The 115,343-nt window shown below is 26.4% G+C and carries 113 protein-coding genes, 3 tRNA genes, 1 riboswitch and 1 other annotated feature (2 of these 118 cut by a window edge); of the genes, 100 read left to right on the top strand and 16 right to left on the bottom strand.

Annotated features, from left to right (window positions below; genetic code table 11):
• From ABGF45_RS01100 to ABGF45_RS01080, 5 genes are all read left to right on the top strand, one after another.
• Window positions 1-51: the end of an HAD-IC family P-type ATPase gene (locus ABGF45_RS01100; RefSeq protein WP_134711361.1), read on the top strand. It extends 2,322 nt beyond the left edge of the window; only the last 51 of its 2,373 coding nucleotides appear in the window; its start codon lies beyond the left edge, outside the window; its stop codon occupies window positions 49-51.
• Between the two features lie 262 nt (window positions 52-313).
• Window positions 314-2,386, top strand: coding sequence for an elongation factor G (gene fusA / locus ABGF45_RS01095; protein ID WP_408125227.1), 2,073 nt, complete (start codon window positions 314-316; stop codon window positions 2,384-2,386).
• 129 nt (window positions 2,387-2,515) lie between these two features.
• On the top strand, window positions 2,516-3,340 hold the full coding sequence (locus ABGF45_RS01090) for a PRD domain-containing protein (RefSeq protein ID WP_134711363.1): 825 nt from the start codon (window positions 2,516-2,518) through the stop codon (window positions 3,338-3,340).
• A 75-nt stretch (window positions 3,341-3,415) separates the two neighbouring features.
• Window positions 3,416-5,257 carry a glucose PTS transporter subunit IIA gene (locus ABGF45_RS01085; protein WP_408112742.1) on the top strand — a complete coding sequence of 614 codons (1,842 nt, stop codon included), beginning with the start codon at window positions 3,416-3,418 and terminating at the stop codon, window positions 5,255-5,257.
• An 18-nt stretch (window positions 5,258-5,275) separates the two neighbouring features.
• Window positions 5,276-6,745, top strand: a complete 1,470-nt coding sequence (locus tag ABGF45_RS01080; protein WP_408112741.1) for a glycoside hydrolase family 1 protein — start codon at window positions 5,276-5,278, stop codon at window positions 6,743-6,745.
• Between the two features lie 326 nt (window positions 6,746-7,071).
• On the opposite strand, the gene ABGF45_RS01075 is transcribed toward ABGF45_RS01080, so the two are convergent.
• The 4 genes from ABGF45_RS01075 to pflB are packed head-to-tail and all read right to left on the bottom strand — an operon-like array spanning window position 7,072 to window position 11,007.
• Complete coding sequence (locus tag ABGF45_RS01075; RefSeq protein ID WP_408112740.1) at window positions 7,072-7,779, bottom strand: Crp/Fnr family transcriptional regulator; 708 nt, start codon at window positions 7,777-7,779, stop codon at window positions 7,072-7,074.
• 28 nt (window positions 7,780-7,807) lie between these two features.
• Entirely contained in the window at window positions 7,808-8,584 is a 777-nt protein-coding gene (gene pflA, locus ABGF45_RS01070) for a pyruvate formate-lyase-activating protein (protein WP_134711367.1), read from the bottom strand.
• Window position 8,585: 1 nt separating this feature from the next.
• The gene (gene grcA3 / locus ABGF45_RS01065; RefSeq protein ID WP_134711368.1) at window positions 8,586-8,825 is read right to left on the bottom strand and encodes an autonomous glycyl radical cofactor GrcA3; all 240 of its coding nucleotides are present in this window, start codon (window positions 8,823-8,825) and stop codon (window positions 8,586-8,588) included.
• Window positions 8,826-8,862: 37 nt separating this feature from the next.
• Window positions 8,863-11,007, bottom strand: a complete 2,145-nt coding sequence (pflB, locus tag ABGF45_RS01060; RefSeq protein WP_134711369.1) for a formate C-acetyltransferase — start codon at window positions 11,005-11,007, stop codon at window positions 8,863-8,865.
• A gap of 168 nt (window positions 11,008-11,175) precedes the next feature.
• Here pflB and ABGF45_RS01055 point away from each other — a divergent pair, with 168 nt between their 5' ends.
• The 6 genes from ABGF45_RS01055 to ABGF45_RS01030 all read left to right on the top strand — a co-directional run bounded on the left by ABGF45_RS01055 (window position 11,176) and on the right by ABGF45_RS01030 (window position 18,261).
• Complete coding sequence (locus ABGF45_RS01055; protein WP_245151246.1) at window positions 11,176-11,754, top strand: CtsR family transcriptional regulator; 579 nt, start codon at window positions 11,176-11,178, stop codon at window positions 11,752-11,754.
• Between the two features lie 9 nt (window positions 11,755-11,763).
• A complete protein-coding gene (locus tag ABGF45_RS01050) occupies window positions 11,764-12,414 on the top strand; it encodes a hypothetical protein (protein ID WP_134711370.1) in 651 nt (216 codons plus the stop codon).
• The gene (locus tag ABGF45_RS01045; RefSeq protein WP_134711371.1) at window positions 12,414-14,798 is read left to right on the top strand and encodes an ATP-dependent Clp protease ATP-binding subunit; all 2,385 of its coding nucleotides are present in this window, start codon (window positions 12,414-12,416) and stop codon (window positions 14,796-14,798) included. Before ABGF45_RS01050 ends, ABGF45_RS01045 begins: the two co-directional genes overlap by 1 nt.
• Before the next feature lies 1 nt (window position 14,799).
• On the top strand, window positions 14,800-16,164 hold the full coding sequence (radA, locus tag ABGF45_RS01040) for a DNA repair protein RadA (protein WP_134743975.1): 1,365 nt from the start codon (window positions 14,800-14,802) through the stop codon (window positions 16,162-16,164).
• A gap of 83 nt (window positions 16,165-16,247) precedes the next feature.
• Window positions 16,248-16,409: a hypothetical protein gene (locus ABGF45_RS01035; protein ID WP_167554132.1), complete on the top strand. Its 162-nt coding sequence runs from the start codon at window positions 16,248-16,250 to the stop codon at window positions 16,407-16,409.
• A 283-nt stretch (window positions 16,410-16,692) separates the two neighbouring features.
• Window positions 16,693-18,261 carry a transposase gene (locus ABGF45_RS01030; RefSeq protein WP_134743974.1) on the top strand — a complete coding sequence of 523 codons (1,569 nt, stop codon included), beginning with the start codon at window positions 16,693-16,695 and terminating at the stop codon, window positions 18,259-18,261.
• Window positions 18,262-18,442: 181 nt separating this feature from the next.
• Here ABGF45_RS01030 and ABGF45_RS01025 read toward each other — a convergent pair whose 3' ends face one another.
• Window positions 18,443-19,546 (bottom strand): YibE/F family protein, encoded by a 1,104-nt coding sequence (locus ABGF45_RS01025; RefSeq protein WP_134743973.1) that lies wholly within the window; start codon window positions 19,544-19,546, stop codon window positions 18,443-18,445.
• Window positions 19,547-19,631: 85 nt separating this feature from the next.
• Window positions 19,632-19,867: a binding site (T-box leader), on the top strand.
• A gap of 42 nt (window positions 19,868-19,909) precedes the next feature.
• Here ABGF45_RS01025 and ABGF45_RS01020 point away from each other — a divergent pair.
• From ABGF45_RS01020 to ABGF45_RS00965, 12 genes are all read left to right on the top strand, one after another.
• The gene (locus ABGF45_RS01020; RefSeq protein WP_167554126.1) at window positions 19,910-21,379 is read left to right on the top strand and encodes an ABC transporter permease subunit; all 1,470 of its coding nucleotides are present in this window, start codon (window positions 19,910-19,912) and stop codon (window positions 21,377-21,379) included.
• Window positions 21,366-22,085: an amino acid ABC transporter ATP-binding protein gene (locus tag ABGF45_RS01015; RefSeq protein WP_134711375.1), complete on the top strand. Its 720-nt coding sequence runs from the start codon at window positions 21,366-21,368 to the stop codon at window positions 22,083-22,085. Before ABGF45_RS01020 ends, ABGF45_RS01015 begins: the two co-directional genes overlap by 14 nt.
• Before the next feature lie 561 nt (window positions 22,086-22,646).
• Entirely contained in the window at window positions 22,647-22,997 is a 351-nt protein-coding gene (locus ABGF45_RS01010) for a GntR family transcriptional regulator (RefSeq protein ID WP_134711376.1), read from the top strand.
• Window positions 22,994-23,695 (top strand): ABC transporter ATP-binding protein, encoded by a 702-nt coding sequence (locus tag ABGF45_RS01005; RefSeq protein WP_134711377.1) that lies wholly within the window; start codon window positions 22,994-22,996, stop codon window positions 23,693-23,695. The genes ABGF45_RS01010 and ABGF45_RS01005 overlap by 4 nt, the downstream gene beginning before the upstream one ends.
• Window positions 23,696-23,704: 9 nt before the next feature.
• Window positions 23,705-24,568, top strand: coding sequence for a hypothetical protein (locus tag ABGF45_RS01000; protein ID WP_134711378.1), 864 nt, complete (start codon window positions 23,705-23,707; stop codon window positions 24,566-24,568).
• A gap of 136 nt (window positions 24,569-24,704) precedes the next feature.
• On the top strand, window positions 24,705-26,174 hold the full coding sequence (locus ABGF45_RS00995; protein ID WP_134711379.1) for a carbon starvation protein A: 1,470 nt from the start codon (window positions 24,705-24,707) through the stop codon (window positions 26,172-26,174).
• A 272-nt stretch (window positions 26,175-26,446) separates the two neighbouring features.
• Entirely contained in the window at window positions 26,447-26,986 is a 540-nt protein-coding gene (locus ABGF45_RS00990; RefSeq protein ID WP_245151242.1) for a peptidylprolyl isomerase, read from the top strand.
• Window positions 26,987-27,102: 116 nt separating this feature from the next.
• Window positions 27,103-28,614, top strand: coding sequence for a DNA methylase (locus ABGF45_RS00985; RefSeq protein ID WP_134711381.1), 1,512 nt, complete (start codon window positions 27,103-27,105; stop codon window positions 28,612-28,614).
• Window positions 28,615-28,623: 9 nt separating this feature from the next.
• Window positions 28,624-29,037, top strand: coding sequence for a hypothetical protein (locus tag ABGF45_RS00980; RefSeq protein ID WP_209021422.1), 414 nt, complete (start codon window positions 28,624-28,626; stop codon window positions 29,035-29,037).
• Window positions 29,038-29,102: 65 nt separating this feature from the next.
• Window positions 29,103-29,471, top strand: coding sequence for a class II SORL domain-containing protein (locus tag ABGF45_RS00975; RefSeq protein ID WP_134711383.1), 369 nt, complete (start codon window positions 29,103-29,105; stop codon window positions 29,469-29,471).
• Window positions 29,472-29,658: 187 nt separating this feature from the next.
• Window positions 29,659-30,012 (top strand): CidA/LrgA family protein, encoded by a 354-nt coding sequence (locus tag ABGF45_RS00970; RefSeq protein ID WP_134711384.1) that lies wholly within the window; start codon window positions 29,659-29,661, stop codon window positions 30,010-30,012.
• Window positions 30,009-30,713 carry an LrgB family protein gene (locus ABGF45_RS00965; protein WP_134743971.1) on the top strand — a complete coding sequence of 235 codons (705 nt, stop codon included), beginning with the start codon at window positions 30,009-30,011 and terminating at the stop codon, window positions 30,711-30,713. The genes ABGF45_RS00970 and ABGF45_RS00965 overlap by 4 nt, the downstream gene beginning before the upstream one ends.
• A 77-nt stretch (window positions 30,714-30,790) precedes the next feature.
• Here the strand turns inward: ABGF45_RS00965 and thiT are convergent, their stop codons facing one another.
• A complete protein-coding gene (gene thiT / locus ABGF45_RS00960; RefSeq protein ID WP_134711386.1) occupies window positions 30,791-31,336 on the bottom strand; it encodes an energy-coupled thiamine transporter ThiT in 546 nt (181 codons plus the stop codon).
• A gap of 99 nt (window positions 31,337-31,435) precedes the next feature.
• Window positions 31,436-31,521, bottom strand: a riboswitch (TPP riboswitch).
• Window positions 31,522-31,702: 181 nt separating this feature from the next.
• Between thiT and ABGF45_RS00955 the strand changes: the two genes are divergently transcribed.
• The 4 genes from ABGF45_RS00955 to ABGF45_RS00940 all read left to right on the top strand — a co-directional run bounded on the left by ABGF45_RS00955 (window position 31,703) and on the right by ABGF45_RS00940 (window position 35,161).
• The gene (locus tag ABGF45_RS00955; RefSeq protein ID WP_134711387.1) at window positions 31,703-32,191 is read left to right on the top strand and encodes a CarD family transcriptional regulator; all 489 of its coding nucleotides are present in this window, start codon (window positions 31,703-31,705) and stop codon (window positions 32,189-32,191) included.
• Entirely contained in the window at window positions 32,188-33,297 is a 1,110-nt protein-coding gene (locus ABGF45_RS00950; RefSeq protein WP_134743970.1) for a PIN/TRAM domain-containing protein, read from the top strand. Before ABGF45_RS00955 ends, ABGF45_RS00950 begins: the two co-directional genes overlap by 4 nt.
• A gap of 15 nt (window positions 33,298-33,312) precedes the next feature.
• Window positions 33,313-34,461, top strand: coding sequence for a DUF1002 domain-containing protein (locus ABGF45_RS00945; RefSeq protein ID WP_134743969.1), 1,149 nt, complete (start codon window positions 33,313-33,315; stop codon window positions 34,459-34,461).
• 70 nt (window positions 34,462-34,531) lie between these two features.
• The gene (locus tag ABGF45_RS00940; RefSeq protein ID WP_134743968.1) at window positions 34,532-35,161 is read left to right on the top strand and encodes a 50S ribosomal protein L25; all 630 of its coding nucleotides are present in this window, start codon (window positions 34,532-34,534) and stop codon (window positions 35,159-35,161) included.
• A gap of 361 nt (window positions 35,162-35,522) precedes the next feature.
• On the opposite strand, the gene ABGF45_RS00935 is transcribed toward ABGF45_RS00940, so the two are convergent.
• Together ABGF45_RS00935 and ABGF45_RS00930 are read right to left on the bottom strand one after the other, a co-directional pair.
• Complete coding sequence (locus tag ABGF45_RS00935; protein WP_134743967.1) at window positions 35,523-36,827, bottom strand: NCS2 family permease; 1,305 nt, start codon at window positions 36,825-36,827, stop codon at window positions 35,523-35,525.
• Window positions 36,828-36,886: 59 nt separating this feature from the next.
• On the bottom strand, window positions 36,887-38,191 hold the full coding sequence (locus tag ABGF45_RS00930; RefSeq protein ID WP_134743966.1) for an NCS2 family permease: 1,305 nt from the start codon (window positions 38,189-38,191) through the stop codon (window positions 36,887-36,889).
• A 209-nt stretch (window positions 38,192-38,400) separates the two neighbouring features.
• Here ABGF45_RS00930 and ABGF45_RS00925 point away from each other — a divergent pair, with 209 nt between their 5' ends.
• Genes ABGF45_RS00925 through ABGF45_RS00905 form a run of 5 tightly spaced genes read left to right on the top strand, consistent with a single transcriptional unit; the run spans window position 38,401 to window position 43,104 of the window.
• Entirely contained in the window at window positions 38,401-39,546 is a 1,146-nt protein-coding gene (locus ABGF45_RS00925) for a class I SAM-dependent RNA methyltransferase (protein WP_408125247.1), read from the top strand.
• A 1-nt stretch (window position 39,547) separates the two neighbouring features.
• Window positions 39,548-40,663: a PP2C family protein-serine/threonine phosphatase gene (locus ABGF45_RS00920; RefSeq protein ID WP_134743964.1), complete on the top strand. Its 1,116-nt coding sequence runs from the start codon at window positions 39,548-39,550 to the stop codon at window positions 40,661-40,663.
• Between the two features lie 10 nt (window positions 40,664-40,673).
• Window positions 40,674-41,948 (top strand): glucose-6-phosphate isomerase, encoded by a 1,275-nt coding sequence (locus ABGF45_RS00915; protein ID WP_134743963.1) that lies wholly within the window; start codon window positions 40,674-40,676, stop codon window positions 41,946-41,948.
• 18 nt (window positions 41,949-41,966) lie between these two features.
• Entirely contained in the window at window positions 41,967-42,506 is a 540-nt protein-coding gene (locus ABGF45_RS00910; protein ID WP_134711396.1) for a phosphatidylglycerophosphatase A, read from the top strand.
• The gene (locus tag ABGF45_RS00905) at window positions 42,499-43,104 is read left to right on the top strand and encodes a viroplasmin family protein (protein ID WP_134743962.1); all 606 of its coding nucleotides are present in this window, start codon (window positions 42,499-42,501) and stop codon (window positions 43,102-43,104) included. Before ABGF45_RS00910 ends, ABGF45_RS00905 begins: the two co-directional genes overlap by 8 nt.
• A 92-nt stretch (window positions 43,105-43,196) precedes the next feature.
• On the opposite strand, the gene mscL is transcribed toward ABGF45_RS00905, so the two are convergent.
• Window positions 43,197-43,562: a large conductance mechanosensitive channel protein MscL gene (gene mscL / locus ABGF45_RS00900; RefSeq protein ID WP_134711398.1), complete on the bottom strand. Its 366-nt coding sequence runs from the start codon at window positions 43,560-43,562 to the stop codon at window positions 43,197-43,199.
• Window positions 43,563-43,679: 117 nt separating this feature from the next.
• On the opposite strand from mscL, the gene ABGF45_RS00895 reads away from it, so the two are divergent.
• Genes ABGF45_RS00895 through bcp form a run of 4 tightly spaced genes read left to right on the top strand, consistent with a single transcriptional unit; the run spans window position 43,680 to window position 46,983 of the window.
• Window positions 43,680-44,486 carry an aminoglycoside 6-adenylyltransferase gene (locus ABGF45_RS00895; protein ID WP_167604053.1) on the top strand — a complete coding sequence of 269 codons (807 nt, stop codon included), beginning with the start codon at window positions 43,680-43,682 and terminating at the stop codon, window positions 44,484-44,486.
• A complete protein-coding gene (locus tag ABGF45_RS00890; protein WP_408125246.1) occupies window positions 44,483-45,682 on the top strand; it encodes a D-alanyl-D-alanine carboxypeptidase family protein in 1,200 nt (399 codons plus the stop codon). The genes ABGF45_RS00895 and ABGF45_RS00890 overlap by 4 nt, the downstream gene beginning before the upstream one ends.
• A 10-nt stretch (window positions 45,683-45,692) precedes the next feature.
• Window positions 45,693-46,514: a Cof-type HAD-IIB family hydrolase gene (locus ABGF45_RS00885; RefSeq protein ID WP_167604055.1), complete on the top strand. Its 822-nt coding sequence runs from the start codon at window positions 45,693-45,695 to the stop codon at window positions 46,512-46,514.
• 10 nt (window positions 46,515-46,524) lie between these two features.
• Window positions 46,525-46,983, top strand: a complete 459-nt coding sequence (gene bcp, locus ABGF45_RS00880; RefSeq protein ID WP_134711402.1) for a thioredoxin-dependent thiol peroxidase — start codon at window positions 46,525-46,527, stop codon at window positions 46,981-46,983.
• A gap of 232 nt (window positions 46,984-47,215) precedes the next feature.
• Here bcp and ABGF45_RS00875 read toward each other — a convergent pair whose 3' ends face one another.
• The 3 genes from ABGF45_RS00875 to ABGF45_RS00865 all read right to left on the bottom strand — a co-directional run bounded on the left by ABGF45_RS00875 (window position 47,216) and on the right by ABGF45_RS00865 (window position 49,121).
• Window positions 47,216-48,016, bottom strand: a complete 801-nt coding sequence (locus ABGF45_RS00875) for a DUF3169 family protein (RefSeq protein ID WP_167554124.1) — start codon at window positions 48,014-48,016, stop codon at window positions 47,216-47,218.
• The gene (locus ABGF45_RS00870; RefSeq protein WP_134711404.1) at window positions 48,000-48,221 is read right to left on the bottom strand and encodes a helix-turn-helix transcriptional regulator; all 222 of its coding nucleotides are present in this window, start codon (window positions 48,219-48,221) and stop codon (window positions 48,000-48,002) included. Before ABGF45_RS00870 ends, ABGF45_RS00875 begins: the two co-directional genes overlap by 17 nt.
• Window positions 48,222-48,290: 69 nt before the next feature.
• Complete coding sequence (locus ABGF45_RS00865) at window positions 48,291-49,121, bottom strand: phosphatase PAP2 family protein (protein ID WP_134743956.1); 831 nt, start codon at window positions 49,119-49,121, stop codon at window positions 48,291-48,293.
• A 105-nt stretch (window positions 49,122-49,226) separates the two neighbouring features.
• Between ABGF45_RS00865 and ABGF45_RS00860 the strand changes: the two genes are divergently transcribed.
• The 5 genes from ABGF45_RS00860 to ABGF45_RS00840 all read left to right on the top strand — a co-directional run bounded on the left by ABGF45_RS00860 (window position 49,227) and on the right by ABGF45_RS00840 (window position 52,540).
• Entirely contained in the window at window positions 49,227-50,141 is a 915-nt protein-coding gene (locus ABGF45_RS00860; protein WP_134743954.1) for a lipopolysaccharide assembly protein LapB, read from the top strand.
• A gap of 1 nt (window position 50,142) precedes the next feature.
• Entirely contained in the window at window positions 50,143-50,946 is an 804-nt protein-coding gene (gene map / locus ABGF45_RS00855; protein WP_134711407.1) for a type I methionyl aminopeptidase, read from the top strand.
• A 9-nt stretch (window positions 50,947-50,955) separates the two neighbouring features.
• On the top strand, window positions 50,956-51,291 hold the full coding sequence (locus tag ABGF45_RS00850) for a hypothetical protein (RefSeq protein WP_134711408.1): 336 nt from the start codon (window positions 50,956-50,958) through the stop codon (window positions 51,289-51,291).
• An 8-nt stretch (window positions 51,292-51,299) separates the two neighbouring features.
• Window positions 51,300-52,034 carry an HAD family phosphatase gene (locus ABGF45_RS00845; protein WP_134711409.1) on the top strand — a complete coding sequence of 245 codons (735 nt, stop codon included), beginning with the start codon at window positions 51,300-51,302 and terminating at the stop codon, window positions 52,032-52,034.
• Between the two features lie 140 nt (window positions 52,035-52,174).
• Window positions 52,175-52,540, top strand: coding sequence for a sigma-70 family RNA polymerase sigma factor (locus ABGF45_RS00840; RefSeq protein WP_134711410.1), 366 nt, complete (start codon window positions 52,175-52,177; stop codon window positions 52,538-52,540).
• Window positions 52,541-52,606: 66 nt separating this feature from the next.
• Here the strand turns inward: ABGF45_RS00840 and ABGF45_RS00835 are convergent, their stop codons facing one another.
• Window positions 52,607-53,218: a hypothetical protein gene (locus tag ABGF45_RS00835; RefSeq protein WP_134711411.1), complete on the bottom strand. Its 612-nt coding sequence runs from the start codon at window positions 53,216-53,218 to the stop codon at window positions 52,607-52,609.
• 20 nt (window positions 53,219-53,238) lie between these two features.
• Here ABGF45_RS00835 and ABGF45_RS00830 point away from each other — a divergent pair, with 20 nt between their 5' ends.
• The 50 genes from ABGF45_RS00830 to miaA all read left to right on the top strand — a co-directional run bounded on the left by ABGF45_RS00830 (window position 53,239) and on the right by miaA (window position 99,458).
• Window positions 53,239-55,293 (top strand): ComEC/Rec2 family competence protein, encoded by a 2,055-nt coding sequence (locus ABGF45_RS00830; RefSeq protein ID WP_134711412.1) that lies wholly within the window; start codon window positions 53,239-53,241, stop codon window positions 55,291-55,293.
• 104 nt (window positions 55,294-55,397) lie between these two features.
• Window positions 55,398-55,601 carry a hypothetical protein gene (locus tag ABGF45_RS00825; RefSeq protein ID WP_134710621.1) on the top strand — a complete coding sequence of 68 codons (204 nt, stop codon included), beginning with the start codon at window positions 55,398-55,400 and terminating at the stop codon, window positions 55,599-55,601.
• A 755-nt stretch (window positions 55,602-56,356) separates the two neighbouring features.
• A tRNA-Met gene (locus ABGF45_RS00820) sits at window positions 56,357-56,433 on the top strand.
• Window positions 56,434-56,437: 4 nt separating this feature from the next.
• Window positions 56,438-56,512, top strand: a tRNA-Gly gene (locus ABGF45_RS00815).
• A 48-nt stretch (window positions 56,513-56,560) separates the two neighbouring features.
• A tRNA-Arg gene (locus tag ABGF45_RS00810) sits at window positions 56,561-56,637 on the top strand.
• Between the two features lie 174 nt (window positions 56,638-56,811).
• A complete protein-coding gene (locus tag ABGF45_RS00805; protein ID WP_134710622.1) occupies window positions 56,812-57,753 on the top strand; it encodes an L-lactate dehydrogenase in 942 nt (313 codons plus the stop codon).
• A gap of 171 nt (window positions 57,754-57,924) precedes the next feature.
• Window positions 57,925-58,641: a hypothetical protein gene (locus tag ABGF45_RS00800; RefSeq protein WP_134710623.1), complete on the top strand. Its 717-nt coding sequence runs from the start codon at window positions 57,925-57,927 to the stop codon at window positions 58,639-58,641.
• Window positions 58,638-59,132 (top strand): crossover junction endodeoxyribonuclease RuvC, encoded by a 495-nt coding sequence (ruvC, locus tag ABGF45_RS00795; protein WP_134744330.1) that lies wholly within the window; start codon window positions 58,638-58,640, stop codon window positions 59,130-59,132. The genes ABGF45_RS00800 and ruvC overlap by 4 nt, the downstream gene beginning before the upstream one ends.
• A gap of 2 nt (window positions 59,133-59,134) precedes the next feature.
• A complete protein-coding gene (gene ruvA / locus ABGF45_RS00790) occupies window positions 59,135-59,728 on the top strand; it encodes a Holliday junction branch migration protein RuvA (RefSeq protein ID WP_134744331.1) in 594 nt (197 codons plus the stop codon).
• 1 nt (window position 59,729) lies between these two features.
• A complete protein-coding gene (gene ruvB / locus ABGF45_RS00785) occupies window positions 59,730-60,734 on the top strand; it encodes a Holliday junction branch migration DNA helicase RuvB (protein ID WP_134744332.1) in 1,005 nt (334 codons plus the stop codon).
• Complete coding sequence (queA, locus tag ABGF45_RS00780; protein WP_134744333.1) at window positions 60,734-61,756, top strand: tRNA preQ1(34) S-adenosylmethionine ribosyltransferase-isomerase QueA; 1,023 nt, start codon at window positions 60,734-60,736, stop codon at window positions 61,754-61,756. The genes ruvB and queA overlap by 1 nt, the downstream gene beginning before the upstream one ends.
• Window positions 61,757-61,763: 7 nt before the next feature.
• Window positions 61,764-62,885, top strand: a complete 1,122-nt coding sequence (tgt, locus tag ABGF45_RS00775) for a tRNA guanosine(34) transglycosylase Tgt (protein ID WP_134710628.1) — start codon at window positions 61,764-61,766, stop codon at window positions 62,883-62,885.
• Window positions 62,886-63,509, top strand: a complete 624-nt coding sequence (yajC, locus tag ABGF45_RS00770) for a preprotein translocase subunit YajC (protein WP_134710629.1) — start codon at window positions 62,886-62,888, stop codon at window positions 63,507-63,509. It begins immediately after the preceding gene.
• 51 nt (window positions 63,510-63,560) lie between these two features.
• The gene (gene recJ / locus ABGF45_RS00765) at window positions 63,561-65,297 is read left to right on the top strand and encodes a single-stranded-DNA-specific exonuclease RecJ (RefSeq protein ID WP_134744334.1); all 1,737 of its coding nucleotides are present in this window, start codon (window positions 63,561-63,563) and stop codon (window positions 65,295-65,297) included.
• 1 nt (window position 65,298) lies between these two features.
• Window positions 65,299-67,455, top strand: a complete 2,157-nt coding sequence (locus ABGF45_RS00760; RefSeq protein WP_134744335.1) for a bifunctional (p)ppGpp synthetase/guanosine-3',5'-bis(diphosphate) 3'-pyrophosphohydrolase — start codon at window positions 65,299-65,301, stop codon at window positions 67,453-67,455.
• Entirely contained in the window at window positions 67,452-67,901 is a 450-nt protein-coding gene (gene dtd, locus ABGF45_RS00755) for a D-aminoacyl-tRNA deacylase (protein ID WP_134710632.1), read from the top strand. Before ABGF45_RS00760 ends, dtd begins: the two co-directional genes overlap by 4 nt.
• A gap of 7 nt (window positions 67,902-67,908) precedes the next feature.
• Window positions 67,909-68,529: an MBL fold metallo-hydrolase gene (locus ABGF45_RS00750; RefSeq protein ID WP_134710633.1), complete on the top strand. Its 621-nt coding sequence runs from the start codon at window positions 67,909-67,911 to the stop codon at window positions 68,527-68,529.
• Between the two features lie 18 nt (window positions 68,530-68,547).
• Window positions 68,548-70,305, top strand: a complete 1,758-nt coding sequence (aspS, locus tag ABGF45_RS00745) for an aspartate--tRNA ligase (protein ID WP_134710634.1) — start codon at window positions 68,548-68,550, stop codon at window positions 70,303-70,305.
• 7 nt (window positions 70,306-70,312) lie between these two features.
• Complete coding sequence (locus ABGF45_RS00740; protein ID WP_134744336.1) at window positions 70,313-70,744, top strand: SoxR reducing system RseC family protein; 432 nt, start codon at window positions 70,313-70,315, stop codon at window positions 70,742-70,744.
• 1 nt (window position 70,745) lies between these two features.
• Window positions 70,746-71,969 carry a serine hydroxymethyltransferase gene (gene glyA / locus ABGF45_RS00735; RefSeq protein ID WP_134710636.1) on the top strand — a complete coding sequence of 408 codons (1,224 nt, stop codon included), beginning with the start codon at window positions 70,746-70,748 and terminating at the stop codon, window positions 71,967-71,969.
• A 9-nt stretch (window positions 71,970-71,978) separates the two neighbouring features.
• Entirely contained in the window at window positions 71,979-73,301 is a 1,323-nt protein-coding gene (der, locus tag ABGF45_RS00730) for a ribosome biogenesis GTPase Der (protein ID WP_134710637.1), read from the top strand.
• Window positions 73,298-73,891, top strand: coding sequence for a glycerol-3-phosphate 1-O-acyltransferase PlsY (plsY, locus tag ABGF45_RS00725; protein WP_134710638.1), 594 nt, complete (start codon window positions 73,298-73,300; stop codon window positions 73,889-73,891). Before der ends, plsY begins: the two co-directional genes overlap by 4 nt.
• A 1-nt stretch (window position 73,892) precedes the next feature.
• Window positions 73,893-74,882 carry an NAD(P)H-dependent glycerol-3-phosphate dehydrogenase gene (locus ABGF45_RS00720; RefSeq protein ID WP_134710639.1) on the top strand — a complete coding sequence of 330 codons (990 nt, stop codon included), beginning with the start codon at window positions 73,893-73,895 and terminating at the stop codon, window positions 74,880-74,882.
• Window positions 74,866-76,020: an HlyD family efflux transporter periplasmic adaptor subunit gene (locus tag ABGF45_RS00715; protein WP_134710640.1), complete on the top strand. Its 1,155-nt coding sequence runs from the start codon at window positions 74,866-74,868 to the stop codon at window positions 76,018-76,020. Before ABGF45_RS00720 ends, ABGF45_RS00715 begins: the two co-directional genes overlap by 17 nt.
• 60 nt (window positions 76,021-76,080) lie before the next feature.
• Window positions 76,081-76,605, top strand: coding sequence for a cell division protein SepF (locus ABGF45_RS00710; RefSeq protein ID WP_245151251.1), 525 nt, complete (start codon window positions 76,081-76,083; stop codon window positions 76,603-76,605).
• A gap of 44 nt (window positions 76,606-76,649) precedes the next feature.
• On the top strand, window positions 76,650-77,108 hold the full coding sequence (gene lspA / locus ABGF45_RS00705) for a signal peptidase II (protein WP_134710641.1): 459 nt from the start codon (window positions 76,650-76,652) through the stop codon (window positions 77,106-77,108).
• Window positions 77,105-77,779 carry a uracil-DNA glycosylase gene (locus ABGF45_RS00700; RefSeq protein WP_134710642.1) on the top strand — a complete coding sequence of 225 codons (675 nt, stop codon included), beginning with the start codon at window positions 77,105-77,107 and terminating at the stop codon, window positions 77,777-77,779. The genes lspA and ABGF45_RS00700 overlap by 4 nt, the downstream gene beginning before the upstream one ends.
• Window positions 77,757-78,680, top strand: coding sequence for an RluA family pseudouridine synthase (locus ABGF45_RS00695; RefSeq protein ID WP_134710643.1), 924 nt, complete (start codon window positions 77,757-77,759; stop codon window positions 78,678-78,680). The genes ABGF45_RS00700 and ABGF45_RS00695 overlap by 23 nt, the downstream gene beginning before the upstream one ends.
• Window positions 78,664-80,133, top strand: a complete 1,470-nt coding sequence (locus ABGF45_RS00690; protein ID WP_134744337.1) for an ATP-binding protein — start codon at window positions 78,664-78,666, stop codon at window positions 80,131-80,133. Before ABGF45_RS00695 ends, ABGF45_RS00690 begins: the two co-directional genes overlap by 17 nt.
• Before the next feature lie 273 nt (window positions 80,134-80,406).
• Window positions 80,407-81,342: an NPXTG-anchored protein gene (locus ABGF45_RS00685; protein ID WP_167554142.1), complete on the top strand. Its 936-nt coding sequence runs from the start codon at window positions 80,407-80,409 to the stop codon at window positions 81,340-81,342.
• Window positions 81,343-81,392: 50 nt separating this feature from the next.
• Window positions 81,393-81,872 (top strand): hypothetical protein, encoded by a 480-nt coding sequence (locus tag ABGF45_RS00680; protein WP_134744339.1) that lies wholly within the window; start codon window positions 81,393-81,395, stop codon window positions 81,870-81,872.
• A 265-nt stretch (window positions 81,873-82,137) separates the two neighbouring features.
• Window positions 82,138-82,695 (top strand): elongation factor P, encoded by a 558-nt coding sequence (efp, locus tag ABGF45_RS00675; RefSeq protein ID WP_134710650.1) that lies wholly within the window; start codon window positions 82,138-82,140, stop codon window positions 82,693-82,695.
• Between the two features lies 1 nt (window position 82,696).
• Complete coding sequence (gene nusB, locus ABGF45_RS00670; protein WP_134710651.1) at window positions 82,697-83,089, top strand: transcription antitermination factor NusB; 393 nt, start codon at window positions 82,697-82,699, stop codon at window positions 83,087-83,089.
• Window position 83,090: 1 nt separating this feature from the next.
• Window positions 83,091-84,272, top strand: coding sequence for an exodeoxyribonuclease VII large subunit (gene xseA, locus ABGF45_RS00665; RefSeq protein ID WP_167554143.1), 1,182 nt, complete (start codon window positions 83,091-83,093; stop codon window positions 84,270-84,272).
• Window positions 84,262-84,450 (top strand): exodeoxyribonuclease VII small subunit, encoded by a 189-nt coding sequence (gene xseB, locus ABGF45_RS00660; RefSeq protein ID WP_134710653.1) that lies wholly within the window; start codon window positions 84,262-84,264, stop codon window positions 84,448-84,450. Before xseA ends, xseB begins: the two co-directional genes overlap by 11 nt.
• Window positions 84,443-85,279, top strand: a complete 837-nt coding sequence (locus tag ABGF45_RS00655; RefSeq protein ID WP_134710654.1) for a polyprenyl synthetase family protein — start codon at window positions 84,443-84,445, stop codon at window positions 85,277-85,279. Before xseB ends, ABGF45_RS00655 begins: the two co-directional genes overlap by 8 nt.
• An 8-nt stretch (window positions 85,280-85,287) precedes the next feature.
• Window positions 85,288-85,740 (top strand): arginine repressor, encoded by a 453-nt coding sequence (locus ABGF45_RS00650; protein WP_134710655.1) that lies wholly within the window; start codon window positions 85,288-85,290, stop codon window positions 85,738-85,740.
• Between the two features lie 2 nt (window positions 85,741-85,742).
• Window positions 85,743-87,404: a DNA repair protein RecN gene (gene recN / locus ABGF45_RS00645; RefSeq protein WP_408112787.1), complete on the top strand. Its 1,662-nt coding sequence runs from the start codon at window positions 85,743-85,745 to the stop codon at window positions 87,402-87,404.
• Complete coding sequence (locus ABGF45_RS00640) at window positions 87,401-87,946, top strand: NUDIX hydrolase (protein WP_134710657.1); 546 nt, start codon at window positions 87,401-87,403, stop codon at window positions 87,944-87,946. Before recN ends, ABGF45_RS00640 begins: the two co-directional genes overlap by 4 nt.
• Window positions 87,946-88,575, top strand: a complete 630-nt coding sequence (locus ABGF45_RS00635; protein ID WP_134710658.1) for a site-2 protease family protein — start codon at window positions 87,946-87,948, stop codon at window positions 88,573-88,575. The genes ABGF45_RS00640 and ABGF45_RS00635 overlap by 1 nt, the downstream gene beginning before the upstream one ends.
• A gap of 10 nt (window positions 88,576-88,585) precedes the next feature.
• Window positions 88,586-89,317: a ScpA family protein gene (locus ABGF45_RS00630; protein ID WP_134710659.1), complete on the top strand. Its 732-nt coding sequence runs from the start codon at window positions 88,586-88,588 to the stop codon at window positions 89,315-89,317.
• Window positions 89,314-89,865, top strand: a complete 552-nt coding sequence (gene scpB / locus ABGF45_RS00625) for an SMC-Scp complex subunit ScpB (protein ID WP_134710660.1) — start codon at window positions 89,314-89,316, stop codon at window positions 89,863-89,865. Before ABGF45_RS00630 ends, scpB begins: the two co-directional genes overlap by 4 nt.
• A complete protein-coding gene (locus ABGF45_RS00620) occupies window positions 89,852-90,544 on the top strand; it encodes a pseudouridine synthase (protein WP_167554144.1) in 693 nt (230 codons plus the stop codon). The genes scpB and ABGF45_RS00620 overlap by 14 nt, the downstream gene beginning before the upstream one ends.
• An 8-nt stretch (window positions 90,545-90,552) precedes the next feature.
• A complete protein-coding gene (gene cmk, locus ABGF45_RS00615) occupies window positions 90,553-91,209 on the top strand; it encodes a (d)CMP kinase (RefSeq protein WP_134710662.1) in 657 nt (218 codons plus the stop codon).
• The gene (locus ABGF45_RS00610; protein WP_134710663.1) at window positions 91,199-91,774 is read left to right on the top strand and encodes a 1-acyl-sn-glycerol-3-phosphate acyltransferase; all 576 of its coding nucleotides are present in this window, start codon (window positions 91,199-91,201) and stop codon (window positions 91,772-91,774) included. The genes cmk and ABGF45_RS00610 overlap by 11 nt, the downstream gene beginning before the upstream one ends.
• A 153-nt stretch (window positions 91,775-91,927) precedes the next feature.
• Window positions 91,928-93,142, top strand: coding sequence for a 30S ribosomal protein S1 (gene rpsA, locus ABGF45_RS00605; protein WP_134710664.1), 1,215 nt, complete (start codon window positions 91,928-91,930; stop codon window positions 93,140-93,142).
• Between the two features lie 52 nt (window positions 93,143-93,194).
• The gene (locus tag ABGF45_RS00600; protein WP_167554145.1) at window positions 93,195-94,130 is read left to right on the top strand and encodes a DMT family transporter; all 936 of its coding nucleotides are present in this window, start codon (window positions 93,195-93,197) and stop codon (window positions 94,128-94,130) included.
• Window positions 94,127-96,736, top strand: a complete 2,610-nt coding sequence (mutS, locus tag ABGF45_RS00595) for a DNA mismatch repair protein MutS (protein WP_134710666.1) — start codon at window positions 94,127-94,129, stop codon at window positions 96,734-96,736. Before ABGF45_RS00600 ends, mutS begins: the two co-directional genes overlap by 4 nt.
• The gene (mutL, locus tag ABGF45_RS00590) at window positions 96,729-98,552 is read left to right on the top strand and encodes a DNA mismatch repair endonuclease MutL (protein ID WP_134710667.1); all 1,824 of its coding nucleotides are present in this window, start codon (window positions 96,729-96,731) and stop codon (window positions 98,550-98,552) included. The genes mutS and mutL overlap by 8 nt, the downstream gene beginning before the upstream one ends.
• Complete coding sequence (gene miaA, locus ABGF45_RS00585) at window positions 98,553-99,458, top strand: tRNA (adenosine(37)-N6)-dimethylallyltransferase MiaA (RefSeq protein ID WP_134710668.1); 906 nt, start codon at window positions 98,553-98,555, stop codon at window positions 99,456-99,458.
• Window positions 99,459-99,510: 52 nt separating this feature from the next.
• Here miaA and ABGF45_RS00580 read toward each other — a convergent pair whose 3' ends face one another.
• The gene (locus ABGF45_RS00580; protein ID WP_209021398.1) at window positions 99,511-100,776 is read right to left on the bottom strand and encodes a DUF1576 domain-containing protein; all 1,266 of its coding nucleotides are present in this window, start codon (window positions 100,774-100,776) and stop codon (window positions 99,511-99,513) included.
• A 56-nt stretch (window positions 100,777-100,832) separates the two neighbouring features.
• A complete protein-coding gene (locus ABGF45_RS00575) occupies window positions 100,833-101,126 on the bottom strand; it encodes a LysM peptidoglycan-binding domain-containing protein (RefSeq protein ID WP_167554146.1) in 294 nt (97 codons plus the stop codon).
• A 129-nt stretch (window positions 101,127-101,255) separates the two neighbouring features.
• Here ABGF45_RS00575 and lexA point away from each other — a divergent pair, with 129 nt between their 5' ends.
• Complete coding sequence (gene lexA / locus ABGF45_RS00570) at window positions 101,256-101,867, top strand: transcriptional repressor LexA (protein WP_134710671.1); 612 nt, start codon at window positions 101,256-101,258, stop codon at window positions 101,865-101,867.
• Here the strand turns inward: lexA and ABGF45_RS00565 are convergent.
• On the bottom strand, window positions 101,864-102,841 hold the full coding sequence (locus ABGF45_RS00565; protein WP_134710672.1) for a tyrosine recombinase XerC: 978 nt from the start codon (window positions 102,839-102,841) through the stop codon (window positions 101,864-101,866). The two genes, lexA and ABGF45_RS00565, sit on opposite strands and share 4 nt — an antisense overlap.
• 72 nt (window positions 102,842-102,913) lie before the next feature.
• Between ABGF45_RS00565 and ABGF45_RS00560 the strand changes: the two genes are divergently transcribed.
• The 8 genes from ABGF45_RS00560 to ABGF45_RS00525 all read left to right on the top strand — a co-directional run.
• Window positions 102,914-103,411 carry a small multi-drug export protein gene (locus ABGF45_RS00560; protein WP_167554147.1) on the top strand — a complete coding sequence of 166 codons (498 nt, stop codon included), beginning with the start codon at window positions 102,914-102,916 and terminating at the stop codon, window positions 103,409-103,411.
• 406 nt (window positions 103,412-103,817) lie between these two features.
• Window positions 103,818-104,267, top strand: coding sequence for a thioester-forming surface-anchored protein (locus ABGF45_RS00555; RefSeq protein ID WP_134710674.1), 450 nt, complete (start codon window positions 103,818-103,820; stop codon window positions 104,265-104,267).
• A gap of 87 nt (window positions 104,268-104,354) precedes the next feature.
• The gene (locus ABGF45_RS00550; RefSeq protein ID WP_134710675.1) at window positions 104,355-106,010 is read left to right on the top strand and encodes a Cna B-type domain-containing protein; all 1,656 of its coding nucleotides are present in this window, start codon (window positions 104,355-104,357) and stop codon (window positions 106,008-106,010) included.
• A 671-nt stretch (window positions 106,011-106,681) separates the two neighbouring features.
• Window positions 106,682-106,810, top strand: a complete 129-nt coding sequence (locus ABGF45_RS00545; protein WP_280633448.1) for a hypothetical protein — start codon at window positions 106,682-106,684, stop codon at window positions 106,808-106,810.
• A 19-nt stretch (window positions 106,811-106,829) separates the two neighbouring features.
• Entirely contained in the window at window positions 106,830-107,882 is a 1,053-nt protein-coding gene (locus ABGF45_RS00540; protein WP_134710676.1) for a hypothetical protein, read from the top strand.
• 347 nt (window positions 107,883-108,229) lie between these two features.
• On the top strand, window positions 108,230-112,444 hold the full coding sequence (locus ABGF45_RS00535; protein WP_408112626.1) for a VaFE repeat-containing surface-anchored protein: 4,215 nt from the start codon (window positions 108,230-108,232) through the stop codon (window positions 112,442-112,444).
• Window positions 112,441-114,837, top strand: coding sequence for a SpaA isopeptide-forming pilin-related protein (locus ABGF45_RS00530; protein WP_134744049.1), 2,397 nt, complete (start codon window positions 112,441-112,443; stop codon window positions 114,835-114,837). The genes ABGF45_RS00535 and ABGF45_RS00530 overlap by 4 nt, the downstream gene beginning before the upstream one ends.
• Window positions 114,834-115,343, top strand: the 5' portion of a protein-coding gene (locus tag ABGF45_RS00525; RefSeq protein ID WP_134710679.1) for a class C sortase. Its footprint extends 228 nt past the window's final position; 510 of the gene's 738 nt are visible here — the first part of the coding sequence; it begins with the start codon at window positions 114,834-114,836; its stop codon lies beyond the right edge, outside the window. The genes ABGF45_RS00530 and ABGF45_RS00525 overlap by 4 nt, the downstream gene beginning before the upstream one ends.

Raw genomic sequence — 115,343 nt, 5'->3', positions numbered from 1 at the left:
GTTCCAATAATATTTTTAATTAAATTTATATTTAATAAGTTTATAAAATAAATAGAAAAATTGCAAAATATTCAGTGACAAAATAAAAGTTTGCACAGCCACCTCTACAGACCGAAGGTTGAGAAATAGTGGCAGCAAACTTTTATTTATATTTAATTTTAAAATTTATATATTTTATTTAATATCAAAACTAAGCTTATACCTAAAATTACAATTAAATTGTGTTATTTGTCGAAAAGACACAAAAAAGTTGCTAGACGTTTTCATTTGGTATATAATAAAAGACATAAGAAATAAATTAAATGGAGGTATTATGAAGAACTATAATACAGGTAGAATTAGAAATTTAGCCTTAGTTGGACACAGTGGAAGTGGTAAAACATCATTAACAGAAGCAATGCTTTTTAAATCCGGCACAATAGGAAAATTAGGAAATATCAATTCTGGGAATACAGTTTCAGATTTTGATAAAGAAGAGATTGAAAGAAAAGCTTCTATAAGTTTATCAGTTTCAAGTTTAGAATGGAATGATACAAAAATTAATCTAATCGACGCTCCAGGATATTTTGATTTTGAAGGACAAGTAAAATCCGCACTAAAAGCTAGTGAAGCAGCATTATTTGTTTTAGATGCTCAAGCAGGTATTGAAGTTGGTACTGAAAAATATTGGAAATATTGTGAAAAAATTGGATTACCAAGAATTATTTTTGTAAATAAAATTGACAAAGAAGATGTAAATTTCAATGAAGTAGTTGCAAATTTGCATACACAGTTTGGGAAAAAGGTTACTCCTTTAGTTTTGACATTAGGAGATGGGGCTCATCCGGGAGCGGGTAAAGATTTTAAAGGGCTTATTGATGTAATGAAAAAAGAAGCTTATACATACAATGGATTTGATAGGGAAAAAGCAATGATTCCGGAAATTCGTATGTTAGAAGTTGAAGAAGTATATAATCAATTAGCCGAAATAGTAGCACTTACAGATGATAGCCTAATGGAAAAATTCTTTGAAGGAATCAATTTTACTACAGAGGAATTTGCGAAAGGTATTACTAATGCAATGATTGCTGGTAGCGTAGTTCCGTTAATAGTAGGTTCTGCAACAGAGGGATATGGTATTGACGAATTATTAAATATTATTTCATATTATATGCCAGCACCAAATAATAAAAAAGCACATATAGGATTTAGAGCTCTTGAAGGGGAAAATAGACCTGTTGATGAAGATCAACCATTTTCAGCTTATGTATTTAAGACATACATGGATCCATTTGTAGGCAGAATTTCCCTATTTAAGGTCTTATCCGGTAAAATCACAAAAAATGATTCTATCTATAATGCAACAAGAAAAATAGATGAAAAATCAGCCGGTTTATTCAGAATGGAAGGTAAGAAACAAATAGAAGTAGATCAAGTAGTTGCAGGGGATATAGGGGCATTTACAAAATTAGAAGAAACTGAAACAGGAGACACACTAGCGGATAAAAATAATGTTATAGTTTATAAAACATTGAAACAACCTCAAGCTTCATTGACATATGCTATTGTTCCAAAGACAAAGAAAGATGAAGATAAGATTGGTCATGCGTTGCTTAAATTACAAGAAGAAGATACAAGCTTTGTATTTGAAAGAAACAATGAAACAAAACAATTGACAATTTCAGGTGTTGGCAATGTTCAATTACAAATTGTATTAGATAAATTAAAAAATAAATATGGTGTAGAAACAGAAAGAATACCTTTGAGAATTCCATATAGAGAAACAATTACCGGAAAGAGTGATGTTCAGGGTAAACACAAAAAACAATCTGGTGGTGCCGGACAATATGGTGATGTATTTATTAAGTTTGAACCAATTGAAGATGGTTTTGAATTCACAGAAGAAGTATTTGGTGGAGCTGTTCCTAAAAATTACTTCCCTGCTGTTGAAAAAGGGCTAGAAGAATCTTTAGAAAAAGGTATTTTAGCAGGATATCCAGTAGTAGGTATAAAAGCTACATTATATGACGGTTCATATCATCCGGTTGATTCAAATGAAATGGCATTTAAATTGGCAGCAGCTATTGCGTTTAAAGAAGGTATGAAAAAGGCAAATCCGGTATTATTAGAACCTATTATGAAATTAGAAACAACAATTCCTGAGGAATATTTAGGTGATGTAATGGGGAATATTAATAAGAAGAGAGGTAGAATACTTGGAATGGAACCACAAGAAGATGGTACCCAAGTAATCATAGCAGAAGCACCTTACGCAGAATTATTTGAATACGCAATAGACCTACGTTCAATGACACAAGGTAGAGGTTCATTTGAAATGGAATTTGTAAGATATGAACAAGTTCCTAAAGAACAGGCAAATAAAATTATAGAAGAAGCAAATAAATAAAAATATTAGAAAACATTTGCTAATTTTATATAGATATGATATGATTGTTTTAACAAACAAGAGCGTTATCGAAAGAGCGTAATCACTAAAAGATAGTGATTACGTTTTTTGTTTTATAGGAGGTAATAAATGGAGCTTATTAAGTCTTTCAATAATAATATAGTTTTAGCAAAACTTAATGAAAGACAGGTAATTGCCATAGGCAAAGGAATCGGATTTGCTAAAAAAGAAGGTGATTTTATACAACAGGATAAAATTGATACAGTTTTTAATTTTAGTAATGAAGAAATGAAAAAAATGAATTTGGAACTTTTAAATTCTATAAATATAGAAGATTTAATATTGGTAAAAAAACTAGTATCTTCTATTGAAGATAAGACTGGAAAAAATTTTAATTCAAGTATGATTATATCTTTGGCGGATCATATAGAAAATAGTTTAGATACAAATTTAATGGAATTTGAACATCCTATGAGATGGATAGTTAAGAGAACAAACCCTGATGAATATAGTTTATCTAAGTGGTTTATAGATGAATTTAATAAGTTTAGAAAATCTAAAAAGATTTCTAAAAATGAAGTTACAAGTATTACTCTTCATTTTATAAATAATCAATCTATCAAATCCATGTCGGAAACGATGAATGATTTGGAGGAAATAAATACAATTATTAATATTATTGAGTATAAGTCAAAAAAGAAATTGAATAAAAAAGGCTTGGATTATTCCAGATTTATTGTTCACTTAAGATTTTTACTTAATCGCTTAAAGGGAAAGGAGGATTATCAAGAAAAGCAAAACTTGGATTTGTATGGGCATCTTTTAGAAAAATCACCTAAGAAAGTGGTGGAAATATGTTATTTAATAACTAATTACTTGTCTAAAAAATATGATAAAGATATTGATAATGCTGAAAAAACATATTTATTAATTTATTTAAATAGAATTATTTAGGGAGTTACATTAAGTTGGCTAGACCATACTAAGGATATAGGTTTCTTTGTATGGTTTTTTTAATAGGGAGGAAAAATGAAATATGAAAAATTATCCAAAGATATATTGAAGTATATCGGAGGAGAAGAAAATATTATTGATTATTATAAATGTATTACTAGATTGAGGATAAATGTAAAAGATAAGTCTAAAGTTGATATGAAAAATATTGAAAAAAATGACTTAGTTCAAAAAGTACAATATAAGGGAAATGAGTTGCAGGTCGTTATAGGAGCAAAAGTAAATGAAATTTTTCAAGACTTTGAAAGGGTTTTAGATAATTCAAAGATTGATAAATCAAATTCAACTTTAGAAAATAAAGATATATCTACGAGAGTTGTGGACTTTTTAAGAGGAATCTTTGTTCCGGTTTTACCTGCACTTATAGCAGGAGGGATGTTAAAGAGTATAATTACATTATTAATGATGGCAAATTGGATTAGTCCTCAAACAGATATAGCAATTTTCTTAAATATAATAGCTGATTCTGTATTTTATTTTTTGCCATTTTTCTTAGCGGTAACATCGGCTAGAGTTATAAAAACTAATGAAATGTTAGCGATAATGGTAGCAGGAGGCTTGATGTATCCTACTTTAATTAATGGTTTACAAAGTCAGGCGAAGTTTCTTTATGTTTTTAGTTTAAGTATACCGGTTATGTCTTATGCTACTACAGTATTTCCTATAATATTTGGAGTATTACTATTAAAATATGTGCATAAATTTTTTGAAAAAATTATACCGGAAAATTTAAGGACAATATTTTCTCCGTTATTAACAATAATTATTACGTTATTATTGACATTAGCATTTCTTGCACCGTTGGGAAGTTATCTAGGTTCATATTTAGCTAAAATAATCAATGCTATATTTAATTTTAATGGAGTTATTGCCAGTATTGTAATTGGTGGATTATTACCATTAATAGTTATGGCAGGAATGCATCAATCACTATTTCCTATAATGTTAAATAATTTATCTGAAACAGGAAGTGACGTTATTTTACCTTTATTCTATTTGCAAACTTTAGCAATAGCTGGAGCGGTGATGGCAGTGTTTTTTGTAACTAATAATAAAAAGATAAAGTCAGCATGTGCATCAACAGGTATAACAGCATTTTTAGGAATTACTGAACCTGCGTTATATGGGATAGTGATACCGAAGAAAAAACCTTTAGTTGCAGCTCTAATAGCTTCAGGGATAGCTGGAGGATTGGGAAATTTTTTAGGTATAAGAGCTTTTTCCTTTGCAATGCCAAGTATTTTAAGTATACCAACATATTATAATCCTCAAAATAGAGTTAGTTTATTAGGTGTTTTTATAGCATCAGTAGTTTCGTTTGTTTTATCATTTATTCTTTCATATATTTTTATGAAATCTGATAATAAAAATGATGAAATAGTGGAAAGTAAAATAGTTGAAAAAGATGAGTTAATTTATTCTCCGTTAGAAAATGGAAAGTCGATAGATGTATTAAAAGTAAATGACGATATTTTTTCAAAACAAATATTGGGACCTTCAGTTGCGATTAAACCATTAGATGGTAAGTTATTTGCACCGGTTGATGGGGTAATAACTATGATTGCGGATACCAAGCATGCTATAGGAATAAGTACTAAAAATGGGTTGGAACTTTTAATTCATATTGGTGTAGATACTGTTAAATTAGGAGGAGAGCCATTTGACCTAAATGTTAAAGAGGGGGACGAAGTTAAAAGGGGGGATTTATTAGCTTATATAAATCTAGATTTTTTAAGAAAAAATTGTAAGGAAGATACAATAATAATGGCGGTGACAAATGTTGAAGATATTGATATTTGTATACCGGAAGATAAATTTGTAAATAAAGATAGTTTAGTTTTAAGAAAAATATTTTAAATAGAAAAGGAGATAAAAATGTTAAATAATTTTCCAAAAGAATTTTTAATAGGTGGTTCAACTGCTGCAAATCAAATTGAGGGAGCATATAATGAAGGGGGAAAGGGTCTTTCCACTTCAGATTTTGCAGCTTATAAAGATCCGTATATTAATGGTAAAGTAGATAATTTTACTTTTAATGTAACATCGGAAGAATATAAGCAGTATTATGAAAATCCAAATCAATACAATTTTCCAAAAAGAAGAGGAATAGATTTTTATCATAGATATAAGGAAGATATAAAATTATTTGCTGAAATGGGATTTAAAATTTTTAGATTATCGATTTCATGGGCAAGAATATTTCCAACAGGAATTGAAGATAATCCAAATGAAGAAGGGTTAAAGTTTTATGATAATGTAATTGATGAATTGAAAAAATATGGAATTGAACCATTAGTAACTATGTCACACTATGAAATGCCTATTTATTTAACAGAACATTATAATGGCTGGCTAAGTAGAGATTTAATCGGATTTTTTGAAAAATATGCGAGAGTAATTTTTGAAAGATATAAAAACAAAGTAAAATATTGGATTACTTTTAATGAAATTAACATGAGTCTTAATAGCTTGTATACAGGAGCCGGCATATTTTCTGATAGGGTAGAAAATAAGGTTGAAGCTGCTTATAAAGCTGTTCACAATCAATTTTTAGCCAGTGCAAAAGCAGTTAAATTAGCTCATGAGATTATGCCGAATGCAATTATAGGATGTATGATTAATCAAATTGAGTCATATGCAAGGACAACAAAACCATTAGATCAATTACAGGCACATAAAGCAAATCAATTAAATATGTTTTATCCTGATGTTCAAGTAAGAGGTTATTATCCAAGATATATTTTAAATTACTTTAAAAAACATAATATAAATGTTGAAATTACAGAAGAAGATAAAGAAGTTTTATATCAAGGAAAAGTTGATTACGTTGCAATAAGTTATTATATGTCTCATGTAGCCGAATTTAGGGAAGATGCTGATGAAATAGCCGGAACATTTGATAGTCCTATAAAAAATGAATACCTAGAACTATCTCAATGGGATTGGCCAATTGATCCTATAGGGTTAAGAATATCTGTTGAAAAATTGTATGATAGGTATCAGTTACCAATTTTTGTTTGTGAAAATGGATTAGGAGCTAATGATGAACTTACAGATAATAAAAAAGTTCACGATTATTATAGAATAGATTATATTAAAAAGCACTTAGTTGAACTTTTAAATGCAATAGATTCAGGTGTAGAAGTATTAGGATATACAGTTTGGGGATGTATAGATTTAGTTAGTTGTGGAACATCACAAATGAGTAAAAGATATGGATTTATTTATGTTGATGCAGATGATAAGGGGAGAGGAAGTTATGATAGATATAAAAAGGATTCTTTTTATTGGTTTAAAAAAGTGATTGAAACAAATGGAGAAATTTTGAGGATGGAAAGTTTATAATAGATAGAGTTAATGATTTAAGATATATAGAAAACAAATCTTAAACTATAGAAAATGGAGACTGTAATAAATTTTGTGTATGAAAATCTTTCTGATTAAGGTAATATAAACTTAATCAGGAGGATTTTTTATTGAAGGTAGAAGCAATTTTTAAAATTATCAATATATCATATTCAGTAATATATTGATAAACAAAAATTATCCACTCATATCAATATTATATCCAAAACAAGCCCCAGATATTAAGATCTGAGGCCTTTCTATGTGTTTTATTAAAATTTATTATATATTCTGTAATATCTTTTATTTTGTTACTTAATATAGTTTTAGATTAATATATTCTCAATTTTTTCGTAGTCTTTTATTAAAATTTTTCCTCTTGAAATTAATTTTAATATGCCTTCTTCTTCAAATTGATTTAATTTTCTACTCATAGTTTCTCTTGAAACCCCCGCTAGGGAACCAAGCTCTTCTTGAGTAACATTATATTTTATTAAGATACCTTTATCAGTGCCGTGACCATATAAGTTTACTAATGTTCTTAAAAGTTTTGCTACTCTAACATCAGTACTAATAACAGAAAGTCTATCAATTAAATCTTCAGCTTTTCTTATTCTTTCATATGATTGTTCTAATACTTTAGTTATAAATTTTATATTATGCTTTAATACATTGTTCACATCATAAGAAGAAATAGTTAAAACTGTAGTTTTATTTAAGGCATAAGCATTATATTCGTATCTGTCGCCTGATAAAATATTATGTCCACCTACAAAATCTCCTGGTTCATAGATGTATAAAATTTGTTCTTTTCCATCTGACATAATTTTAGATATTTTCATTTCGCCATCTAAAATTATGTACATTTTATCTGCCGGATCAAAAGATCTAAATATAGTTTCGCCTTTGTTATATTCTATAACATAGAAATCTGATCTTATACGTAAAAATTCCTCTTCTGACAATGAGTCAAGAAGAGGAATTTTTTTATAATTTAATTTTCCTTGTTTAAATAATTCTTTTAAATATTTCATAAATCCCTCTTAAGAATATATTACCATATTATTTGGAAATTTTACCAAGTTTTTTTCTTGTATCTCTTCTTCCCATAAGAATTATTTTTTTTGCAATTTCAGCATCTTGATTACTTAAAGAAGGAACTCCATCTAATGGATATTTAAAACCTAATTCTTTATACTTATCTACCCCCATTGTGTGATAGGGAAGCACGTCAATTGCTGTTATGTTGTCATAATTACCAAGTAATTCACCTGTTTGATATAGGAAATTTTTATTAAATGTAATTCTAGGAACAATAACGTGTCTAATCCAAATATTCATATTATGATCATCCATAAATTTTAAGAATTTAATAATATTTTCATTTGAATGTCCTGTTAATACTTTGTGTTGTCTAGGATTTACATGTTTAATATCTAACATTACTATATCGGTAACTTCCATTAATTTTTCAAATTTCTTCAAAAGTTCAGGATTATTATCTCTAAATGTAATTCCGCATGTATCTAGACAGGTATGAATATTTCTAGCTTGACAAGCTTCAAAAAGATCCAACACAAAATCCATTTGTACCAGAGATTCTCCTCCTGATAATGTTATACCACCATCTTTTAAGAATGGGCGATAACTTTCGTAATCATCTAAAACTTCTTTTACAGTCATTTCTTTACCACCAAACGAAGCCCATGTATCCGGATTGTGGCAGTAAAGACATCTCATCGGACATCCTTGTAAAAATAATACATATCTGACACCTGGACCATCCACTGTACCGAAAGTTTCTTTAGAGTGTATATATCCAACGGTATCTAGATTCATATTATAGTCCTCTGTGGAATGTTCTTGCGATTACGTCGTCTTGTTGTTCTTTTGTTAATTTTGTAAAGTTTACAGCATATCCTGAAACTCTAACTGTTAATTGAGGATATTTTTCTGGGTGAGCTTGAGCATCTAATAATGTTTCTTTATTAAATACGTTAACGTTTAAGTGGTGACCACCTTTTTCTACATATCCGTCTAACATTGATACTAGGTTATCTATTTGTGTTTTGTTTGCCATGATTTTTCTCCTTTTTTATATAAATATAATCTACTTATTATTTTCCTTCATCAGGATTAATATTTTTTAATGTAGGAATGCTACATGCGTTGCCTACACAAGTATCAGTTACTCTTTCTAAATCTAAACTTTCTAAATCAATATCTATATCTAATTCGTCTAAGTCTATTTCACCGGCAAATACTTTGTTATCTTTACCTAAAGCACCCGGAATGATTGAGAATGTATTACTAATACCGTCCTGGGCATCCTTATAAGGAATTTTTGCTACTGATGATAATGAAGCTAAAGCTCCTGATGTATCTCTTCCGTGCATTGGGTTAGCACCTGGTGCAAATGGTTGACCTAATCTTCTACCATCTGGTGTATTACCGGTTTTCTTACCATATACAACATTTGATGTAATTGTTAAGATTGATGTTGTAGGTACACCATCTCTGTAAGTTGGATGTTTTCTTACTTTTGCCATAAATGATTGTACAGCGTATACTGCTAATTCATCAGCTCTATCATCGTTGTTACCATATTTAGGGAAATCACCTTCTATTTCATAGTCAACTACGATTCCTTCTTCATTTCTAATTGTTTTAACTTTTGCATATTTAATAGCTGACAATGAGTCTGCAACTACTGATAATCCGGCGATACCTGTTGCAAAGTATCTCTTAACATCTCTATCATGTAAAGCCATTTGTACACTTTCATAAGCGTATTTATCATGCATGTAATGGATTACATTTAATGTATTTACATAGATACCAGCTAACCATTCCATCATATCTTCAAATTTTTCTTTTACTTCATCGAAGTCTAAATATTCTGATGTTATTGGTCTATATTTTGGCCCAATTTGTTTTAATAATTTTTCGTCAACACCACCATTTATAGCGTATAATAGACATTTTGCTAAGTTTGCTCTAGCACCAAAGAATTGCATTTCTTTACCAACTCTCATTGATGATACACAACATGCAATAGCATAGTCATCACCGTGAGTTTGTCTCATGATATCATCATTTTCGTATTGGATTGATGATGTATCAATTGACATCTTAGCACAGAATCTCTTGAAGTTTTCTGGTAGATGTACTGACCATAATACTGTCAAGTTTGGTTCTGGTGATGTACCTAGGTTTGTTAATGTGTGTAAATATCTGAAAGAGTTTTTTGTTACTAATGATCTTCCATCTAAACCAACACCTGCTAATGATTCTGTTACCCATGTTGGATCACCTGAGAATAAATCATTATATTCAGGAGTTCTTGCAAATTTAACCATTCTTAATTTCATGATGAAGTGGTCAATCATTTCTTGAGCTTCTTCTTCTGTGATTATACCTTCTTTCAAATCGTGTTCAATATAGATATCTAAGAATGTTGATGTTCTACCTAAACTCATTGCAGCTCCGTTTTGTTGTTTGATTGCTGCTAAGTAGCCAAAGTATAACCATTGGATAGCTTCTTTAGCATTTTGAGCTGGTTTAGAAATGTCATATCCGTAAATTTGACCTAATTCTTTTAATTCTTTTAATGATGTAACCTGATCTCTTAATTCTTCTCTTAGTCTAATGTTGTATTCTGACATGATAGGAGATACTGAATCGATTTGGTTTAATTTGTCTTCAATTAATTTGTCAATACCATATAAAGCTACTCTTCTATAGTCACCTATAATTCTACCTCTACCATAAGCATCTGGTAAACCTGTAACAACACCGGATTTTCTGATAGCTCTCATTTCAGGAGTATAAACATCAAATACCCCTTGGTTATGTGTTTTTCTGTATTCTGTGAAAATTTTATGTACTTCTGGATCTGGAGTATAACCATATGATTCACATGATGATTCACTTACTCTAATACCACCAAATGGTTGGAATGATCTTTTTAACGGTTTATCTGTTTGGAAACCTACGATTGTTTCTAGTTCTTTATTTAAGTATCCTGGCCCGTGTGATGTAATTGTTGATATGATACTTGTATCCATATCTAACACGCCACCATTTTCTCTTTCTTGTTTGAATAAGTCCATTACTTGAGCCCATAATTTTGTTGTAGCTTCTGTAGGACCTGCTAAGAATGTATCATCACCCTTATATTCTGTATAGTTGTTTTGAATGAAATCTCTAACATTTATTTCTTTTTTCCATTTTTCACCCAAAAATTTGTCCCAAATTGTCATGCAATTCCTCCTTGTTATTTATTTATCTATATTATAACATTTAATTATTTATTAAAATGTGATCCTAATCACAATAGCTGTAAATTGAATAAAAAAATAGCTATTTATTAAATAATTTTAATGTTTGTCTTAATTATATATCAAAAAAAAATAAAATGTAGTATTTTAATGATATTTTCAAATATTTTTAAGATATTAAAAAACTTTACAACAAAGGTAAAAGATGGTAAAATTATTTTAAATAAATTATTATATTTTTTTGAATTAAAGTCAAAGAAGGACAAAATGGGATTAACAACACAGATAGAAAAATTTTTACTTGATATGATGAATGATACTGAGAAAGAGTTTATTGAAATAGGACGAAATGAATTAGCTGAAAGGTTTAATTGTGCACCTTCTCAAATAAATTATGTACTTACGACTCGATTTACACCATATAAAGGATATTATGTGGAAAGTAGAAGAGGTGGAAGAGGGTATATAAAAATTATAAAGCTAGAAATGACAGAAGAGCAGTTAATAAATAAGATATTAAATGGAACTATAGATAAGACTATAACACTGGACAAAGTTTTACATATACTTAGAGGGCTTGTTCAAGAAGATATTTTAACTATTAAAGAAGCACGTATTATTCAGCATAGTTTGGATGATAATGCACTTAGACATATAGAAGTAAATGACAGAAGTTTAGTTAGAGCAAGTATATTTAAAAATATATTATTAGCTCTAGTGAGAGATTAGGAGGTAATTATGCAATGTTTTAATTGTGGTAATGATGCTGATATGGAAGTTTTCATGATGATTAATGGAAAAATGAAAAAAATAAGCATATGCAATGATTGTTACCAAGAACAATTAAAAAATATGGTGGATTCATTGAGTGATGAAAATGGAGAAATTGATCCAGAAGAAATTCAAAAGAAAATGTTTAAGTTTTTCAAGGATAATAAAGATGAATTTGAAAAATTTATAAGTGAAGCTATAAATGATGAAAACTTTGATATGAACAATTTGAATCCGGAAAACTTTGATGTGACTGAAATGAATTTTGAAAATTCAGGAATAGATTTTTCAAGGTTTAATGGAGATTTGAATGATATATTTAAGGGATTATCGGATAATTCTCAAACATATTTTAGAAATACTAAAAAAAGAGAAAAAGACAATCTTTATGATGAAACAAATAAAAAATCCAAAGAAAATATTAATGTAAAGGATGAATTAAAGCAAGCTAGAGAAATAAGAATGTTGAAACACGCAGCTGAAAAGAAAAAAGAAGAGTTAAAGTTACATTTACAAAAAGAAGATTATTTAGCAGCTGCAACATCTAGAGATGAAATGAGAGAAATCAATAAGAAAATAATGATAATTAGACAATTACAAAAAGAGGTTAATAAATAATGAATTTTAGAGAACTAATGCAAAAACTTGTTGACGAAGCTACGGTCTTAAAATCTAAATATATCGGTACAGAACATGCATTACTTGCGCTTATGAAGACTGGTGGATTGGAATCCAAGGCTTTAAGCACGGCAGGAGCGGATTATATTTTATTAAATGAATATTTGAAAAATAGATTAAATAGGGAAGAATCGAGTAAAATCATAGGTACAACACAAGAACTTAAAGATATAATGGATGATGTATTATTACAAAAAAAGAGAGGAAATAAAGATAATACTCTTGAAGAATTATTATTAATCAATCTTTTAGTTTCCGATACTTTAGCAAAAGAAATGTTGGTAGATACAAATGTAAATCCTCAACAGGTTTACATGATTTTGGATTATTATATGACAAATAAGCTTAAATCTTCTCAATTAACAAAAACTCCAAATTTATCTAAATATGGGCAAGATTTAGTTGAAAAGGCTCTAGCTAAAATAGATGGAGTTATAGGTAGAGATAAAGAAATAAATAGAATTATTCAAGTGCTTACAAGACGTACTAAGAATAATCCGATACTTATTGGAGAACCTGGTGTAGGTAAAACAGCTATTGTTGAAGGATTAGCAAAAAAGATAGCTCAAAATGATGTTCCTGATATTATGAAAGGTATGAGAATTATAGCTTTAGATATGGCCCAAATGGTAGCTGGTACTAAGTATCGTGGAGATTTTGAAAAAAGAATTTCTGATACTTTGAAAGAAGTTACGTCTTTAGAAAATGTAATAATATTTATAGATGAAATTCATACTATTGTTGGAGCTGGTTCATCAGAGGGATCACTTGATGCTTCAAATATTATGAAGCCATATTTGACAAAAGGAGAGTTAAAGATAATTGGTGCAACTACAGTAGATGAATACAGAATGTTTATTGAAAAAGAAGCTGCACTTGAAAGGAGATTACAACCAATTCAAATAGAGGAGCCTTCTGTTGAAGAAACAATTGAAATTATTAAGGGAATTAAAAAATATTATGAAAAATTTCATAGAATTAAAATAACTGATGAAATTATTGAAGAAGCTGTAAAATTATCAGATAGATATTTAGTTGACAGATTCTTACCTGACAAGGCTATAGATGTTATTGATGAAGCATCTTCTAATCTAAAAGTTGATTCATTTAAGATTCCTGAAGAACTAAAAAAATTACAAGATGAATACGCTGAATTAAATAAACAAAAAGAAGAAGCTGTAAATATACAAAATTATGAAAAAGCAGCCTTTATTAGAGATAAGATAAATGAAGTTGAATTGAAAATTATGGAATTTAATCAAAAAGAAGAAGAGTCTGATGAAATACAATACACATCAGAAATCACTGTAGAGAAAATTCGTTCAATAATTTCAGAATGGGCTAAAGTACCTGTAACAAAACTTACAAAAGAAGAAAATGAAAGATATAGAGATCTTGATAAAAATCTAAAAGGTACGGTGATTGGACAAGATGATGCTGTTGAAAAAGTTTCAAAAGCTATTAAAAGAGCTAGGGTTGGACTTAAGGATAAGGATAGTCCAATAGGTACGTTTATATTTGTTGGACCAACAGGTGTGGGAAAAACTTATTTAGCAAAACAATTAGCTGAAGAAATATTTGAAAATGAAAATAGTTTAATAAGAATAGATATGAGTGAATACATGGAAAAACATGCAGTTTCTAAACTTATTGGTTCTCCTCCGGGATATGTTGGATACGATGAAGGGGGACAACTTACAGAAAAAGTTAGAACTAATCCATATTCGGTTATATTATTTGATGAAATTGAAAAGGCTCATCCTGATATTTTCAATATTTTATTACAGATTCTTGATGAGGGTAGATTATCTGATTCTCAAGGAAGAGAAGTAGATTTTACAAATACAATAATCATAATGACTTCAAATGCCGGGGCTTCTCAACTTTCTAAGAGAAATACAATTGGTTTTGAATCAGAAGAAATGAAATCTAAGAGAGATTATGAACACACTAAAGAAATAGTTAATAATGCACTTAAGAATTTGTTTAAACCTGAATTTCTAAATAGAATTGATGATATTATCGTATTTAATAGATTAAATAAGGAAAATATTAAAGAGATAGTGAAATTAAAATTAGATGGATTAATTGATAGAATTTCAGAAATGGGATATGAAGCTAAATATACTGATAAAGTAGTTGAAAAAATTGCTGAAGTTGGATTTGATGATGCTTATGGTGCTAGACCGTTAGATAGAGCGATTAAAACAGAAATTGAAGATTTAATTGCTCAAAAAATATTGGAATCAGGCATTTCAAAGAACAAAAAAATCTCAATTATTTTAAGAAATTCAAAAATTTCAATAAATGAATTAGGAAAGTAATATGAAATTAAAAACAGTTTTTAAATGTACAAACTGTGGTGAAGAGCAAATAGCTTGGACTGGGAAATGTCCAAGCTGTGGTGCTTGGGACAGTTTAGTAGAAGAAGTAGTTGAAAAAAAGTCAAAGTCACAAAGTTTAAGTTCAAAAAAAATCTATAAAAAATCAAATAGGTTAAATTCGATAAAAGTCGATGTTTCAGAGAGATTTCTAACTAATATTAATGAATTTGATAGGACCATTGGTGGTGGGATAGTTAAGGACAGTGTGTCTATTTTAACAGCAAAACCAGGTGCCGGAAAGTCAACATTATTGCTAGAAATTGCATATTATTTAGCAAAAGATAATCACAAAATTTTATATATTTCTGGGGAAGAATCAGAATCACAAATTAAAAATCGTGCAATGAGAATTATGGATGATATCCCTGAGGATATTTTTATAATTTCAACAAACTCAATGGATATAGCACTTCATGAAATAGAAGAGGTTGACCCCGATGTAATATTTTTAGATTCTATTCAAACTTTAGGATTAGAACAATATACACAACGTCCAGGAACTCCAACTCAGACAATAGAATGTGCTAATGAATTAGTAAATATTTGTAAAAATGCTGAAAAACCTAGAGCAGCAATAATGATAGGTCATATGACGAAGTCAGGAGAAATGGCTGGTTTGATGACTTTAGAGCATTTAGTTGATACTGTTTTGATTTTAGAATCAGAATCAGATTCACAATTGAGAGTTTTAAGAACGACTAAAAATCGTTTTGGATATACTGGAGAAATTGGCTTATTTAATATGGAAGAAGGAGGACTTAAAGAAGTTCAAAATCCTTCAGAATATTTTATAACGCCGAGAAAACACCCTGTAGAGGGTTCAGCTATTTCAGTTATAAAAGAAGGTTCAAGAATTATAACTGTAGAGGTTGAATCATTGGTGTCACATTCATTTACACCATATCCAATAAGAATAGGTGATAGTTTAAGAAAAGACCAACTTAATACCTTAATTTCAATTCTCGAACAAAGATCAGGTATTAACTTATACGATAAAAATGTAATATTAAAAACTACTGGTGGATTAAAATTGTCAGAGCAATCGGTAAATTTAGCAATAATAATGAGTATAGTTTCATCATTAAAAAATAAAGGTATAGATAATTCTACCGTATTTATTGCTGAAGTTGGATTAACAGGTGAATTGAAGCGTGTTCCGGAAATTGAAAAAAGACTTTTAGAACTTGATAGATTAGGATTTAAAAAAGCTTATATTTCTAAGAGTAAGGTAGATAAGAGAAAATTCAAGACTTTAGATGTTGTTGAGTGTGATACTATAAATGAGGTTATTAGGGAAGTTTTTTAGAAGTTAAATTTTAATTTTAATATTATTATTTTGGCATATGCTTATTAATGGCCACGGCAATGGTCTTGGAAATGAGTTTATTAATGGCTTCGAAAAAGGCTTTGGTAATGTTCTTAGTAATTTCCATAGAAATAGCCCCATCAAAAGAAAGAATTGGAAAAAGGCAAGGGCAGAATTTTTGGGGAAAATTAAAAAATGGCCCTATCGAAATGAAGAAAATAAGATATGCTGGGGCTAGAACGTAAAAAAGTAAAGAAAAATGGCCCTAGCAAAATAAGGAAATGGGAAAAAGAAGGGGCAGAAGTTTGTTTGAAAATTAAGAAATAGCCCCATCAAAAGAAAGAATTGGAAAAAGGCTAGGGCAGAATTTTTGGGGAAAATTAAAAAATGGCACTAGCGAAAGAGCTAAATGAAAAAAAGGGACTGTTGCAAAATAAAAAATAGCCTTTAAATTACAAAAATTTAATAAAAACATAAAACAAGCCCTAGATTTCAACATCTAGGGCTTGTTTTTGGTATAATATTAATATGAAAAGTAAAAATAATATACCATGCTTAAATTTTAATTTAAATCATGGACAAATTCAAGTTAAAATGGATTTTAATACTGATGTTGTGGTTGAAAATGATGCTAAATTAATGGTTTTGCAAAATTTAGTAAAGGAATTAAACTTAGATTTAATAAAAAATGCTTACTCTCAAAAAGGGAGAAAACCAGTAATAGACCCAATTTCAATGTTTCAGATTTTAATCTATTGTTATTCAGAAGCCATCAAATCATCAAGAGAAATAGAGAAAATGTGTAAATATGATCTTAGAATTTTGTATTTACTTCAAGGACAAAAATCTCCGGATCATTCTACTATCAATAGATTTAGACAAAAATTAGAACCTTTTGTAGAAAAAATATTAGAAAAAAATAATAAGTTTTTAATTGATAATAAGCTTTTAGATGCTTCTAGTATTTACATTGACGGAACAAAAATTGAAGCAAATGCTAATAAATACACTTTTGTATGGAAAAAGGCGGTTATTAAATTTAAGGATAAGTTAATAAAAAAAGTAATTAAATATTTCAATCTTGATGAAACTATCGAAGAAAACTCTTTAATTAAGTTTTTAGAAAATGAGAATAAAAAACTTTCAAAAAAAATTGAATCAGAAAATATAGTAATTGTACATGGAAAAGGAAAAAGAAAAACAGATACACAAAAAAAATTTGAATTAATTGATCAGTATCTAACTAAATTTTTAGAATACAATAAGCATTTGGAAATTATTGGAGAAAGAAATAGTTATTCAAAAACCGATCATGATGCAACTTTTATGAGAATGAAAGATGATCATATGTTAAATGGACAATTAAAACCAGCATATAATATACAATTTGCAACAAGTGGAAACTTCATTTTAGGAATTTATGGTTCTCACCATCCTTCTGATATGTATACATTACCTCTTTTAATAAATAAACTTTATCCAATATATAAAAATAAAATGGATAAAATTGTATGTGATGCTGGTTATGAAAGTGAAGAAAATTATGTGTTTTTAGATGAAAAAAAATTAAGAGCATTCATAAAACCTAGTAATTATGAGATATCAAAAATAAGAAAATATAAGAAAAAACAAGAATTTAGAGAAAATTTAATTTATGATAAAGATTTAGATCAATATAAAACTGAGGAAGGGAAAATTTTTCTAAGGATAAAAGATAGAAAAAAAGTTAAAAAAAGTGGATATATTTCAATTTCTAAAGTATATAAATGTTTTGATTGGAATTTAAATGGTACAAAAACTAAATCAATATGGTTTACTGAAATTTTTGAAAAATATAGATTAAAATCATTAGAAAATATAACTTCAAATGAAGGAATTAACGAAAGAGTTAATCGTTCAGTTCAAGCGGAAGGAGCATTTTCAAAATTAAAAGAAGGACTAAAATATAGTAGATTCAAACATAAAGGTCTTAAAAACATTTTAAGTGAAATGAATTTAATGGCTATAGCAATGAATTTAAATACATTAACATATAAAATTCTAAATAAAGATTTTAATCCTACAAGATATATATCAGTTGAAGAAAAAGTAGCATAGTAAAAAAAATAAAAATTAGCTACCTTAGTTTTTTGTACCCAAAAATCAAATAATTTGGATATTTTTTAGAAAGTAGATTAAAAATATATTATATCAAATTATTGAAATTTCAATTAAAAAGAAAAAGCTATTATAAAATAACATTTTTAGTTATTTTGCAACAGCTCCAATATTCAAAACATTATTTCCTTTTATATAAAGCTGTAGCAATAAAACATGAAAAAGGTATAACTAATACAAGTCCTATGCTTCCGGCAAATATTCTTACAAATTCAGTTATAAATATATCCATATTATAGAAAAATGGCATATGTGAATTGTATGAAAATATTAAAATTGATAGTGGTAATGCTGAGGCGAAATATGCTAAAACAAGTGTGTTTGACATTGTTCCGATTATATCTTTACCTACATTCATTCCTGATTTGAATAAATTCCAGAATGTTATTCCAGGATCTGCTTTGCTTATTTCTTCGATTGATGATGCTGTACTCATTGCTACGTCCATAATTGCTCCCAATGCTCCAATAATCATACTTGAATATAAAACTTTTTCTGCGGATATTGGAACCGGTAAAAATTGCATCATTACTGCGTTTTCATTGGACAAACCTGTGATATGTGCATTTGGTCCAAATATACTTGCAATCAAGTATGAAATAAATATACCAAATATTGTTGCTAAGATAGCTGCAAAAGTTTTTTTTGCAAATTTTCCAATAATTAATAGTGTGATGATTGTGTTTATAATTGATGTAATTATAGTTGCTTTAATAGGAGAATATCCTAATGTTATTAAATATATTAAAGTTAATATCATAGCTATAGAAATAAACATTGTTATTAATGATTTAAGACCAGCTTTTTGAGCGATTAATATTACTATAAATACAAATAAAATTAAAAGATAATAGACCCATGTCATTCTGTAATGATCATATAATACAAATTCCGAATTTACTTCATTTTGAAATATTATTACTGTTTGACCGGCCTTATATTCTATTTGAAATTGTGCGTTTTGTAGAATTAATTTGTTTATTTCGATATTTTTCCCTGATAAATTTCCATCTAAAATAACTAAATTATATTTTTCAAATTTATCTTTACCTTTATTGTATTTTTCGATTTTCTCAATTTTCGCTTTATAAAATTTTGAAATATTTTTTTGTATCCCATTTACTTGTTTTTGCTGATTATTTGGTATTTTATTATTCGTAGCAAATGTAGTGTTGCTAAATAAAATTAAAATAAGTAACAAAAAAATATATACTTGTTTTTTCATATATACCTCATTTTTTTATTTTTATTATATAAAAAAAATATTTATATTGACAAGTGCAACTTAGTTTGATATTATACTAAAAATATTAAATGTTTTGAAGAGAAGAGTAGTTATATTGTAAGCCAAAGCGAGTCTTGTATGGTGTGAGGAGATGGTCTAATTTATAATGAAAAGAGCCTCTGAACTAATATGTTGATATGTAGGCATATTCGGGTAGCCCGTTATAGCGAAGAGTAATGATAGTTACTTGATGAGATTTATTTTGTGAAAAATAAGTGAAAATGGGTGGTACCACGAATGTTAATGAGCTTCGTCCTATTAAGGATAATGCTCATTTTTTATTTTAAATTTTGGGAGGATAAGATGAAAAAAACACTAATAAATATTTTAGTAGCATTTATAATTTTTATAAATGGTTCTAATGTGTTTGCACAGGAAACAAATAAGGATACACTTACAGTTGCAACAAATGCAACATTTCCACCGTATGAATTCATTAAGGATGGAAAAATTGTAGGAATTGACATGGAAATAGCAAATAAAATTGCTGAAAAACTTAACTTAAAATTAAATATAGTTGATATGGAATTTAATACAATTATTTCATCTATTGAAAGTGGTAAAGCTCATATTGGAATGGCAGGTATGACAATAACGAAAGAAAGATTAAAGTCAATAAATTTTTCCGTACCTTATGCGAAAAGTACTCAAATAGTTTTATTAAATTCAAATTCTAGATTAGAAAAAATTGAAGATTTGAAAGATAAAAAAATAGGGACTCAATTAGGGACAACGGGAGATATTTACGCAAAAGATGATTTTGGAGAAAAAAATGTACAATCTTTTGATAAAATTTCGGATGCAATTTTGGCGATGAAAAATGGCAAAATTGATGCTATTATGATAGATCAACAAACAGGAAGAAATTACTTGTCAAATGATAGTGCTTTGAAAAAAATTGAAGCACCATATGTTGAAGAAGAATATGCAATTGCTATTAATAAAAGTAACAAATATTTGTTAGATAAGGTAAATAAAGCAATCAAAGAACTACAAGATGATGGAATTATTGATAAAATAACAAAAAAATATATTAATAGTGAAAGCAATAAAGCGGAGATTTTGCCTTTTGTGGAAAAAGTTAAAAATGTTTTATTTGAGGATGGCATGTGGAAATATCTTGCTGAAGGATTGAAAATTACATTAATAGTTACATTTTTTTCATTGATACTAGGAATAACACTAGGTTTGTTAATTTCTGTTATTAAACTATATTATACTGAATTAAATCCTAAATTTGATTCAGTAAAAGGAATTATATTGATAGTGTTAAATAGAGTAGTGTCAATATTTGTATCTATAATAAGAGGAACTCCTACAATGATTCAACTTTTGATAATGTTTAATATAATTCTTTCATCGGTTAAAAACTTAGAAGTTGTTGCAGTTCTTACATTTGGAATAAATTCTTCAGCATATGTTTCTGAGATTTTTAGAGGTGCATTTAAGTCGGTTAAAAAGGGAGAAATCGAGGCTGCAAGAGCTTTGGGTATGAATTTTTCTCAAACATTTAGAAAAATTATATTACCACAGTCTTTAATAATAAGTTTGCCGGTATTAGGTAATGAATGTATAACTTTATTAAAAGAAACATCTATTGCAGGGGCAATAGGGTTACTTGAACTTACAAGAGGAGCAAACATTATAATTAGTAATAAATTTACAGCATATATTCCATATTTTACAACTGCATTAATTTATTATATATTGGTAAAAGTTTTTGAAATTGGATTTAAGAAATTAGAAGGGAAATTTAACTATGTTAGAGATTAAAAATATAAGCAAAACTTTTAATTCAAAAGTTTTAGATAATGTTAGTTTTGAAATTAATAAGGGAGAAATAGTTGTAATAATCGGACCTTCCGGATCTGGGAAGTCTACATTACTTAGAACTATGAATCTTTTAGAGATTCCGGATGAAGGACAAATTTACTTAGATGGAAATAAAATAAGTAAAGATACAGATATTAATCAATTTAGAGAAAAAGTAGGAATGGTTTTTCAAAATTTTAATCTTTTTTCACATTTAACAATATTAAAAAATTTAACCTTAGCACCAGTTACATTAAAGCATATTTCAGAAAAAGAAGCTAATAAAAAAGCTTTGGAACTACTTGATATGATAGGATTAAAGGATAAAAAAGAATCTTTTCCTAATGAATTATCAGGAGGCCAAAAACAAAGAATAGCTATAATACGTGCATTAATGATGAATCCGGATCTTATATTATTTGATGAGCCTACGTCTGCATTAGATCCTGAAAAAGTAGGAGAAGTTTTAGACTTAATGGAACATTTAGCTAAAGATGGTATGACCATGGCGGTAGTAACTCATGAAATGGGATTTGCAAAAAAAGTTGCTAATAGAATTATTTTTGTAGAGAATGGAAAAATCATTGAAGACACTAAGGAAGTAAAGAAATTTTTTGAAAATTCTGAAAATGAAAGAGTTAAGGAATTTTTAGAAAAAATTTTATGATTATTTGTATAATGTATTAATCATGGGGCTGTTTCAAAATAACTAAAAATGTTATTTTGCAATAGCTTTTTCTTTTTAATTGAAGTTTTAATCAAAACATTTATATACTTTAGAAATTGAATTTGTCCCGTGATTTAAATTAAAATTTAAGCATGGTATATTATTTTTGTTTTTCATATTAATATTATACCAAAAACAAGCACTAGATGTTGAAATCTAGTGTAAAGAGCTAAAACTACTACCTATAATCTGGATACATAAAATGATATTTTGCAACAGTACCATGATTACAAAAAGAATTACCAGAAAATCACGTTTAATAATATATATTAAAAATTATAATTGCTGAGAAGTTTTATTAATAGGAAAATTAACATTTTAATCTGAAAAGTTGTAAAGACGATAATATCAAAAATAAGAGTAAAAAATTCTAATTATTTTTTATTTTAGATTCTAAATTTAGACTTGAAATATAAATTTATTCTAATGTTTTTACAAAAGTATTGACATTTTCACTGCATTTCTGTATTATATAATTAATACAGAGGTAAAGGGGGTAATATGAAATTTGAAAAAGATAGACCTATATATACTCAATTAATTGAAGATATAGAACAGAGTATTATTAGTGGGAAATTCAAATCAGGTGAAAAGCTTCCTTCAATTAGAGGATATGCTGAAAAGAAGGTTGTAAATCCAAATACTGTTCAAAAGGCATATTCTGAATTAGAAAGAAGTGGATATATTTTTAGTAAAAGAGGAGTGGGATATTTTGTAAATGAAGATATTGTCGAAATTAATAAATTTAAATGTAAATATTTAGAGTTACAAATTGATGAATTTATTAATAAAATGTCGAATATTTCATTTTCAAAAGAGGAGATAATTGAAAAAATAAAGGAGAAGTTATGATAAAATTTTCAAATGTTTCAAAAAAATATAAAGGTGGAACTTTAGGGTTAGATGGACTTGACTTAGAGATTCAAAATGGTAAAGTTATCGGTATTTTAGGGCCAAATGGTTCTGGAAAAACTACATTCTTAAAATTGTTGAATGGATATTTGAAACCTACAAGTGGAGAAATTACAATTTTTAATGAAAAAATTGGACCAAAGACTAAATCAATGGTTTCTTATTTACCAGATATGCCTTTTATACCTGATGATTATACAATTTTGGAAGCTAAAAGTTTATGGAAGAATTTCTTTGATGATTTTAATGAAAATAAATTTGATGAACTTATAGAGTTTATGAAATTGGATCAAAATGCCAGAATTTCTGAATTATCTAAAGGAATGAATGAAAAATTTCATTTGACCTTGATATTATCTAGAGATGCTAAGATTTATGTTATAGACGAACCAATATCTGGAGTAGATTTAGTATCTAGAGATGTGATTTTAAATGCAATATTAAAGAATGTAGAAAAAGATAGAATATTAGTAATTACAACTCATTTAGTTGATGAAATGGAATCATTGTTTGATGATGTTGTATTTTTATCAAAAGGAAAAAAGATTTTAGAAGGAAATGCGGAACAATTAAGAGAAGAAAAAGGTAAGACTATAGCGGAGATTTTTAAGGATATTTATGGAGTTTTGGTTTATTAGGAGGATTCTATGGGAAAATTATTAAAATATGAATTTAGAAATAGTAGAAAAAAAGTTTTTCAACAAATAGGAATAATTTTATTAGTATCTCTTATTTTGCAAGTAATTCTTAGTGGAGTTGCTAGATATTCATTATCTAATATAGCTCATACAGGTCCAATGGGGCTTATCGCAACTGTTTCAGGATTATTTGTATTTGTAGGGACAGTATTAATTATTGTTACAGGTTTTATGTATTATATAACTTTGGCAAATATATTAAAAAAAGATGTATACTACGGGCAAGGATATATAACATTTTCAATACCAAAATCAGGATATCAAATAATAGGGTCTAAGATACTAATAGCTTTATTTTGGCTGATTGTATTGCCTATTGTTACAATAACAGTTAATGTTTTATTAGGTTATATTATATGGGTTATGATTCCGGGGGTAATAAAGGTTGATGAATTTTGGATGCGAATTAGTGAATTTTTGAATTCAAATGCATTTTATAAAGGCTTACAAGGGATATCTTTAAATGTTATTTTGTATTTTTCAATTTCATGGTTAGTTAATAGTATATTTACTATATTATTAATGTATGTATCTGTGATTGTTGATTATAGAATAGGAAGAAGAAAAAGAGATTCTTCAATGTGGATTCTATATTATATAATATTTGTTATTATATATACTTTTATAATGGTTATAGTATTTAGTCCTTTATCAATTACAAATCAAACAACATCCATAAATATGTATACTGGGTTAGCAACAGGTAATGAATTCTATTTGACTAAATATTTATCTTTAGCAATTAATTTCGTTGTTTCTATTTTATTATATATTTTTGTTTCTCACAATTTTGAAAATAAAATTGAGAAATAAATTTTTTAAGAGAAAGTTAAATTTATTAACTTTCTTTTTTATTTTAAAAAAAAGAAAAATTAGAGAAAAAAAAGAAAAAAATAAGTCATGAAAACGTAGTATTATATTTATATAATTTTAATTACGGAGGACTTATATGATTCTTTTTATTATTGGATTAATCATTTTAGGTTTAGGAGGCTATTTATATGGAAAATATTGTGAAAAAGTTTTCGGACCTGATGATAGAAAAACTCCAGCTGTTACTGAAGCTGATGGAGTTGATTATGTTGGAATGAAAAAATGGAAAAATGAACTTGTTGAATTATTGAACATTGCAGGTACAGGACCTGTATTAGGACCGATTCAAGGGATATTATTTGGACCGATTGCTTTTATTACAATTCCATTGGGATGCGTATTAGCTGGAGCCATGCATGATTATTTTATCGGTATGATTTCAATGAGAAATAAAGGAGCTCAGGTGCCTAAGCTTATTCAAAAATACATAGGTAAAGGAACAAATAAAGTATATAATTTTGTTAATTGGGTTTTACTTTTATTAGTAGGAGTTGTATTTATATATACACCAGGCGATTTAATCGTAAAAGATTTGCTACATATGGATGTAAATTCTAGTACTATTTATGTAGTATATGCTGTTATTTTAGGCTATTATATTTTAGCAACTTTATTTCCAATTGATAAAATTATAGGAAAGATATATCCTTTATTTGGAGCAATGTTATTATTATCAGCTATAGGAATATTTTTTGGTATTATATTTACAGGGGCGGGCTCATTAAATCAAATAAATGGTGGAACATTTTTATCAAAACACCCATTAGGTCAATCAATAATTCCTGTATTTTTCATAACTGTATCTTGTGGTATATTATCAGGATTCCATGGGTCTCAAGCAACTTTGATTTCTAGGACAGTAACAAATGAAAGAGAAGGTAGAGAAACATTTTATAATATGATGATAGGTGAAGGATTTATTGCTATGTGTTGGGCTGCCGGAGCTATGGTTGTTTATAATGAATTAAACAACGTAGGTATTCCTGCTACATTAATGGTTGGTAATATTTCTACAAGATTTATGGGAACTATAGGCGGCATATTTGCAGTAGCTGCAATTATAATTTTACCTATAACAAGTGGAGATACAGCATTTAGATCATTGAGACTTATGATTGCTGAACAATTTTCAATTGACCAAAAATCACCAATTAAGAGAATAATGTTATCTATAGCAATTTTTATACCTGCTATAGCGATTTTAATTTTTGCTAAAACTGATAAAAATGGCTTTAATTTATTGTGGAGATACTTTGGATTTATGAATCAATTTACGGCAGTGTTTGCATTGTTATTAATATCAGTTTATCTAAAAATAAAAGGCAAAAAATATTTAATAGCATTGATACCTGGAGCATTTTATACATTTATTGTATCATCATATATATTACATGCGGATTTAGGATTTTCTTTAGATTCTAGATTTGGATTTACAGGATATCAAATATCTTATCCAGTAGCATTTGTATTTGTATTATTTTTTATTTGGTTTGTAACACATGTTGTTAAAAGTAAAAAAGATGAAATATCAAAATTAGATAAATAATTTAACTTATAGTTGAAGATAATTATGTATTATTTTCAACTATTTTTATGTTATAATTTACATATTGAAGAATGGAGGGAAAATTGAAAAAAATATTAATTTTATTATTATGTCTAATATTTATGGTGGGCTGTACGAAAAAAGTAGAAAATAAAAATTTTGAAACAAAATCTGAAAAAACTAAATCTGAATTAAAAAAAGGAGATACTAAAGTGTTAAATCAAGTAGAAGGATATCAAGAAGGTAATATAAAAGCTAAAATTAAAACAAATATGGGAGAAATGGAATTGATATTATTTCCTAAAGTTGCCCCAAAAGCTGTAGAAAATTTTGTAAAACATGCTAAAGATGGATATTATGAAGGAATAATTTTCCATAGAGTTATCGAAGGATTTATGATACAAGGTGGAGATCCTACAGGAACAGGTAGAGGTGGAGAAAGCATTTGGAAAAAATCTTTTGAAGATGAATTTGATGTAAATTACAGAAACTTCTATGGCGCCTTATCAATGGCGAATGCTGGCCCAAATACAAACGGTTCTCAATTTTTTATAGTAACGGCTAAAAATAATATAAATGATAATTTAGTCGGACAAATGAAAAAATTGGGAGAAAAAGGAGGATTCCCAGATTCTGTAATTGATGCTTATAAAAATTTGGGAGGGACACCTCATTTAGATGCAAAGCATACTGTTTTTGGTCATGTAGTTAAAGGAATGGATGTAGCTGAAAAGATCTCAAAAGTAGAGAGAAATTCATCTGATAAACCTATTAAAGATGTCGTTATAGAAAAAATAACAATAGAAGAATAGAAATAAACTAAGCTATAGGGTTTGCAAAATAACCATATAGCTTATATTTTAGCAACTAAACGAACAAATGTTTGATTTTTGGTTTAAAATATTGTAAAATGAAGGTGGAGATAAAAATGAAACAAAAAGTTTATATAGCGATAGATTTAAAATCTTTTTATGCCTCGGTGGAGTGTGTAGAAAGAGGATTGGATCCATTAACTACAAATTTAGTAGTGGCTGATTCAACAAAAACTGAAAAGACAATATGTTTGGCTGTGACACCTTCTTTAAAAAAATTAGGATTATCTGGTAGAGCAAGAATGTTTGAAGTAGTTCAAAAAGTAAGGGAAGCTAATAGATTACGAAAAAAAAATATAAATTGGAGAAATTTTGTTGATAAATCTGTAGATGATCGAGAATTAAGGATTAATCCATATCTAAGCATAGATTATATAGCAGCGCCACCAAGAATGGCTTATTATATAGAATATAGCACTAAAATATTTGAAATATATTTGAAATATATTGCTGAAGAGGATATTCATGTTTACTCAATAGACGAAGTTTTTTTAGATGTAACAAATTATTTAAAATATTCAAAAAAAACACCAAGAGAATTTGCTAAAACAATAATATTAGATATATTAAAATCTACCGGAATAACTGCAACTGCGGGAATAGGTAGTAATTTATATCTTGCAAAGGTTGCTATGGATATAAGAGCGAAGCATATAGATGCAGATAATGATGGAGTAAGGATTGCTGAACTTGATGAATATTCATATAGAAAATATTTGTGGCACCATAAACCTATAACCGATTTTTGGAGAATAGGTGTAGGATATGCAAATAGATTGAAAAATATTGGATTGTTTACTATGGGAGATATAGCAAAATGTTCATTAGGGGCAGAAAATGAATTCCATAATATAAAATTATTATTTGATACGTTTGGGATAAATGCTGAATTACTAGTAGATCATGCTTGGGGATATGAACCTGTAACAATAAAGGATATAAAATCATATAAACCAGAACATAGAAGTATATCTATGGGACAAGTTATGACCAGACCGTACACTTATCAAGAAAGTATAATAATTATTAAAGAAATGTTGGATTTAATTTCTATAAATTTAATAGAACAAAATTTTACAACTAATCATCTTACTATAAATATCGAATACGATATAGAAAATATAGAAAAAGGATATAAAGGTGTCATTTCAATAGATCGATATGGAAGAAAAAAACCATTTAATTGTAGATTTTCAGTTAAATTAGGTAAATACACCAGATCTACAAGATTAATGATAAAAAAAGTTTTAGAAGTATATAAAGAAAAAGTTAATAAAAGCTTAACGATCAGAAAATTTAATATTTCAGCAGATGATTTAAAATCTTTTGATGATATTAAAAATAATGAAGATGTTCAGATTAATTTTTTGTCTGAAGATAGCTTTGAATTGCAGGTAAATAGTATAGACATTGAAAAAAAATTAATATCAAAAGAAGAAAATTTACAAAAAACGGCAATTGATATAAAAAATAAATTTGGTAAAAATGCAATTTTAAAGGCAATAAATTTAGAAGAGAGTTCTACATTAATCGAAAGAAATAAATCTATTGGTGGACATAAAGCATAGGAATATATTATGAAAAAAAATATACATGATTATTCGGATATTATTAATATAGAAAGACCGGTATTTAAGATGAATAAAATGAGTGCTTATGAAAGAGCTGCTCAATTTTCACCTTTTGCAGCATTATCTGGTCACGATAAAGCAATTCAAGAAACGGTACGAAATACTCAAGAAAAAAAATTTTTTTATGAAAACTATAAAAATTTATTAGATTATAATTTACAAAAAATACTTAAAAAAATAAATTTAAATCCTAAAATTAGAGTAGTTTATTTTGAAAAAGATAAGTTGAAATCTGGGGGAAAATATATTAAAAAAATATTAAATATAAAAAGAATAGATAAAACTCATAAGATTTTATATTTTGAAAATGATATAAAAATTAAATTGGATGACATATATGAAATAGAATTGATTAAATAATATTAAGGTAAAATATTTTATTTTGTTGTATAATGGAGATGTATCAAATTAAGGGAGGAAATTAAATGGAATATTTAAAAGATACAGTTCAAGTTGGAGATTGGAAAGGTGAAAAACACGTTCCATCAATTATGGTTTTATCATCAGATAAAAATGAAGTAATGGTGAAAGTAAGAGTTGGTGAAGAAATTGCTCATCCAAATACTTTTGAACACCACATCGGTTGGATTAAATTATATTATTTACCAGAGGGAGCTAAATTACCTGTTCAAGTTGCTGATGTAAACTTTACAGCTCATGGAGAGGGAAATTCATTAACAGATCCTCAAGCTGTAGTAGCATTTAAGGCGGAAAAAAATGGTAAATTATTAGCACAAAGTTATTGTAATATTCACGGATTGTGGGAAAATGAAGCTGAATTAGTTTTAGGATAATAAAACGTATCGAATTTACACCCTTTTAAGTCTTTTAGGATTTAAAAGGGATTATTTTTTATTTATTTAGAGGTTAAATTTAATAATTCAACTTGATACATAAGATAAATAATATATTAAAAAACTTTGATATTATTTTAAAATGCTAGTAGAATAATAAAAGTATTGTTTTTTATTAGGAGAAATTATGAAAAATTTAAAAGGAATATTTATTATTTTTACTTGTATGTTTTTGGGAGGAATTATTAGGGGAATTGTCCCGGTGCCTATTCCTGATGTTGTATATGGTATGTTAGTTTTAACTGTATTATTAATTTTGAAAATTGTGAAGGTTAAAGATGTTGAAGATACATCTGATATGTTATTAGCTCATTTAGGATTATTATTTGTTCCTCTTTCTGTATCTTTAATGACTAAATTTGATTTATTAGGTCCAAATTTATTAAAAATATTATTAATTTTATTTGTTACAACATTTATAACTATGGGGGTAACTGCAAAAGTAGTTGAAATGGTACAAAAAATTGGAGGTATAAAATGATGGATTTAGTACAATCTTTTTCTAAATTACCTGCTTTTGGGATATTTATAACGGTAGGAATTTATATTATAGCATTAAAAATTAGTGAAAAAACTAAAATAGCAATATTAAATCCTTTGTTAGTTACTTCAACAGTTGTTGTTTTATTTTTATTGATTTTAGGTATAAAATATAATGATTATAACAAAGGTGGTATTTACATTACATTTTTAATTGGTCCATCTACAATTGCCTTAGTAGTTAATTTATATAAAAATTTAGATTTGCTAAAAAGAAATTTTTTAGCAATATTTATAGGAGTAATAGCCGGGGTTATAACAGCTATTGTTTCTGTGTTTTTAATGACTAAGCTTGTTGGTTTGGAAGGAGATTTAAGGATTTCTTTAGTGCCTAAATCCTTAACCACAGCTATAGGTGTTTCAATTTCTGAAGAATTTGGAGGTATTGCTTCTATAACGGTTTTTGCAATAATTCTTACTGGTATAATAGGAGCGGTTATTTCACCATTTGTATTTAAGGTATTTAGAATAAGAGATAGAGTTGCAAAAGGAATAGGGTTAGGTACTGCCTCTCATGCTGTAGGCACATCAAAAGCTATACAAATGGGAGAAGTAGAAGGAGCTATGAGTGGTCTTTCTATTGCTTTAGCAGGATTTATATCAGTAATATTAATTCCGATTTTTATAAGTATATTTAAATAGAGAAACTAAAAGGGGCTTTTGCGAATAATTAAAAAATTATTTTGCAAAAGCCCCTTTTTTGATCTATATAAAATTAATTACATTTGTTTTTTTAGTATAGTTGTTAAATATTTCCAGAATAATCCCATAAAAACAAGGAATATTAGTAATTCCGGGCCTAAGTAGGTTATATTATATATAAACGAATAATATACAGGCGACATCCCTTTAGGGGTATATTGTGCAAAATATATTATTCCGGAAAGAAAATGTACAACTAATCTCAGTAAATATGACAAAATTATAAATGGTATATATCCCTTAAATTCAGATTTATTATTTAGATATGTTAAACCTGCAATACCCATTAATGAACTTGGTAATGGATAATCTAAAATTACTTGAATAGGATGAACTATTTCAGGTTTTATAATGAGTGTTATTACACCAAATATTGCACCAACAATCATTCCTGCTGGGGCTCCCCATCTGATAGCAAAAATCATTAGGGGTAATAATTTTAATGAAATGCTGCCTCCTTGAGGCATTTTATATAGCTTAAATTGTGCTAAAATAACTGATAAAGCTAACATTATGCCAGCTTCAACAATCATTTGAGTATTAAAAAATTTGTTTTTATTCATTTTTTCTCCTATTAAATTTGAATGGAAGATTTACAAATAAAAAAACTAACAAAAAAAACTACCAATGGGTTAGGTAGTTTTAAATAAATGCTTATAATATTTGCTTTTACTTCACTTTCCTACGCTATCATTATATAGATCAGGTCAAGGGTACTTCTCAGCTTAATGCGCCCCTAGTGACGATTTTATTATAGCTTATAATTTTTATATAATCAAATTTGATATATAGATATCAAATTTTACAAAAAGGTAATATAAAACTCATATTTTAAACATATTTATAAACTAAAATTTAAATTGATACACGATATTATCTAAATTTACATTATTTGATTAAAGTAGTATAATTTATATAAGGAGGGTATCATGTATAATATTGGTGACAAAATAGTTTATTCTATACACGGAGCAGGTACAATTGAAGATATTCAAGAAATTGAAATTTTAGGTAATACAGAAATGTTTTATATTTTAAGGTTTCCTATTAATGATATTACTATTTCAGTTCCGGTTACAGAAAGTGAAAAAATTCGCCCTGTAATTACAAAAGAAGAAGGAAAAGCTGTAATGGAAATATTAAGATCTGATGTTACTGAAATGTCTCAAAATTGGGGAAAGAGATTTAGAGATAATCTAGAACATATAAAGACAGGAAATATATTTGAAATAGCTGATATTGTTAGAAATTTAAGTATTTTGAGTCAAAAAAAGGGATTATCTGCATCTGAAAATAAAATGTTAATAAATGCTAAGAGAGTTATGGTATCTGAGCTGGTGATAGTTGGATCTATGACTAAAGAAGAAGCTATGGCAATGATAGATGATGCAATTACTTTAGAACAGGAGAATATATGATAAAAAAAATTATTAGAATAGTCATATCACTTCTAGGTATTCCTCTAGGATATGGTATTTCTAAATTATTATTAGAAAATATGTTTGTTTTTAATAATAATTTTGTGAAGTATTCTTTTAATGGTATACTCATAGTTTTGATGACTATTTTATTTTATTTAATAACACCTTATTTTATAACTAAAATGGAAAAAATGTTTGATAGATTAGAAGGGCTACTTATTAAAGAACCTAAGGAAGCATTGATAATTGGTTTTGTTGGAATTATTTTTGGAATTATTATTGCGTTTTTATTAAGTTTACCGATTTCAATGTTAGCATTAACAGGGATATTTGAAATTATAAAAATAATTGTAGCAATAATAATTTATTTAACATTTGCAAGTTTAGGGTATAGATTTTCATTAAAATATAAAGATGATATTTTGAAATTATTTAAGAGAAAAAATTCAAGTGAAGATTTTGAAAAAAGATATTTATCAAAAAAGTCAAAAAGTTTACAAACAATTGTTTCCGATAAAGTTGTAGATACATCTGTTTTAATTGATGGTAGAATTAAACAAATTGTTGAAACGGGATTTATAGAAGGAGATTTAATAGTACCTAATTTTGTGCTTCAAGAATTACAATTAATAGCTGATTCGGCAGATGACTTAAAAAGAGAACGTGGAAGAAGAGGACTGGATATTGTAAATGATCTTAGAAATTCTAAAAAAATAAACTTTAGAACAACAGCGAAAAATTATGAGGACACAAAAGAAGTGGATATTAAATTATTGAAATATGCTAATGAAACAGGAGCATCTGTTTTAACTAATGACTTTAATTTAAACAAATTGGCAGTAATACAAAATATTAAAGTGTTAAATATTAATGATTTAGCTAATTCTGTAAAGACCGTTGTTTTACCTGGAGAAAAAATGATTATAAATATTATAAAAGAAGGTAAAGAAAAAAATCAAGGATTGGCATATTTGGATGATGGAACCATGATAGTTGTAGAAGAAGGGAAAGGCTTAATTGGACAACAAGTTGAAGTTGTAGTTTCAACAGTTTTACAAACAGCTGCCGGAAAAATGATATTTACTAAAATTATAAATAGTTAATTTAGGGAGGATAATTTGAAAAAAGGAGTAATTAGATTTATAGCATTAGTACTAGCTATATTAATGTTAGTAGGGATTGTAAGTACTATATTTACAGCACATGCGGCTTCTATGCCTGATGAAGTATATGGATATGGTGCAGGATTAAATAAAAAAGAAGTAGAAGATACTGCAAAATTATTAGGAATTAGGGATTTAAATATTACTCAAGTACCTATAAAAGGAATAGATACTTCGAAATATTTGGGAATACAATCAACTGATGATGAAATGATTTCATCAGTTTATGTAAAAAAAAATAATAATAAAAATATAACTGTAGAAGTCACAACACCACTTTCAATACAAAAAGTTACATCTATTCAGTATTCAAATGCTGCAATTACGGCCGGATTAGAAAATGTAGATATAAAGGTTGCTGCTATAACTGCTGTTACAGGAGAATCAGCTTTAGCTGGAGTATATAAAGTTTTTGAACAATCAGGGATTGCAATAGATAGGCAAAAAACAAAAGTTGCAAATAAAGAAATTGAAGTTGTAAATAAAGTTTCAGATGAACATAAAGGGAAAAAGGGTTTTTCTAAAGATAAACTAAATAAAGTTGTTGTTGACGTAAAACAAAAGTTATTAGAAGAAAAAAAATCCGGAAAAGATTTATCTAATGAAAAAATAAAAAATATTGTTGAAAATTCTGTGAAAAATGGTGATTTAAATCAAATTATAAATAATGTAAATATTGAAAATTTAACATTGTATTTTAAGGATTTTATTAATATTGATAATTTAAATATAAATGTGGTTCAAGAGCAATTAAATAATTTAGTGAAGAATATACCAAATATAGCAAATAAAGAATTGGACAACGCTAAAAAATTCTTAAATACTGAAGAAGGAAAGAATTTTTTAAATAATGTCAAAGATAATCTTACAAAAGAAAATTTAAAAAAAATAGCAGACGGCGTTAAAAATGCTTTAGATTCAGAACAATTTGAAAATGCGTTAAACTCTGTTAAAGATAATTTGAATACAAAGAAGTTAACAGAAATGATAGATGGTGTTAAGAAAAATATTTCTAATGATGGGGTCGGATTTTTATCAAGAGTATTAAATGGTATTGGAAATTTTTTCAAATCATTGGTTAATTCATTAAAAAGTTTATTTTAAATTAGGATAATTAGCAAAAATATGGTATAATATCAAAGCGATTGATATTAATTATTAAATAGGAGGCATAATGAGCGAATTAAAATTAAATGCTGAGCTAAGAGAAGGAAAAGGAACCGGAGTTTCTAGAAAACTAAGAAGAGAAGAATTAGTGCCAGCACAATTATATCAAAGAGAAAAAGAAAACATTAATTTACAAGTTGTAGCAAAAGAGTTGGATAAAGTTATAACAGAAGCAGGTACTTCAACAATTATAACTTTAGTTGTAAATGGAGAAGAAAAAAATGTTTTAATCAAAGATTTCCAAAGACACCCATTTAAAAATCAATATTTACACGTTGACTTTTTAGGTGTTAATATGAATGAAACATTAAGAGTTTCAGTTCCGGTTGTATTATTAAATAGGGATGAAATCAGACTTCAACCATCAGTGTTGATGCAACAATTAGAAGAAATAGAGATTGAAACATTACCAAAAAACATGCCATCAGAAGTAATATTAGATGTTGAAAATATGGAATACAATGATGTATTTTATGTTAAAGACTTATCTATTGTAAATGATGAAAATATTACAATTTTAACAGATTTAGAAGAAGTTGTATGTACATTATTAGAACCTCAAGAAGAAGTTATTGAAGATGATGTAGAAGTTTCAGCAGCTGATGTTGAAGTAATTGGTAAACAAAAAGAAGAATAAAATTAACTGTTATTTATTTAATATCAGTATTAAATAAATATTGTTGGTGAAAAATTAAAGTAACATATTGAGAGAATTAGAGAGTAAAATTTCTAGTTCTTTTTTATTTTTATCTCTTGCAAGTGCAAGGTAAAATTATGATTGAATAATGTAATTCAAAAATATCTCATAAATTTATTTGTTAAATTGATTTAAATGTATTGAAAAACTAAAAAAGTGAGATAAAACTAAAATCGTCTTATCTCACCGGGGCTTATTTTATACTAATTAATATAAAATATCATATTATAATTATGTTAATATATTTTTACCATATTTGGATATAACATTATTACTAAAACTTTTACCTTATATATAAATATTAAAGTGGTAAAAACATGTATCTCAATATAAATATAAATGTCAATACATATAATAGTGGACTAACTTTTTTATGTTGTCCTGTAGCAATATTTACTATAGTATATGAAATAATACCGAAAACGATTCCCTCTGCAATTGAATATGTGAATGGCATTGCTGCTATTGTTATAAATGCAGGAATTGCAACTGTAAAATCATCCCAATTTATTTTTTTTACTGCAGTTGACATAAATATTCCTACTATGATAAGAGCTGGAGCAGTTGCTGATGAAGGCACCAATAGGAATAGTGGGCTTAAAAATAGAGATATAAGGAAAAAGCACCCTGTAATGACTGATGTTAGTCCTGTACGTCCACCTGCTGCGACACCGGCAGAAGATTCAACGAATGTTGTAACTGTTGATGTACCAAGTAATGCTCCTAAAGTTGTGCCGATGGCATCTGACAAAAGAGCTTTGCCGGCTCTTGGTAAATTTCCGTTTTTATCTAAAGAATTTGTTTTTGATGCTACACCTGCAAGTGTTCCAACTGTGTCAAACATATCGACAAATAGGAATGTAAATATTGAAATCATTAGTGATGCGTTTAATATATTTGAAGGGAGTTGCACCTTAAATGCCACATTTTCCAGTCCTGATGGGATTTTAAAAAATGTGAAATCTGAAGGAATTTTAGTAACACCCATTGGAATTCCAATTATTGTAGTTATAATAATGCCTAATAGAATAGAACCTTTTACATTTTTAGCTACTAATACTGCTGTGATAATTATTCCTAGCATTGCAAGTAATGTTGATGATTGGGTAATTTTTCCCAGTGAAAGTATTGTTGCACCTTCACCTGTTATAATGCCGGCATTGTTAAAACCTATAAGAGCGATGAAAAATCCAATTCCTACTGAAATAGATTCTTTTAAATCTCTAGGGATAGAATTAAAAATTGTTTCTCTTATTTTGAAGAATGAAAGTAAAATAAAGATAATACCTTCAAGTAAAATTATAAATAATGCCTCTTGCCATTTAAATCCATATTTTAAGCAAACAGTATATGTGAAATATGCTGAAAGACCAATTCCCGGTGCTAGAGCAAAAGGGTATTTTGCGAATAATCCCATGATTATTGTTGCTACACCTGCCGAAATAGCAGTTGCGATGAATACACCATTAAAATCCATACCTGTTTTAGATAACATATCCGGATTTAAGAATAAGATGTATGCCATCGTCATAAAAGTTGTAAGTCCGGCGATAAACTCTGTTTTAAAATTTGTTTTATTTTCTTTTAGTTTAAAAAATTTTTCCATAAATTTCTCCTTAATAAAATATATATAAAAATAAGGATGATAAAATCACCCTTAATTTATTAAGCATTTAAGAATAAATATCTTAATAAAAATAGTCCTGATAATACTAGTACAAGAGGACTAATTTCTTTATATTTTCCTGAAAATACTTTTATAATTGTGTATGAAAGCACACCAAATACAATACCTTCAGAAATTGATTCTGTGAAAGGGATTGCTGCAATTGTTATAAATGCAGGGATGCCTTCTGTGAAATCTTCCCAATTAATTTTTAGTAATGGACTTGTCATTAAAAATCCTACAATAATTAGTGCAGGAGCTGTTGCAACCGCAGGAACAAGTAAGAATAATGGACTAAAAATAATTGATAAAAGGAAAAATATTCCTGTTACTATAGCTGTTAAACCTGTTCTACCACCTTCGGCAACACCTGCTGATGATTCAACAAATGTTGTAACTGTAGAAGTACCAAGTAAAGCACCTAATGTTGTACCGATTGCATCTGCAAAAAGAGCTTTTTCAACTCTTGGTAAATTACCATCTTCATCAAGCATATTTGTTTTAGAAGCAACACCTGCTAGTGAGCCAACTGTATCAAACATATCTAAAAATAGCAATGTAAATAATGAAATCCAAAATGATTGCTCTAAAATATTTTTAGGTATTGCAATTTTAAAAGCAACTTCTTGGAATCCATGAGGGATGCTTATAAGACTGAAATTTGCAGGTATTTTTGTTATTCCAAAAGGAATTCCTATTAATGTTGTAGCGATAATACCGATTAAAATAGCACCTTTTACTTTTCTTGCGACTAAAATAGCTGTGATTAAAATACCTAAAACTGCAACAATAGTAATTGGACTAGAAATATCGCCTACAGAAATCAATGTCCCATTTCCTGCTTTTACAAGACCGGCACTTTGGAAGCCTAGAAATGCAATAAAAAACCCAATCCCAACGGAAATTGAATTTTTTAATGTTACAGGAATTGATTTAAAGATTACTTCCCTAAATTTTACAGCTGAAAGTAAAATAAAAATAATACCTTCCATTAAAATAATAAATAGGGCTTCATTCCAAGTATATCCATATTTTAATACAATTGTGTATGTAAAATAAGCATTAAGACCCATACCAGGTGCTAATGCGAATGGATATTTTGCTAAAAGCCCCATTATAATACTTGCAACTGCTGCTGATAATGCTGTTGCAACAAATATTCCTTGTTGATTCATCCCGGTTTCTTTTAACATGCCAGGGTTTACAAATAGTATGTAAGCCATTGTCATGAATGTAGTGATACCAGCGATTATTTCAGTACGGATATTCGTACCATTTTCTTTAAGTTTAAAAAACTTTTCCACATAATCCTCCGAATTATTTCAGTAACATCTAACACAATTATTTTATCAAGAATAAAAAAAATGTCAATAATATTATTAACTATATATAGTGTGTTTTTTATTTATTGAGTATAGAATATATAATATGTAGATAGGATTTTTGTGAGATAATATTTATATTTTTATTAACAATTTTATGATTTCTTGGTATAATCAAAAAGGAGGTTTTCATGATAGATAATTATAATATTTACATCTCTACTGTATTTGGATTGGAATCAGTAGTTAAAAAAGAGTGTGAAGCTTTAGGATTCAAGGATTTAAAAGTTTCAAATAGTAAAATTGAATTTGTTGGAAGTCAAAGAGATATTGTAAAAGCTAATTTATGGCTTAGATCAGCAGAGAGAGTTTATATTAAACTTTTAGAATTTAAAGCATTAACATTTGAGGATATATATGAAAATGTAAATAACTTTGATTGGGAAAATTATCTTTCAGAAAATGGTAAAATACTTGTTTTAGGAAAATCTTTAAAATCAAAATTGTATTCTATTTCTGATAATCAGGCAATCACTAAAAAGGCGATTATTAATAGATTGTCAAAAAAATATGATAAATCATGGTTTGATGAAACAGATGAAGAGTATAAAATAAGTATTTCAATTTTGAATGATATTGCTACAGTTAGATTAGATACTTCAGGAGTAGGATTGCATAAAAGAGGATATAGAACTAAGCAAAATGAAGCTCCTATGAAAGAAACATTAGCTGCAGCTTTGATACAAATTTCAAATTGGAATAAAAAAAGTGATTTTATTGATTTGTTTTGTGGTTCAGGCACTATTCCTATAGAAGCAGCATTGATTGCAAAAAATATAGCTCCGGGAATATCAAGAAGTTTTGATTTTATTAATTGGAAGTTTTTTGATAAAAATATTTATAAAGAAGAAAAAATTAATGCGTATAATTCAATAAATGATAAAGATGTTAAAATTATAGGTTTTGATATAGATAAAAAGGCTATAGAAATAGCAAAAGAAAACGCAGTAAATGCAGGTGTGGATGAATATATAAAATTTGTAGTAAAAGATGTTAAAGATGTGGGATTACAAAATAATTTTGCCACAGTAATTTCTAATCCTCCATATGGGGAGAGAATTGGAGAAAAAAAGGATTTAGAAAAGATATATAATGCAATATCTAAAATCACAAAAAAATACACTACACTATCATTTTATTTTATTACATCTGATGGAGATTTTGAACGCAAAATAAATATGAAATCAGATAAAAAAAGAAAGTTATATAATGGTCGGATAGAGGTTAATTATTATCAATTCTATGGACCTAGTATTTTAGATTTATTGGGAGGCTAAAATGAAATTTGAGCCCAAAATAGAAAATTTTACAAGATATGTTCAAGGAGCAAACTTTAGGTTCTTGGATGCTATGGAAGATCTTGTAAGAATTAGAGACCATAATGGAGAAATTCTTTTTGAAAATAAATCAATGAGAGATTTAATAGAAAATCTTATTATTAAAAATAAAAGAAGATTAATATCGCCTCAACTTTTTTTAGAATTATATGAAAAAAGAAAACAAGGAAAAGATTTATTAAAAAGAGAAGTAAATATTGATGGTAAATTATATTCAATAAATGCATCCCCTATATATAATGATATTGGAGATTTAGAAGGATATATCGAAGTTTTTAGAGATATAACTTCTGAAAGAAATACAACAAAACAATTATATATTGCCAATAGAAAAATTAATGAAGATATCCAAATGGCAAAGAAGATTCAAAAAAGTATTCTTCCGAAGAAAAAAAAGTATAAAAATATTTCTTTTCAATTTGCACACGTTCCTTCTGATAATTTGTCAGGAGATGTATTTGATGTTATAGAGATAACTAAAAATAAGTTTGGTATATACATTGCTGACGTTGTTGGGCATGGTATTTCTGCATCAATAATGACTATGTTTATAAGACAGTCAATGAGAAGCATAGTTCAAGAAGATGAAAATTTAAGTCCTTCAGAAACTATACAAGAATTGAAAAGTATGTTTAGTCAGCTCAATTTGGATATTAGTCAGTATTTTACAATTGTATATATGGTTATGGATACTGATAAAAAATTATTAAAATATGTTAATGCAGGACACAATTGTGCACCTATTTTATTTAATTCTTCAAGATTAGGATTTTTACAAAATTGTGGATATTTTATATCTAATTTATTTGAAAATGTTAAATTTAATGAAAAAGAATTATATTTAAACAAAGGTGATAAAATATTAATATATACAGATGGTTTGACGGAAACTACAAATTATTCTGGAGAATTTTTTGGGGAAGATAGATTAGTAAAATGGATAAGAAAAAATCGCAATGAAAAACAATTTGTAAAAAAACTTATAAATGAAGTTGAAATTTTCAGATACAATAAACAAGTTGATGATATTGCGATATTATATTTAGAGTTAATTTAAGGAGTATAAAATGAAAATTGATTTAAGTAAAGCTGTTTTAGAAAATAAAATTGAAGATATAAAAGAAGAGGTATTAAGAGCTCAACAAATTTTGGTTGAAGGTGAAGGTGAGGGAAGTGATTTCTTAGGATGGTTAGATTTACCAATTAACTATGATAAAGAAGAATTTGAGAGAATAAAAAATGCTGCTAAAAGAATTAGAGAAAATTCTGATGTATTAGTAGCAATAGGGATTGGGGGATCATATTTAGGTGCACAAGCTGTACTTTCAGCATTAACAAATAGTTATGCAAAAAATAAACCGGAAGTAATATTTGTTGGTAATCATTTATCTTCTACAGAAATCGTAGAATTAAAGGAATATTTAAGGGACAAGGATTTTTCAATTAATGTAATCTCAAAATCCGGAACAACAACAGAACCGGCAATAGCATTTAGAATTTTTAAGGAATTATTGGAAGAAAAATATTCTGAAGAAGAAGCAAAAAGTAGAATTTTTGCTACAACAGATAAGGAAAAGGGGGCATTAAAAACATTAGCAACACAAAAGGGATACGAAACTTTTGTTGTGCCGGATAATGTTGGAGGAAGATTCTCAGTTTTAACAGCTGTAGGATTATTGCCAATTGCGGTTGCAGGAATTGACATTGATGCTCTAATGCAAGGGGCAGCTGATTATAGAGAAGAAGTTTTAGATAAAGAATTTGAAGAAAATGATGTGTTGAAATATGTTGCCATGAGAAATGTGTTATATAGAGAAGGAAAAGATATTGAAATTTTAGTAGCATATGAACCAAAATTAAAATTCTTCAATGAATGGTGGAAACAATTAGAAGGTGAATCAGAAGGAAAAGATGGAAAAGCATTATTCCCTGCAAGTGTAATATTTACAACTGATTTACATTCATTAGGACAAATTATTCAAGAAGGTAAAAGAAATATTTTTGAAACAGTAATTTCTGTAGATACACCAAAATATGATATTAGCATTAAATCAGATGAAGATGATTTGGATGGACTAAATTATTTAGTAGGGAAGACGGTTGATGAAGTAAATAAAGTTGCAATAAAAGCTACAGTTGATGCTCATGTTGATGGTAATGTACCAAATATTGTATTACACTTAGAAAAGATTGATGAATACAATTTAGGAAAAATGATTTACTTCTTTGAATATGCAATAGGTGTATCTGGATACGTTTTAGAAATCAACCCATTTAACCAACCGGGAGTAGAAAAATATAAAGCAAATATGTTTAAGATGTTAGAAAAACCGGGATATTAATATAGAAAGAGAATATTTATGGGAAAAAAAAGTAATTTAGAATCGCAATATAAGCATTCAATTGAACAATTAACTCAAAAAACTAAGGAAGAACTTTTAGAAAGAGGAGTAACTATTGATGACATAGCAGAAATAGTTATGAAACTTCAAAGTCCATATATAAAGGATTTGTCTATTGAATTTTGTAAATATTCAATTAATAAAGTATTAGAAAAAAGAGAAGTAGTAAATGCGGTTTTAACAGGAATACAATTAGATAAATTAGCAGAAAAAGATTTAATTGAAGAGCCTATTTTGAGTGTTATTAAGTCAGATGAAGGTTTATATGGAATAGATGAAATCCTTCCTTTATCCATTGTAAATTTATATGGGTCAATTGGATTAACGAATTTTGGATATTTGGATAAAGAAAAAATCGGAATAATCAAAAAAGTTGACGAAGCAAAAGCTGGAGCTGTAAATACGTTTTTAGATGATATAATTGCTGCTATAGCAGCAGCTGCAGCTTCAAGGATTGCCCATAGTTTAAGAGAACCAAATAAAAAGCATTATGAGTAAGAAATATTACGCAGTTAGAGTTGGTAGAAAAACGGGAGTTTTTTCTACTTGGGACGAATGTTCAAAACAAGTTATAGGATTTAAGGGTGCAATTTATAAAAGCTTTTTAACAAAAGAGGCAGCTCAAAATTTTGTTGGAAATATTGAAAAAGTAGAAATCTCAAAAGATTCAATTAAAGATAATGAGATAATAGCTTATGTAGACGGGTCTTATAATATAAGTACCGGAGAATTTGGATATGGAGTAATTTTGCTTGATAACCATCAAGAAATTACTTTTAATAAAGTAATTTATGATGATGAATTAAAAAATCAACGTAATGTAGCAGGCGAAGTATTTGGTTCAATGGCTGCTATAGACAAAGCTATAGAACTAAAAAAATCTAAGATATATATTCATTTCGATTATATGGGTATAAGAGCATGGGCTATAGGAGAATGGAAAACAAATATTCAACTTACAAAGGATTATAAAAAATTTATAGATGAAAAATCTTCTTTAATAGATATTGAATTTATAAAAGTAAAAGCTCATTCAAATAACAAATATAATGACATAGCTGATAGACTAGCGAAAAATGCGGTTGGTATAAAATAAAATTCCCATTGATGCCACGAGTCCTCGCTCCGTAAGGAGCTGCGGAGGTGGCTATATGGGAATTTTATTTTATTATGATAAAACTATTTTAATTATTTATTTTTTAATAAATCTCTAATTTCAGTTAATAAAACTTCTTCTTTTGAAGGAGCTGCTGGAGCTTCTTCTTTTGGTTTTTGAGTTTTGTTATAAGCTTTAACTATTACAAACATCACAAATGATACTATAAAGAATGTAATAACTGCATTAATAAAATTACCAATCATAAATGTAACGCCTGCTATCGTAATTTGTAATTTTGAAAAATCAATACCTGCTGTTAAAGCACCTACTAAAGGCATGATTAAGTTATCTACTAAAGCTTTAACTACTGCTCCAAAAGCACCAGCCATGACTACAGCAACTCCTAATCCTAAAACATTACCTTTATTTATAAATTCCTTAAATTCTTTTAACATATTCTCCTCCTTTCTGTATATTTTATACCCATTATATTTATATATACACATAATGTCAACATAAAAGTTGATTATGACATATTATTATTATAAAATATGATAAAGGAGTATGCTTTGATGAAAGAAAATAATATATCAGTAATTTCAAAAAAATTACATGAAATTGAAGAAATAAGAAGTTTAGTTAATATATCTTCTAAAAGTGAAGTAGTATATAAATATGTTTTCGGTGTGACTGATTTTGAAAAAATAGATTTATATATTAAGGTTTTTACAAATGAAAATGATATTGTGATTAGTAAGCTTAATAACTATTTTGTGAATGAATATGAAGTTATATCTTATAAGTTTATTAATAATACAAAAAATATCATAGAATTAACTTTTGTGAACAATAATAATATATTTGAATATTTATCAGGTAATGAAAAAAATATGATAGTTTTTGATAAAGATAGAGTTTTTAAAGATTTATCTGAGCAAAAATCAAATAGTAATTGGATAATGCCTAAAGAGGATGAATTTATTGAGGAAATTATACAATTTTTATTTAATCTTTCTGAAATAGCGTTATGTTATAAGAAAAAAAATTATATAAAAGTAAGTTTATTAAAGAATGATTTATTGGATAATTTAATTTATATGTTAAATTGTTATATATCTTTAAAATATAATAATCATGTGATAGTTAATCAATATGGAAATGGACTTAGAGATTATTTAGAAGAACAAAAATTTAATGAATTTGAGTATATTGTTTTGGAAAGTTCAAGAGATGATATATGGACAATAATTTTTAAATCTGCTCAGTTGTATAGAACTATTGGTCTATATATATCTGAAAAATTAAAATATACATATCCTAAAAGAGAAGATGTTAAAATAATGAATATTTTAAGAGAAATTTATAAGGAAGAACAATGAAAAAAAGGTTTTTAAGTTTAATATTAACGTTTGTATTAATTATTACATTTGTTCCATTTTCATATGCAGCGAATTTTACATACGAAAAACAAATAAAATCTATGCTTATAGTTGATGTAAATAGTGATAAAATATTATACAAAAAAAACATAGACAAAGCAGTACCTATTGCATCAATGTCTAAAATAATGTCTTTACTTGTATTAAAAGATGCAATTAAAGATGGAAAAATAAAAATGACAGATATTGTTACAATTACAGAAAATTCTGCAAAATATAATATGCCGGGGTATTCTTCTTTTGATTTAGTAAAAGGTGAAAAGGTATCAGTTGAAAATTTATTAAAAGCTTCCATGATTGTTTCGGGGAATGATGCTACAGCAGCTTTAGCTATTCATCTTGCCGGGAGTGAAGAGAAATTTGCAAAATTAATGAATGATAAAGCAAAAGAATTAAAATTAAAAAATTCAAGTTTTATTAATCCTACAGGATTGACGATTGAAAAAGATAAAAAGAAAATTTTTAATAAAATGTCAGCAGATGATTTATTCAAATTATCAAAACATTTATATAAAAAATATCCTGAAATTGAAGAATATGGAAAAATAGCTGTATTAGATGTTGCTGAAAGAAAATATTCTAGAAAATCTACATTGCCGCTAAGAGATAAACAGCCTGGATTAATAGGTTTGAAGACGGGATATACAGAGGAAGCAGGATATTGTTTTGCAGGAATATTTGACTTATCAAAGAACGAGAAAAAAATAAATACTAAAATTTTTACTTTAGTTATAGGTGCTGATTCGGAAGAGATGAGGGCAATCACTACAAATGAATTAATTGATTTTACATTGAATAATTTCTATTTAAATGATGAAATTAATAAAGATAAATTCATAACGGAAATTTATGTTCCGAATTCAGTAGATAAGTATATTAATCTTTATCCCTCGGAAAATTTTAAAGAAATAATTAAAAAGGGAACAATTATTGATTCGGAATATAAAATAAAAGAAGGTATTTATGCACCATTAGAAAATGGACAAGTTATAGGTGAAATAAAACTTTTTGAAAATGGTAAACAAATTAAAAAGATTAATTTAATTAATAAAGGATATAAATCTAAAGAGAGTTTTATTTCAAATATAATTAGTAAAATAAAAACATTTTTTGATGATTTAATGCAATTTATATAAGGAGTTAATGATGAAATATTTATTTTTTGACATAGATGGTACATTATTAAGTCATACAGAAGGAATATCTAAATCTACGATTGAAGCGTTAAAATTAGCTAAAGATAATGGCCATAAGATATTTATATGTACAGGTAGATCATATAGCGAAATACCACAATTAATTTATACATTTAATTTTGACGGAGTAATTGCAGCAGCTGGAGGATATGTAAAAGTTGGAAATGAAGTAATTTTCAATAAAATTATGCCGGAGCATTTAATAGATAATATTATTTATCAATTGGACAAAATGGATATACCATTTATGCTTGAAGGAGTTGAAAAAACATATTCACATAAAGATGCTAGATATATTTATGATGAGAGAAATTTGAAGAGAAAAGCAATAAAAGATAAAACTAAATATGAACATTCAGCTTATGATTACAGGATACCGGAACTATTTACAATAGATGAATATTTTAGTAATAGAACACCTATCAGCAAAATGACATTATATGGAAATGGTCCGGAAAGCTATTTTGAATTAGAACAATTTATTGATAAAGATTTTTATTTATTGAAGTATGATATATATGCTGAGTTAATTAGTAAAGGAATAAGTAAGTTAACAGGTATAGAAAAAGTAATGAATTATTTAAATGCAAGTATTAATGAAACCTTTGCATTTGGAGATAGTTTAAATGATTATGAAATGATAAGAGGAGCAAATATAGGGATTGCTGTAGGAAATGCTTCTGAACCTGTAAAGAAAATAGCTGATTTCATTACAGATGATATTCATGATAATGGAATATACAATGCTATGAAGCATTATAATTTAATTTAAGGAGGAATATATGTTAAAAATTGGAGATAAGGCACCGGAATTTAGTCTTGAGAATCAAGAGGGAAAAATTGTAAATTTATCTGATTTTAGAGGTCAAATAGTTGTTCTATATTTTTATCCGAAAGATAATACACCGGGATGTACAAGTCAAGCTTGTGGTTTTAGAGATATAAATGAGGAGTTAGAAAAGATGAATGTTAAACTTATCGGAATAAGTAAAGACAAGATTTCATCTCATACTAAATTTATTGAAAAATATGGACTAAATTTTGATTTGTTGTCTGATCCTGAAAAAGAAGTACACGAATTATATGGAACATTAGATGAGAAATCTATGTTTGGGAAGTTGGTGTTTGGAACATCTAGAGATACATTTATTATAGATGAAGAAGGCAAAATAAAAGAAATTTTCAGAAAAGTAAAAGCAAAAGATAATCCTTTTGAAATTTTGGATTATCTGAGAAAATAAGAAAGTTATTTTTATATTGTTTTGTAAAATTCGGAAATAGTTTATAGAATTAGGAAATAGTTTATAGAATGCTGGGAAATTTTTTAAAATAAGAAAGTCAAATCAAGCATACAATTTTGTCCGTAAGGAGCATAAGTTTTCGTCAAAAATCCCTAGATATTGAAATCTAGGGATTTTTGACGTGTTTTATTAAATTATTTAAATATTTTTAAGCTTGTTTGATATAAACACTTTACTGAATTTTACCCTTTTTTGATAATTTGTATGCTTCAATTTGATATGTTAAATTTGCACATATACTAATTATTCCGCATATAATTATTGGCAATATACCGGTATTAAATATTATATGTGTTATTAATAAAGTTATTAATAAAAATTCAATCAATTTTTGTATAAAAGTATATGATTTAAATGCAGCTCTATATATTATTGCTTTTTCTGCTTCATCACAAGATTCAACCCATTGCTCTGTAAATTTTAATGATGAAGGATCTCCGTATCTGTCGGGATAAACTTTTATTACAAGATTAACAAATCTCATCAAATAAATAGCTTCGTAAAATGATGAAATAACAAATATTATAGATAATAAAAACCATACACTTAAATTAATAGTTTTTATATTAATATTTGTATAAGACACTGCATAAATTAATATTATAAGTACTGAAACAATAGAAATGATACTTATTGAGATAGCACCATATCTACTAAGTTTTAGTTCTTTTATATCTGCTTCATTATCGTCTTCAATTCCTTTTATTATTTCATTACCTAAAATTTTTATTTTGTATATAAATAGTTCACCTAAAAATAACTCTATTGATAATAGTATGCTAATAATATAAAATCCATAAGATTTAATTGTTTCAGGTATTTTATTCATTAAATTTGAAAATTTTATAAATATTTCTGATTTAATTTTTAAGCCGTAGATTATATAACCGATTGAAAAACCTATTAAAAATCCAATTAAAAGTGATATTAAGAAAATTAATATAAATTTTAGTATTTTATTTTTGATTTTCATTATTTTCCTCCTCATAAATAAAAATTTTTTCTACGGTGGTATTACATATTTTAGCGATTTTTAATGCTAAAGATACTGAAGGAGAATAATCTCCACGCTCTATTAAACTTATTGTTTGCCTGGATACTCCACATAATTTGCCCATTTCTGTTTGATTAACACCGATTTTTGAACGGTATTCTTTTAAATTATTAAACAATGGCATATTTATTCCTTTCTAAAAATCATTTATTATTTCGGCCGAAAATAATGACAAATATTGTTGTCAAAACCATTATACTATTTGACAACAATATTTGTCAAATAGTTTTTTATAAATTATATAAATTACGGATGAAGCTATTATATATCCCATTGAAATGTCAGTAAGGAAATGAGCACCATCAAATATTCTTGATATTCCTACAAGTATTGCCCACAAAATTGGAAATATAATGAAAAAACTATTTAATTTTTTATTAATATTAAAAATTTCAGGTATATAAATTAAAATAAGGCTCGAAGCAGCCGCACTTGTATGACCTGATGGAAATGATTTGAATAAATCAGATGATGGTTTACCATTTAAAATCCACCAATTTGTAAATGTTGAAAATTCTCCTTTTTGATACATGTCAAAGAACCTATGTCTACCCCAAATATTTTTCATAAAATCAAATATAATGAAAATTGTAAAAATTGAAATTGCAGTAAAAAGAACAAATTTAACCAATTTTTCTTTATCTTCAATTTTTATTAATTTAAATAAAACAATAGATGATGAAACATAAAATATGTAAATAAAGATACTTAATAAAATTTGTTTATTGTTGAAGTATCTAGGAATTCCATAGGCTGAAACAATTGGGAAACAAATAAAAAATAATAACATTAAAATATAAGCTAATCTATTTATTTTAAAATTAGAATATTTTAAATAGATTAAAGATGATGTTGTCATTATAATAATCATTGGAAATTCTCCTAAAAATTTAAGTGTTTCAGGATAAAGATTCCCTCTCGAATAAAGTAATTTATTAATTTGTAAGTCATAAAATGATCCTATTAAGATACCTATAAATCCTAATATTAAAAATGATAATAAAATTTTGCTTGATTTTTTCAAAATTTCTCCTTAATAATTTATTATTAATAACTTATAAATTATTTTATCAAAAATACTTTAATAACAAAACGCTTTTTTGATATAATATATACTAATGAGGGAAGTATGGAAATTAAAAGCTTTAATTTAAAAAAAACTGCAGAAGAATATTATTATAAAGGATATTTAAAAAAATCTATTGCTTTATTTGAACGGGCATCTAATTATGCTCAGGGAGATAATTTGCTTGATATTTTGTATTCTCAAGCTATAATTTATGATGAACTTGAGGATTATGATAACTCCTTAAAAAAATTTAATGATGCTTATCAGTTAAACGATTCAAATGCACAAGTTTTGTATGGGATTGCGATGAGTTATGAAAAATTGAGAGATTATAAGAAAGCGGAATACTTTTATAAGCAATGTATTATTCAAGATCCGGAATATGATAGAGCTTTATTTTTTCTAGCTAATTTATATGATGTTGAAAAAAAATATGAACTAGCAATTTATTACTATCAAAAAACTATAGAATTAGTGCCGGATGATTATATAGCATATAATAATATGGGTGCAATTTATGAAAACATTGATAAATTCGATTTAGCACTGGATGCACTTAATAAATCATTAGAGATAAATCCACAATATTTTAGAGCATATTTTAATAAGGGAGTTGTTTTTGGAAGATTAAAAAATTTTCTAAAAGCAGTTGAGAATTATAGGATTTCAATAAGTAAAAATAGTGATTATGGAAATAATTATTTAAATTTATCTGCAATATATATTGAAAAAAAATTGTACAAAGAGTCAGTACATATTTTAACTAAGGGGATAAATAATTCAGCTGATAATTTAGCGAATCTATATTATAATCGAGCTTGTTCATATATAAAGCTAGATGAATTTGAAAAGTCAATGAGTGACTTAAAAAAATCAGTAGAGATTAATAATAATATTGCAGAATATGCAAAAAATGATGAAGACTTTAAAAATATTAGAAAAAATGATATATTTATAAAAATAATTGGAGATTAATATGATTACACTTAAGACAAAAGAAGAGATAGAAGGAATGAGAAAATCAGGTGAAATACTTTGTAAAACTCATTTAGCAATAAGAGAAATTTTAAGACCGGGACTTACTACATTGCAAGTTAATGATTTTGCTGAAGCATTTATGAAATTTAAAAATGCTATTCCAAAACAGAAAGGATATGAGGGATTTCCTTACGCATTATGTACTTCATTAAATGATGTTATTTGTCATGGATTTCCTAAAAAAGAAGATGTTTTAAAAGAAGGGGATATTTTATCAATTGATAATGTTGTTGATTATAATGGGTATTTATCTGATTCTTGTTGGTCATATGCAATTGGAAAGATTTCGGAAGAAGATAAAAAACTTATGGAAGTTACTAAAAATAGTATGTATTTAGGCATAGAACAAGCTGTAGCTGGAAATAGAATTGGTGATATTGGAAATGCGATTCAAACATATGTTGAATCTGAAGGATTTTCAGTAGTTAGAGATTTTGTTGGGCATGGTATTGGAAAAGAAATGCATGAAGATCCACAGGTTCCTCACTATGGTAAATCCGGACGAGGAAGAAGGCTTATGGAAAATATGGTAATTACTGTTGAGCCTATGATAAATGTAGGTACTTGGATGATGAAAATTGATAGTGATGGATGGACTGCAAGAACGAGAGATGGTAAAAAATCATGCCAATTTGAACATACATTTGTAGTTAGAGATGGTAAGGCTGATATTCTAACAAATCAGGATGATTATGAATTAAATGATGAAGAAAAACAATGGATAAAGAATTATAAATTTTAGGAGATTTTAATGAGATCAATACTTAAATTAATTTCAAAATATGGAAGTTCAAATAGTATAATTCCTATTTTAGTTATTGTATCAATAATTGCAACAATATTAGTATATTCATTTATAAAAAATAAGAAAATGAAATACTATATAAATTTAGCAATATTTATAGTAGGAGTGATTTTATTTATTAATGGATATATATTTTTATTAAATACAACAGGATTAGCAATGCTAAAAATTGGAAGTGAAGTTATTACTTTTGGTATAGTGGGTATTATGTTTGCTTTTATTTTAGATATCTTAGATTCATTAGGAGGAATTTTTAAGAAAAAAACAGTTAAGAGAAAATAGGAGGTCATATGATAGGTGCTTTTTTTGATATAGATGGTACCTTAATGAGAGAATCCATTATGGTAAAACATTTCAAAAAATTAGTAAAATATGGAATAATTGATGAAGAATCATATATAAAAAATATAAAAGCTAAGTATGAAGCTTTTGAAAAAAGATATGGTGACTATGATGATTATATTTCAGAAATAGGATTGTTATATAAAGAAAAATTAATGGGAATAAATAAAGCTTTAATTGTTGAAACAGCTAAACAAGTTATCAAAGAAGAAGGTGAGCTGGTTTATACATTTACAAGAGATAGAATTAAATGGCATAAGGAGCAAGGGCATAAAGTATTTTTTGTGTCAGGGTCTCCTACTTATTTAGTAAAGATGCTTGGACAAGTATATAATATAGATGATTGCTCAGGTACAGATTATATTTTTGATTGCGATGGTAATTTTACCGGACAAATTTCCCAAATGTGGGATAGTGATTCAAAGTTAAAAGAGATAAAATTTTTAGTTGAAAAATACGATATTGACATTGATAATTCATATGCATATGGAGATACAAATGGGGATTTTTCAATGTTAAAAACTATGAAGAATGCAACAGCGATAAATCCATCCAAAAAATTTTTGGATATAATTAGAGATGATAAAGAACTTAGGGGAAGAGTCGATATTATTGTTGAAAGAAAAGATGTAATTTATCATGTAGATATAAATGTCGACCATTATACATTAAAAACTGAATAAAATTTAATAAAAAAAAAGTTAAAGTACTGTATAATCAGAAAATTTATGATTATATAGTATTTTTTTTGTATCTTGATAAACACTTATCTTTTTATGTATATTTATAAAGTATTCAGGAGGATAAGTCAGGATACAATATAATGAAATATGTTGATAAATTAATAATTGAGGAGATATTTGAAGACTTTTATAAATATAATAAAGAGTACAAAAATATTATTAAAGAGGAGCAATATAAATATTTTATTAATAAAAGGAGAGTAAAGAAAAGTAAGAAAAAATTTAATATAAAAAATACTGAACAATTAATGTTTCTTTTATTTTCAATGCTTGATAAAAAAGAAAAAGATTTAATAGAAATGAAATTTAAGTACAGGATGTCAATCACTGATATCTGTACTATACTGTATATATCAGAATCAACGTATCATAGGAGGATGAGAAAAATATATAGTAAAATGAGTAAGTATATAAAAGAGTTTGAAGGATTATTTAATATAAAATAAAAAGGAGGAAATCCTGAAATAATTGTAATTTAAATTTACAATTAAGTTTTTCCTCCTGTTATACAATTATTCTATCCCGTAAGAAATAATGACACCATTATTATTAAAAGTATAATCTATTATTTTGAATCTTCTTATTTCTGATAATGATGATACGGTAATACAATTTTTTTCAATAGAAAAAATACCGGGTATAGTAGTTCTATTATTTGATTTTATAATTTTAACATCGTTTTTAATATATTCGTTAATATTTTTTTCTAGTATTGAAATTATTTGTTCAACATCTTTTTCGAAAAATAAATTATTAATAGAGAATGTTGATTTTTCAATTCTTGTATAAAATTTTTCACAATCTAATGAAAAATATTTTTTTAAAACGGATTTAATAAGTAATCTTGCTGTTAAAGATTTTAAAATTTTGTATCTATTTTCATAATTTACTGATATACTTATCTTATCAGATATAGGTTTAAGGTTTGATACTAAAACTGTACCAACACTTGAATCGTATATATAATCTACTTTTTGATCATTTATCATAATTTCTTCTTTTTCAATATTAAGTTTTTTATAATCTAATAAGATGTTATCGGCAGGGACAATATGATATTTTGCTTCAAAAAATTTTCTTTTTACAATACGTGTATTTATTTTATTTATATAATTATTTAACATTTTTACCTCTAGGAGTTTTCATGAAAAGACCAATAATTTTTATTTTAATCTATTATATTTTAGGTATAATTTTTTATGAATTTTTTGATCTTAACTTAAATTTTTATATTTTTTTATTATTCATTTTTCTTTTATTTTATAGTAAAAATAAAAAAAATGCTATACTAATGATTATAATCATTTTTATTTCCATAATTTCAGTATATCTTAGATATCCATCAAATCAAGTAAGTAAGACAAAAATTCGTGCTGAAATATTTAGAAAAGAAGTTAAAGAATTTAATATTCATTATTATTTAAGATATAAAAATTTTAATATTTTATTAAAAACCAGCAAAGATTTTGCTTTAGGGGATATTGTTTCTTTTACTGAAAAATTAAATAAACCAAAGACATCAAATAATTTTAACACATTTAATAAGGAAAGCTATTTAAAGAGTAAAAATGTTTTTTATGAAGTTAATTCAAAAATTGTATCTAAAATTGGTCATAAAAATAGATTGAAATATAGCATTTACAATCATCTTAAAGAATTTTTTGATGAAAATTTAAATAAGATTTCTTCATCATTTATGAATTCTATGATTTTGTCAGAAAAATCCGATAATGAAATGTTTGATGATTTTAAGGATTTGGGATTATCTCATGTTTTAGCTATTTCGGGACTTCATTTAAATATTTTGATATTATTCTTAGATAGTATTGGCAGAAGAATGAAAATAAGCAAAAAATATTTTGGGATATTTGTAATTATGTTTTTAATATTTTACGGATATCTTGTTGATTTTCCAATTTCTTTAATTAGGGCTTTAAGTATGTATGTTATAACAATGTTTGCTATTTACACAAATAATATAAAAGATAGATATAATACACTTTTTGTATCTATGTTAGTGTCACTTATTGTGAATCCATTTTTCATATATTCGACAGGATTTTACCTTAGTTATATAACTATGTTTTCAATATATTATTTACCTAATAAAGTGTCTAATTTATACAAAAAAATTCCAAAAATTTTTATTACACCAATAGCTATTCAAATAGGTTTACTCCCATTTTCAATTTACTTTTTCAATAAAATAAATTTACTCTCCATTTTTACAAATATACTTATATTACCATTTGTAAGTGTAGCTTTATTATCGGGTTTTACCTATATTTTTATTAGATTAAAATTAGTAAGCTTATTTATTGAGGGTATTTTTTGCATCGTTTCGCTTATAATTTCTCCATTTAATGTAATAAAAGAATCATTTGAAATAACATTTCCTTATTCAAATGTAAAAATGATTGTAATTTATTATTTAATTATAATTTGCATCTTAAATTACAGAATGATTTTATATAAATTTAGAAAGAATAAGAAATTATACTTAATTTTTGCGATTTTTCCAGTAATTTTACTGAAAACATTCTTATTGCCTTATGCTGTGATAAATGTTGTTGATGTAGGTCAGGGAGGTGCAATAATGCTTAGAAATAAAGGTATTACAACACTTATAGACACCGGGGGAAATATGTTTAATCCGGAATTATCAGGCAGAAATCTTTATGATTATTTATATAAGAATGGCGTCACAAAAATTGACAATGTCTTTATTTCTCACAATGATTTTGACCACATGGGAAATTTGCAATATTTAGTATCAGTTATGAATATTGGAAAAATTTATTCCAACACACTAAAAAATTACAATGCAAAATCTCTAAAAAATGGAGAAAAGATAAATATTGGGAATGCATGTTTTAAGGTGATTTTAGATGGTAAAAATGCAAAGTCTTCTAATGATAGTTCACTCGTACTTTTGTTAAAAGTTTTTAATAGTAATATTTTACTCACAGGAGATGCTGAGGATAAGGAGAAATTTATAAAAAATGAGGATAGGATAGATTTTTTAAAAATTTCACATCATCAACTATTGGAAAGACTTAATAACAGAAATATAAAAACATTTATAATCGAAAAGCAAGGAAACATTGAAATCTACATTAATAGATACGGATATTCGATATATCCGTATAAACATAAGTATGATGTGGTGGAGTTTATTAAGAAAATTATTTTGTATTAGGAAAAATATAAAATAATTCGTAAGATGCCAAAGGAAAATCAATAACAGAATTTATATATTTGTACTACTGTTACTAGGACTTAACATAGTTACAGGGGGGATATTTGACTTCAGTAAGAACTCCAAGAAAAGATTTTATTATAAGCATCTTAAGAGGATATGTCTTAGTTGCTTTGAGTGTAAACATCATTCCATCAATATTTGGAGTTAATTCAATTTGGTATGCAATGATAGTTTTGGAGTTTATCACATTAGTTGTATCAATAGTTCTTTTTATTAAATATAAAAAGGGGGGATTGGAAGAGTAGTTCCAATTCTATATGAAATTGCATAAAATTGGAAATTAACTTCCGATTATTATGAAGATAAATTATGTAAATTTTTTCGAGTATTCGTTTCAAAAAATGTTCCGATTTTATGATAGCTATAAATCATGTAAATAGGAGTTTATTTAAATATACAGGTAATTTTTTTAGGACAACTACCTGTAAATTTTAATAATGTAATAATTACATGTATGTAAAACAGTGATTTGTAAAATTTTTCATGTAAATTGTTAAAATATTTGTAATACATGATTATTTTTAACCTTTTTTACCTGTAATATAAAAAAATTATTATAATACATGATTTTCAAAAGAATTTACCTGTAATTATAAGTGGGATATTCATGTTAAGGGCATAAAAGCTTGAATAAATTTGTAAATGAGCTTGTTTTTTGTTGTTAGAAATATGCTATAAAATTTTTCATTTATTAAGGTAATAATAGAAGATTAAGGTAATATAGAAGATTATGGCACTATAGTAGCATTTATTCAATGGCTGTAAATTTTTTTCTATTTTTAAAAAAAAATTAAAAATTCTTCTAAATATCTTAGCTTAAGGTATATAGAGTATTAATTTATTCAAAAAATTCATGGGGATAAATTATAAATATTGGTACTAAAATAGTAGTTGTTTCACATATATATTATTAGAGTTTTTTGAAGATAAATTTAGAACTATAAAAAAAGTATTGACATTTTAATTTGAAGATGCTATTATATCTATGTTGCTAAAAAACGGCGGTGTAGCTCAGTTGGCTAGAGCATACGGTTCATACCCGTAGTGTCGGCAGTTCAAATCTGTCCACCGCTACCAATTTGCGGAAGTGGCTCAGTGGTAGAGCATCGCCTTGCCAAGGCGAGGGTCGCGAGTTCGAATCTCGTTTTCCGCTCCACTAAGCATCAATTGTGTAATTGGTGCTTTTTTTATTATTTTAATATTTGTGTCGTTAGCTCAGCTGGATAGAGCGTCTGGCTACGGACCAGAAGGTCGAGGGTTCGAATCCTTTACGACACGCCAAAAAAGATTAGATTATATCTAGTCTTTTTTATTTTGTTTTATAAGTATTTTTGATATAATATAACAAAAGGTTAGAAAATTATCAGTTGTGATATTGCTCACATTCATTTGAGTTTGTTAGATGTATTATAACTATATAAGTAATTTAAGATAAATAAATTTAAGGAGGTGGATATGAAAAAAAATAAAATTATATTGGTAGGAGATGGTGCTGTTGGTTCAAGTTTTGCATTTGCTTGTACAATTTTAGGAGTAGGTAGAGAATTGGGTATTATAGATCTGAATGCCGATAAGGCTGAAGGTGATGCGATGGATTTATCCGATGCTTTAGCATTTACTGCATCAAAAGATATTTATAAGGCGACATATGAAGATTGTCATGATGCTGATATAGTTGTTATTACAGCGGGTATTCCACAAAAGCCTGGTGAAACAAGATTGCAATTAGTTGATAAAAACTTAAAGATTTTTAAGGATATTGTAACAAGTGTAGTAGGTTCTGGATTTAATGGTATATTTTTAGTAGCAAGTAATCCTGTTGATGTTATGACATATGCTACATGGAAATATTCAGGATTTAATGCAAATAGAGTAATTGGTACAGGTACAGTTTTAGATTCAAATAGATTAAGAAAAGAAATAGCTGAAATTACAAAAGTAGATCCTAAGTCAATTCATGCATACATTATGGGTGAACATGGAGATAGTGAATTTCCGGTATGGTCACATGCAAATATTGGTGGATTACCAATAGCTGAATGGACAAAACATAATCAAGTTGATGAAGAAACATTACTACAATCATTTGACAAGGTAAGAGATGCGGCGTATGAAATTATAAATCGAAAAGGTGCTACATTTTATGGAATAGCAGTAGCTATGGCCAAAATTGCTCAAGCTATTTTAAATAATGAAAATAGTATATATTCCGTATCATCATATTTAAGGGGAGAATATGGACAAGAAGACTTATATATTGGAGTGCCAGCAATTATAAATTCAAATGGTGTGAAAAATGTTTTAGAAATTTCATTAAATGATAATGAACAGGAAAGAATGAATGCATCTGCAAAAACATTAAGAGATATTATTGAAAAAAGTTTTTATAAAAAATAATATTAAAATGTTTAAATAAAATAATAATTTAAAAAGCCCTTGAACTACTGATGAATAGTTCAAGGGCTTTTTTTTATTCAAAAATCTTTAATATTTTTGTAATATTTACGTGGAAATTATGTAGATTTTATAGTATAATTTTAATTGCAAAATTATTGAGAGGGGATAGTGATGTTAGAGAATAGTTTGGATTTTGAAAAAAGTCTTGAATATCAGTTTTTATATAATGAAGATCCAGATTCAATTTATTTATTGCTATCTTGGCTTGAAAATAAAAATGTTGGCAATAATTTCACGCCTAAATATGACGTAACTAAAGCATTATTAACAGGATTGCGAAGAAGTATAAGAGGTAGAAAAGATAAAAAGCTAATAGTTGATGCTATTAGTAAAATGGTTAGTGAAGATTTGAGTAGACTGGAGTTTGCTTTTTCAATAAAAGCATATACAAATGCGTATTATTGTGAAGATTTAATTGATCAATTGGAGAGAATCGCATTAAAATTATATAATCCTTCAGAATTAAATAATATGAGACTTTTATTGCAAAATTCAAAAGACACAGCTGTTATTGATTTTAAGAAACAAATAAAAGATGATTTTATGAAGAGTAAAATAATCGCAAATAATGAAGTTAATGTCAATTATTTCTTAGATAAAAATATTAAGAAAAAATTTTTTAGAATAAACTTTTACATTGATAAACAAGTTGTAGTAGATACAAATAATGCAAATATTTTAACTCTTGAGGGTAAAAATTTGACAATTAATGAATTGCTTCACATTTATAATAAAGCTAAATTTTATATAAACAGAAGCATTAATGAAGCATATTTTAATCAATTTTGGTGTGCATTAAATGATTGTGTATTAGGAAGATATAGATGATTATTTTAGGTATAGATCCCGGTATTGCAATTGTTGGCTATGGAATAATAAAAAAAGATGGAAATACGATTAGTATGTTAGAATATGGAAGTATTCAAACAGATGCTAATATTAAAACTCAAGATAGGTTGGAAATTATTTTTAATGAATTAAATGCAATTATAAAGCAATATAAACCTACTGAAGTCGCCTACGAAAAATTATTTCATGAGAAAAATACAAAGACGTTTATAAACGTTAGTCAAGCAAGAGGTGTTGAAATACTTGCTGCTAAGGTAAATAATTTGGAAATATATGAATATACTCCTTTACAAATAAAGACAGCATTAACTGGATATGGACGAGCTGTAAAAAAACAAGTTCAAGAAAGTGTTAAGAGAATTTTAAATCTTAAGGATATTCCAAAACCTGATGATGCAGCAGATGCATTAGCTATAGCGATATGTCATAGTTTTAGTGGTAAACTTAAAGATTTATATAAAATGGAGTAGTTATGTTTTCATATTTGATTGGTGAAGTAAAAATATTAAGAGAAGATTATATTGTATTAGAAACGAATAATATCGGCTATAAAATATTTATGTCGCAAAAAAACATTTCTACATTGATCAAAAATAATACATATAAGATTTATACAGAATTTGTTGTGAGAGATGATGCTGTATTATTGTATGGTTTTGAAAATTTTGATGATTTAGAAATGTTTTTAAATTTAAAACAGGTATCTGGAATTGGACCAAAGGCTGCGTTGTCTATTTTGTCCACTCTAACTGTATATGAGATAGAATTAGCTATAATAGGTAATGATATTAATACTATATCAAAAGCCCCCGGAATTGGTAAAAAGAGTGCAAGCAGGATTATTTTAGAATTATCTGATAAAATAGATATAGAAAAAATAAACAATATTCCAACAATTTCTAATCCAAAAGTAAATATTCAAAATTCCGGAGATTATGAGTTTGCGATTGAAGCATTAATGAATTTAGGATATACAAAAATGGATGCTGAAAATTCATTAAAGGGATTAAATATTGAAAATATGGATTTATCAGATATTGTAAAGGCAGCGTTAAAGAGGATGTAATATGTCAGAAAATAGGATAGTAGGTTCGAGTTTATTGAATGATGAAGAAAAAAGTGAATATTCTTTAAGACCTAGATGGCTTCGTGAATACATAGGGCAGAATAAAGTAAAGGATAAACTTAAAGTATTTATTGAGGCGGCCAAAAAAAGAAATGATGCATTAGATCATGTATTGTTACAAGGTCCTCCAGGGTTAGGAAAAACTACTTTATCACAAATTATTGCAAATGAATTGGGTGTAAAGGTTAAAGTTACTTCAGGACCTGCAATTTCAAGACCTGGAGATCTTGCAAGTATTCTAACTAATTTAGATAAAAATGATGTACTTTTTATTGATGAAATTCATAGAATTAATAAAACTGTTGAGGAAGTTTTATATTCTGCAATGGAGGATTTTGCATTAGATATTATCGTAGGTAAAGGACCTTCAGCACAAAGCTTGAGAATTGATTTAGAAAAATTTACTCTCATAGGAGCTACAACTAAAGCAGGTATGCTTTCATCTCCATTAAGGGATAGATTTGGTGTGTTACTTGAATTAGATTTATATGATGAAAATGATTTGTCTCATATTATTGAGAGATCAGCAGATATATTAAATGTAGGTATAGATAAAGAATCCGCTAAAGAAATAGGGAGACGTTCAAGAGGCACACCAAGAATAGCGAACAGATTATTAAAAAGAGTTAGAGACTACGCTCAAATTAAGGGCGATGGAAGTATAGATTTAAAAACCGCAAAAAAATCATTAGACTTTTTAGAAGTTGACAGTATGGGATTAGATAAACTTGATAAAAAAATAGTTACAATAATAGCTGAAAACTTTAATGGAGGACCGGTAGGTATTGATACTATTGCTGCTGCGACAGGACAAGAATCTGTCACTATAGAAGATGTTTATGAACCATATTTACTACAAATCGGTTTTTTAAACAGAACATCTAGAGGTAGGGTGCTTTCTAAAAAAGCGTATGATCATTTTGGGATTACATATAAGGAAGATTAATGGATACAAAAGATTTTGATTACGAATTAGATCATTCTTTTATTGCTCAACATCCTGAGGATAAAAGATCTGAATCTAAACTTATGATATTAGATAGAAAAAATGAAACAATTGAACATAAGAGATTTTATGATATTATTGACTACTTAAATGAAGGAGATGTTTTGGTAGTTAATAATTCTAAGGTTATTCCTGCTAGATTATTTGGACATAGAAAGGATAAAAAAGAAGCTTTAGAAGTATTTTTATTAACTAATATTGAAGAAAAAAAATGGGAATGTTTAGTAAAACCCGGAAGAAAATTTAAAATTGGTAGTGAAATTATTTTTGATGAAAAATTAAAAGCAGAAGTTATCGATATTACTGAAGAAGGTCATAGAATTTTAGAAATGAAATATGATGGTATATTTAATGAAATATTAAATGAGATTGGAAATGTTCCACTGCCACCATACATTACAGAAAGATTAGAAGATAAATCCAAATATCAAACAGTGTATGCGAAACATGATGGATCAGTCGCTGCACCGACTGCCGGATTACATTTTACAACACAACTGCTTCAACAAATTAAAGATAAGGGCATTAAATTAGCTTATTTAACATTACATGTTGGCTTGGGTACATTTAAGCCTGTTAATGATGAAAAAATTGAAGAACATAAAATGCATAGTGAATATTATATTTTAGACAAAGAAAATGCAGAAACAATTAATGAAGCAAAAAATAAAGGGAATAGAGTTATTGCGGTAGGTACAACATCGGTTCGTACCTTAGAATCAATATCTAGAAAATATGGAAAAGTTCAGGCTGATAGTGATTGGACAGATATCTTTATTTATCCTGGATTTAATTTTAAGACTGTAGATGCTATGATTACTAATTTTCATTTACCAAAATCTACATTGATAATGTTAATTAGTTCATTTTATAATAGAGAAAGAATATTAGAAGCATATGAAGAAGCTAAAAGAAATAATTATAGATTCTTTAGTTTTGGGGATGCAATGTTAATAAAGTAGGTAAAAAATGGCAATAAAATATGAATTAGAGAAAAAATCTTCACAGTGTGAAGCTAGAGCGGGAGTTATACATACGCCGCATGGAGATATTAAAACTCCGGTATTTATGCCTGTTGGGACAAAAGCAACAGTGAAAGCAATGACTCCGGAGGAATTAGAGGATTTAGGTGCACAAATTATATTAGGTAATACTTATCACTTATTTTTAAGACCAGGTGATGATTTGGTAAAAAAAGCAGGTGGATTGCATAAATTTATGAATTGGAATAAACCTATTTTAACGGATAGTGGTGGATTTCAGGTATTCAGTTTAGGGCACATTAATAAAATTACTGAGGAAGGTGTAGTATTTCAATCTCATATTGATGGATCTAAACAAATGATTACTCCAGAAAAATCAATTGAAATTCAACAAAATCTTGGTTCAGATATTATGATGGCTTTTGATGAATGTGTATATCCAACAGCTACTAAAGAGTATGTAGCACAATCATTAGAAATGACCTTAAGATGGCTGGATAGATGTATAGAAACTCATACAAATAAAAATCAAGCATTATTTGGAATTGTACAGGGGGGATTGTTTAAGGATTTAAGAAAAAAATCTGCTGAGGAAACAATTAAAAGAAATTGTCAAGGATTTGCGGTAGGTGGATTAAGTGTTGGAGAAACAAAAGAAGAAATGATAGATATTCTTAGATTTACAACGCCGTTATTACCGGAAGATAAACCAAGATATAATATGGGTGTAGGCACGCCGGATTATTTATTTGAATCAGTCGAAGCCGGTATTGATATGGCTGATTGTGTACTTCCTACAAGAATTGCAAGAAATGGTGCAGCAATGACTTCTCATGGAAAAGTTACTATAAAAAATGCAAAATATAGAGAAGATTTTACACCACTAGATCCGGAGTGTGATTGTTATACATGCAAAAATTATACAAAAGCATATATTAGACACTTAGTAAATGTTAATGAAATTTTAGGAGCTAGATTATTATCATATCATAATTTGTATTTTCTTACACATTTAATGGAAAATATAAGAGAATCAATTTTAGAGGATAGATTTTTAGAATATAAAGAAGAATTTTATAAAAAATATGGATATACTAAGGAGGATTAGATGTCAAATTTATTATTAGCAGCTCAACAACCACAAGGACAACTATTTTCATCAATTTTTATGTTTGCATTGATTGGTATAGCTTTTTACTTTTTACTAATAAGACCGCAAAAGAAACAACAACAAGAATTTAAACAGGCTATGAGTGCATTAAAAGTTGGTGATATAGTAGTAACAAGATCAGGTGCAAAAGGTAAGGTTATAGAAGTTAAAGATGAAACATTTATTATTGAGACCGGAAATAATAATACACAAATTGAATATTTAAAACAGGCACTGAGCCATATTGTATCATATGATAAAGAAAGTAGTGTTAATAATTCGAACTCACAATTTGCAAATGTTCCTGTTGGCGATTTTTCTTATGGCAATGATAAGAGATTTTTAGATAAAATTGAAGAGTTAAAAGCTAAAAAAGATCAAGATAGAAAATATGACTTATTACTTGAAGATGTATATGAGTTTATTGTTGTTGAAAATGATACAGAGGTTATTTCCATACAAAATAAATTTAGACTTGATGAAGAAAGAGCAAATAAAATAGTAGAAGATTTAGAATATTTAGGAGTGTTAAGTAATCTGGATTTAGGAAAAAGAAGAGTGTTAATAGATCCAAGAAATTAGGATTTTGAAAAATGAAAAGTATTTTACTTTTCATTTTTTTATAGGAGTTTTATGGAAAATTGGTATTTAATAAATAAAATAGAAAATTACAATAAAATAAAAGATAAAAAAAATATTACAAGTTTTCAAAAAATATTATTAGCTAATAGAGACATAACTGATGCTTATAAAATAGATAGCATATTTAATTCAAATATTGATAATTTACATTCTCCCTTATTGATGAGAGATATGCAAAAGGGGGTTGATGTATTATTTGATTCTATGATGAAAAATGAAAAAATAATGATTTCCGGTGATTATGATCAAGATGGTGTAGCTGCAACTGTAATACTTTATAAAGGAATTAAATTATTTTATGAAAATGTGTTATACTCAATACCTGATAGAATTGAAGATGGTTATGGATTAAATAAAAATATTGTAGATGATTGTATTGAAAATAATGTTAAATTAATTATAACATGTGATAATGGAATAGCAGCTTTTGAAGCGATAGATTATGCGAAGAAAAATAATATTAGAGTTATAGTTACTGATCATCATGAGGTTGTAAATATAGATGGAGTTGATAATCTTCCAAATGCTGATGCGGTAATTAATCCGCATAGAATGGATGATGATTATCCTTTTGATGATATATGTGGAGCTGTAGTTGCTTATAAATTTATAGATGCAATTATTGAACTGTATGGTAAAAATATTGGATTAGAAAAGAAAAGTATATATTTTCTTCTTCAATTTGCAATGCTTGGGACAGTTTGTGATATGATGAAAATCGTTGATGAAAATAGAATAATAGTTATCGAAGGGTTAAGGCTTATAAATAAAACTAATAATATCGGAATAAAATCCTTGTTAAATGAAATTAAATGGGAAAAGCCGGTAGATATATACACAGTAGGTTTTTTAATTGGTCCTATTATAAATGCAAGTGGAAGAATTTATACAGCAAAATTGGGTGTTGAACTTTTTTTAACTGACAACATTGATGAGGCAAATACATATTCTAAAACCTTAGTTGAATTAAACGATGAAAGAAAGGAAATGACTCAAAAATCTGTAGAATTGGCAATTGAAAATATTGAATATGAAAATATCCATAAAAATGATATAATTGTTGTATATGATTCAAGTATTCATGAAAGTATTTGTGGACTTGTTGCAGGTAGGGTAAAAGATAAGTATAATAAGCCTACATTAATTCTCACTGATTCTTCAAATGAAGGTATCCTAAAAGGATCAGGTAGAAGTATAAGTGCATATAATATGTTTGAAAAATTTAATAATTTTAGGGATGAATTTGTTGCTTTTGGCGGGCATGCAATGGCATGTGGCTTGAGTATAGAAAAAGAAAAATTAAAGTCTTTTAATGAAAAAATTCAATTGGATAGCAATCTCGTGGAGGATGATTTTAATAAGTCAATCGATTTAGATTATTGTTTGAATTTTAAAAATATAGATAAAAACTTAATCAATCAAATAAACGAGCTAAGTCCATACGGTTATGGGTTTTCTGAACCCATATTTGCAAGTAAAAATGTTTTTGTAAGAGATATATTTTTACTTGGAAAAGATAAAAATGTATTAAAGATTAAATTTGAGCAAGATGGCATTTTATTGGATGCGATAAATTTCAGAATTGATGAAATACTTGATAAATTAGAAATTAATATTGATGATATATATATAATTAAAAATAAAAATTATGATATAGTTTATAAAATTGGAGAAAATACTTTTAACGGATACACGAGTATTCAATTAAATTTAATCTCAATGAGGTAATATGTTAGAAAGATTATTAGAGGCGGTAAGAAAATATAATAAGGATTTAGATGTTGAATTAATTACTAAGGCTTTTAATTTAGCAAAAGAAAAACACAAGGGACAAGTGCGTAATTCAGGAGAAGAATATATAGTACATCCTCTTGAAGTTTCAATTATTTTGGCTTCAATGCAAATGGATGATCAGACAATTTGTGCCGGATTGATGCATGATATTTTAGAAGATACAGATTATTCAAAATCTGATATGGAGAAGGAATTTGGAGAAGAAATTACTGCTCTTGTTGATGGCGTAACAAAATTAAAAAATCTTCAATATAAAACAAAAGAAGAAGCTCAAATTGAAAGTATAAGAAAAATGGTATTAGCTATGGCTAATGATATCAGGGTAATTATTATAAAATTATCTGATAGGCTTCATAATATGAGAACATTAGAATATAAAGATAGGGATAAACAAATTAAAACCGCTAATGAAACTTTAGAAATTTATGTTCCTATAGCCCATAGACTAGGAATTAATGCAATTAAATGGGAGCTTGAAGATTTGTGTTTAAGATATATTGATCCTGTATCATATTATTCTGTTGCTCAACAAATTGATCAAAAAAGATCTGAAAGAGAAAAAATTATTCAACATATTATGGACAAATTATCAACTGAACTTGATAAGATAAATATTAGATTTACAATGACAGGAAGACCTAAAGGAATTTATAGTATCTATAATAAGATGCAAAAGCAGGAAACAACAATTGACAATATATTTGATTTGATTGCAGTGAGAGTAATTGTTAAAGATATAAATCAATGTTATGCAGTTTTAGGTATTGTTCACAATTTATGGAAGCCAATACCAGGTAGATTTAAGGATTATATTGCAATGCCAAAACCCAATTTTTACCAATCGTTGCATACAACAGTAATCGGTGAAAAAGGACAAATTTTTGAAGTTCAAATTAGAACTGAAGAAATGCACAGAAATGCTGAATACGGTATTGCTAATCACTGGCAATACAAAGAAGGTAAGAAGAAAGCTTCAAATTTTGACAACAGATTAAATTGGATAAGACAAGTTATAGAATGGGGAAAAGACACGTCAGCATATGAGTTTATTGATAATTTTAAAAATGACTTATTTAATGATGAGGTTTATGTATTTTCACCAAAAGGTGATGTTGTTGATTTACAAAAGGGGGCTACACCGATAGATTTTGCATATAGAGTCCATTCAGAAGTAGGAAACAAATGTGTAGGAGCTAAAATAAACGGTAAAATTCAACCATTAAATTACAAACTTAAAACTGGAGATATTGTAACAATTCTTACTTCTAAAAACTCAACAGGACCAAATCTGGGTTGGCTTGATATGGCAGTTACTCAACATGCAAAAAATAAAATAAGAGCATTTTTTAAGAAAAAATCAAGAGAAGAAAATATCGAACTTGGTCAGGAACTACTTGAAAAAGAACTTAGAAAAAAAGGTCATGATGTTTCAAAATTGATGGTTGATGAATGGCTATTAAATGCAGCTGAAAAAAATAATGCTCTCTCAATTGAGTCATTATATAATTTAATAGGATATGGTACAGTTCAAGTTGAAAATGTTATTAAATTTTTAGAAAAAAAATATAATGATAAATATAAAAAAGAAGAAGAAATTTCAAATCTTGTAAATATTGAGGATAAAAATCCTCATAAAGATAAAAATATTAATGAAGCAATTATAATTGATGATATTACAAATTTAGAAACTAAATTTGCAAAATGTTGTAACCCTGTTCCGGGAGATAAGGTTATAGGATATATAACTCATGGACATGGAGTATCAGTTCATAGAATTAATTGTAAAAACATAATAAATCTTAAAAATAAAGAAAGACTTATTGAAGTAAAATGGAGTGAAAATAATAATTCAAGTTTCCCGGTGCAGGTTAAAGTTATTATTGAAAATAGACCTGCATATTTAGCTGATTTAACTAAAGGGCTTTCTAAGGATGGATTTGATATTTCTGCAATTAATACAAAACAAAATCATGACAGTACAATAAATATATCACTTGTAATTTTAGTAAAGTCTAATTCAGATATTGATAGAATTTATAATATAATAAAAAAAATAGATGGTACTATAAAAGTATTTAGGGAGAAAAATTGAGAGCAATAATTCAAAGAGTTAAATGGGTTAAATTAAATATTGATTCAAACTTATATTCTGAGATTAATAATGGATTATTAGTTTTTTTAGGAGTTTCAGAAGATGATAATATCACTGACTTAAATTATATTAAAAATAAAATTGTTGGGCTAAGGATTTTTGAAGATTCTAATGATAAAATGAATTTATCTGTTAAAGATGTAAAAGGCGAAGTGATGGTTGTATCACAGTTTACATTATTTGGTGATGCTAGAAAAGGTAATAGACCTAATTTTATGAGAGCTGCTAAACAGGAAAAAGCAGAAAAAATTTATAATCAATTTGTCGAAGAAATAAAAAAAGATATTGATATAGTTAAAACGGGAGTTTTTGGAGCAGATATGAAAATAGAGCTGTTAAATGACGGCCCGGTTACAATCCAGTTAGACTCTGAAAAATTATATTGAGGTTTTTATGAAATATAAAGTTTTAAAAAATGGTAATAATCCAATGAATACAAATTGTTATTTGATATATAACGAAGAAACTTTAGATGGATATTTGATAGATGCACCATCTAAAATACAAAAATTTATAGATATTATCGAAGAAAAACAATTAAATATTAAGTATTTATTATTGACTCATGGTCATTTTGATCATATTGAAAAAGTTGATTTTTGGAGAGATAAATATAATTTAAAAGTTGTAGCACATAAATATTGTGAAGATTATTTAACTAACCCTGTTCTTAATTTAAGTTCGGTTTTTGGTAATTCATTTACAACAAATGCTGATATATACTTATCTGATGAAAATGGAGATATAGATATTTTCAAATATATATATACACCCGGACATAGCTATGATAGTGTTATATACATATTAGATAATCTGGTGTTTTGTGGAGATTTAATATTTTTAGAATCTGTTGGAAGGACAGATTTTAAGGGTTCAAATCACAGTGATTTGGTAGCATCAATTCAAAATGTTATTTATGAAATGGATGATGAAAATATTTTGTTGCCCGGACATGGTAGTAATACAAAGGTCGGGCATGAAAAAAAATATAATCCATTTGTTGCATGTAAATAAATTAATTAGGAGAGAAACATGAAAAGAACACATTTTTGTGGACAATTAAGAAAAGAAAATATTGGTGAAGAGGTAGTATTAAATGGTTGGGTTCAAAAATCTAGAGACCTAGGTCCATTAGTATTTATAGATTTGAGAGATAAGTTTGGTATTGCACAAATTGTTTTCAAAAAAGAAGATAATGAAGAACTTTATAATAAGGCTAAAGAATTAAAATCTGAATATGTTGTTGGTGTAAGAGGAAAAGTTTTTGAAAGAGAAAGTAAAAATAAAGATATTCCTACTGGGGATGTAGAAATTATTTCTAGTGAATTAGTTGTTTATGATACTTCTAAAACACCACCAATTTATATAAAAGATAATGATAATGCTTCTGAGGAAATGAGATTAAAATATAGATATTTAGATTTAAGAAAATTGTCTATGCAAAAAATGTTAAGAGATAGAGCTGAAATAGTTAAAGCATTTAGAGATTTCTTGTATGATAATGAATTTATTGAAGTAGAAACTCCAATGCTTACAAAGCCAACTCCTGAAGGAGCAAGGGACTATATTGTACCGTCAAGAATAAGCAAACATGGGTTTTACGCTTTACCACAATCACCACAATTATTTAAGCAAATCTTGATGGTTGCTGGTACAGATAGATATTATCAAATCGTAAAATGTTTTAGAGATGAAGATTTAAGAGCAAATAGACAACCTGAATTTACACAAGTAGATTTAGAAATGAGCTTTGTAGATGAAGAAGATGTAATGGAAATTAATGAAAAATTAATTCAATATATTTTTAAGAGAGTAAAGGGAATTGATTTAAAATTACCATTTAATAGAATGAGCTATGATGACGCTATGTCAAGATTCGGGTCAGATAAACCTGATTTAAGATATGGGTTTGAAATTAAGGATATTTCTGATTTATCGGATAAAATAGAATTTAATTTATTTACAGATTCTGTAAATGAAAACAAGAAAATTAAGGCAATTAACTTTAACGGATTATCATCAAAATATTCAAGAAAACAAATTGATAAAATCACATCTTCAATGAAAGGAATGGGAGCTTCAGGATTAATTTGGTTTAGATATGAAAATGGAGAAATTAATTCCAGCATCAATAAATTTTTAAATGAAGAATATAATGACTCATTAATTGAAAGATTAGAATTAAAAGACGGAGATTTGGCACTTGTAATAATTGATAAAGAACCAAAAGTTTCTGAGTTAATGGGCAGCTTAAGAGTTATGATTGCTTCAGAAAATATTGAATTTAAGGAAGATGAATTTGCTATTACATGGATTAATGAATTTCCTATGTTTGAATATGATGACGAAGAGAATAGATATGTTGCAAAACATCATCCATTCACACATCCGGTTGATGAGGATATTAAATTATTAGATTCAAATCCTGAAAAAATGAGAGCTAAAGCTTATGATTTAGTTATAAATGGAGATGAAATAGGTGGTGGCTCAATTAGAATAAACAATTCTGATTTACAAAATAAAATATTTAATGCTTTAAAATTATCTAAAGAAGATATAGAACGTAAATTTGGATTTTTTGTAGAATCACTTAGCTATGGTACACCTCCACATGGTGGATTGGCATTTGGTTTAGACAGACTTGTTATGACATTATTAAATAAAGATAATATCAAGGATGTAATAGCGTTTCCTAAAACTCAATCAGCTTCATGTTTACTAACTGAAGCACCAACAACAATTGATAAAAAACAATTGGATGAATTAAATATTAGATTTGTTGAAGATTAGAGGAAAAATGAATAAAGTTGGAGTTATAACAAAAGTTGATGATGATAAAGCGGTTGTCATGATGGTATCATCCAAAACATGTGGTGATTGTAGTTGCTCAACATTAACCAAAATACACCATGCAAAATCATGTGAATACGGTAAAAAATATTTAATAGTACAAAATACCATAAATGCAAAAGTTGGGGATCCCGTAAATTTAGAATTTAAGACAACAAAAATGCTGAAAGCATCATTAGTTTTATATATTTTACCACTAATAATAATGGTGGTTGGAATATTAATTTCAAATAAATTACAAGGTAAAAATCCCAGCGATATAATTTCATTTATATCAGGTATTACTGCATTAGTTGTTTCTTATGCGATGTTAAGCTCTTTTGACAAGAAAGAAGACAGAGAAAATTTAATTAAATTAAGCAAATTTAGAGGTTATTAATATGAAGAATATACAAAATTTTGATAGAGAATTATTTGATATCATAAAAAAGGAAGAGAACAGACAACAAAATAATATAGAATTGATAGCTTCTGAAAATTTTGTGTCAAAAGCTATATTAGAAGCTGCAGGTTCAGTATTAACAAATAAATATGCTGAAGGTTATCCGGGCAGAAGATATTATGGAGGTTGTAAATTTATTGATGAAGCAGAACAATTAGCAATAGATAGAGCAAAGCAATTATTTGGAGCTGATCATGCTAATGTACAGCCACATAGTGGTTCAAGTGCAAATTTAGGCGTATACTTTGCATTAATGAATCCATTTGATAAAGTCTTAGCGATGAATCTAAATGAGGGAGGGCATTTAACACATGGTTCTAAGGTAAGTATTTCAGGAACATACTTTAATTTTGTTCATTATGGAGTAGATAAAGAAACAGAATTAATAAATTATGATGATGTATACAAAATTGCTTTAGCGGAAAAACCCAAAATTGTATTAGCTGGTGCTAGTGCATATTCAAGAAAAATAGATTTTAAGAAATTTAAGGAAATTGCTGACGAAGTAGGAGCAATTTTTATGGTAGATATGGCTCATATTGCGGGTTTAGTTGCTGCGGGATTACATCAAAATCCTGTAGAATATGCAGATATAGTTACAAGTACAAGTCATAAAACTTTAAGAGGACCTAGAGGTGCATTTATTTTAAGCACAAAGGAATATGCACAAAAAATTAATAAAGCAATATTCCCCGGGACTCAAGGAGGACCCTTAGAACACATAATTGCTGCAAAGGCAATTTGTTTTAAGGAAGCTATGACTGATGAATTCAAAGAATATCAAAAACAGGTGTTAAAAAACGCTAAAAAATTAGCAGAAGTTTTATCTAAAAGAGGCATAAGACTTGTTTCCGGTGGTACTGATAATCATTTAATTTTGGCTGATGTTTCAAGTGTTGGATTAACAGGAAAAGAAGCTGAGTACATGCTTGATGAAGTTAATATAACTGTAAATAAAAATACTATTCCAAATGAAACAAAAAGTCCAATGGTAACTTCAGGTATAAGACTAGGAACACCAGCAATGACAACAAGAGGAATGAAAGAATATGAAATGGAACAAATTGGTAATTTGATTTGTGATGTTTTATTAAATAAAAAGGAAAATAATGAGATTATAAAAGAAGTAAAATATCTAACTTCTAAATATCCATTATATTAAGGAGTTTATATGGCAAGACCTATTGTAAGTATTATAGGAAGACCAAACGTTGGAAAATCAACATTATTTAATAAATTAGTTGGTAAGAGACTTTCTATTACAGAAGACACACCAGGGGTTACCAGAGATAGATTATATAGTGAAGTTGAATGGCAAAATAATAAATTTGTTTTAGTCGATACAGGAGGATTGGAGTTAGATTATACTGGTGATTTTAATAAAGAAATTGAAATGCAAGCTGATATAGCTATTGATTCTTCGGATTTAATTATGTTTTTAGTAGATGGTAGAGATGGTATGACATCTTTAGATATGCTTATTGCTGAAAAATTAAGAAAATCAGGAAGAGAAGTTTTAGTTGTAGTTAATAAAATTGAAACTAAAGAAACTCCATTATCAGTTTATGAATTTTACAATCTTGGAATTGGTGAATTATATGTTATTTCTGCAGAGCAAGGATATGGAATTGGTGATTTGCTTGATGTAATAATTGAAAAGTTTCCGGATGATAGTTTAAAAGAAGATGAAGAAGACAGGTTAAAAATTGCTGTAATCGGAAAACCGAATGTAGGAAAATCTTCGTTTATCAATATGCTTTTAGGTGAAGAAAGAGCAATTGTATCAGATATTGCGGGAACTACTAGAGATTCTATTGATAGTGATTATGAAAAAGATGGAAAAAAATATACATTTATTGACACGGCAGGACTTAGAAGACAAAGATCTGTTAACACAAGAGTTGAAAAATTTTCTGTGATTAGAACATATAATGCAGTAGATAGATCTGATATAGTTTTATTTTTTATCGACGCAAAAGAAGGTATTACTGAGCAGGATACCAAGATTATAGGATATGCTCATAATAATAATAAAGCATCAATAATTGTTATTAATAAATGGGATGCTATTGAAAAAGAAACAAATACTATGAAGCAGTATGAAGATTTAATTAGAAATAAATTAGGTTTTACGCCTTATGCACCAGTAACATTTATATCAGTGCTAAAAAAGCAAAGAATAGATAAATTATTTGATTTAATAGAAGAAGTGGATCAAAACTATAGCTTTAGAGTAGCGACCGGTACACTAAATACAATGTTAAGAGATGCTATTTTATTAAATCCTCCAAAGGCCAAAAAGGGTAAACAATTAAAAATTTATTATATTTCGCAAGTAACAACAAGACCACCAAAGTTCTTAGTTTATGTAAATGATGAAGAATTAATGCATTTTTCTTACTTGAGATATATAGAAAATAAAATAAGAGAAAATTTTAATTTTAGGGGAGTTCCTATAACTTTAGAAGTTAGAAGTAGGAAATTTGAACAATGATTTATTTACTTATAATATTAATTTCGTATATAATAGGATCTGTTTCGGGAGCTATCATAATTAGTTATACACATTTTAATGAAGATATTAGAACTAAAGGTAGTGGAAATGCAGGTTCAACCAATATTTTTAGAAATTATGGAATGAAATATGCCACTATGGCATTTATTATTGACTCATTAAAAGGATTTCTAGCTCCATTTATAGCATATTATTTAGAGCCTCAATATGGGCAGTATATTGCAGGAGTAGTAGTCGTGATTGGGCATGTTTGGCCGATATATTATGCATTTAAGGGTGGTAAAGGAATGGCGACAAGTATAGGTGTAAATTTATATACAGATTATAAAATTGCAATTTTACAAGCAATAGGATTTTTGATTTTTAACTATACTGTAAAAATTGTATCTGTTGCTTCATTGGCACTTACTATACTAGCATTTGTATATGTTTTAATAGTTCATAATACAAATATAGCTTTTGTAATTATGTCATTGTTAAATACAATAATTGTAATTTATAGTCATAGAGAAAACATTAAAAGATTAATTGAGGGAAAAGAGAAAAAAACAAAAAGAATGGATGTATAACATGGAAATTTCAGTATTAGGTGGTGGTAGTTGGGGTACCGCTATTTCTAAAGAATTATCAAGTAAATATGATGTTATTATGTATGTTAGAAACAAGGATACTTGTAATTCTATAAATAATCTTCATAAAAATGACAGATATTTGAAAGATTACATTTTGCCTGATAACATCAAGGCATCATCTAATATTAAAGATGTGTTAAAAAATAAATACGTGATAAATGCTATACCTACTCAAAAAATAAGAAATATACTGGAAGATTATTCTAAATATTTCAATGAAGATAATATAATTATAAACTTATCTAAGGGAATTGAATTAAATTCAAATTTGAGTATATCAGAAATTTTTGAAGAATTTTTACCTAATAATAAATTTGTAGCATTATCTGGACCGTCACACGCTGAGGAAGTTATTGAATCAATTCCAACATCATTAGTAGCTGCAAGTAAAGATATAAATCTTGCTAGAGATGTTCAAGAATTAATGTCAAGTAACAGCTTAAGAATATATACTAATAATGATTTAGTAGGTGTTGAACTTGGCGGTGCGGTTAAAAATGTATTAGCATTGGGAATAGGTATATTAGATGGTTTAGGATTAGGTGATAACACTAAAGCGGCTATTATGACACGTGGAATACACGAAATGACAAGGTTTTGTGTAGCAATGGGTGGGAAAGATAAGACCTTATATGGATTAGCCGGATTGGGAGATTTGATTGTAACAGCAACTTCAATACATAGTAGAAATAGAAAAGCAGGAGAACTAATAGGTAAAGGTCATACAATTTCTACTTTAGAAAATGAAATAGGAATGGTTGTAGAATCTATATCAACATGTAAAGCTTTATATAATATCAGTAAGCAAAAAAAAATATATATGCCGATAACCGAAGTGATATACAAAATATTATATGAAAATTTAGATATAAAGAGTGCTACAAAATTTTTAATGAATAAGGAAAATAAAGATGAATTTGAATTTTAAGAGAATATTAAAATATAAAAAAAGTATAATTTTAATAGTTGTTCTTATCTTTTCACTAATAATAGTTTTATTTTCTATAATTTATTCATTATTTAAAAATAAAAATAATGAAGATAATTTATATAATGTTGGTAATACATATGAGGTAAATAACAATATTTCAGGAAGTGGAGTTGCAATATTTGACGAATTTGTGTTTGAAAATTTTGATAATATTGAAACAAAAATAGACAGTAAAAAAGTTTATAGAGCTGATAGTGTTGTTGATAATACTAATAATTTCGATGCATATGAAAATGCCACGAAAATATATAATGTTTTAAAAGATACTAAAAAATCTAAAAACATTAATGATATTAGAAATTTTGAAAAAATAAAAAATAATATAATTAATAATAAAATAAATTTTTTAGACATTAGTTCAATTAAAAACTTAAACAATTCAAATAATTCTGAAAAAATGATAAATTATCTAAATGAATATATTAAAAATAAATCTGTAAAAGTTGATAGTTCAGGATATATTGTAAATTTTTATGATGGATATGAAACTATTTATAATATTGATTCATTAGAAAGTTCAAATTTAGAACTTATTACAAATAAAACAAATAATAAAATTGTAAAAATACCGGGCTTAAAATATGTAAATAATAAATATTTTTATTTTTTAACGTATATTAAAGATGCACAAAAATTAAATAAGGATTATTTACAGACCGCAAAATTAAAAATTGATAAAAAAAATTATAATGCAACAATTGAAAAATCAATAAATTATAAAGATGGATTAATTGTATTATATAAATTATTTGATAATATAGAAGGATTTGTAAATAATAGATTTATAAATTTTGAATTAGAAACTATTAAATTATTTACATATAAAGTTCCTAAAAGTGCAGTTTTTAATCAATATAATGTAGAGGGAGTTTATTTTATTAAAAATAATAAAGTAAAATTTACCCCTGTTAAAATTATAAAAAATGAAAATGATTTTGTATATGTATCAAATAATTTCAAGGAAATTTTTCCGAATATTACATCTTCAATATATAAAGATTTTGAAGAATTAAATCCATTTTCTAAGATAATCTTAAATCCTAAAAATTATAGGGAAAATGATGATTATAAATAAAAATAGAAAATTGTTTGTGAATAAGTTATAATAAGAAATATAAAATAATAAGGAGGAATAATGGCTTTTTGGGATAAGGTAAAAGATTTTATTGGAATTGAAGAAGATTATTATGAAGAAGATGAATTTCAAAATGATGTAAATGATTCTGATTATGGAGAAAAAGTTGAAAAGAAATCAGAGTCCACATTATATGCTTCAGACAAAAAAGAAGAAAATAATAATACTTATGAAAAAAAATTCGACTTAAATAGAAGTTATAGAACTGAAACAAGACAAACAAATAATAAAAATTTAGGAGTTAATAAAAGTATGTTAGTGTCAATAAAAGAACCTTTAACATTTGATGATGTTAAAAATGTATTAGATGATGTTATATCAGGAAAGACAGTAGTTTTAAACTTGGAGATGTTAGAAATTGATATAAAAACTCAAATTTTTTATTTTGTAAGTGGCGGTTTGTATTCACTAAGAGGTTCATTACATAATGTAACAAAAGATATTTATGTTTTAGTTCCTGAAGGAGTAAGCGTAGATTCAAAATTAAAAGAAACTATTGCTGAAAAATCATTATATCAAATTTAATTGATACAAGGGCGTAAGCCCTTTTTTTATTAAGAGGTAATATTATGATGTATATTTTAGTTTTTATAGTAGCTGTATTAATAGATCAGCTTACAAAGTTGTGGGCTATTTCTAATTTAAAGGGACAGGCTCAAATTAAACTGGTAGATAATTGGTTACATTTAACTTATTTAGAAAATTCCGGTGCAGCGTGGGGAATATTTCAAAATGCAACCTTAATTTTTGCACTAATGACAATTTTAATTTGTTTTGGAATTTGTTGGTATTTATTAAAAAATAGTAACAATATTGACATTTACATTAAAATTCCATTGGTTATAATATTGGCAGGGGCTATTGGAAATTTAATTGATAGATTAAGATTACAATATGTTGTAGATTTTATATACACTCCTCTTGGAGGACTATATGACTTCCCTGTATTTAACTTTGCTGATATGTTTGTATCCTTATCTGCTATTTTTTTAATAATTTATGTTTATTTTTTTGAGGCTAAAAAATGATTATAGGAAACGGATGGGATAATATTCTTGAAAAAATATTAAAATCTGATGAATTTCAAAATTTTTATATTAATCTTAGTAGGGAATATGATATTTATGATGTTTACCCAAATTATGAGAATATATTCAATGCATTTAAATTAACTAAATATGAAGATATAAAAATAGTGATTATTGGACAGGATCCATATCATCAAAAAGGACAAGCTAATGGATTGGCTTTTTCAGTTAATTCTAATATTAAAACACCTCCTTCCCTTAAAAATATTTTTAAGGAAATTAGTTCGGATCTAGGCATTGAAAATAAAAATCCGGATTTGACAGCTTGGGCTAAGCAAGGTGTTTTACTTTTGAATACTATTCTTACTGTAAAAGATAGTAGTCCCAGATCATATGCGAATTCATATTGGGGTGTTTTTTCTGTTGAAGTAATAAAAAAAATTTCAGAAAGAAAAAATATAATCTTTATGTTATGGGGAAATGATGCGATTTCTTTATCAAAATATATAGATGAGGATAATTTTATATTGACATCAACACACCCTTCTCCATTATCTGCATATAGAGGATTTTTAGGATGTAAACATTTTTCAAAAGCAAATGAAATATTAGAACAGTTAAATAAACCAAAAATTAATTGGAGTACAGATGAAAATAAAGGTTTTAGATAACGAAAATCAAAGATTAGATCAATTTTTATCAGATTATTTTGAGGACATTTCCAGGTCAAAGTTTTCAAATTTAATAAAAAATGATTGTGTATTTGTAAATGGAGTTAAACAAAAATCTAAATATATTGTAAAATTAAATGATGTTATAGATGTAGAGCTTGATTGTCTTAAAATAAAAAAATTGGAGCCACAAAATTTATCTATTGAAATTTTATATGAAGATGAGGATATTGCCATTATTAATAAACCTAAGGGGATAATATCCCATCCGACAAATAGCATTAGAACAAATACGGTTGTAAATTTTTTGATGTCAATGTATGAAAATTTACCAAATTTAAATGGAGAGGATAGAGAGGGAATTGTCCATAGACTTGACAAAGATACATCCGGACTTATGATTGTGGCATTAAATGACGAATCTATGATTAACTTAAAATCAATGTTTGAAAATAGAAGCATTATAAAAAAATATAGGGCTATCGTAAATAATAGATTTGAAAATTTAAGTGGCATTATTGAAAAAAATATCTCTAGAAGCATGAAAAATCGTAAATTAATGACTGTTGATGAAAATGGTAAATATGCTAAAACCGGATATAAAGTTGTAATGCAAAATAGTCAATACGCTTATTTAGATATTGAATTATTTACGGGCAGAACTCATCAAATTAGAGTTCATTTATCAAGTATTAATCATCCAATTTTGGGAGATAAGGATTATAACAATAATAAGAGTAATTTTAATATTGATGGACAATTACTTCAAGCATATTATTTAGAATTTAAACATCCAATAACAAATAAATTAATTAAGATTGAAATTCCAATGTATCCCGAATTTAGTAAATACTATAATATAATTTTCGGAGAGGAAGGAATAAATGAAAAATTTAATTAAAACATATAATTTTAATAAAACTGAAGAAAATTTAGTTTATATAGAAACAATAAAAAATAAGGGAATGATTAAGTTTACAATTTCAGGGTTAATTTCAAAATCAATTAGTGAAGGAAAAGACAGGATATATTCCACTTTTAAAATGAATGGATTAAAATTTCCTTATGGAAGAGTAATTACAAATTTATTTCCTGCAGATATAAAAAAACAGGGTACACACTATGATTTACCAATAGCACTATCTATTTTGGTAAATCAAGGATATCTTAAGTACCCTGGTGATTATCTTGTGTGTGGAGAGTTATCATTAAACGGAGATTTAGTTGAAATTGATAATCCAATACGAATAATTAATTTTTGTCTTAAAAATAATATAAAAAATGTGATCATGCCTTATGGCGATTATCCATATCTATCGCTATATAAAGATATAAATATTTATATGGCAAGGAATATTTCAGAGGTAATAAATCACTTCAATGGTAAAAATAATTTGCTATTTAATAAAAATTTTGTAATTAATGAAAATATTATAGAAACATCAATAAATGATATTTTATCTCAAAAAGCATTGATAAGAGCTTTAATAATCTCAATTTCAGGTAATCATAGTATTTTAATAAAAGGCCCCGTCGGCACAGGAAAAACTTTTTCTATAAAGTCAATTAAATCTTTGTTCTTAAAATTAAATTCAAAAGAATCTCTAATTTTATCGGATATTTTAACTAGATTTTATAAAAGTAATACATTTACAAGCTATCCGCAAATCATCTATCCTAAAAATAATGTAAGTGTAAATGAGCTATTTGGCAATGAAAGAAAAATTGGAACATGCACAATGTCAAATTTTGGATTTTTAGTTTTTGATGAACTAAATACATTTAATAAAAATATAATTGATAAACTAAAAAGTTTATTAGATTTTGATGAAGTAATAAAATTTAATAAAAAGATGTATTATGAATATCCAGTTAAAAGTACAGTAATTACCACAATGAACACATGTCCATGTGGTAATTATGGAACTGAGGAAAAATGTATATGTACTCAAAAAGAAATACAAAACTTTAATAAAAAAATTGATAAGGCTTTATTAGATAGATTTAATATAAAGATAACGGTAACTTCAGCTAAAAAAATATCTAATAGTAATTCAGAAAAATATAATATTGAAGATATTAAAAATAGTATTGAAAAGGCAAAAATTAGACAATATCATAGATACAATTCAGACATAACTACGAATGGAAGTCTTAACAATTTTCAAATAAAAAAATATATTATTGTTTCAGAAAATATAAATAATTTATTAGAAATGCTTAAACAAAAATATAATTTATCACAAAGATCTGTTGATAACATATTAAAAGTTGCACGTACAATTGCTGATTATGAAGGAAATCAAGAAATAGAAGAAGAATATATATTTGAAGCATTGAATTATATAAAATAAAATAAAATTCCCATTGACGCCACTAGTCCTCACTCCTAAAGGAGTTTCGGAGGTGGCTACATGGGAATTTTATTTTAAACATTTAAATAGTTAAAATATTTAAATTTCTGAGTTATATTTGAAACTTTTTTAGTTTTTGACAATGTTTTTATGTTATAAGAAAATTTAATTAAAAAATAATTAAATTATTGACAATATATATATATATATAATGTTATATGAATGATATGCATAATATTATGTATATTAAATTTATATTTTAGGAGAAAATTTATGAAAAACACAAATACAAAAAAAATAGTTATTGGGATGATGGCTTTAATGCTAACATTCGGAACATTAGGCAACACAGCTAAAGCTGTAAATAGTCCGTCAATGTCTGTCGATAAAAATACAAAAGAATTGTATTATAAAACTGACTTTAAACCAAATGTTAAATTATATAGACCTGACTGGATACATAATCCTAGCAAACCTTATTCATTAGAAGGTAATAAAATCAAGTTTTTATTTACTGAAAATGTAGATAAACTTTATCATTATGCTGAAAATGATATAATTATAGCGGCTTACCTAAAAGAAATCGACTTTAATGATAGAAACAATGGATGGAACGGAGTAACAGAAATCCATAAAATACAATATGTATTAAAAGTAGACAAAATAACCAAGAATTTTACAACAATTCCTCATCCATGGGGAAATCATAAAAAACCTTTTACAGCACATTTATTAGAGGGAACTCTTATTCCATTGTCAGAAGCATTAGAAGAAACTAAAGAAGGAAGAAAGATAAGAGAAAAAGTAGAAGAGAGCATGACAAAAATAGATGGAGAAAAGTTAAATTTAAGACCATTTAATGAAGAAGCGAAAGCATATTCAAAAGAAGAAGTGGGAGAAATTTATGTTTCATTAAAAGAAACAGAAAAGATTCTTTCAGAAGAAGAAAGAAAAACAGAGGAAAAGAAGATAGAAGAAAAGAATACACATTCAGAAAAAGAAATAAAAACAATAGATAAAAAAGAAAGTAATAAAGAAACTTCTAAAGAAGAAAGTAAGAAAGAAAGTAATAAAGAAACTTCTAAAGAAGAAATTAAAAAAGAAAGTAAGAAAGAAAATCCTAATACAGGAGATGCTGGTTCATTAACAGCAGTAATGTCAGCCGTATTGTCAGCAGTAGCATTGTTTGTTTCTAGAAAAAGAAAATAGTTAACGTATTTGATTAAGTTTTGTTGGCAATTAGTTCAAGGGGTGGAAAAATGAATATATTAAAATATTTGGGTATCGAGGAAAAAGATTTTAATAAATACTATATAAAAGTAACAAAACAAAGTGAATTTAATTATGATGCAATAAATGATTTTTATAATGATTATTATAAAATGGTAATAAATTTAGCATTTTCCAGAGAAAAAGATTCAAATAAAAGATTAAATTTTAATTATCAAATGTTTGATAATAAAGTTGGAAAAAATAGATATATATTACATTTTATTAATTTAAAAAAAGGTACAAATAAATATATCTTTGTCGGAGCTTTTGAAAAAATAGGTGAAATAGAACTTGAAAATGAAAATGGAAAAGTATTAATTCATCATAAATTAAAAAAATTGAAAGGATTTGATAAATTTGAAGGAAAATTGATTATAGAAAAAAATACTCCAAGAGGAAATCAAAAAATGAGATATAAAGGAGAAGAACAACATACCCTAAATTATTTCAAGTTTTGTGAAATGTAATATATATCATATAAATAAAATATGATAAAAAACCACTAAATTACTTTACAAGTCTATTTTGAGTTGTTAAAAGTTTATTTAGTGGTTTTTTATTTAATAAATTAGAAGTGTAAAAATCTTAAAAATTTAGTTATATAGTAATATTTTTGCTTTTTTTTAATTAATAAGTCTATAGATGTAAAAACATGCTTGATTTTTTTAGCTTTTGTTTATTTTTCGGTATTTTTATGATATAATACAGTGTAATTAATTTATGGAGGTATATATGATAGGAGCAAATGAAATTAAAAAAGGTATGACATTAGAATATGATAATGGAATTTATGAAGTTTTAGATTTTCAACATGTTAAACCGGGAAAAGGACCAGCATTTATTAGAACAAAAATAAGAAATGTTATGAATGGTTCATCAAAAGATGTAACATTAAATCCAAATGATAAGTTTAATCAAGTAATTATTGAAACAAAAGAAATGCAGTATTTATACAATGATGGTACTTTATATTATTTTATGGATCCGGAAACATATGAACAAATACCAATGGATTATGATATTTTTGAAGAAGCATCTCAATTTGTAAAAGAAAATACAAATGCAATAATTAAGTTTTATAACGGAAAGGCTTTCTCAATTGAAGCACCTAACTTTGTTGAATTAGAAGTTACAGACACAGAACCCGGTTTTAAAGGGGATACAGCTCAAGGAGCAACAAAACCTGCAACAGTTGAAACAGGTTATACATTAAACGTTCCGCTATTTATCGAAATTGGTACTGTATTAAAAATTGATACAAGAACGGGTGAATATTTATCAAGGGTTTAAGATGAATAGAGTTGACGAACGAAAATGGGTTATTAAGATTATTTTTCAAAATGAATTTAACGAAATAGATTTGAAAAAATTAGATTTTTATATAACTGAAAATGGATTAGAGCCTTCAAAATTTATTGTTTCATCTCTAACGTCAATATTAAAAAATATTGAAAAAATAGATGAAATTATAAAATCTAAATTGCAAACAAATAGAAGTTTTGAAAATATGCTTCCTATTGAAAAAGCGATATTGAGAGTTTCTATTAATGAATTTGTAATTCAAAAGCATGTTCCTACAAGTGTTTCAATTAATGAAGCTGTTGAATGTGCTAAAGAATTTTCTAATCCGGATTCTTATAAATTTATAAATGGTATACTTTCATCTATAGCAAAGGATATTTAATTTGAAAAAACTAAATGCTATAACTGTCAAACAACTAAGTAAATACTTAAAATCAGTTATCAAAGAAGATTTTATATTAAACAATATTTTTATTGTTGGAGAAATTGTTAATTTAAGAGTTACTATGTTTTCTTATTTTTCATTAAAAGAGGATGATGAGACAATTTCTTGTGTAAAGTTTGATAATGATTTTGATTTCAGTGATGGGGATAAGGTTTTAATTAAAGGGTATTTAAATTTATACACAAAAGATAGTAGATATCAAATTATTGTAAAAGATGTACAAGAATATGGAGTTGGTGAAAGTAGCATAATTTTAAAAAAACTTAAAGAAAAATTACTAAAAAAAGGATATTTTGATAATGATAATAAAAAAAATATTCCCAATATTCCATATAAAATAGGTCTTATTACCGGATTAAATTCGGCAGCATATTATGATTTTTTTAAGGTTCTAAGTGATAATAATTATAATTGTCAAGTTTATTATTATAATTCGCTTGTACAAGGAAAAAGTGCAGAAATTGATATAGTTAATGGACTTGATATATTAGATAAATATAAGCTTGATCTTATTGTACTTACGAGAGGTGGAGGATCAAAAGAAGATTTATCAATATTTAACAGTGAATTAATTGCTGATAAGATTTTTGAGTTAAATACTCCTATAATTACTGCTATTGGTCATGATATTGATTTAAGTATTTCAGATTTAGTAAGCGATAAATTTTTGTCTACTCCAACTAAAGCTGCTGAATACATTGTAAGACAAAATGTAAAATATAAAGAAAATTTATACAACATTAATAGATTTATAAATCAAAATATTCAAAATATAATTGCAAATTTTGAAAAATCATTAAAACTGATAAATTCGAAAATTGAATTAAATAATCCAAAAAATATTATTCTTGAAAGGGAATATTATTTTAATAACAGAAAAAATAAAATCAATTATTTAATTAATTATTTGATTACTGATTATGAGAAAAGATTGTATTATACAAGAAATAAAATAGAGAATCTATTTAATAATATTCTTAATAATAAAAGTATTTATATTAAGAATGATTCACGTAAATATATAGATATTAAAGATATAAAAGTTGGCGAAAAATATATTATTTTCAATAAAGATATATCATTTAAGATTACAGTTGAGGAGAAAATTGATGAATGGTAATTATGAAGATTTATTTAAGAGATATGATGAAATTTCTTTACTTTTAGATAATAAGGAAATAAGTCTGGAAGAATCTATAAAGCTTTATGAGGAAAGTACTGAAATTTTCACAAAATTAGAAAAAATGTTAAGTGAATCAAAACAAAAAATAATAAATATAAGAGAAAAAAATGTTTGAATTATATGATATTAGAAAAAAAGAATTTGAAAAAATAATAATTAATTATTTTGATAATGATAAATTAGGAGCTGTTTTAAATTATTCAATTGAATTTGGAAAAAGAATAAGACCACTTATTTTGATAGAAACATATAAAATGTTAAAGGATAACAACTATTCAAATGAAGAATTTGAAAATGTACTCGGATATGCTATTTCTCTTGAGATGATTCACAATTATTCATTAATTCATGATGATTTACCATCTATGGATAATGATAATTTTAGGAGAGGTAGAGAGACTACTCACTATAAATTTGGTGAAGATATGGGAATATTAGCAGGAGATTCATTGTTAAACTATTCATATGAGAATATTTTTAAGATTTTATCTAATAATAACTCAATTAATTATATAAATGCTGCTAAATATTTGGCTGAATGTGCTGGTTATCAAGGAATGATAGAGGGACAAGTATTAGATATAAATGATAACATAAATAATATTGATGATTTAATAAAAATGTATAAAAATAAGACGTGTAAATTGATTATGGCAGCTACAAAGATTCCGGGATATATATCAAGCAAAAGTAATGATATTCTTGAAGAGTTAGAGTTATTAGGTTTTTATATTGGTATGGCTTTTCAAATACAGGACGATTTATTGGATGTTAAACAGGATGAAAAAATAAATAAACTGACATATATAAGTTTTACTGGAAAAGATAAGGCATATTGTGATATGATAAATTATTCTAAAAAAGCATTAAAAATATTATTAAAGTATAAATACAATGATTTTTTAGTAAAATTAATTGAAAATTTAATTAAAAGAAAGCATTAGGGGGTAAAATGCGTAAATATGATAGACAAAGAATAATCTTGACTTTGATTGAAGATAATGTTGTGGAAACACAAGATGAATTAACAAAGTTATTAAAGGATAATGGGATTGTTGCTACACAAGCAACCATTTCAAGGGATATTAAAGAACTTAGAATTACTAAAGTTCAAACAGAAACAGGAGTATATAAATATACAGTTTTAGATACAATGCATGATACTTTAAATGAAAGATATAATAAAATATTTAGATCAGCAATTTTAAGTATAAGAGAAAATAGAGGTAGAATTATAATTTCTACAATTTCTTACGCTGCATCAGTGGCAGGACAAGCATTAACTAACAGAAAGATTGAAGGAATCACAGGGATTTTAGCTGGCTATGACAATATTATTGTTGAAGTTGGTGAAGACTACGATCCAAAAGAAATAGTTGAAAAGATAAAGGAAATGATTAATTAATTATGTTATTAAATTTGTACGTGAAAAATTTTGCGATTATAAAACAAATTAATATTAGTTTTGATAATGGATTAAATATTTTATCAGGAGAAACCGGATCAGGTAAAAGTTTGCTATTAAAAGCTTTATCTTTAATTAAAGGGGAAAGATTTAGCAAAAATTATATAGGTAAATTTGATCAAAAAACAATTGTAGAGGTTGTATTTACAAGCAATGATAATATAAATAATCTTTTATTGGAAAATAATATTGATATTGATGATAATATTATTCTTACAAGAATATTTGATCGAAATGCTTCCGTTACAAAAATAAATAATAGAGCATGTAGTGTAAAGTTCATGAGTCAAATAGCAAATGTGCTATTTGACATTCATGGACAACACTCACAATTAGTTGTTTTAGATAAATCTAATTATATTTCTTTAATTGATAAATTTGATAAGACTACAGATATTTTAAAAATTAGTTTGTCAGAAAATCTAAAAACACTTAATAAATTAAAAAGTGAAATTTCTAATTTAGAAATTCCTGAAGATGAGTTAGAAAGAGAAAAGGATTTATTAAAATATCAGATAAATGAGATAGAATCTTTTAATTTTAATGAATATGATGAAGAAAAATTAAATAAAGAATACAAAAAATTGACAAATCAAACAGAGCTTATAAATGGAACGAATGCAATAATTGATGCTGTTTCTCAAAGTAATAAGTCGTTATCAGTTAAAGAAATTATAAATATGTTGTATGATAAATTATTAGATTTGGAAAGATTAGATAGTGATCTTAAAGACTTAACGAGTGATATTCTTAATATTAAAGAGTTGATATATGATTTTTCAAGAAATATTGAAAATTACTCTTATACTCTCGATATAGATGAAGAAAGAATACAAGTTATAGAAGATATATTTTCTGCATTTCAAGTTTTAAGATTAAAATATGGAAAGACTCCTGATGAGATTTTAGAATTTTTAGAAAATATAAAGTCAAGATTTAAGATACTAAGTAATATTGAAAAAAGAAGAAATGAACTTGCTCTTGAAATTTCTAAGATTAATAATGAAAATAAAAAAATTGCAGATGATTTAACTAATAAAAGAATTAAAATAATCAAAGAGCTAGAAGATAAAATTATAAAAGAATTAAGTGAAATGAACATGCTTAATATTGATTTTAAAATACAATTAAATAAATTAGAAAAAATTAGTAAAAATGGTCATGATGATATTGATTTTATGATATCTACAAATAAAGGGCAAGAGCTTAAGAGTTTGAGTAATGTTTCATCAGGTGGTGAAATTTCTAGGTTTATGTTAGCGTTAAAAGCTGCATTGATTGATAAAGAAGATTTGGAAACTATAATATTTGATGAAATTGATACAGGAATAAGTGGTAAAACAGCTGATATAGTGGGAAATAAACTAAAGAAAATTTCAAAAGTATGTCAATTAATTGTTATATCACATTTAGCTCAAATTGCAAGTAAATCAGATACTCATTATTTAATATATAAAGATGTTGAGAATGATTTTACTATAACTAATATTCAAAAATTAGATTATGATGGAAAAGTCAAAGAAATTGCACGTTTAATTTCCGGAATAGATATAACGAAAAATAGCATGGATGCAGCAAATGAATTATTAAAGGAGAGTTTATGAGTGACAATTTACATATAGAAGAAACTATAAAATCTGAAAAAATTTATGAAGGAAGAATTATAAAGGTTAGAGTGGATACTGTGGAACTTGAAAACAGAAGTTATGCTAAAAGGGAAATTGTTGAACATGATCGAGGTGTTGGTATAGTTGCTATTAATGAAAATAAAGAAATATACTTGATTAAACAATTTAGAAAACCTGTTGAAAAAGTTATATATGAAATACCTGCTGGGCTTGTTGAAGCTAATGAAAATCTTGTAGATGCTGCCGTTAGGGAAGCTCAGGAAGAAATTGGATATAAGCCAAATAACATGAAACTTATTGCAGAAGCATATGCTTCTCCGGGATTTACAGATGAAATAATATCAATATTTTTGGGTACTGATTTAGTGTATGATAAGCTTGATTTAGATGAAACGGAGTTTTTAGAACCATTTAAGGTTCCATTGAAAAAAGCTGTTGAAATGGTTGAAAATTTTGAAATAGTAGATGCAAAATCAATTATCGGAATTTTATATGCAGCAAGAGAGTTTGGAATATAATGAATAATAAGTTTTTTGATTTAATTATATTAGTTATAAGTCTGTTATTTGTGATTATAACTCACGAATTGGGGCATGCGGTTGTTGCTTTGTGGAATGGAGATGATACAGCAAAAAAAGCGGGAAGAATTACTTTTAATCCACTAAAACATTTAGATTTGATTGGTACATTATTTTTAATTGTGATGAAATTTGGATGGGCAAAACCGGTACCTATAGATTCGAGAAAATTTAAAAATGAAAGATTTGGCTTATTTACAGTATCTATTGCAGGTATAACAGTTAATTTAATTACATGTTTTTTTGCAATATTAATATTTAATACTTTATTTTATTTTAATATATATAACTATTTTGTTTATAGTTTGCTAGATAACATCGCTTTATATTCAGTAGTTTTTGCAGTTTTTAATTTACTACCGATACCACCATTAGATGGTTCAAAAATTTTAGCAAGTATATTACCTAAATCATTTGAATATTTCATATACAAAAATGAAAAATATTCTTATATTATTTTGTTAGTTTTATTATATTTTGGCGTTATAAACAGGATTATAGTTCCTGCGATAAAGCCAATTTTAAGCTTTTTTAATATGATTAGTATATATATTTTAAAAATATTCTAGTGGAGTTTTTATGATAAATGTTTCAACTGGAGAATTTTATGGTCCTTTTGATTTATTATTAGATTTAATAAAGAAATCAAAGTATGACATATATGAAATCCAAATTTCAGATATAACAAATAAATATATTGAATCATTAAAGGTTCTAAATATACCAGCTGATGAAACAGCTGATTTTATTTTGATTGCTACACAATTATTATATATAAAAACTCGTTCATTAATAAAGGATACTTCTCAGGAGCAAGAAGATGAAGATCTTATTTCTCAAGATGAGCTTGTAAGACGATTAGTGCAATATAAAAAAATAAAAAAAGTAATTCCATTATTAGAAAAATTGGAAGAGCAAGGAATTAGAAAACATTGTAAGTTACAAGATGACTTTTCAAGATTTAATGATGATAGTGAAAATATTGTTTATGATATTGATAAATTAAAAAATACTTTAGAAAAATTAATAGAATTATTTTTAAGTGTTGATGAATTTAAGGTTGATAGTATATTGAATATAGAAGAATATTCTTTAGAAAAATACAATCAAGATATTAAACTACAATTGATTAAAGATAAAATTATTAGTATTTCTAAAATGCTTAAAAAAGTTGAATCAAAATCAGAAGCAATTATTATATTTTTATCCATTTTAGAACTATCTAAGACAAATGATTTAATTATTATTCAGGATAATGTTTCAATGGAAATTACTGTTGAGATTAAAAATCAAATAAAAGAGGAAGAATGAGTAAAAGAGAATTAAAATCAATAATTGATGCTATTTTATTTGCTTGGGCTGAACCTATACATATAGATGAAATAATGAAAGTTATTGAACAAGATAAAAAAACGACAAGAGAATTAATTAGAGAGTTACAGGATGAATGTGAACATTATAGAAGAGGGATTGTCTTAAATAATTATGATGATTATTATCAATACAGTACAAGATCTGAACATGATGAATATTTAAAGAAGTTAACCAAGTCTTCACCTAGAAAAATAACAAGTTCTACAATGGAAGTTTTAGCAATTATTGCTTATAATCAGCCTGTGACAAGAATAGAAATTGATAATATTCGTGGTGTGAAAAGTTATAGCTCCATAGATACATTAAAAGCTAAAGGATTAATTGAGGAAGTTGGAAGGCTTGATGCAGTAGGTAAACCTGTTTTATATGGTACTACTATTCAATTTTTGAAGATGTTTAATCTTTCTTCATTAGATGAGTTGCCAAAAATTGAAAATCTTGAAGAATTAAATACTATTTTGGAAAATGAAAATGATGAGAATTAATAAGTATCTATCCCGTTGTGGAGTAGCCTCCAGACGAAATGCTGAAAAATTAATACTTCAAGGATTAATTAAAGTAAACGGGAAAATCATTACGGATTTATCATTTCAAATAAATGATGATGATATAGTAGAATATAAAGGACACATTTTAAGACCTGTTGAAGATAAATTTTATTTTGCTCTAAACAAGCCCATAAATTATGCTTCTACTAATTCTAAAAAGTTTGATGATAAAATTATCTTTGATTTAATTGATGTTAAAGAAAAGTTGTTTTCTATTGGACGATTGGATAAAGATAGTAGGGGATTAATTATTATTACAAATGATGGAGATATTTATAATAAAGTTATACATCCCAGAAATATAATTTTTAAGAAATATATTGTGAAACTTGATAAATTTTTTCTGAAATCTCATAAAAGTATTTTAGAAAATGGTATTGATATCGGTGGATATATTACCAGTCCGGCAAAAATTAAGATTTTAGGAGATAAAACTATTCAAATTGAGATAAGTGAAGGAAAAAATAGACAAATTAGAAGAATGTTTGCGATTTTAGGTTATAAGGTACTAGATCTTAATAGAGTATCAATAGGTAAAATAGAATTATCCAATTTAGAAATAGGAAAATATAGAAATTTAACAATTAATGAAATAAATTATTTGAAAAACTTATAGGAGTAATTATGTATAAATCAATAGCTATTGATGGACCTGCTGGAGCAGGTAAAAGTAGCATATCAAAATTATTAGCAAAAAAAATAAATTTCCATTATTTAGATACTGGTGCAATGTATAGAGCTTGTACATATTTTTATCTTTTAAATAATATTGATGTAAATGATGAAAAATCAATAAATGAAAATATAGATAAAATTAATCTAACAATTGAAAATGGCGTTTTTTATCTAAATGGAAAAGATATTACAAAAGAAATTAGATCTGATGAAGTAACAAAAAACGTTTCATTGATTTCAAGTTATAAAAAAATAAGAGAAAATTTAGTTGATATGCAAAGAAATATAGCTAAACAAAATAATATTATCCTTGATGGTAGAGATATTGGTAGTCATGTATTAAAAGATGCATCAATTAAATTTTATTTAACAGCAGATGCTGAAGTACGTGCGAATAGAAGATTAAATGATGATGCGGTATCAAGTAATTTAACATTTGAAGAAATATTAGAGGATATTAAAAGACGTGATTATTTTGACAGTCATAGAGAAATTACACCTTTAGTAAAAGCTGATGATGCAATATTAATAGATAGTTCAAACTTAAGTATTGATCAAGTAATTGATTTAATGATTAAACATTTGGAGAAAAATAATGTTATATAAAATATTAAGATTTATTGCTAGACCTATATTAAAAATTTTAACGTTATACAAAATTATAAATAAACCTAAAGTTATTCCTGATGGTAATATTATAATTTGTTCAAATCATAAAAGTTTGCTGGATCCATTTTTATTAATATTGGCATTTGATAGAAATATTAAATTTATTGCTAAAAAGGAACTTTTTAAGTTTAAACCATTAGGTTGGTTTTTAAGACAAGTTGGAGCATTTCCGGTTGATAGAAAAAATAATGATATAGATGCTGTAAAAAAATCAATAGAAATACTTAAAAATAATGATGTATTAGGGATTTTCCCTGAAGGAACAAGAATTAAATCAGATAAAGATGTTAAAAGAGAAAATTTTAATAATGGAATAGCTATGATAGCATTAAGAAGTGATTCAAATATAATACCTATAGAAATAAAGGGAAAAATCGGACTTTTTTCAAAACCTAAAATTATATTTAAAGAATTAATACATATTGATGATTATAAATCTTTACCTAAAAAAGATATTTATAGAGTAATAGTTGATAAAGTATATAACAATATATACAATTAATTACATTTTTTTAATAATTTAAATTAATAAAAATGCTCTTTGATATTTTAGAGATAATTTTGCAAAGTTTTTTTGCAAAATTATCTCTTTTATTATAAAATAAGTAGAGACGTATAGTATATCTATACTATTTTTTAGGAGGAAGTCAGTTAAATGGATAATATAACAAATGAAGAATTTATGGAACAAGTAGAAGAAAGCATGGTAAAAATTTACCCAAAAGATATTGTTAAGGGTACAATTATTAATGTTAAAGAAGATGAAGTATTTGTGGACATTAAATACCGTTATGATGGGATTGTAAAAAAAGATGAAATGTCTGAAGAAGAAGCTGCAGATCCATTAAAAGCATTTTCAGTTGGTGATGAAATAGATGTATATGTAATCAAATTAGATGATGGTGAAGGAAATGTATCATTATCAACAAGTAGAGTTGAAGGATTAAAAAACTGGAAAAAATTACAAGAAGCCTTTGAAAAAGGTGAAGTAGTTAAAGCTTCTGTAAAGGGTTCAAATGCTGGTGGATTAGTAGTTAAAGTTATGGGGATAAACGGATTTATTCCGGCATCACAAATTACTACTTATTTTGTAAAGAACTTCACACAATATGAAGGACAAGACTTAGATACAAGAATTTTAAGTATCGATGAAAAGAAAAAAAGAGTTGTATTATCAAGTCGTGTATTACAAGAAGAAAAATTAGATACTGTATGGGAAAAATTAGTTCCTGATGCAATTGTAACTGGTAAAGTTGTAAGAATGGTTGACTTTGGTGCATTTATTGACTTAGGTGGAGTAGACGGATTAGTTCACGTATCAGATATTTCTTGGGATAGAATTTCAAAACCATCAGACGTATTAGAAATTGGACAAGAAGTTGAAGTTAAAATCTTAAAAGCTAATAGAGAAAAGAGTAGAGTATCTTTAGGTATCAAACAATTAACAGAAAAGCCTTTTGATTTATTTGTTAAAAATCACAAAGCTGGAGATGTTTTAACCGGTGAAGTAGTAAACCTATTAGATTTTGGTGCTTTCTTAAAATTAGAAGAAAGTGTTGAGGGTTTGGTACATGTTTCTCAAATAAGTAATGAACATGTAGAAAAGCCATCAGACGTACTAAATATTGGAGATAAATTAGAAGTTAAAATTTTAGAAATTGATGCAGAAAATCAAAGAATTTCTTTAAGTAAAAGAGCTTTAATGGAGCCAAAACAAACTGTAAAAGAAAACAAAGAAGTTTCTGAAAAAGTAAGTAGTAAACCAAAAGTTGAGTCAAAGAAAACAGTAAAATCTGAAGAGCCAAAAGAAGATAATTCATTTGGATCAAACCTAGGTGACTTACTAGATAATTTGAATTTAGAAGACTAAATTTTTTTGCAAGAGGGATAATATCCCTCTTTCTTTTATTTAAGGAGATATGATGAATAAAATAATAAAAAATAGATTTAGTGCCTATTTACTTGCTATTTTATGTATGTTTTTGTGGGGGTCTGCATTTCCTACAATTAAAACAACTTACAAAATATTGAATATAGGGACTAATGATTATTTCTCAATGATTTATGTAGCCGGATTAAGATTTTTTATTGCCGGATTAATTGTATTAATTTTAATGTCATTTTTTGATAAAAGAAATATAATACAGCTAAAAAGTAATTTTACTTTTTTATTAAAAATTGGTTTAATTGTGATTTCTTTTGGATATTTATTTTTCTATATTGGTACCGGAAACACCTCAGGTATGAAATCATCTTTATTGACATCTTCATCTACTTTTTTAGTTGTAATATTATCACATTTTTTATTAAATGATGAAGATTTCAATAAATTTAAGCTTTTAGCAATTATATTAGGCATTTCGGGAGTAATTTTCTCGAATATTAATAAGGAGTTTAATTTTAGTTTTACATTTTTAGGCGAAGGATTTTTAGTTATTAACTCATTATTAAGTTCTTATGGGACAATATTTGTAAAAAAATATGGTAAAAATGTTTCACCATTTGCAACAGCGTCAGGACAATTTTTGTATGGTTCAATATTATTAATTATCGTTGGATATTTTGGACATGAAAAAGCACTACATTTTAATTATCAGGCTATTGCATTAATTTTATACGGCGGGATAATTTCATCTGTTGCATTTACATTATGGTATTTTATTTTAAGAGAATACAAAGCAAGCGAAATATCTTTTTTAAGATTATTTATACCATTTTTTGGTACAGCATTAAGTGCATTAATTTTAGGAGAAAAATTAAATTTTGGTATACTTATTGGGTTAATTTTAGTAATTTTTGGTATAATAATTATAAATAAATCTACCGAATTAAATAAATTAACTACAGGTGAAAAATGAAAAATATAGATATTAACAAATTAACTCCAATGATGAAACAATACATGAATATTAAGCTTAAAAACATGGATAAAATACTTTTTTATAGATTGGGAGATTTTTATGAAATGTTTTTTGACGATGCAATAATCGCTGCTAGAGAACTAGAATTGGTTTTAACAGGCAGAGATTGCGGATTAGAAGATAAAGCACCAATGTGCGGAATTCCGTATCATGCAGCAAATTCATATATAAATAGATTAGTAGATAAGGGGTATAAAATTGCGATTGTCGAACAAGTGGAGGAACCAAGTCAAGCTAAAAGTATAGTTGATAGACAAATTGTAAAAATTATATCACCGGGAACTCTATTAGATTTAGAAGGTAAAGAAAATTATAATAACTTTATTTCCAGTGTATTTTTTAAGGATAACTCAGTAGGCATATCATATATGGATATTACTACGGGAGAATTTAATACTACTGAAATTTTAAATAAAGAAAATATAGAAAGATATATAATTGATTTTATTTCAAAAGTAAATCCTAGAGAAATTATCTTAAATGAAAAAATTAATTTAAAGGCTTTTAATGATTTTGTTGAGAATAATAATATTTTTATATCATATATAGAATATAAAGAGCTAAATTTAAAAAATATTATAAGTTATATAAGTGGTAAAGTTAAAAGCTTTAGCAACAAATTGTTTAAAAATAAGATATTTTCTCTTATTTCATCATATATATTATTAGATTATATTTATTTATATCACGATAAAGATTTAACTCATATTAATAGTTTAAACTACATTAATTACTCAAATTTTTTGATGATTGATGCTAATACAAGAGATAATCTTGAAATTCATAAAAATTTAAATGATGGCGGCAGAAAAAATTCTTTACTTAATATTATTGATTATGCAAGCACTCCTATGGGCTCCAGAAAAATTAATTCTTGGTTAGAATTTCCATTGATAAATAAAAAAGATATAAATTACAGATTAGATATTGTTAATTATTTTGTAAATAATTATGAAAAATCAACAGAATTAGAGAATATTCTTAAAGATATATATGATTTAGAAAGAATTTTAAGTAAAATTGCATATCAAAATGCTAATACTAAAGATTTATTAATTTTAAAAAGATCATTGGAAAAATTACCTAATTTGAAAGAATTTTTGAATGATTCCGATTTTGATAAATTTAATGTACTGGTTCAAAATTTTGATGATTTAAGTGATATTTTTAACTTAATTAATAAATCCATTAAAGAAGATGCTCCTATTCAAATTACGGAGGGGGGGATTATTAAAGATGGATATAATGAATACTTAGATTCTATCAAAAAAAATTCTATAATCGGTGAAAAAAAATTACTTGAATATGAAATATCTGAACGAGATAGAACGGGAATAAACAAGCTTAAGGTTTCATATAATAAAAATATTGGATATTTTATAGAATTAACAAAGTCTAATATTGATAAAGCACCTTCAAATTATATCAGAAGACAGACATTAAAAAATTCTGAAAGATATATCACTAATGAACTTAATGAAATTTCAGATATGATATTGGAAGGACAAACAGATACAATTAACTTAGAATATAAGTTATTTATAGAAATAAGGGAATACATTTCAAATAATTCTACGAGAATAAAAAATGTAACAGACTTAATTTCAGTAATTGATGCATTAAATTCCTTTGCACAAATATCAGTTAAAAATAACTATTGTAGACCTATATTTAATAATGAAAACTATATTTATATTAAAGATGGAAGACATCCGGTTATTGAGCAAAATTTAGGATTTGAAAACTTCATTTCAAATGATACTTTAATCGGAAAGAAAAATAAGACAATACAAATCATTACAGGACCAAATATGGCAGGTAAATCAACATATATGAGACAAACTGCATTGATTTTAATTTTGGCTCAAATAGGATGTTTTGTACCGGCATCAGCATGTGATATTTCTATTTCAGATGCCATATTTACAAGGATTGGAGCTTCTGATAATCTTTCAAAAGGCGATTCTACATTTATGGTGGAGATGAAGGAAATGTCTAATATCATAAAAAATGCTACAAAAAATAGTTTTGTTATTTTAGATGAAGTTGGCAGGGGAACAAGTACAAATGATGGATTTAGTATTGCAAAATCAATATTAGAATATATTGTAAAAAATATTAATTGTAAAACATTATTTGCAACTCATTATCATGAATTAACAGATTTAGAGGAAGAATATAATAGTATTGAAAATTTAAAAGTGAAAATACACGAAGAAAATAATAATATTGTATTCTTAAGAAAAATAGTTAAAGGCAAGACTGATAAATCATATGGTATAGAAGTAGCAAAATTATCTGGATTACCAAATGAAATTTTATTTAGAGCTAATGTAATATTAAAAGAATTAGATAGTAGTACAAAAAATAAAACTCAATTAAGTTTTAATATAGACAATAAAGAAGATTCTCAAAAACAAATAGAAAAAGATATTCTTTTAAGTGAATTAAGTTCAATAGAAATTGATAATATAACGCCTATTGATTCATTAAAAGTATTAAATGATTTTATAAAAAAAGCTAAGGATTTATTAAATGATTAAAATTTTAAGTGAAGATACAATACAAAAAATTGCTGCTGGCGAAGTAATTGAACGTCCAGCTTCCATAATAAAAGAATTAGTAGAAAATTCAATTGATGCAAAGTCAACAAATATAATAGTTGAAGTAAAAAATGGAGGAAAGACATATATTAAAGTTTCTGACAATGGAAGTGGTATACATCATGATGAAATAGAGACTGCATTTTTAAGACATGCAACTTCAAAAATAAATAATTTCATTGATTTATATAACATTTTATCTATGGGATTTAGAGGAGAAGCATTAGCATCAATAATTTCCGTATCTAAATTAATAATTAAATCTAAAACTTCAAATGAAGATTTAGGTACAAAATTAATATATGATGATAATAAATTAATTGAAAAAAAGAAAGTAGGCATGAATACAGGAACAATAATTGAAGTTTTTGATTTATTTAAATATATTCCTGTAAGACAAAAATTTTTAAGTAGCGATATTACAGAAACAAATAAAATTACACATTTAATGTACAGTTTTGCTATAGGTAATCCTAATATATCCTTTACATATATTAGAGATAATAAAGAAGTTTTTAAGACGTTAAATACACAAAATGAAAAAGTAAATTTACAAATTTTATTTGGTGATGATTTTATTAATAATTCTATTAAGTTGAATGTTAAATCTGAAAATTATAAAGTTGATGCTATATTTTCCAATAATAAATACTATAAAGGAAATAGAAGCATGCAATATATTTATGTTAATGGCAGATATATTGTAAATGATTCAATTACAAATGCTGTAGAAACATGCTATTTTAATTTAATTCCAAATGGACGTTTTCCGCTATTTAAGCTTGATATCAAGGTTGATCCGAAACTTATTGATATAAATATTCATCCAAATAAACAAAAAATTAAATTTACATTTGGCGATGAATTGATAGATTTATTAAAGAAAAATATAACAGAAGCTTTATATGAATCTGATAAACCAAAGATTATTGATATAAACAATAATGAGTGTGATGAAACAATTAATTTTCATAAATTAAATCAAGGGGATGGCTACAAAAAGATTTTAGATTTATATAAGTCAGAAAAAAATAACGATAATTCTCAAAAAACTTTTAGTCAAAATTCTAAAGATATATTTAAGGAAAATGAAAAGACTTATGTATTTACCGATATTTCAGATAATAATGATAATTTACTTGAGAATCATATAGAAAAAACAGAAGAAATTGATAGTACTGAAGTTATACAAACAAAAATAAATTTAGACAATATTGAATTTAATACAACACTCTTTAATAAGTTTTTAATCTTTGATAAACTGGCTGATAATTCAATCATTATTATAGACATAGATTATGCAAATCAAAGAATTATTTATGATAGAGAAATTAAAAATAACAATAAATTATCTCAAACTCTACTGGAACCAATAGTTATAAATCTTACTAAAAAGGAAATTGATACATTTGAATTTAATATAAATAGGCTTAAAAAATTAGGTTATGATATTGATTTATTTAGTGATAGCAGTGTTATAATACGCTCAATACCATATTATTTAGATATACCTTCAACTAGATCTGATTTTATGAATATTTTGGATACTACAAATAATTTTGATGATAAAAAAGAAAATTATATCTTAAAAAAAGCAATATCTTTGGCAGCATATAAATCAAAAAACATTACAAAATTAGAGGCTAATATGATGTATAAAGAATTATTAAATACAACAAATCCAAATACATCACCTTCAGGGAAAGTAATTATATATGAATTAGACTATGATACATTTATGAGGATATTAAAATAAATGAAAAAAGTTATTATAATAGCTGGACCCACAGCTGTAGGAAAAACAAATTTAGGCATAAAACTTGCCAAGAAATTAAATACAGAGATTATTTCTGCTGATTCTATGCAAATATATAAACAGCTTAATATTGGCACAGCAAAAGTAACTATGGAAGAAATGAATGGAATAAGACATCACTTGATTGATATAATCAATCCTGACGCAAATTATTCTGTGCAGCAATTTAAGAATGATGCATTAAATATAATAAATGACTTGCACAGTGCTAATAAAATTCCTATCATAGTTGGTGGCACAGGTTTATATATTGATTCACTAACGCATGATTTTGATTTTGTAAATGTTAAACCTAATTATGAATTAAGACATAAATTAGAAAATATATACAATAAAGATCCGAATATATTACTTAAACAAGTACATGAAATTAGTGAAAAATATATAAATCTTACATTAAAAGATAAAAAGAAAATTATAAGAGCTATAGAAGTATATAAAGAATCGGGTAAAATACTAAATTATGATAGAATACACAACTCTAGCGATATAAAGTATTATCTTTATGTATTAAGTGATGATAGAGAAATATTGTATAAAAGAATTAATTCTAGAGTAGATAAAATGATAGAAAACGGATTAGTAGATGAAGTAAAATCACTAATATCAAATGGTTTAGATTCAAATTCACAATCAATGAAAGCAATAGGGTATAAAGAAGTATTACTTTATTTAAATGGTGAATATACTTTAGAATATATGATTGAAAAGTTAAAACAAAATTCAAGACATTATGCTAAAAGGCAACTTACCTGGTTTAGAAGAAATGAATTGAGTGATTGGATAAATATAGAAGATAAATCAATTAATGATGTAATTAATTATATATTAGATAAGCTTAATTAATAAAATAGCTAAAACATACTATTTGGTAGTGTATTTTAGCTATTTTTATTTATCATGTTTCTATAAGATTTTTCTTAAATTCTCTAATTTCATCATATATCGGGACTAAAATAGCTGCTACAAATCCTCCTGAAAAACCATTATTATATAGATTTGCTCCTCCATATAAATAACCAACATTAAATACAACAGCCATGTGAGAAAAACCTGCGAATATTCCCCCTATAATGCCATATTCTCCGGTAATAGGACTCAATGTTGTACCAAATAAGCCTGCAAGTATGCTAGCTGTCGATGATGGTTCATGTATATTTAGAGTACCTGCTATAAGTACACCAATAAATATAGGAATTGAGTTTTTAGGATGCTTACCATATGCACTAAAAGCAGAAACAGATAAAATCCCGCCAACAACCGGGCCGTTAAATATGCCCCCAACTATTATTACAAAAAGAGAAGCGATTATTCCCATTAATCCCATATTTAGTAATGTTGTATAAAATCCATGTAAATTGATATAATCAGATGGTAATTTTCCTACATTATTTAATAATAACTTATATTTAGAAATTATGTATTTATCTCTTAAAAAACTATATATAATCATAAATATAAATAGAGAAAAAATATATATTTTAATGCTTAAATCGGATCCTTTATATAAAATACTTACACTATCTACTTTTATATTAAACATTCTCATTATACCTACTGTTAGCATTGCAATAACACCACCGGTAAATCCTATATTGTATAAATTATATCCTTTATGAAACTTTAAGAAAGATATAGACAATGGTGTAATAATTAAACCTATAATAATGCCAACAGTATATGCTAAAATTATATCTATTAAAATTGGCAAATTAAGATTAAAGGTAATTATACTAACAATAGGAGCTAGTGCCGTTACATAAAGTGATTGTAATATATAATCTCCTAAATTTTTGTTTTTTAGTTTTGCATATATAAATACTCCAATTGATAAAGGAAATGAATTAAAAATATTTTTTCCAAAAAAAGAAAATCCTGTAACTAAAATAATCGCAGCAACCTCAGCTCCATATAACTCTTTTTTTACATATTTGGATGTAAAAATTGAAAACATCATGATGGTAAAAGCATTAAAAAATGCTGCTGATACACCGCCAACCTTCATATAATCAGTTAATAAATTTGATGGGGAAGCGAGTATTTTTATAAATCCATTGAAAATATCATTAATATTTCCGAATAGAAATGACATTAAAAGTAATGATAGCGACATAATATAAAGTAAGTATTCTATTTCATTTGTTTTTTTATGTTTTGATTTCATAAGACCTCTCATTTATATTTTTTATTTTAACATAAATGAGAGATAAATATAACTTCTTAATTAGGAATATACAATTTAAATCCAGGTTTTATATTTGAACTGGATAATTGATTAATTGCTTTTATTTCGTAAACTGTTTCACGGATATCTTTATCATAGTTTAAATTTTCTGCAATATTCCATAGAGTATCACCATTTTTTACAATTACAATTTTTTGATTGTTATCTTTACCTTCTACTATTACTTGTGTATTAAGTAATGTAAATAGATATGTAAAAAGTATAGTTGTCATAAATAATAAAAATAAAAATCTATTAAATTTTTTTTTGTTTTTTATTTTGTATCCCATAATTCTCCTCGCAAACATTTGTTCTATATTTAGAATAACAGAACAAATGTTTATTGTCAAATTTTTTCGAACATTTGTTTTATTTTATTTTTTTTGGTATAATAAAATAAAACAGAAAAAGGAGTATTTATGTTAAACGACAGACAAATTAAAGTATTAAATTTCTTAATTGAATATATTTCTATAAATCAATTTCCACCATCAGTAAGAGAAATTCAAGCTAAAGTTGGTATTAAATCTACATCTACTGTAAATAGTGATCTTAATAAATTAAATAATTTAGGATATATAAAGAAAAATAATCAAATGAGTAGATCAATTGAAATATTAAAAGATGCAAATGGGGATAGTACCCATAAAGAAGAAACTATAGATGTTCCATTATTAGGTAAAGTTGCAGCCGGCACGCCAATTCTCGCTGTAGAGGATGTAGATTCATTTTTCCCAATACCTGATTATTATTCTAAATTTGGAGAATTATTTATGCTTGAAATAAAGGGTGATTCTATGATAGAAGCAGGCATACTTGATGGTGATAAAATTTTAGTTAAAAAGACAAATTATGCTGATCACGGAGATATAGTTGTTGCCTTAATTGATGATTCTGCTACATGTAAAAGATTTTACAAAAAAAATGATCAGGTAATGTTGATTCCTGAAAATTCCACAATGGAACCAATTATACCTGATAATTTACAAATACTTGGTAAAGTTATTTCTTTATTTAGAGAACATATTTAATTATTATCAATTTTTATATTACTTAATGGATTAACATCTATTGCTCTTTTTACATTATCATCTGCCACATGGGTGTAAATCTGTGTGGTAGCGATTGATGTGTGACCTAACACTTTTTGCAAAGTTCTTATATCGACTCCTTCACGATACATAAGTGTAGCAGCAGTATGTCTTAACTTATGTGTTGAATACCTTGTTGTATCAAAACCTGCAATTTTTAAATGTTTTTCAATCATGTGTTGTATAGCTCTATTACTCATTCTATTTTTACGATTACTTAAAAATAAGGCATTTTCATCTTCAATATCCGGTCTGACTTTTAGATAACTGTCAATAGCATATTTACAAGCTTCAGTCATATAAACATGTCTTTCCTTATTTCCCTTACCTATTACTGAAAATTCAGTACCTTTAATGCTATCAATATTCATACTTGATAATTCAGATAATCTTAATCCCGTCGTTAAAAATACTAATACAATAGCAAAATCTCTTAATCTCATAAATAAATTTTTTTCTTGAGCAATTGAATTTAGTAGTATTTTAGATTCATCGAGTGTTAAATATACAGGATTTCTTTTTTTCATTTTTGGTGTTTCTAATTCTAAAGTTGGATTTTCATCAAGAGTTTTTGACACTGTAGTTAGATATTTATAAAATGTTCGCAAACTTGAGATTTTTCTTGCTCTAGTTGTCGAACTATTATCACGTTCATTATCTCTATATGAAATATAGCTATGTAAGTCTATAATAGTTATACCTTTTAGATACACTTCTCTCAATCTACTTATATCAATATCTTCAATTTTAGTATTTTGTTCAAAATCCAATAATCTAAGTCTATAAGTCATAAATTTTAAATATAATCTAATGTCATAAAAATACTCATGAACAGTATTAGGGGATAGACCTTTAATTGTTTTTAGATAATTAATAAAATCTGTTAAAAAAACAGGTACATCGTTATTATACATAAATTCTCCTTTTGTATTTATATTATATCATATGTTATAATATATATAGTATATCAATTAATGGGAGAGTCTATGACATCAATTATAAATCAAATTATTAATTTCTTAAAAAATAACATATCTTCAGAATTTGCCATTGCAATTATTTCAATGGTACCAATTGTAGAGTTAAGGGGGGCTATCCCTTTAGGGATAGGATTAGGAATGCCTTTTACAAAGGCGGTAATTATTAGCTATATAGGTAGTACTATACCCGCATTCTTCATAATTTTATTAATAGGGTATGTATTTAAGATTTTAAGAAAAATAAAATTTATGGATAAACTTATAAATAAAATTAACGAAAAAACATTAAAAAACAAATATAAAATTGAAAAATACGGATATTGGGGATTATTATTATTTGTAGGTATTCCATTACCTGGTACAGGTATATGGACAGGAAGTTTGTTATCACATTTATTAAATATGGATAAGAAAAAATCATTTGTAGCAGTTGCTTTAGGAAATGCGCTAGCCGGATTAATAATTGCAATAGTTTCCGGAACATTTTTTAATTTAGTAAGATAAAAAAAATATTCTTTATATAGATTTTAATAGGTGGTAATAATTTTAAATATTTTATAATAATACTTTTAAGCTGATTAAATTAATAATATACATGTTAATATAATAAATATTTTTTATAAATTCTGATCATTTTGATCAGAATTTTTTAGTTAATTAAAGTCATTTTAAATTTAATGTTGATAAAATAATAGAAATAAGAAGCTGTAAAAAAAAGTAGACTTTAATTTACAGTTAAAATCTTACAAATTATCTACTATTTTAAATTTACCAAATGTAATTAAATTCTTAGTAAATCGTACAAAATATATTATTTTTTCATTATATCACAGGATGACAATTAAAGTCTAATATTAGTGACAATTAAAGTCTGCATTATCTTACAAAAAATAAATATTGAGGAGGAAAAATGAAAGAAAAATTAAAGAAATTAGTAAGTTTTATGTTTGTTATATTTCTTTTGGCACCTTATGTATCTACAAGTTTTGCCATGGAAACAACCGAAAATTCTCAATCAAGTGAAAAATTAAATGATGTATATGATTGGCAGGGATATAGTGAAAAAGATACAGGAATAATAAAAGTTAAGAAAAACGACAGTATTTCCTATAATGCATATTGTTTTAACAAGGAAAAATCATTACCACCTTCGGATAATAGTGAAAAAATTATTTATAAAAAAATAGACGGATCGGGAGATGTGTTTACCCAATATGCAAGTAAAGCAAGAATACAAAATCAAGAATTGAATGATAGAATTTTAAGTATTATATATAATGGATATCCTACTAATGCAAATAAAATTTTAGATGGATTAAGTGATGCAGATGCAAACACGGTAACTCAAGCAGCTATTTGATATTATACGGATAGTGAGGAAAATAAAGGATTTTGGACAATATTAGATCGAGAATATAGAAAAAAAGCTGAAGAGGCATATAAAAAATTGATATCAGACAATTTGGAACGTGATGTTCAAAACAAAAGACCTGAAAATTTTAAATTAAATTTGTTTGTTACTAATCAGAAAAACGAGAAAAAAAATAAGGAATATCAAAATTTATTAAGTGCTGAACATGTTCCAAATGATCCTCCTAAAAAAATTGAAAGTAAAAAATATATTACTGTAATGAAAATTTGGAGTGGAATAGAAACTGGCAGCGAAACTCCAAAAGTATCATTTCAATTATTTAAGGGAAATGAAAAAATAGGAACACCTAAAGAATTTAATGGAGACCAAATAATTTTTGAAGTTGATGCTACAAGTAATGGAGTAGATACTGAAAATAATAACTACACTGTTAAAGAAGTAGTTGCAGAAAAAGAAATAGAAGAAGGCGAAACCGCAAAGATAGATGGAAATTTGTATAAGGTAAACTATGAAGGTGATGCGGAAAAAGGATTTAAGGTAATCAATAAAAAAATTACAGAATGGTTGCCACTAGAACCTGCAAAAACAAAAGTATCTGTAGAAAAGAAATGGCAAAATTATGAAGGAAAAGATATAAATCCTACTGTAGATAAAATAAAAGTTCGTTTATATTCGGATGGAAACAAGAGAGAAGAAGTCTTGGAATTAAATTCTGAAAATAATTGGAAAGGTGAGTTTAAGGATTTACCAAATACGAGTAGATTAACCGGAGAAAAATACAATTATACAGTAAAAGAAGAGGGTGAAAGCGAAAAACAAATAAATCTTGATAATAAATGGTTCGATGTTACATATGATGGAAACATGGAAGATGGTTTTACAATAGTTAACAAAGAAAAAAGATCATGGGTTCCAATAATTCCGCCAATACGTGAAATTAAAGTAGCTAAAGAGTGGAAAGACTATAAAGGAGATAATCTGGATAATATTCCTGTAGAAGAAATACAAGTACAGTTATATAAAGACGGAGTAAAAGAAGGTGAGATTCAAAAGCTAAGTAAAGAAAATAACTGGAAATATACATTTAAAAATTTAAAAGATTACGAAAAATTAGGAAAAGAAATTAAAAAACATATCTACACTATAAAAGAAATACATAATGAAAAAGAATTAGAAAATGGTGAAAGTACAAAATTTAATGGTAAATGGTATGGAGTAAGTTACACCGGTAATATGAAAGATGGATTTACAATTACCAACAAAGAAAAAGCACCATGGACACCAATGATACCGCCAACAAGAAATATCAAGGTAACAAAAAATTGGAAATTATTGACCGCAGAAAAACCTGTAGACAAAATCGAAGTAGAATTATACAAAGACGGAGTTGCTACAGGAAAGAAACTTGAACTTACAAAGGACAATAATTGGAGTGGAGAATTTAAAAACCTTGAAGTAGCAAATGGATTAGGAAATATCAACTACGATAAATACACAGTAAAAGAAGTAGGGGAAATCGATAAAGCTATAAAGCTTGATGGTAAAGTATTTATTGTAAGTTATGAAGGAGATATGAAAACTGGGTTTAAGATAATAAATAAAGAAAAACCACCGGTACAACCTAAAAATCCTAATACATCAGATAATTTTACAAATATGACTTTTATAAGTATTACAATTATTTCTGCTTTAGGATTGGGCTACATTTCGCTAAATAAAAACAAAAAATAAATAGATAAATTTTAATTTATGCTTATTATATAAATATAATTTGTAAGAAGAGTTAAAAATATAAAAAAGTTTGCATATGCAATTCATTACTTATTTTAAGTTTGGAGATATTATGCAAACTTTTATCTATTCATACTTAATTTGCTATTTAAGTGTATTAGTATGCAGAAAATTAAGAAAATTTCATACTATGTATAAATAGTTGACATTAATAAATTATATATCGTATAATATAGGTAAAATGAAGACCTGTGACGGTTCTGACAGGTCGGTAAAATAAAATACTAACCGATAGAATATAAGAAGGAGCTGTCGCAGAATAGTTAAAAATGTTATTTTGCAACAGCTCCTTTTTTCAAAATTATGCAAAAGTTGAAATAAGCATGTTCAGATTATCAGAGGAGAGTTATATGATTTTAAAAAAGTTATTAAGTAAATCCTTTGTCTCAATTATTTTTTCTGCTTAATATAGGTATTGTGTGTATGCTTACATTGTTAATTTGCAATTTAAATCAATGATGAGATTTTAGTGACTAAGAGTAAATTCTTAAAGGTAATATATACATCAAAGAATTAGAAAAATAAATAAATCAAGCTTCCTAAAAGGATATGAAACAAATTTTATAATCACGTTTGAATGGTTTTTAGAAGAAGATAATTTTGTAAAAGTATTGTCTGGTAGATACACAGATAGAAAAAAGACATATAAAAAAGCAAATAACTCAAATTCATCAGAAGAAAAAACAAAAGAATCTTCAAATAATTCTTTTGAAGAAAGATATATTAGAGAATTTAATTAAATTATCAAAGAGGTAAAACATGAAAAAGAAATTTTTAGTATTAATAGCTTTAACATTTATATTAACTGCATGTTCAAGTAAACCAAAACAAGAAGAAATAAAGGATAATAAAAAGAAAATTACCACAGAAAACAAAAAAGAGTTAAAAATACAAAACGCACCAATGTTTTCTAATTTTAAGGTAATCAATAAAAATAATAAGGAATTTATCAAGGCAGATATTAAAAATGATAAGGATAAAATAAAAACATTAAAAGTTTTAGATACATTTAAGATACCATTTACAAAACAAAAAGAAAGTGTTGAATTTTTAAGAAGTTTATGGGATTTAAAATATAAAAAAGAAATAGTTGAGAAAATAGAAAAAGAAGTAAAAGCTATAAAAGATATTAAGAAAATAAAAGAGATAGCAAAAAAAGAAGAAAAGAAATCCAATGAAAGTAAAAATATTGTTAAAGATGAAAAAGAGTTAGCACAAAAATCAGAAACGTTAAAAAAAGAAATTGTAAAAAATAAAGAAACAAAAAAAATTGTTGAAACAAAATCTCAAAAGATTGTAGAAAGAAAAAAAGAAAAAGAAACAGTTAATGAAACAAAAAAAGACAAATATACAACAAGTATTGAAGAAATACCATTTAAGATTATAGATAATTATGCAAGTACAGGTGCTAAATCAAGAGTATATCAGGAAGGGGAAAAAGGCATAAAAAAAATAACATATAAAAATGGAGCTTATTATAGTGAAAAAATTACAAAAAATCCAATAAATAAAATAATAGAAAGATATATAAAAGTAAAAGATAAAATTGAAGAAATAAGAGAAGTAGAAGATAAAGAAGATCCTATTGTTGAATATACAGTTAGAGATAGATGGTTTGTTACTACAGATTTAGGAACAGAATATTTTTATTCAAGTAAAGAAGCTTTAGATAGACATATTGAATTAGGAAATCAAGGTTATACAGGTAACTGGGGGAATGCACAGCCTGAAACAACAGAAAAAATAACAGGATATTACAAAAAGAAAGTTAAAGTAAAAGTACAAGAAGAAAAATGGGAATGGAAAAGATAAGATAACTTTTGATTAAAATAATCTTAAGTTACCATCAAAGAGAGAAGCAATTCTGTCTTTTTTAATTGTTAAATCCATGTAACAATAATGACAGTTAGAACTTGATAAAATCTGATATAATATGTATAGAGAGGAAAAAAACATAATAAGTGAGAGAGAAAAAAATTTCTCTCTTTTTTTATTTTTAAAGGAGAAACAATGTATAAAATATTTTTTTATCTACTAATGATAAAATTTTTTGCAAAGTCACATTAAAAAAATTATTGAAATTATAGAAATATATAAAAGAAAATCAAGAAAACATGATAAATAATTTGTTCATTTTGAACGAAAAATAGAGGAGAAAAATGAAAAAAATTAAGAATAAATTAACTAAATCATTAAGTGCTATACTAGCACTTGCAATATTAATATCTGGAATAATAATTCCGAATAAAATTGTATTAGCAACACCAAGTAGTATTAGCGTAACAAATCATGGTGGCGGTAATTATAAAGGTTCAGATTATTTCACTTCAAGTGATGGATATTACATTTTTTGTGGTGAAGCATCTGAAATTCCTCCAGTTAACCCTGGGAACACTAAAACATTAACAGGTTGGAGAGAAGAAAATAATGAAAAAGTTAGAAAAGTAGCATATTATGGATATGCTTCTCCAGAAAAATGGAGTAAGTTGGAAACTTTTAATTTGTGGGGAACTCCAGCTAATAAAGGAAGTAAAGGATATCATTTAACACATTATGCATTATCAAATGTATGGGGTACATCACCAAAATATTTTATGAGAAATGCTGAAATGCAAGAATTTTTATCATACATTAATTCGAAACAGAATGCTCCTTCATGGTTTAAGGTATATTCAACAAAATCAGGTGGAACTCAAAGAATGTTTGCATGGAATTTTAACCAACCTACACCACCAAAAAAACAAAATTTATCATTATTAAAAACATCTGCAAATAAAACTTTAACAGATTTAGCAAGTAAAGGATATTCTTTAGCTAATGCTGAATATAAAGTATATAGTTCTAGAAGTGATGCACAAAATAATAAATCAAGCATTGGTACACTTATTACAACAGTTAATGGGTCATCAAATAAATTAGAACTAGATAAAGGTATATATTTTATTAAAGAAACTAAAGCTCCTAAAGGATTTTTCTTAGATGAACAAATTCATAGAGCTGATTTATCAAATGCAGATTATGAGTTAAAAGTAACTGATAAACCTAAATTTGATCCACTAAATTTATTGCTAACAAAAGTATCAAACACAGATGTTAAATTACCAGATGCTGAATTTGAAGTGAAATTTTATGATGGTGAATTAAACGAAAGTCAAGTTAAACAAGCTAGTTCTAAAAAGACATGGAAATTTAAAACTAACAATCAGGGACAAATAGCATTTGCTGATTCATTTAAAGTATCAGGAGATGATTTATTTACTTTTGAAGGAAATCCTGTCGGGTTAGTAGGTACTTATACATTTAAGGAAGTAAAAGCTCCTAAAGGATATATATTAGATGATACATTATATATAGCACATGTAAAAGATGATGGAAAAGTAGATAAAGTAAACGGAAATGGTACAGTATATAATGCACCAATTGTAAAAAATGATAATCAAAAAGCTAAATTCTCAATTACAAAAATTGATAGTGAAACAAATAAAGGCTTAAAAGATGTAGTATTTAGTTTAATGAAAGATAATCAAGAAGTAAAAAAATTAACTACATTAGAAAATGGTAAGATTGAATCTGGTGATTTAGATTTTGGAACATATACATTAAGAGAAATTAATGTACCTAAAGGATATACACAATTACCTGGAGATATTACTATCGTAATAGATGGTGATGAAACTGGAAATGAATATAGTACAAATATTAAAGTTAGCGGTGAAAACCAAACATTAAAAGGTACAAATATTGAAATTTCTAACCATTCTCAAAAAGGTAAATTAATCTTAGAAAAAACAGCTAAAGTATTAACTGGTATTTCAAAAGATGAACAAACAGGAATTACTAAATTAGAATTTACAGACACATTCTTAGAAGATACAACATGGAACTTAATTGCTAGTGAAGAAATTAAATCTATGGATAATCAAACAGTATTTTATAAAAAAGGTGATGTTGTAAAGACAATTAATACTGTAAAAGAAAAAGCTGTAGAAACAAATGATATTCCTTTAGGAAAATATATCTTAAAAGAAATATCTACACCAAAACAATTTGTTCTAGATAAAAAAGAATATGAAATTGAATTTACACCTCAAGCTAAAGAATTAAAAATTCACAGTATAACTGAAAAGAAATATAACGAAAGAAAAGATATTAGCTTTGATTTAGTAAAAGAATTTGAAAATTCTAATTTATTTACTTATAAACCAAAAGCTGAATTTGGATTATTCTTAAAAGAAGAATATAGAGAAAATGGAGTTATAATTCCGGCAGATACTATGTTAGATAAAAAGATTTTTGAAGTAACAAAAGACTTTGAAACAAAAGAACAAACTAAAAAACCAAAAATTGTTGAAATAGATAAAGAAATTACAAGATATGAAATATCAGTATTTGAAGAAAAACAAGTTGATGATAAAGATAAACCAATCTTTAGTAAAGATAAAGAAAATGCAGAAGTAATTGGATATGAACAAAAAACAGAAAAAACTTTATTAGATTTAATTAAAGTAAATACTTTAGAAGAAAAAGAAGCTAAAACTAAAGAATTAGAAGAAGCAGGAAAAGTATTTGATGTAAAAGAAATTAAAGAAACTGTAAAAGAAAATGTTTTAAGTGATACTGAAAAAACAAGCACAAATGTAACAAAATTCTCTGTAAAAGGTACATTTGAAAATATCTTAATTGATGGAAAATTCTATGTAAAAGAAATCTCAACAGATGAAAATTATGTAATAGACAATGAAAAACATGAAAAAGAAATTGATTTTACAAATGTAGAAGAAAAACACACAACTTTACCTGAAACAAAAGTAATTAACAAATTACAAAAAATTAAAATTGAAGTTGTAAAAACTGAAGAAGGCGATAAGAAAATACCAGTACAAGGTGCAAGATATAAACTTGTTGCTGTAGATCCTGAAAAAGGTGAAACTGTTGTAGGTATTTATACAACTGATTCTAAAGGAAAACTAAGTGTTACAGAACTTCCAAAAGGTAAATATTACTTAGAAGAAGTAAGTGCACCAGTAGGATACTTTAAATCAGAAGGAAAAGTTGAAATTGATACAACAAATAAATCTCATGGAGAAAAAATTGTTGTAGAAGTTGAAAATCAAAAAATACCTGAAATTAAAACTAATGCAACAGATAAAGAAACTGGTAAGAAAAACATTAATCCAACAAAAACTGTAACAATTAAGGATAAGGTAACTTATAAAGATTTAGTTGTAGGTAAAACTTATACATTTAAAGGTGTATTAATGGATAAAGAAACAGAAAAACCTTTAACAGGAAAAAGTGGTAAAACTTATACAGCAGAATTAACATTTAAAGCAACACAAAGAAATGGTTTTGTGGAATTAGATTTTATTGTTGATAGTGAAGCAATTAGAGGAAAAGAAACAGTAGTATTTGAAGATTTATATAAAGATGGAAAACTATTAGTATCACATAATGATATAAATGATAAAGATCAAACTGTAAAAATTACAAATCCTGAAATTAAAACAAAATTTTCATCAACAAAAGAAGATAAAAAAACACTTGATCCAATTAGCGTAATCTCATTAACAGACCATGTACAATACAATAATTTAGTAATCGGTGAAGAATATCAATTAGATTTAGTTGTTATGAATAAAGAAACAAATAGACCATTATTAGATGAAAAAGGACAAAAAATTAAATCAACAAAGAAATTTGTAGCAACATCTAAAGAAGGCATAATTCCTGTAGTTGTAGATATTGATTTAAATAGATTAAGAGGAGCTGAAATAGTAGCATTTGAAGAATTAACATTCAATGGTGAAATTATGGCAATTCATAAAGAAATCAATGATAAAGATCAAACTGTAAAAATTACAAATCCTGAAATTAAAACAAAATTTACTGATATTAAAGGTGATAAAACAATATCTGGTAATTACAAAATAAAATTAGTAGATAATGTCGAATACAAAGATTTAATTATCGGCAATGAATATGAAGTAAAAATGAGAGTTGCTATTAAAGGTACTAATCCAATTGAATTTATAAAAGATGAAAATGGAAATGATTTAATAGTAATAAAAAAATTTATTGCAGACAAAAAAGATGGAATAATACAAATAGAAGTTGATTTAGATTTATCAACATTAAAAGGTAAAGAAATAGTAGCATTTGAAAAGATTTATCAAAATGGAAAATTAATTGCTACCCATGAAGATATTAATGATAAAGATCAAACAATAGAAATACAAGCACCAGAAATGCCACTAACAGGGTCATTAAAACAACATACAAACTTAATTATAGGTGGATTATTATTAGCGTGTGGATTAATAGTATTAAATAGAAAAAATAAATTGATAAAGAAAAATAATTTGGAGGAAGAATGAAAATAAAAAAATTAGCAAAAAGATTCTTATCTTTTGTATTAGCAAGTTCGATATTTCTATCGTCTTGTATAACAGATACAATACTGGCTGCCGGTGCCGATATTCCAAAAACAAATGATATTGTTATACAAAAATTAGAATATAAATATTCTAAATTACTTAGAGATGATGTTTTAGAAAATAAAAATTCTGTCGGACATGCTGAGGTTCATAGTGAAATAATAAATAACAAAGACACAAATTCTCTTGACACAGTAGCAACTACAAGAGATAAAAAATTGGGCGAATTAAACAATTTAACTGATGAAGCAATTCAAAATACAGGTGATGTTTTAGATTTAACAAATCTTCAAACAAGCTATGATGTAAAAAAATATTCTAGAAAGCTTTACGGAGATGTAGAATTTGCGATATTTGAGCTTGATAGACAAGATCAAACATTAAAAGAATTAATACCTTCTCAAAGTTACAAACTAAATATGACAGATCAAGAAAAAAAAGCATTTTCTCAATCTCAAATGAAATCAGCCCAAACAGTAGGAAATAAAATTGAACAAGCTTATAAAAATGGAAATATATTACCATATGGAGCTAAACTTATAAAAAAACAATTAGTTGATGAAACAGGTAAAGCAGTGTTTAATAAAATTCCTACTTATGAAACTGTAAAAGGAGTTAAAGAGGGTAGATTATACATGATAATAGAAACTAAAGCACCTAAAACTGTAGTTTCTAAAGCAAAACCTATGTTTTTATATCTTCCGGTTACAAACAATGATCATATAAGTTATAAAACAACCATTAACTTATATCCAAAAAATGAAGTTAAAGAAGGCGTATTTGGATTTCAAAAATACAAAGATGATGGTGATGGGAATTTAAACACAAATAATGGAGCATTAAAAGGGGCTAAATTTAAGATATATAAAGGTACACCAGAACAATTTAAAAAAGCTAAAGCATTAAAAAACTCAAATGGAGAAGACATTGTTGTAACAACTAATGAAAAAGGTCAATTAGATATTACCGGAATTGTAAGAGGACAATATTTCTTAGTAGAAATTGAATCAGAAAATTTAGTTGACGGAATGATGATAGATGCAACTAAATATCAAAAAAGAGAAGGATTTAAATACTTAGCAGGCTATAATTCTTTATTAAATAAATATAATATTTTAGCTTTTCATATGGATCAAGATGGTGTGATTAGAACTGGTTCAAAATTTAATGATGGAAAAGAATTAAGTAATATTAACTTACTAGAATATACAAATCACTTTGTCCCAGGTTTTAAGAAAAATATTAAATCAGAAAGAAAATTAGAAGAAGGTTGGGACTATTTTGAAAATATTCCTTTTGAGTTAGAGTTTGAAGTTCCTGATAATATTCATGAATATTCTAAATTTGAAGCAAAAGACCAACTTGAAAAAGCCGGTAATATAGATATGATTTCTGATAACTTTACTCCAACAATAGAAGCAGAATATGTAAAAGGTAAAGATGGGAAAATAGCCTTTGATGTTGTTACAGATAAAGAAATAAAGCTTGTAAGGGATAAAGATTATTTTGTAAAAGAAGTTAGAGAGAACAATAAATTTGAAATTTCATTTGTAAATCCATTAAAAGCTAATATGTCCGCAAAAGACGTGACAAGAGAAAATAATAGATTTTCAAAAAATGTATTAAATGCTCAAAAGATATATGTAAGATATCACGCTCAATTAAAAGCTAATGCAACACCTGATGTTTTATATAATAACAAAGCTGAATTTACTTATAATAATGCTCCTGAAAAAGGTTTAACTAAAGATAGATACAATCATGATGGTAAAAAATTTCAAACATTTGGTTATAAGTTTATAAAAAAAGACAATGGATTGTTCAATAAAGGATTGTTGAAAAATACACTTGAAGGAGCAGAATTTATAATAAGAAATGAAGAAGGACTTTATTTTAATGGTTATAAGCATAATGAAAATGCTACCGGTGGTATAGAACCTGTTTGGGTTAAATATGAAAGTGATGAAATAGCATATAAAGAACTTAAAAATAGTAAAAATCACAAAGATGCAATTATGATTTCTAATTCAGAAGGTAAATTTGAGGTAAGAGGATTAAAAGCAGGTAATTATATAGCTGTAGAGATGAAATCTCCAACAGGATATAGGCTTTCTATTAATCCTGAAACGAAATTTACAATTAAAGAAAAATCATTTACACAAACAACTCAAAGACCATTAACAATCACGAATGAAAAATCGCCAGAAATGCCACTAACAGGGTCTGAAGAACTTGCAATTAGGTATATAAAAATAACTTTAATATTTATCGTTAGTTTAGTTGTTGTCTTGTTTGTAGCAAAAAAAAGACAAAAAGAAAGAAATACTAGATGAAAAACAGAAAAAAAACTATGCTTTTTGATATTGTTTTAGTGGTAATCTCATTGATTTCGATAGGATATTTATTATATCCTATCTATCAATCAAGAGTAATAGAAAAAAGAAATTCTATAAAAACAATACAAAATTATTTAGAAAGTAAAAATGGAAATATAAACACATCTTCTATAAATATCAATGATGTTGATCCAATTGATGAAGTTGTAGGAGTTATTTATATTCCAAGAGTATCTATAAATTTACCAATTTTTTTAGGGGTATCTGATCAATCATTATCGCAAGGTGCAGGTTTAATGAAAGAATTTGGGTTATTAGAAGTAAAAAAAGGGGTTAATTCAGTGATAACATCTCATAACGGTGAATCAGCTTCAGGATTATTTTCAAATCTTGAATATATGAAAATAGGAGATGATTACTATATTCAAACAAAAAAAGGTATACAAAAATATATAGTAAAAAAAATATTTACAGTCTTACCTTCTGATATAAACGTATTAAAG

Source organism: Helcococcus sp. KG196, assembly GCF_046035495.1.
GTDB classification, from domain to species: Bacteria; Bacillota; Clostridia; order Tissierellales; family Peptoniphilaceae; genus Helcococcus; species Helcococcus ovis.
Note: the sequence above shows the minus strand (reverse complement) of the source record. Positions and strands in the feature narration are given on the sequence as shown.

What these genes read in the sequence shown, in the direction of transcription:
- aspS (WP_134710634.1), top strand. Translation starts at nt 68,548, where the DNA reads ATGAAAAGAACACATTTTTGTGGACAATTAAGAAAAGAAAATATTGGT.
- ABGF45_RS00840 (WP_134711410.1), top strand. Translation starts at nt 52,175, where the DNA reads ATGAAATATGTTGATAAATTAATAATTGAGGAGATATTTGAAGACTTT.
- ABGF45_RS00870 (WP_134711404.1), bottom strand. Translation starts at nt 48,221, where the DNA reads ATGCCATTGTTTAATAATTTAAAAGAATACCGTTCAAAAATCGGTGTT.
- ABGF45_RS01075 (WP_408112740.1), bottom strand. Translation starts at nt 7,779, where the DNA reads ATGAAATATTTAAAAGAATTATTTAAACAAGGAAAATTAAATTATAAA.
- ruvC (WP_134744330.1), top strand. Translation starts at nt 58,638, where the DNA reads ATGATTATTTTAGGTATAGATCCCGGTATTGCAATTGTTGGCTATGGA.
- ABGF45_RS00845 (WP_134711409.1), top strand. Translation starts at nt 51,300, where the DNA reads ATGATAGGTGCTTTTTTTGATATAGATGGTACCTTAATGAGAGAATCC.
- ABGF45_RS00555 (WP_134710674.1), top strand. Translation starts at nt 103,818, where the DNA reads ATGAAAGAAAAATTAAAGAAATTAGTAAGTTTTATGTTTGTTATATTT.
- bcp (WP_134711402.1), top strand. Translation starts at nt 46,525, where the DNA reads ATGTTAAAAATTGGAGATAAGGCACCGGAATTTAGTCTTGAGAATCAA.
- glyA (WP_134710636.1), top strand. Translation starts at nt 70,746, where the DNA reads ATGAAGAATATACAAAATTTTGATAGAGAATTATTTGATATCATAAAA.
- ABGF45_RS00760 (WP_134744335.1), top strand. Translation starts at nt 65,299, where the DNA reads ATGTTAGAAAGATTATTAGAGGCGGTAAGAAAATATAATAAGGATTTA.
- ABGF45_RS00655 (WP_134710654.1), top strand. Translation starts at nt 84,443, where the DNA reads ATGTTTGAATTATATGATATTAGAAAAAAAGAATTTGAAAAAATAATA.
- ABGF45_RS00530 (WP_134744049.1), top strand. Translation starts at nt 112,441, where the DNA reads ATGAAAATAAAAAAATTAGCAAAAAGATTCTTATCTTTTGTATTAGCA.
- cmk (WP_134710662.1), top strand. Translation starts at nt 90,553, where the DNA reads ATGTATAAATCAATAGCTATTGATGGACCTGCTGGAGCAGGTAAAAGT.
- ABGF45_RS00690 (WP_134744337.1), top strand. Translation starts at nt 78,664, where the DNA reads ATGAAAAATTTAATTAAAACATATAATTTTAATAAAACTGAAGAAAAT.
- ABGF45_RS00560 (WP_167554147.1), top strand. Translation starts at nt 102,914, where the DNA reads ATGACATCAATTATAAATCAAATTATTAATTTCTTAAAAAATAACATA.
- ABGF45_RS00905 (WP_134743962.1), top strand. Translation starts at nt 42,499, where the DNA reads ATGAGTAAGAAATATTACGCAGTTAGAGTTGGTAGAAAAACGGGAGTT.
- mscL (WP_134711398.1), bottom strand. Translation starts at nt 43,562, where the DNA reads ATGTTAAAAGAATTTAAGGAATTTATAAATAAAGGTAATGTTTTAGGA.
- ABGF45_RS00950 (WP_134743970.1), top strand. Translation starts at nt 32,188, where the DNA reads ATGATAAAAAAAATTATTAGAATAGTCATATCACTTCTAGGTATTCCT.
- ABGF45_RS01045 (WP_134711371.1), top strand. Translation starts at nt 12,414, where the DNA reads ATGAATTTTAGAGAACTAATGCAAAAACTTGTTGACGAAGCTACGGTC.
- ABGF45_RS01000 (WP_134711378.1), top strand. Translation starts at nt 23,705, where the DNA reads ATGGGAAAATTATTAAAATATGAATTTAGAAATAGTAGAAAAAAAGTT.
- ABGF45_RS00800 (WP_134710623.1), top strand. Translation starts at nt 57,925, where the DNA reads ATGTTAGAGAATAGTTTGGATTTTGAAAAAAGTCTTGAATATCAGTTT.
- ruvB (WP_134744332.1), top strand. Translation starts at nt 59,730, where the DNA reads ATGTCAGAAAATAGGATAGTAGGTTCGAGTTTATTGAATGATGAAGAA.
- ABGF45_RS00895 (WP_167604053.1), top strand. Translation starts at nt 43,680, where the DNA reads ATGAAAGAAAATAATATATCAGTAATTTCAAAAAAATTACATGAAATT.
- thiT (WP_134711386.1), bottom strand. Translation starts at nt 31,336, where the DNA reads ATGAATAAAAACAAATTTTTTAATACTCAAATGATTGTTGAAGCTGGC.
- ABGF45_RS01010 (WP_134711376.1), top strand. Translation starts at nt 22,647, where the DNA reads ATGAAATTTGAAAAAGATAGACCTATATATACTCAATTAATTGAAGAT.
- pflB (WP_134711369.1), bottom strand. Translation starts at nt 11,007, where the DNA reads ATGACAATTTGGGACAAATTTTTGGGTGAAAAATGGAAAAAAGAAATA.
- nusB (WP_134710651.1), top strand. Translation starts at nt 82,697, where the DNA reads ATGAATAGAGTTGACGAACGAAAATGGGTTATTAAGATTATTTTTCAA.
- fusA (WP_408125227.1), top strand. Translation starts at nt 314, where the DNA reads ATGAAGAACTATAATACAGGTAGAATTAGAAATTTAGCCTTAGTTGGA.
- ABGF45_RS01015 (WP_134711375.1), top strand. Translation starts at nt 21,366, where the DNA reads ATGTTAGAGATTAAAAATATAAGCAAAACTTTTAATTCAAAAGTTTTA.
- ABGF45_RS00535 (WP_408112626.1), top strand. Translation starts at nt 108,230, where the DNA reads ATGAAAAAAATTAAGAATAAATTAACTAAATCATTAAGTGCTATACTA.
- der (WP_134710637.1), top strand. Translation starts at nt 71,979, where the DNA reads ATGGCAAGACCTATTGTAAGTATTATAGGAAGACCAAACGTTGGAAAA.
- rpsA (WP_134710664.1), top strand. Translation starts at nt 91,928, where the DNA reads ATGGATAATATAACAAATGAAGAATTTATGGAACAAGTAGAAGAAAGC.
- ABGF45_RS01005 (WP_134711377.1), top strand. Translation starts at nt 22,994, where the DNA reads ATGATAAAATTTTCAAATGTTTCAAAAAAATATAAAGGTGGAACTTTA.
- ABGF45_RS00850 (WP_134711408.1), top strand. Translation starts at nt 50,956, where the DNA reads ATGAGATCAATACTTAAATTAATTTCAAAATATGGAAGTTCAAATAGT.
- ABGF45_RS01020 (WP_167554126.1), top strand. Translation starts at nt 19,910, where the DNA reads ATGAAAAAAACACTAATAAATATTTTAGTAGCATTTATAATTTTTATA.
- ABGF45_RS00910 (WP_134711396.1), top strand. Translation starts at nt 41,967, where the DNA reads ATGGGAAAAAAAAGTAATTTAGAATCGCAATATAAGCATTCAATTGAA.
- ABGF45_RS00610 (WP_134710663.1), top strand. Translation starts at nt 91,199, where the DNA reads ATGTTATATAAAATATTAAGATTTATTGCTAGACCTATATTAAAAATT.
- ABGF45_RS00955 (WP_134711387.1), top strand. Translation starts at nt 31,703, where the DNA reads ATGTATAATATTGGTGACAAAATAGTTTATTCTATACACGGAGCAGGT.
- tgt (WP_134710628.1), top strand. Translation starts at nt 61,764, where the DNA reads ATGGCAATAAAATATGAATTAGAGAAAAAATCTTCACAGTGTGAAGCT.
- ABGF45_RS00920 (WP_134743964.1), top strand. Translation starts at nt 39,548, where the DNA reads ATGAAATTTGAGCCCAAAATAGAAAATTTTACAAGATATGTTCAAGGA.
- ABGF45_RS00975 (WP_134711383.1), top strand. Translation starts at nt 29,103, where the DNA reads ATGGAATATTTAAAAGATACAGTTCAAGTTGGAGATTGGAAAGGTGAA.
- recN (WP_408112787.1), top strand. Translation starts at nt 85,743, where the DNA reads ATGTTATTAAATTTGTACGTGAAAAATTTTGCGATTATAAAACAAATT.
- grcA3 (WP_134711368.1), bottom strand. Translation starts at nt 8,825, where the DNA reads ATGGCAAACAAAACACAAATAGATAACCTAGTATCAATGTTAGACGGA.
- radA (WP_134743975.1), top strand. Translation starts at nt 14,800, where the DNA reads ATGAAATTAAAAACAGTTTTTAAATGTACAAACTGTGGTGAAGAGCAA.
- ABGF45_RS00860 (WP_134743954.1), top strand. Translation starts at nt 49,227, where the DNA reads ATGGAAATTAAAAGCTTTAATTTAAAAAAAACTGCAGAAGAATATTAT.
- ABGF45_RS00890 (WP_408125246.1), top strand. Translation starts at nt 44,483, where the DNA reads ATGAAAAAAAGGTTTTTAAGTTTAATATTAACGTTTGTATTAATTATT.
- ABGF45_RS01035 (WP_167554132.1), top strand. Translation starts at nt 16,248, where the DNA reads ATGGCTTCGAAAAAGGCTTTGGTAATGTTCTTAGTAATTTCCATAGAA.
- ABGF45_RS00715 (WP_134710640.1), top strand. Translation starts at nt 74,866, where the DNA reads ATGAATTTGAATTTTAAGAGAATATTAAAATATAAAAAAAGTATAATT.
- ABGF45_RS00980 (WP_209021422.1), top strand. Translation starts at nt 28,624, where the DNA reads ATGAAAAAAAATATACATGATTATTCGGATATTATTAATATAGAAAGA.
- ABGF45_RS00805 (WP_134710622.1), top strand. Translation starts at nt 56,812, where the DNA reads ATGAAAAAAAATAAAATTATATTGGTAGGAGATGGTGCTGTTGGTTCA.
- ABGF45_RS00995 (WP_134711379.1), top strand. Translation starts at nt 24,705, where the DNA reads ATGATTCTTTTTATTATTGGATTAATCATTTTAGGTTTAGGAGGCTAT.
- ABGF45_RS00985 (WP_134711381.1), top strand. Translation starts at nt 27,103, where the DNA reads ATGAAACAAAAAGTTTATATAGCGATAGATTTAAAATCTTTTTATGCC.
- ruvA (WP_134744331.1), top strand. Translation starts at nt 59,135, where the DNA reads ATGTTTTCATATTTGATTGGTGAAGTAAAAATATTAAGAGAAGATTAT.
- mutS (WP_134710666.1), top strand. Translation starts at nt 94,127, where the DNA reads ATGAAAAATATAGATATTAACAAATTAACTCCAATGATGAAACAATAC.
- ABGF45_RS00885 (WP_167604055.1), top strand. Translation starts at nt 45,693, where the DNA reads ATGAAATATTTATTTTTTGACATAGATGGTACATTATTAAGTCATACA.
- ABGF45_RS00540 (WP_134710676.1), top strand. Translation starts at nt 106,830, where the DNA reads ATGAAAAAGAAATTTTTAGTATTAATAGCTTTAACATTTATATTAACT.
- ABGF45_RS00750 (WP_134710633.1), top strand. Translation starts at nt 67,909, where the DNA reads ATGAAATATAAAGTTTTAAAAAATGGTAATAATCCAATGAATACAAAT.
- recJ (WP_134744334.1), top strand. Translation starts at nt 63,561, where the DNA reads ATGGAAAATTGGTATTTAATAAATAAAATAGAAAATTACAATAAAATA.
- ABGF45_RS00915 (WP_134743963.1), top strand. Translation starts at nt 40,674, where the DNA reads ATGAAAATTGATTTAAGTAAAGCTGTTTTAGAAAATAAAATTGAAGAT.
- plsY (WP_134710638.1), top strand. Translation starts at nt 73,298, where the DNA reads ATGATTTATTTACTTATAATATTAATTTCGTATATAATAGGATCTGTT.
- ABGF45_RS00965 (WP_134743971.1), top strand. Translation starts at nt 30,009, where the DNA reads ATGATGGATTTAGTACAATCTTTTTCTAAATTACCTGCTTTTGGGATA.
- ABGF45_RS00875 (WP_167554124.1), bottom strand. Translation starts at nt 48,016, where the DNA reads ATGAAAATCAAAAATAAAATACTAAAATTTATATTAATTTTCTTAATA.
- ABGF45_RS00935 (WP_134743967.1), bottom strand. Translation starts at nt 36,827, where the DNA reads ATGGAAAAATTTTTTAAACTAAAAGAAAATAAAACAAATTTTAAAACA.
- yajC (WP_134710629.1), top strand. Translation starts at nt 62,886, where the DNA reads ATGTCAAATTTATTATTAGCAGCTCAACAACCACAAGGACAACTATTT.
- ABGF45_RS00575 (WP_167554146.1), bottom strand. Translation starts at nt 101,126, where the DNA reads ATGGGATACAAAATAAAAAACAAAAAAAAATTTAATAGATTTTTATTT.
- ABGF45_RS00925 (WP_408125247.1), top strand. Translation starts at nt 38,401, where the DNA reads ATGATAGATAATTATAATATTTACATCTCTACTGTATTTGGATTGGAA.
- ABGF45_RS00630 (WP_134710659.1), top strand. Translation starts at nt 88,586, where the DNA reads ATGATAAATGTTTCAACTGGAGAATTTTATGGTCCTTTTGATTTATTA.
- ABGF45_RS01025 (WP_134743973.1), bottom strand. Translation starts at nt 19,546, where the DNA reads ATGAAAAAACAAGTATATATTTTTTTGTTACTTATTTTAATTTTATTT.
- ABGF45_RS00830 (WP_134711412.1), top strand. Translation starts at nt 53,239, where the DNA reads ATGAAAAGACCAATAATTTTTATTTTAATCTATTATATTTTAGGTATA.
- ABGF45_RS01030 (WP_134743974.1), top strand. Translation starts at nt 16,693, where the DNA reads ATGAAAAGTAAAAATAATATACCATGCTTAAATTTTAATTTAAATCAT.
- efp (WP_134710650.1), top strand. Translation starts at nt 82,138, where the DNA reads ATGATAGGAGCAAATGAAATTAAAAAAGGTATGACATTAGAATATGAT.
- ABGF45_RS00640 (WP_134710657.1), top strand. Translation starts at nt 87,401, where the DNA reads ATGAGTGACAATTTACATATAGAAGAAACTATAAAATCTGAAAAAATT.
- ABGF45_RS01050 (WP_134711370.1), top strand. Translation starts at nt 11,764, where the DNA reads ATGCAATGTTTTAATTGTGGTAATGATGCTGATATGGAAGTTTTCATG.
- ABGF45_RS00685 (WP_167554142.1), top strand. Translation starts at nt 80,407, where the DNA reads ATGAAAAACACAAATACAAAAAAAATAGTTATTGGGATGATGGCTTTA.
- lexA (WP_134710671.1), top strand. Translation starts at nt 101,256, where the DNA reads ATGTTAAACGACAGACAAATTAAAGTATTAAATTTCTTAATTGAATAT.
- miaA (WP_134710668.1), top strand. Translation starts at nt 98,553, where the DNA reads ATGAAAAAAGTTATTATAATAGCTGGACCCACAGCTGTAGGAAAAACA.
- ABGF45_RS01085 (WP_408112742.1), top strand. Translation starts at nt 3,416, where the DNA reads ATGAAATATGAAAAATTATCCAAAGATATATTGAAGTATATCGGAGGA.
- ABGF45_RS00580 (WP_209021398.1), bottom strand. Translation starts at nt 100,776, where the DNA reads ATGAAATCAAAACATAAAAAAACAAATGAAATAGAATACTTACTTTAT.
- scpB (WP_134710660.1), top strand. Translation starts at nt 89,314, where the DNA reads ATGAGTAAAAGAGAATTAAAATCAATAATTGATGCTATTTTATTTGCT.
- ABGF45_RS00835 (WP_134711411.1), bottom strand. Translation starts at nt 53,218, where the DNA reads ATGTTAAATAATTATATAAATAAAATAAATACACGTATTGTAAAAAGA.
- ABGF45_RS00600 (WP_167554145.1), top strand. Translation starts at nt 93,195, where the DNA reads ATGAATAAAATAATAAAAAATAGATTTAGTGCCTATTTACTTGCTATT.
- queA (WP_134744333.1), top strand. Translation starts at nt 60,734, where the DNA reads ATGGATACAAAAGATTTTGATTACGAATTAGATCATTCTTTTATTGCT.
- ABGF45_RS00695 (WP_134710643.1), top strand. Translation starts at nt 77,757, where the DNA reads ATGAAAATAAAGGTTTTAGATAACGAAAATCAAAGATTAGATCAATTT.
- map (WP_134711407.1), top strand. Translation starts at nt 50,143, where the DNA reads ATGATTACACTTAAGACAAAAGAAGAGATAGAAGGAATGAGAAAATCA.
- ABGF45_RS00940 (WP_134743968.1), top strand. Translation starts at nt 34,532, where the DNA reads ATGAGCGAATTAAAATTAAATGCTGAGCTAAGAGAAGGAAAAGGAACC.
- ABGF45_RS00970 (WP_134711384.1), top strand. Translation starts at nt 29,659, where the DNA reads ATGAAAAATTTAAAAGGAATATTTATTATTTTTACTTGTATGTTTTTG.
- lspA (WP_134710641.1), top strand. Translation starts at nt 76,650, where the DNA reads ATGATGTATATTTTAGTTTTTATAGTAGCTGTATTAATAGATCAGCTT.
- ABGF45_RS00565 (WP_134710672.1), bottom strand. Translation starts at nt 102,841, where the DNA reads ATGTATAATAACGATGTACCTGTTTTTTTAACAGATTTTATTAATTAT.
- ABGF45_RS00990 (WP_245151242.1), top strand. Translation starts at nt 26,447, where the DNA reads ATGGGAGAAATGGAATTGATATTATTTCCTAAAGTTGCCCCAAAAGCT.
- ABGF45_RS00700 (WP_134710642.1), top strand. Translation starts at nt 77,105, where the DNA reads ATGATTATAGGAAACGGATGGGATAATATTCTTGAAAAAATATTAAAA.
- ABGF45_RS00720 (WP_134710639.1), top strand. Translation starts at nt 73,893, where the DNA reads ATGGAAATTTCAGTATTAGGTGGTGGTAGTTGGGGTACCGCTATTTCT.
- ABGF45_RS01080 (WP_408112741.1), top strand. Translation starts at nt 5,276, where the DNA reads ATGTTAAATAATTTTCCAAAAGAATTTTTAATAGGTGGTTCAACTGCT.
- xseB (WP_134710653.1), top strand. Translation starts at nt 84,262, where the DNA reads ATGAATGGTAATTATGAAGATTTATTTAAGAGATATGATGAAATTTCT.
- ABGF45_RS01090 (WP_134711363.1), top strand. Translation starts at nt 2,516, where the DNA reads ATGGAGCTTATTAAGTCTTTCAATAATAATATAGTTTTAGCAAAACTT.
- ABGF45_RS00680 (WP_134744339.1), top strand. Translation starts at nt 81,393, where the DNA reads ATGAATATATTAAAATATTTGGGTATCGAGGAAAAAGATTTTAATAAA.
- pflA (WP_134711367.1), bottom strand. Translation starts at nt 8,584, where the DNA reads ATGAATCTAGATACCGTTGGATATATACACTCTAAAGAAACTTTCGGT.
- ABGF45_RS01055 (WP_245151246.1), top strand. Translation starts at nt 11,176, where the DNA reads ATGATATTTTCAAATATTTTTAAGATATTAAAAAACTTTACAACAAAG.
- mutL (WP_134710667.1), top strand. Translation starts at nt 96,729, where the DNA reads ATGATTAAAATTTTAAGTGAAGATACAATACAAAAAATTGCTGCTGGC.
- ABGF45_RS00710 (WP_245151251.1), top strand. Translation starts at nt 76,081, where the DNA reads ATGGCTTTTTGGGATAAGGTAAAAGATTTTATTGGAATTGAAGAAGAT.
- ABGF45_RS00740 (WP_134744336.1), top strand. Translation starts at nt 70,313, where the DNA reads ATGAATAAAGTTGGAGTTATAACAAAAGTTGATGATGATAAAGCGGTT.
- ABGF45_RS00650 (WP_134710655.1), top strand. Translation starts at nt 85,288, where the DNA reads ATGCGTAAATATGATAGACAAAGAATAATCTTGACTTTGATTGAAGAT.
- ABGF45_RS00635 (WP_134710658.1), top strand. Translation starts at nt 87,946, where the DNA reads ATGAATAATAAGTTTTTTGATTTAATTATATTAGTTATAAGTCTGTTA.
- ABGF45_RS00620 (WP_167554144.1), top strand. Translation starts at nt 89,852, where the DNA reads ATGATGAGAATTAATAAGTATCTATCCCGTTGTGGAGTAGCCTCCAGA.